99 protein-coding genes, 4 tRNA genes and 21 pseudogenes (2 of these 124 cut by a window edge) are annotated in these 114140 nt (G+C 60.7%); 49 read left to right on the top strand and 75 right to left on the bottom strand.

Going from position 1 to position 114140, the window contains the following annotated elements:
* From recJ to N7E02_RS24785, 5 genes and pseudogenes are all read right to left on the bottom strand, one after another.
* A pseudogene (gene recJ / locus N7E02_RS24805) lies at positions 1 to 1650 on the bottom strand (single-stranded-DNA-specific exonuclease RecJ); it reaches 184 nt to the left of the window's first position.
* Positions 1651 to 1722: 72 nt separating this feature from the next.
* Complete coding sequence (locus N7E02_RS24800) at positions 1723 to 1932, bottom strand: hypothetical protein (RefSeq protein ID WP_286580300.1); 210 nt, start codon at positions 1930 to 1932, stop codon at positions 1723 to 1725.
* A 189-nt stretch (positions 1933 to 2121) separates the two neighbouring features.
* On the bottom strand, positions 2122 to 3441 hold the full coding sequence (locus N7E02_RS24795; RefSeq protein ID WP_286580298.1) for a homoserine dehydrogenase: 1320 nt from the start codon (positions 3439 to 3441) through the stop codon (positions 2122 to 2124).
* Positions 3442 to 3502: 61 nt separating this feature from the next.
* Positions 3503 to 4720 (bottom strand): LL-diaminopimelate aminotransferase, encoded by a 1218-nt coding sequence (locus tag N7E02_RS24790; protein WP_286580297.1) that lies wholly within the window; start codon positions 4718 to 4720, stop codon positions 3503 to 3505.
* Positions 4721 to 4847: 127 nt separating this feature from the next.
* Complete coding sequence (locus tag N7E02_RS24785) at positions 4848 to 5261, bottom strand: hypothetical protein (protein ID WP_286580296.1); 414 nt, start codon at positions 5259 to 5261, stop codon at positions 4848 to 4850.
* Between the two features lie 132 nt (positions 5262 to 5393).
* On the opposite strand from N7E02_RS24785, the gene N7E02_RS24780 reads away from it, so the two are divergent.
* The 4 genes and pseudogenes from N7E02_RS24780 (at position 5394) to radC (ending at position 9729) form a co-directional block, all read left to right on the top strand.
* Complete coding sequence (locus N7E02_RS24780) at positions 5394 to 7265, top strand: PHA/PHB synthase family protein (RefSeq protein ID WP_374730660.1); 1872 nt, start codon at positions 5394 to 5396, stop codon at positions 7263 to 7265.
* Between the two features lie 14 nt (positions 7266 to 7279).
* Complete coding sequence (gene sfsA / locus N7E02_RS24775; RefSeq protein ID WP_286580292.1) at positions 7280 to 7987, top strand: DNA/RNA nuclease SfsA; 708 nt, start codon at positions 7280 to 7282, stop codon at positions 7985 to 7987.
* 82 nt (positions 7988 to 8069) lie between these two features.
* Positions 8070 to 8907, top strand: a pseudogene (map, locus tag N7E02_RS24770) (type I methionyl aminopeptidase).
* A 3-nt stretch (positions 8908 to 8910) separates the two neighbouring features.
* Positions 8911 to 9729 (top strand): RadC family protein, encoded by an 819-nt coding sequence (gene radC / locus N7E02_RS24765; protein WP_286580291.1) that lies wholly within the window; start codon positions 8911 to 8913, stop codon positions 9727 to 9729.
* Positions 9730 to 9768: 39 nt separating this feature from the next.
* Here the strand turns inward: radC and N7E02_RS24760 are convergent.
* The 7 genes and pseudogenes from N7E02_RS24760 to N7E02_RS24730 all read right to left on the bottom strand — a co-directional run bounded on the left by N7E02_RS24760 (position 9769) and on the right by N7E02_RS24730 (position 18359).
* Positions 9769 to 11578: pseudogene (locus N7E02_RS24760) on the bottom strand (ABC transporter ATP-binding protein).
* Entirely contained in the window at positions 11575 to 12339 is a 765-nt protein-coding gene (locus N7E02_RS24755; protein WP_286580288.1) for a DUF1028 domain-containing protein, read from the bottom strand. The pseudogene N7E02_RS24760 and the gene N7E02_RS24755 overlap by 4 nt, the downstream one beginning before the upstream one ends.
* A gap of 3 nt (positions 12340 to 12342) precedes the next feature.
* Positions 12343 to 14127 (bottom strand): gamma-glutamyltransferase family protein, encoded by a 1785-nt coding sequence (locus N7E02_RS24750; protein ID WP_286580286.1) that lies wholly within the window; start codon positions 14125 to 14127, stop codon positions 12343 to 12345.
* 18 nt (positions 14128 to 14145) lie between these two features.
* The gene (locus N7E02_RS24745) at positions 14146 to 15018 is read right to left on the bottom strand and encodes an ABC transporter permease (RefSeq protein WP_286580284.1); all 873 of its coding nucleotides are present in this window, start codon (positions 15016 to 15018) and stop codon (positions 14146 to 14148) included.
* A gap of 10 nt (positions 15019 to 15028) precedes the next feature.
* Positions 15029 to 15974: pseudogene (locus N7E02_RS24740) on the bottom strand (ABC transporter permease).
* Between the two features lie 77 nt (positions 15975 to 16051).
* Entirely contained in the window at positions 16052 to 17560 is a 1509-nt protein-coding gene (locus N7E02_RS24735) for an ABC transporter substrate-binding protein (RefSeq protein WP_286580282.1), read from the bottom strand.
* Positions 17561 to 17657: 97 nt separating this feature from the next.
* Positions 17658 to 18359, bottom strand: a complete 702-nt coding sequence (locus N7E02_RS24730; protein WP_286584024.1) for a FadR/GntR family transcriptional regulator — start codon at positions 18357 to 18359, stop codon at positions 17658 to 17660.
* 275 nt (positions 18360 to 18634) lie between these two features.
* On the opposite strand from N7E02_RS24730, the gene sthA reads away from it, so the two are divergent.
* Both sthA and N7E02_RS24720 read left to right on the top strand, forming a co-directional pair.
* Entirely contained in the window at positions 18635 to 20128 is a 1494-nt protein-coding gene (sthA, locus tag N7E02_RS24725) for a Si-specific NAD(P)(+) transhydrogenase (protein ID WP_286580280.1), read from the top strand.
* A gap of 102 nt (positions 20129 to 20230) precedes the next feature.
* Positions 20231 to 20458, top strand: coding sequence for a hypothetical protein (locus tag N7E02_RS24720; RefSeq protein WP_286580277.1), 228 nt, complete (start codon positions 20231 to 20233; stop codon positions 20456 to 20458).
* Here N7E02_RS24720 and N7E02_RS24715 read toward each other — a convergent pair.
* Together N7E02_RS24715 and rpsD are read right to left on the bottom strand one after the other, a co-directional pair.
* Positions 20418 to 20957, bottom strand: coding sequence for a P-loop nucleotide/nucleoside kinase family protein (locus tag N7E02_RS24715; protein WP_286580275.1), 540 nt, complete (start codon positions 20955 to 20957; stop codon positions 20418 to 20420). The genes N7E02_RS24720 and N7E02_RS24715 overlap by 41 nt on opposite strands.
* A gap of 155 nt (positions 20958 to 21112) precedes the next feature.
* Positions 21113 to 21731: pseudogene (gene rpsD, locus N7E02_RS24710) on the bottom strand (30S ribosomal protein S4).
* A gap of 336 nt (positions 21732 to 22067) precedes the next feature.
* Here rpsD and N7E02_RS24705 point away from each other — a divergent pair.
* Positions 22068 to 23047: pseudogene (locus N7E02_RS24705) on the top strand (TerC family protein).
* Positions 23048 to 23122: 75 nt separating this feature from the next.
* On the opposite strand, the pseudogene N7E02_RS24700 reads toward N7E02_RS24705, so the two are convergent.
* The 4 genes and pseudogenes from N7E02_RS24700 to N7E02_RS24685 all read right to left on the bottom strand — a co-directional run bounded on the left by N7E02_RS24700 (position 23123) and on the right by N7E02_RS24685 (position 26187).
* Positions 23123 to 24645: pseudogene (locus N7E02_RS24700) on the bottom strand (helicase HerA domain-containing protein).
* Between the two features lie 135 nt (positions 24646 to 24780).
* Complete coding sequence (locus N7E02_RS24695; RefSeq protein WP_286580270.1) at positions 24781 to 25419, bottom strand: LysE family translocator; 639 nt, start codon at positions 25417 to 25419, stop codon at positions 24781 to 24783.
* A gap of 64 nt (positions 25420 to 25483) precedes the next feature.
* Entirely contained in the window at positions 25484 to 25897 is a 414-nt protein-coding gene (locus tag N7E02_RS24690) for a GNAT family N-acetyltransferase (RefSeq protein WP_286584023.1), read from the bottom strand.
* 38 nt (positions 25898 to 25935) lie between these two features.
* Entirely contained in the window at positions 25936 to 26187 is a 252-nt protein-coding gene (locus N7E02_RS24685; RefSeq protein WP_286580268.1) for a hypothetical protein, read from the bottom strand.
* Between the two features lie 549 nt (positions 26188 to 26736).
* On the opposite strand from N7E02_RS24685, the gene N7E02_RS24680 reads away from it, so the two are divergent.
* Positions 26737 to 27060: a hypothetical protein gene (locus N7E02_RS24680; RefSeq protein ID WP_286580265.1), complete on the top strand. Its 324-nt coding sequence runs from the start codon at positions 26737 to 26739 to the stop codon at positions 27058 to 27060.
* Positions 26997 to 27254 (top strand): helix-turn-helix transcriptional regulator, encoded by a 258-nt coding sequence (locus tag N7E02_RS24675; RefSeq protein ID WP_445344468.1) that lies wholly within the window; start codon positions 26997 to 26999, stop codon positions 27252 to 27254. The genes N7E02_RS24680 and N7E02_RS24675 overlap by 64 nt, the downstream gene beginning before the upstream one ends.
* A gap of 25 nt (positions 27255 to 27279) precedes the next feature.
* On the opposite strand, the gene murI is transcribed toward N7E02_RS24675, so the two are convergent.
* From murI to N7E02_RS24655, 4 genes and pseudogenes are all read right to left on the bottom strand, one after another.
* Positions 27280 to 28077 (bottom strand): glutamate racemase, encoded by a 798-nt coding sequence (gene murI, locus N7E02_RS24670; RefSeq protein ID WP_286580263.1) that lies wholly within the window; start codon positions 28075 to 28077, stop codon positions 27280 to 27282.
* A pseudogene (locus tag N7E02_RS24665) lies at positions 28061 to 28896 on the bottom strand (RNA methyltransferase). Before N7E02_RS24665 ends, murI begins: the two are co-directional and overlap by 17 nt.
* 62 nt (positions 28897 to 28958) lie before the next feature.
* Positions 28959 to 31003 (bottom strand): annotated as a pseudogene (locus N7E02_RS24660) (FUSC family protein).
* Positions 31004 to 31088: 85 nt separating this feature from the next.
* Positions 31089 to 31583 (bottom strand): hypothetical protein, encoded by a 495-nt coding sequence (locus N7E02_RS24655; protein WP_286580260.1) that lies wholly within the window; start codon positions 31581 to 31583, stop codon positions 31089 to 31091.
* Between the two features lie 246 nt (positions 31584 to 31829).
* On the opposite strand from N7E02_RS24655, the gene N7E02_RS24650 reads away from it, so the two are divergent.
* The 4 genes and pseudogenes from N7E02_RS24650 (at position 31830) to N7E02_RS24635 (ending at position 34961) form a co-directional block, all read left to right on the top strand.
* The gene (locus tag N7E02_RS24650) at positions 31830 to 33044 is read left to right on the top strand and encodes an NADP-dependent isocitrate dehydrogenase (RefSeq protein ID WP_286580259.1); all 1215 of its coding nucleotides are present in this window, start codon (positions 31830 to 31832) and stop codon (positions 33042 to 33044) included.
* Positions 33045 to 33114: 70 nt separating this feature from the next.
* Positions 33115 to 33571: pseudogene (locus tag N7E02_RS24645) on the top strand (GNAT family N-acetyltransferase).
* A 91-nt stretch (positions 33572 to 33662) separates the two neighbouring features.
* On the top strand, positions 33663 to 34298 hold the full coding sequence (locus N7E02_RS24640) for a glutathione S-transferase family protein (RefSeq protein WP_286580257.1): 636 nt from the start codon (positions 33663 to 33665) through the stop codon (positions 34296 to 34298).
* A 288-nt stretch (positions 34299 to 34586) separates the two neighbouring features.
* The gene (locus N7E02_RS24635; protein ID WP_286580253.1) at positions 34587 to 34961 is read left to right on the top strand and encodes a hypothetical protein; all 375 of its coding nucleotides are present in this window, start codon (positions 34587 to 34589) and stop codon (positions 34959 to 34961) included.
* Between the two features lie 74 nt (positions 34962 to 35035).
* Here N7E02_RS24635 and N7E02_RS24630 read toward each other — a convergent pair whose 3' ends face one another.
* Complete coding sequence (locus N7E02_RS24630; RefSeq protein ID WP_286580250.1) at positions 35036 to 35425, bottom strand: hypothetical protein; 390 nt, start codon at positions 35423 to 35425, stop codon at positions 35036 to 35038.
* A 275-nt stretch (positions 35426 to 35700) separates the two neighbouring features.
* Between N7E02_RS24630 and N7E02_RS24625 the strand changes: the two genes are divergently transcribed.
* Positions 35701 to 36459, top strand: coding sequence for a bestrophin-like domain (locus tag N7E02_RS24625; RefSeq protein WP_286580249.1), 759 nt, complete (start codon positions 35701 to 35703; stop codon positions 36457 to 36459).
* 1 nt (position 36460) lies between these two features.
* Here N7E02_RS24625 and N7E02_RS24620 read toward each other — a convergent pair whose 3' ends face one another.
* The 4 genes from N7E02_RS24620 to N7E02_RS24605 all read right to left on the bottom strand — a co-directional run bounded on the left by N7E02_RS24620 (position 36461) and on the right by N7E02_RS24605 (position 40353).
* A complete protein-coding gene (locus N7E02_RS24620) occupies positions 36461 to 38083 on the bottom strand; it encodes an ABC-F family ATP-binding cassette domain-containing protein (protein ID WP_286580247.1) in 1623 nt (540 codons plus the stop codon).
* A gap of 84 nt (positions 38084 to 38167) precedes the next feature.
* A complete protein-coding gene (locus N7E02_RS24615) occupies positions 38168 to 38296 on the bottom strand; it encodes a hypothetical protein (RefSeq protein ID WP_286580245.1) in 129 nt (42 codons plus the stop codon).
* A 338-nt stretch (positions 38297 to 38634) separates the two neighbouring features.
* Positions 38635 to 40113 (bottom strand): trigger factor, encoded by a 1479-nt coding sequence (gene tig, locus N7E02_RS24610; RefSeq protein WP_286580243.1) that lies wholly within the window; start codon positions 40111 to 40113, stop codon positions 38635 to 38637.
* 155 nt (positions 40114 to 40268) lie between these two features.
* Positions 40269 to 40353 (bottom strand) — tRNA-Leu (locus N7E02_RS24605).
* A 654-nt stretch (positions 40354 to 41007) separates the two neighbouring features.
* On the opposite strand from N7E02_RS24605, the gene N7E02_RS24600 reads away from it, so the two are divergent.
* The 3 genes from N7E02_RS24600 to trmFO all read left to right on the top strand — a co-directional run bounded on the left by N7E02_RS24600 (position 41008) and on the right by trmFO (position 43131).
* Complete coding sequence (locus N7E02_RS24600; RefSeq protein ID WP_286580240.1) at positions 41008 to 41154, top strand: DUF1127 domain-containing protein; 147 nt, start codon at positions 41008 to 41010, stop codon at positions 41152 to 41154.
* 253 nt (positions 41155 to 41407) lie between these two features.
* A complete protein-coding gene (locus N7E02_RS24595; RefSeq protein ID WP_093000600.1) occupies positions 41408 to 41551 on the top strand; it encodes a DUF1127 domain-containing protein in 144 nt (47 codons plus the stop codon).
* Between the two features lie 170 nt (positions 41552 to 41721).
* Positions 41722 to 43131 carry a methylenetetrahydrofolate--tRNA-(uracil(54)-C(5))-methyltransferase (FADH(2)-oxidizing) TrmFO gene (trmFO, locus tag N7E02_RS24590; protein WP_286580238.1) on the top strand — a complete coding sequence of 470 codons (1410 nt, stop codon included), beginning with the start codon at positions 41722 to 41724 and terminating at the stop codon, positions 43129 to 43131.
* Here trmFO and N7E02_RS24585 read toward each other — a convergent pair.
* The 4 genes from N7E02_RS24585 to yajC all read right to left on the bottom strand — a co-directional run bounded on the left by N7E02_RS24585 (position 43109) and on the right by yajC (position 45364).
* Positions 43109 to 43597 (bottom strand): hypothetical protein, encoded by a 489-nt coding sequence (locus N7E02_RS24585; RefSeq protein ID WP_286580236.1) that lies wholly within the window; start codon positions 43595 to 43597, stop codon positions 43109 to 43111. The two genes, trmFO and N7E02_RS24585, sit on opposite strands and share 23 nt — an antisense overlap.
* A 76-nt stretch (positions 43598 to 43673) precedes the next feature.
* On the bottom strand, positions 43674 to 44528 hold the full coding sequence (locus tag N7E02_RS24580; protein ID WP_286580234.1) for a phytoene/squalene synthase family protein: 855 nt from the start codon (positions 44526 to 44528) through the stop codon (positions 43674 to 43676).
* 1 nt (position 44529) lies between these two features.
* A complete protein-coding gene (locus N7E02_RS24575; RefSeq protein WP_286580232.1) occupies positions 44530 to 44916 on the bottom strand; it encodes an Mth938-like domain-containing protein in 387 nt (128 codons plus the stop codon).
* Between the two features lie 91 nt (positions 44917 to 45007).
* Positions 45008 to 45364 carry a preprotein translocase subunit YajC gene (yajC, locus tag N7E02_RS24570; RefSeq protein WP_286580230.1) on the bottom strand — a complete coding sequence of 119 codons (357 nt, stop codon included), beginning with the start codon at positions 45362 to 45364 and terminating at the stop codon, positions 45008 to 45010.
* Positions 45365 to 45554: 190 nt separating this feature from the next.
* Here yajC and N7E02_RS24565 point away from each other — a divergent pair, with 190 nt between their 5' ends.
* Entirely contained in the window at positions 45555 to 46427 is an 873-nt protein-coding gene (locus N7E02_RS24565; protein WP_286580227.1) for an ATP-binding protein, read from the top strand.
* Between the two features lie 77 nt (positions 46428 to 46504).
* On the opposite strand, the gene N7E02_RS24560 is transcribed toward N7E02_RS24565, so the two are convergent.
* The 15 genes and pseudogenes from N7E02_RS24560 to N7E02_RS24490 form a co-directional block, all read right to left on the bottom strand.
* Positions 46505 to 48046: a peptidoglycan DD-metalloendopeptidase family protein gene (locus N7E02_RS24560; protein ID WP_286580224.1), complete on the bottom strand. Its 1542-nt coding sequence runs from the start codon at positions 48044 to 48046 to the stop codon at positions 46505 to 46507.
* Between the two features lie 127 nt (positions 48047 to 48173).
* Positions 48174 to 48815 carry a protein-L-isoaspartate(D-aspartate) O-methyltransferase gene (locus N7E02_RS24555; RefSeq protein ID WP_374730659.1) on the bottom strand — a complete coding sequence of 214 codons (642 nt, stop codon included), beginning with the start codon at positions 48813 to 48815 and terminating at the stop codon, positions 48174 to 48176.
* 24 nt (positions 48816 to 48839) lie between these two features.
* Positions 48840 to 49595, bottom strand: a complete 756-nt coding sequence (gene surE / locus N7E02_RS24550) for a 5'/3'-nucleotidase SurE (RefSeq protein ID WP_286580221.1) — start codon at positions 49593 to 49595, stop codon at positions 48840 to 48842.
* A 12-nt stretch (positions 49596 to 49607) separates the two neighbouring features.
* Positions 49608 to 50889 (bottom strand): annotated as a pseudogene (gene serS / locus N7E02_RS24545) (serine--tRNA ligase).
* A 52-nt stretch (positions 50890 to 50941) separates the two neighbouring features.
* Positions 50942 to 51766: a twin-arginine translocase subunit TatC gene (gene tatC, locus N7E02_RS24540; protein WP_286580220.1), complete on the bottom strand. Its 825-nt coding sequence runs from the start codon at positions 51764 to 51766 to the stop codon at positions 50942 to 50944.
* Positions 51763 to 52566, bottom strand: coding sequence for a Sec-independent protein translocase protein TatB (gene tatB, locus N7E02_RS24535; protein ID WP_286580219.1), 804 nt, complete (start codon positions 52564 to 52566; stop codon positions 51763 to 51765). Before tatB ends, tatC begins: the two co-directional genes overlap by 4 nt.
* A gap of 32 nt (positions 52567 to 52598) precedes the next feature.
* Positions 52599 to 52820, bottom strand: coding sequence for a twin-arginine translocase TatA/TatE family subunit (locus N7E02_RS24530; RefSeq protein ID WP_286580217.1), 222 nt, complete (start codon positions 52818 to 52820; stop codon positions 52599 to 52601).
* Positions 52821 to 52991: 171 nt separating this feature from the next.
* Positions 52992 to 53657: pseudogene (gene scpB / locus N7E02_RS24525) on the bottom strand (SMC-Scp complex subunit ScpB); the annotation flags it as partial.
* Positions 53658 to 53715: 58 nt separating this feature from the next.
* On the bottom strand, positions 53716 to 54525 hold the full coding sequence (locus N7E02_RS24520) for a segregation and condensation protein A (RefSeq protein ID WP_286584020.1): 810 nt from the start codon (positions 54523 to 54525) through the stop codon (positions 53716 to 53718).
* Positions 54526 to 54580: 55 nt separating this feature from the next.
* Positions 54581 to 55596 (bottom strand): annotated as a pseudogene (gene nagZ, locus N7E02_RS24515) (beta-N-acetylhexosaminidase).
* A gap of 77 nt (positions 55597 to 55673) precedes the next feature.
* A complete protein-coding gene (locus tag N7E02_RS24510; RefSeq protein ID WP_286580216.1) occupies positions 55674 to 57176 on the bottom strand; it encodes an SPOR domain-containing protein in 1503 nt (500 codons plus the stop codon).
* Complete coding sequence (locus N7E02_RS24505) at positions 57109 to 57408, bottom strand: hypothetical protein (RefSeq protein ID WP_286580214.1); 300 nt, start codon at positions 57406 to 57408, stop codon at positions 57109 to 57111. The genes N7E02_RS24510 and N7E02_RS24505 overlap by 68 nt, the downstream gene beginning before the upstream one ends.
* A complete protein-coding gene (locus N7E02_RS24500; RefSeq protein ID WP_286580212.1) occupies positions 57405 to 58775 on the bottom strand; it encodes a hypothetical protein in 1371 nt (456 codons plus the stop codon). Before N7E02_RS24500 ends, N7E02_RS24505 begins: the two co-directional genes overlap by 4 nt.
* A 65-nt stretch (positions 58776 to 58840) precedes the next feature.
* A pseudogene (gene argS / locus N7E02_RS24495) lies at positions 58841 to 60600 on the bottom strand (arginine--tRNA ligase).
* A 64-nt stretch (positions 60601 to 60664) separates the two neighbouring features.
* Positions 60665 to 61882: a deoxyguanosinetriphosphate triphosphohydrolase gene (locus N7E02_RS24490; protein ID WP_286580210.1), complete on the bottom strand. Its 1218-nt coding sequence runs from the start codon at positions 61880 to 61882 to the stop codon at positions 60665 to 60667.
* Between the two features lie 167 nt (positions 61883 to 62049).
* Here N7E02_RS24490 and erpA point away from each other — a divergent pair, with 167 nt between their 5' ends.
* Positions 62050 to 62379: an iron-sulfur cluster insertion protein ErpA gene (erpA, locus tag N7E02_RS24485; RefSeq protein WP_286580208.1), complete on the top strand. Its 330-nt coding sequence runs from the start codon at positions 62050 to 62052 to the stop codon at positions 62377 to 62379.
* A 76-nt stretch (positions 62380 to 62455) separates the two neighbouring features.
* A pseudogene (xth, locus tag N7E02_RS24480) lies at positions 62456 to 63263 on the top strand (exodeoxyribonuclease III).
* A 9-nt stretch (positions 63264 to 63272) separates the two neighbouring features.
* Here the strand turns inward: xth and N7E02_RS24475 are convergent.
* From N7E02_RS24475 to N7E02_RS24445, 8 genes and pseudogenes are all read right to left on the bottom strand, one after another.
* Positions 63273 to 63530: a VOC family protein gene (locus tag N7E02_RS24475; RefSeq protein ID WP_353622847.1), complete on the bottom strand. Its 258-nt coding sequence runs from the start codon at positions 63528 to 63530 to the stop codon at positions 63273 to 63275.
* A gap of 105 nt (positions 63531 to 63635) precedes the next feature.
* A pseudogene (exoR, locus tag N7E02_RS24470) lies at positions 63636 to 64429 on the bottom strand (exopolysaccharide production regulator ExoR).
* 467 nt (positions 64430 to 64896) lie between these two features.
* Positions 64897 to 66123: pseudogene (locus N7E02_RS24465) on the bottom strand (outer membrane protein transport protein).
* Positions 66124 to 66472: 349 nt separating this feature from the next.
* Positions 66473 to 68544 (bottom strand): annotated as a pseudogene (locus N7E02_RS24460) (valine--tRNA ligase).
* Positions 68545 to 68552: 8 nt separating this feature from the next.
* Positions 68553 to 69386 carry a class I tRNA ligase family protein gene (locus N7E02_RS30130; RefSeq protein WP_374730658.1) on the bottom strand — a complete coding sequence of 278 codons (834 nt, stop codon included), beginning with the start codon at positions 69384 to 69386 and terminating at the stop codon, positions 68553 to 68555.
* Positions 69387 to 69508: 122 nt separating this feature from the next.
* Positions 69509 to 70459: a DUF2497 domain-containing protein gene (locus N7E02_RS24455; protein WP_286580206.1), complete on the bottom strand. Its 951-nt coding sequence runs from the start codon at positions 70457 to 70459 to the stop codon at positions 69509 to 69511.
* 206 nt (positions 70460 to 70665) lie between these two features.
* Positions 70666 to 71313 (bottom strand): protein-L-isoaspartate O-methyltransferase family protein, encoded by a 648-nt coding sequence (locus N7E02_RS24450; protein WP_286580205.1) that lies wholly within the window; start codon positions 71311 to 71313, stop codon positions 70666 to 70668.
* A gap of 151 nt (positions 71314 to 71464) precedes the next feature.
* Positions 71465 to 71662, bottom strand: coding sequence for a hypothetical protein (locus N7E02_RS24445; protein ID WP_286580203.1), 198 nt, complete (start codon positions 71660 to 71662; stop codon positions 71465 to 71467).
* Positions 71663 to 71924: 262 nt separating this feature from the next.
* Between N7E02_RS24445 and N7E02_RS24440 the strand changes: the two genes are divergently transcribed.
* The 3 genes from N7E02_RS24440 (at position 71925) to N7E02_RS24430 (ending at position 73748) form a co-directional block, all read left to right on the top strand.
* Positions 71925 to 71998 (top strand) — tRNA-Cys (locus N7E02_RS24440).
* A gap of 349 nt (positions 71999 to 72347) precedes the next feature.
* Positions 72348 to 72605: a DUF982 domain-containing protein gene (locus N7E02_RS24435; protein WP_286580201.1), complete on the top strand. Its 258-nt coding sequence runs from the start codon at positions 72348 to 72350 to the stop codon at positions 72603 to 72605.
* Positions 72606 to 73103: 498 nt separating this feature from the next.
* Complete coding sequence (locus tag N7E02_RS24430) at positions 73104 to 73748, top strand: exopolysaccharide biosynthesis protein (protein ID WP_286580199.1); 645 nt, start codon at positions 73104 to 73106, stop codon at positions 73746 to 73748.
* Between the two features lie 138 nt (positions 73749 to 73886).
* Here N7E02_RS24430 and N7E02_RS24425 read toward each other — a convergent pair whose 3' ends face one another.
* The gene (locus N7E02_RS24425; protein WP_286580197.1) at positions 73887 to 74060 is read right to left on the bottom strand and encodes a hypothetical protein; all 174 of its coding nucleotides are present in this window, start codon (positions 74058 to 74060) and stop codon (positions 73887 to 73889) included.
* Positions 74061 to 74265: 205 nt separating this feature from the next.
* A tRNA-Asn gene (locus N7E02_RS24420) sits at positions 74266 to 74340 on the bottom strand.
* A gap of 147 nt (positions 74341 to 74487) precedes the next feature.
* Between N7E02_RS24420 and N7E02_RS24415 the strand changes: the two genes are divergently transcribed.
* Positions 74488 to 74763 carry a hypothetical protein gene (locus N7E02_RS24415; RefSeq protein ID WP_286580195.1) on the top strand — a complete coding sequence of 92 codons (276 nt, stop codon included), beginning with the start codon at positions 74488 to 74490 and terminating at the stop codon, positions 74761 to 74763.
* 21 nt (positions 74764 to 74784) lie between these two features.
* On the opposite strand, the gene N7E02_RS24410 is transcribed toward N7E02_RS24415, so the two are convergent.
* Positions 74785 to 75096: a hypothetical protein gene (locus N7E02_RS24410; RefSeq protein WP_286580193.1), complete on the bottom strand. Its 312-nt coding sequence runs from the start codon at positions 75094 to 75096 to the stop codon at positions 74785 to 74787.
* A 209-nt stretch (positions 75097 to 75305) separates the two neighbouring features.
* Here N7E02_RS24410 and N7E02_RS24405 point away from each other — a divergent pair, with 209 nt between their 5' ends.
* Positions 75306 to 75548: a DUF982 domain-containing protein gene (locus N7E02_RS24405; protein WP_093000570.1), complete on the top strand. Its 243-nt coding sequence runs from the start codon at positions 75306 to 75308 to the stop codon at positions 75546 to 75548.
* Between the two features lie 80 nt (positions 75549 to 75628).
* Here N7E02_RS24405 and N7E02_RS24400 read toward each other — a convergent pair whose 3' ends face one another.
* Positions 75629 to 76276: a ChrR family anti-sigma-E factor gene (locus N7E02_RS24400; protein ID WP_286580190.1), complete on the bottom strand. Its 648-nt coding sequence runs from the start codon at positions 76274 to 76276 to the stop codon at positions 75629 to 75631.
* A gap of 44 nt (positions 76277 to 76320) precedes the next feature.
* Positions 76321 to 76560, bottom strand: coding sequence for a hypothetical protein (locus N7E02_RS24395; RefSeq protein ID WP_286580189.1), 240 nt, complete (start codon positions 76558 to 76560; stop codon positions 76321 to 76323).
* Between N7E02_RS24395 and N7E02_RS24390 the strand changes: the two are divergent.
* The 6 genes and pseudogenes from N7E02_RS24390 to N7E02_RS24365 all read left to right on the top strand — a co-directional run bounded on the left by N7E02_RS24390 (position 76561) and on the right by N7E02_RS24365 (position 81114).
* Positions 76561 to 77597, top strand: a pseudogene (locus tag N7E02_RS24390) (cysteine synthase A). It begins immediately after the preceding gene.
* Between the two features lie 16 nt (positions 77598 to 77613).
* Positions 77614 to 78348: an alanyl-tRNA editing protein gene (locus tag N7E02_RS24385; RefSeq protein WP_286580187.1), complete on the top strand. Its 735-nt coding sequence runs from the start codon at positions 77614 to 77616 to the stop codon at positions 78346 to 78348.
* A gap of 52 nt (positions 78349 to 78400) precedes the next feature.
* Positions 78401 to 79261, top strand: a complete 861-nt coding sequence (gene sseA, locus N7E02_RS24380) for a 3-mercaptopyruvate sulfurtransferase (protein ID WP_286580186.1) — start codon at positions 78401 to 78403, stop codon at positions 79259 to 79261.
* Between the two features lie 8 nt (positions 79262 to 79269).
* Complete coding sequence (locus N7E02_RS24375; RefSeq protein ID WP_286580183.1) at positions 79270 to 79827, top strand: GNAT family N-acetyltransferase; 558 nt, start codon at positions 79270 to 79272, stop codon at positions 79825 to 79827.
* A gap of 89 nt (positions 79828 to 79916) precedes the next feature.
* Positions 79917 to 80585: a hypothetical protein gene (locus N7E02_RS24370; protein ID WP_286580182.1), complete on the top strand. Its 669-nt coding sequence runs from the start codon at positions 79917 to 79919 to the stop codon at positions 80583 to 80585.
* Positions 80586 to 80625: 40 nt separating this feature from the next.
* Complete coding sequence (locus N7E02_RS24365; protein WP_286584018.1) at positions 80626 to 81114, top strand: DUF1203 domain-containing protein; 489 nt, start codon at positions 80626 to 80628, stop codon at positions 81112 to 81114.
* Between the two features lie 80 nt (positions 81115 to 81194).
* On the opposite strand, the gene N7E02_RS24360 is transcribed toward N7E02_RS24365, so the two are convergent.
* On the bottom strand, positions 81195 to 81893 hold the full coding sequence (locus tag N7E02_RS24360) for a PadR family transcriptional regulator (RefSeq protein WP_286580181.1): 699 nt from the start codon (positions 81891 to 81893) through the stop codon (positions 81195 to 81197).
* A gap of 161 nt (positions 81894 to 82054) precedes the next feature.
* Complete coding sequence (gene ald / locus N7E02_RS24355) at positions 82055 to 83173, bottom strand: alanine dehydrogenase (protein ID WP_286580180.1); 1119 nt, start codon at positions 83171 to 83173, stop codon at positions 82055 to 82057.
* A gap of 154 nt (positions 83174 to 83327) precedes the next feature.
* Between ald and N7E02_RS24350 the strand changes: the two genes are divergently transcribed.
* The 4 genes and pseudogenes from N7E02_RS24350 to N7E02_RS24335 all read left to right on the top strand — a co-directional run bounded on the left by N7E02_RS24350 (position 83328) and on the right by N7E02_RS24335 (position 87345).
* On the top strand, positions 83328 to 83789 hold the full coding sequence (locus N7E02_RS24350; protein WP_286580178.1) for an Lrp/AsnC family transcriptional regulator: 462 nt from the start codon (positions 83328 to 83330) through the stop codon (positions 83787 to 83789).
* A 91-nt stretch (positions 83790 to 83880) separates the two neighbouring features.
* The gene (locus N7E02_RS24345; RefSeq protein ID WP_286580177.1) at positions 83881 to 84219 is read left to right on the top strand and encodes a PilZ domain-containing protein; all 339 of its coding nucleotides are present in this window, start codon (positions 83881 to 83883) and stop codon (positions 84217 to 84219) included.
* Positions 84220 to 84310: 91 nt separating this feature from the next.
* Positions 84311 to 86296 (top strand): annotated as a pseudogene (locus N7E02_RS24340) (bifunctional 2',3'-cyclic-nucleotide 2'-phosphodiesterase/3'-nucleotidase).
* A gap of 260 nt (positions 86297 to 86556) precedes the next feature.
* Entirely contained in the window at positions 86557 to 87345 is a 789-nt protein-coding gene (locus tag N7E02_RS24335; RefSeq protein ID WP_286580174.1) for a PhzF family protein, read from the top strand.
* A gap of 7 nt (positions 87346 to 87352) precedes the next feature.
* Here the strand turns inward: N7E02_RS24335 and N7E02_RS24330 are convergent, their stop codons facing one another.
* Positions 87353 to 87913 (bottom strand): DUF2087 domain-containing protein, encoded by a 561-nt coding sequence (locus tag N7E02_RS24330; RefSeq protein ID WP_286580172.1) that lies wholly within the window; start codon positions 87911 to 87913, stop codon positions 87353 to 87355.
* Between the two features lie 222 nt (positions 87914 to 88135).
* Positions 88136 to 89104 carry a LysR family transcriptional regulator gene (locus N7E02_RS24325; RefSeq protein WP_286580171.1) on the bottom strand — a complete coding sequence of 323 codons (969 nt, stop codon included), beginning with the start codon at positions 89102 to 89104 and terminating at the stop codon, positions 88136 to 88138.
* 154 nt (positions 89105 to 89258) lie between these two features.
* On the opposite strand from N7E02_RS24325, the gene N7E02_RS24320 reads away from it, so the two are divergent.
* Complete coding sequence (locus N7E02_RS24320) at positions 89259 to 89876, top strand: FMN-dependent NADH-azoreductase (RefSeq protein WP_286580169.1); 618 nt, start codon at positions 89259 to 89261, stop codon at positions 89874 to 89876.
* A gap of 22 nt (positions 89877 to 89898) precedes the next feature.
* Here the strand turns inward: N7E02_RS24320 and N7E02_RS24315 are convergent.
* The 6 genes and pseudogenes from N7E02_RS24315 to N7E02_RS24290 all read right to left on the bottom strand — a co-directional run bounded on the left by N7E02_RS24315 (position 89899) and on the right by N7E02_RS24290 (position 95962).
* Positions 89899 to 91180, bottom strand: a pseudogene (locus N7E02_RS24315) (GGDEF domain-containing protein).
* Between the two features lie 80 nt (positions 91181 to 91260).
* Positions 91261 to 93078, bottom strand: a complete 1818-nt coding sequence (locus tag N7E02_RS24310; RefSeq protein WP_286580167.1) for a putative bifunctional diguanylate cyclase/phosphodiesterase — start codon at positions 93076 to 93078, stop codon at positions 91261 to 91263.
* 220 nt (positions 93079 to 93298) lie between these two features.
* Positions 93299 to 93619, bottom strand: coding sequence for an HlyU family transcriptional regulator (locus tag N7E02_RS24305; protein WP_286580165.1), 321 nt, complete (start codon positions 93617 to 93619; stop codon positions 93299 to 93301).
* A 77-nt stretch (positions 93620 to 93696) separates the two neighbouring features.
* Entirely contained in the window at positions 93697 to 94947 is a 1251-nt protein-coding gene (gene ilvA / locus N7E02_RS24300; RefSeq protein ID WP_286584016.1) for a threonine ammonia-lyase, read from the bottom strand.
* A 116-nt stretch (positions 94948 to 95063) separates the two neighbouring features.
* Positions 95064 to 95705: an alpha/beta hydrolase gene (locus tag N7E02_RS24295; protein ID WP_286584014.1), complete on the bottom strand. Its 642-nt coding sequence runs from the start codon at positions 95703 to 95705 to the stop codon at positions 95064 to 95066.
* Positions 95705 to 95962 (bottom strand): alpha/beta hydrolase-fold protein, encoded by a 258-nt coding sequence (locus N7E02_RS24290; protein WP_286580162.1) that lies wholly within the window; start codon positions 95960 to 95962, stop codon positions 95705 to 95707. The genes N7E02_RS24295 and N7E02_RS24290 overlap by 1 nt, the downstream gene beginning before the upstream one ends.
* A 150-nt stretch (positions 95963 to 96112) precedes the next feature.
* Between N7E02_RS24290 and N7E02_RS24285 the strand changes: the two genes are divergently transcribed.
* Both N7E02_RS24285 and N7E02_RS24280 read left to right on the top strand, forming a co-directional pair.
* Positions 96113 to 96197 (top strand) — tRNA-Leu (locus N7E02_RS24285).
* Between the two features lie 170 nt (positions 96198 to 96367).
* Entirely contained in the window at positions 96368 to 96688 is a 321-nt protein-coding gene (locus N7E02_RS24280) for a hypothetical protein (RefSeq protein WP_286580160.1), read from the top strand.
* A gap of 82 nt (positions 96689 to 96770) precedes the next feature.
* Here the strand turns inward: N7E02_RS24280 and wrbA are convergent, their stop codons facing one another.
* Positions 96771 to 97370, bottom strand: coding sequence for an NAD(P)H:quinone oxidoreductase type IV (wrbA, locus tag N7E02_RS24275; RefSeq protein ID WP_286580158.1), 600 nt, complete (start codon positions 97368 to 97370; stop codon positions 96771 to 96773).
* Between the two features lie 267 nt (positions 97371 to 97637).
* Between wrbA and N7E02_RS24270 the strand changes: the two genes are divergently transcribed.
* The 4 genes from N7E02_RS24270 to N7E02_RS24255 all read left to right on the top strand — a co-directional run bounded on the left by N7E02_RS24270 (position 97638) and on the right by N7E02_RS24255 (position 100558).
* On the top strand, positions 97638 to 98381 hold the full coding sequence (locus N7E02_RS24270) for a competence/damage-inducible protein A (protein ID WP_286584012.1): 744 nt from the start codon (positions 97638 to 97640) through the stop codon (positions 98379 to 98381).
* A 90-nt stretch (positions 98382 to 98471) separates the two neighbouring features.
* The gene (locus tag N7E02_RS24265; protein ID WP_286580156.1) at positions 98472 to 99311 is read left to right on the top strand and encodes a universal stress protein; all 840 of its coding nucleotides are present in this window, start codon (positions 98472 to 98474) and stop codon (positions 99309 to 99311) included.
* Positions 99312 to 99427: 116 nt separating this feature from the next.
* Positions 99428 to 99829 (top strand): hypothetical protein, encoded by a 402-nt coding sequence (locus N7E02_RS24260; protein WP_286580155.1) that lies wholly within the window; start codon positions 99428 to 99430, stop codon positions 99827 to 99829.
* Positions 99830 to 99883: 54 nt separating this feature from the next.
* Complete coding sequence (locus N7E02_RS24255) at positions 99884 to 100558, top strand: serine hydrolase domain-containing protein (RefSeq protein WP_286580153.1); 675 nt, start codon at positions 99884 to 99886, stop codon at positions 100556 to 100558.
* A gap of 17 nt (positions 100559 to 100575) precedes the next feature.
* Here the strand turns inward: N7E02_RS24255 and N7E02_RS24250 are convergent, their stop codons facing one another.
* The 3 genes from N7E02_RS24250 to N7E02_RS24240 all read right to left on the bottom strand — a co-directional run bounded on the left by N7E02_RS24250 (position 100576) and on the right by N7E02_RS24240 (position 102702).
* Complete coding sequence (locus N7E02_RS24250; protein WP_286580152.1) at positions 100576 to 101370, bottom strand: GNAT family N-acetyltransferase; 795 nt, start codon at positions 101368 to 101370, stop codon at positions 100576 to 100578.
* 157 nt (positions 101371 to 101527) lie between these two features.
* Complete coding sequence (locus N7E02_RS24245; RefSeq protein ID WP_286580151.1) at positions 101528 to 102046, bottom strand: GNAT family N-acetyltransferase; 519 nt, start codon at positions 102044 to 102046, stop codon at positions 101528 to 101530.
* Positions 102047 to 102108: 62 nt separating this feature from the next.
* Positions 102109 to 102702, bottom strand: a complete 594-nt coding sequence (locus N7E02_RS24240) for a sugar O-acetyltransferase (RefSeq protein WP_286580149.1) — start codon at positions 102700 to 102702, stop codon at positions 102109 to 102111.
* A 156-nt stretch (positions 102703 to 102858) separates the two neighbouring features.
* Here N7E02_RS24240 and gpt point away from each other — a divergent pair, with 156 nt between their 5' ends.
* The 4 genes from gpt to N7E02_RS24220 all read left to right on the top strand — a co-directional run bounded on the left by gpt (position 102859) and on the right by N7E02_RS24220 (position 109332).
* Positions 102859 to 103356 carry a xanthine phosphoribosyltransferase gene (gene gpt / locus N7E02_RS24235; RefSeq protein WP_093000541.1) on the top strand — a complete coding sequence of 166 codons (498 nt, stop codon included), beginning with the start codon at positions 102859 to 102861 and terminating at the stop codon, positions 103354 to 103356.
* A 742-nt stretch (positions 103357 to 104098) separates the two neighbouring features.
* Positions 104099 to 107947, top strand: coding sequence for a vitamin B12-dependent ribonucleotide reductase (locus N7E02_RS24230; RefSeq protein ID WP_286580144.1), 3849 nt, complete (start codon positions 104099 to 104101; stop codon positions 107945 to 107947).
* A 9-nt stretch (positions 107948 to 107956) separates the two neighbouring features.
* A complete protein-coding gene (locus tag N7E02_RS24225) occupies positions 107957 to 108925 on the top strand; it encodes a hypothetical protein (protein WP_286580142.1) in 969 nt (322 codons plus the stop codon).
* Between the two features lie 128 nt (positions 108926 to 109053).
* Complete coding sequence (locus N7E02_RS24220) at positions 109054 to 109332, top strand: helix-turn-helix domain-containing protein (protein WP_286584011.1); 279 nt, start codon at positions 109054 to 109056, stop codon at positions 109330 to 109332.
* A 35-nt stretch (positions 109333 to 109367) separates the two neighbouring features.
* Here the strand turns inward: N7E02_RS24220 and N7E02_RS24215 are convergent, their stop codons facing one another.
* Complete coding sequence (locus N7E02_RS24215) at positions 109368 to 109850, bottom strand: Lrp/AsnC family transcriptional regulator (protein ID WP_286580140.1); 483 nt, start codon at positions 109848 to 109850, stop codon at positions 109368 to 109370.
* A 101-nt stretch (positions 109851 to 109951) separates the two neighbouring features.
* On the opposite strand from N7E02_RS24215, the gene N7E02_RS24210 reads away from it, so the two are divergent.
* Both N7E02_RS24210 and N7E02_RS24205 read left to right on the top strand, forming a co-directional pair.
* A complete protein-coding gene (locus N7E02_RS24210; RefSeq protein ID WP_286580139.1) occupies positions 109952 to 111487 on the top strand; it encodes an aminotransferase class V-fold PLP-dependent enzyme in 1536 nt (511 codons plus the stop codon).
* A complete protein-coding gene (locus N7E02_RS24205; RefSeq protein WP_286580138.1) occupies positions 111474 to 112352 on the top strand; it encodes an MBL fold metallo-hydrolase in 879 nt (292 codons plus the stop codon). Before N7E02_RS24210 ends, N7E02_RS24205 begins: the two co-directional genes overlap by 14 nt.
* A 4-nt stretch (positions 112353 to 112356) precedes the next feature.
* Here N7E02_RS24205 and N7E02_RS24200 read toward each other — a convergent pair whose 3' ends face one another.
* Positions 112357 to 113454, bottom strand: a complete 1098-nt coding sequence (locus N7E02_RS24200; protein ID WP_286580136.1) for an alpha/beta hydrolase — start codon at positions 113452 to 113454, stop codon at positions 112357 to 112359.
* Between the two features lie 207 nt (positions 113455 to 113661).
* On the opposite strand from N7E02_RS24200, the gene N7E02_RS24195 reads away from it, so the two are divergent.
* On the top strand, positions 113662 to 114140 hold the 5' portion of the coding sequence (locus tag N7E02_RS24195; protein ID WP_286580134.1) for a DUF1206 domain-containing protein. The gene runs 343 nt beyond the window's last position; 479 of the gene's 822 nt are visible here — the first part of the coding sequence; its start codon is at positions 113662 to 113664; its stop codon lies off the right edge, out of view.

Genomic DNA, 114140 nt, shown 5'->3' with positions numbered 1-114140 from the left:
AGCGTGATCTTGATATGGGATGTACCCACCTGGCGCGCATCCTTCAGCCTGTGAGAGGGAAGAGCGAAGACCGGCTGAGGATGCCCCGATCCATAAGGACCGGCTTTTTCCAGCTGGTCGAACAGATCGATCGTTGCGCCGGAGGCGGACAAGGCGCCGTCGATCTTCAGGGAGTGGCTGGCGACGAGCGACGGCACGCGCTCGGATGCCCTCTCATCGAAGAAGGCTCGCAGGGCGCCAAGTTTTGAACGTTCGACGGTCAGTCCAGCAGCCATGGCATGGCCGCCGCCTTTCACAAGAAGCCCCTTCTCGACGGCTTCACGCACCATATGCCCCATGTCAAAGCCATTAATGGACCGACCGGAGCCGGTTCCCTTGCCCGATGGATCAAAGGCGATGGCGAAAGCCGGTCGCTTGAACTTTTCCTTCAGGCGCGCTGCCAGCAGGCCGACAATTCCCGCATGCCAGTTTTCGCGAGCGGTGACGAGCACGCTTGCCCCCTCCCCGTCGCCATATTCCGCCAGCACTTCCGCCTCGGCCTCGGCAAGCATCACCGCCTCCATCGCCTGGCGCTCGCGATTGAGTTCATCGAGGCGCGCGGCGATTTCCTCCGCCTCAACCGTATCGTCGAGCGTCAGCAGAACGGCTTCCGAGCGCCGCATCGCTGATGCGACCGCCGGCATTGATTCGCGGGCCGATGAGAAAACCGAAATGATAGGGCGTAACCGGCCCGGCGAGGCCCGCCTTGCGGAACAGCGCCGCAAGGCCGGCATTGGACATGTGGCGCGCAGCGACGAGGCCCTTGACCACATAGGCGCGGTTCAATCCCTTCAACGGCACGACGTCGCAGACGGTCGCGAGCGCCACGAGATCAATCCAGGAAAGCAGATCGAGGCTTGCCGCGCGCCGATCTCCCGCCTCGCGCAACATTCGAGCCGTTCCCACCAGAACCATGAACACGACACCGGCGGCGCAGAGATGGCCCTGGCCGGAAAGGTCGTCTTCGCGGTTCGGATTGACGAGCGCAACGGCGGTTGGGAGTTCGTGCCCCATCTGGTGATGATCGATTACCACGACATCGCAGCCGAGTTTCGCTGCTGCCGCCAGCAGATCATGGCTCGTTGAGCCGCAGTCCACCGTGACGATCAGCTGAGCCCCGCGGCCGACAAGCTGCTCCATCGCCGCAACGTTCGGCCCATAGCCTTCAAATATGCGATCGGGGATGTAGATTTCGGCATCTACATCGAAATGCTTGAGGAAGCGGTAGAGAAGTGCGGAGGAAGATGCTCCGTCGACATCGTAGTCACCGAAGATCGCCACCCTTTCCCGATTGCGGATGGCCGCCATGATCCGCGCTGCCGCCTTGTCGCAGTCCGTCAGCGAGAAAGGCTCGGGCATCAGCGATCGGATCGTCGGATCGAGAAAGGCCAGCGCATCGTCCAGAGCCACGCCACGCCCCGCAAGCACTCTCGCCACGATTTCCGGAATTCCATGTATCTGCGCCATAGCAAGCGCCCGGTTCTGGGCAGCCTGATCAAGGCGCGAGACCCAGCGCTGGTCGCCGGCGGATTTCTCGACACCGAGAAAGGCCCGCTGGACCGGATCGGCGGGCTCCGGAGGATAGAGTGGGGAAAATGGCTTCGTGGTCATCGGCTATCCTTAGCCGATGACAAGCAGAACCGGAATGTTTTTCATATCACCGCCACGGCGGCGAAAAACAGTTCATGTCAGCCACAGAGCTGCCACGCCGATGATGGCGATTGCGGTTGCGCCGATGACAAGAGCAAAGGGGATATTGCGTCCACTCTCCTCTTGCTCGTCAGCGCTATGGGCAGTTTCAGCCGAATGGACCAGCCTGAGATAGGGAACCGAACGCGGTTTCCCCGACGCCGGCGGCCTTTCATAGGACCGTTCCGTCAGATTGATGGACATCACACAAACGCCTCCTCCTGCGATGGTGACCATTTACGAAGTGTATGGCGATTTCGCGGGCTCGACCAGTCATGGAACCGTCATGCGGACGATATTTTTTGGCGTAGTGTCAAGGCACGAATGCAATCGCCCCGAAAGTCTATCGTGACTTCCGGGGCGTATGAGTTGAGGGCGCTAAAGTGCAGGAGATCAGAATGCCTTCGGGCGCTCGATACGGATGACCTGCGGTTCGCCGACCAGATAGGTCTCCTGCTTGATCGCGTCGACGGCCTTGCGGATCGCCGCCTCAGTCGTCGCGTGCGTGACCAGGATGATGGTCTTGTCGCTATTGGCTTCCGCCGGCTTGGCGCGCTGCACGATCGACTCCAGCGAGATGGCGTTTTCGGCCATGCGGGTCGCGACACTGGCAAACACGCCGGCCTTGTCGGCAACCGTCAGGCGGATGAAGTAACCGCCCTCGTGGCTGCGCATGCGGGCACGGCGATAATCGGTAAGCGCGGCGGCCGGCATCCCTAGAACGGGCACGCGCTGGGCGCCGGGCTGGCTCTTGGCGATGTCGGCAATGTCTCCAAGCACGGCCGAAGCCGTCGCATTGCCGCCTGCACCGGGACCGACCATCAGCAGTTCGCCGAGAATGTCCGATTCGATCGCCACGGCATTCGTCACGCCATCGACCTGGGCGATGACGCTATCATGCGGCACCATGGTCGGATGAACGCGCTGTTCGATGCCGCTTTCGGTGCGCTGGGCGACGCCGAGCAGCTTGATGCGATAGCCGAGATCGGCCGCCGCATGGATATCGTCGATCGAGATGTTGGTGATGCCTTCCAGATAGATCTCGTCCGCCGCGATCTTGGTGCCGAAAGCGAGCGTGGTAAGGATGGCGAGCTTGTGGGCGGTATCATTGCCCTCGATATCGAAGGCCGGGTCGGCTTCGGCATAGCCGAGGCGCTGCGCTTCCTTGAGGCACTCGGCGAAGGACAGGCCTTCCTTCTCCATCTTGGTGAGGATGTAGTTGCAGGTGCCGTTCATGATGCCGTAGACGCGCGAGATCGTGTTGCCCGTCAGGGATTCACGCAGCGCCTTGATGACCGGAATGCCTCCAGCGACAGCCGCTTCGAAGTTGAGCAGGGCGCCCTTCTCTTCAGCGATTTTCGCCAGCTCGACGCCGGAGGCCGCGAGCAGCGCCTTATTGGCGGTCACCACATGGAGACCGCGCTGCAGCGCAGTGCGGACAGAGTCTGCCGCCGCACCGTTCGCTCCGCCCACCAGCTCGACGAAAACGTCGATTTCGGCTTCGGCGGCGAGCTTTTCCGGCGTGTCGAACCATGCCATGCCGGACATGTCGAAACCGCGGTCGCGGCTGCGGTCGCGGGCGGTGATGGCCGTAATCTCGATCGGGCGCCCGCATGTCGTGGCCAGTTCGCTGGCACGGCTCTGGATGATCTTGACGAGCGAGGCACCCACGGTACCAAGACCCGCAATGCCGACTTTGAGGGCGTCTGTCATTCTGGCATTCCCGATGTTTGATGAAGGCGGCCACGAACGGGCCGCCCAGGAGGTCTCGAGGTCAGCGACGGGTGTTCAACGAAATGACGTTGTGCATCGTGTCGTCGGCGGTCGAGAAGAACTTCTTGATGTTGCGCGCTGCCTGGCGGATGCGGTGCTCGTTCTCGACGAGCGCCAGACGGACGTACTCGTCGCCCATCTCACCGAAGCCTATGCCCGGAGCGACCGCGACATCTGCCTTCTCGACAAGAAGCTTTGAGAATTCGAGCGAGCCGAGATGGCGGAACTTTTCCGGAATCTTCGCCCAGGCGAACATGGTCGCAGCCGGCGGCGGAACTTCGAAGCCTGCCTTGCCGAACGTGTCGACCATGACATCGCGACGACGCTTGTAGACATTGCGGACTTCCGCGATGTCGGAACCGTCACCATTCAGCGCATGTGTCGCAGCCACCTGGATCGGCGTGAAGGCGCCGTAATCCAGATAGGATTTCACGCGGGTCAGCGCGGCAATCAGCCGTTCGTTGCCGACCGCGAAGCCCATGCGCCAGCCTGGCATGGAGAAGGTCTTCGACATGGAGGTGAACTCGACGCAGACTTCCATCGCGCCCGGCACTTCCAGCACGGACGGTGGCGGGGTGTCGTCGAAGTAGATTTCCGAATAGGCCAGATCGGAAAGCACGATGATGTCGTGCTTCTTCGCGAACGCGATGACGTCCTTGTAGAAATCGAGCGTTGCCACATAGGCCGTCGGGTTGGACGGATAGTTGAGGATCAGCGCCAGCGGCTTCGGGATCGAATGCTTGACCGCACGCTCGAGCGGCGGAAAGAAGCTTTCATCCGGCTCGACCGACATGGAGCGGATCACGCCGCCCGCCATCAGGAAGCCGAAGGCATGGATAGGATAGGTGGGGTTTGGGCAAAGAATGACGTCGCCGGGCGCGGTAATCGCCTGCGCCATGTTGGCGAATCCTTCCTTGGAGCCGAGCGTTGCGACGACCTGCGTATCCGGGTTCAGTTTCACGCCGAAACGGCGCGCGTAATAGGCGGCCTGGGCGCGGCGCAGGCCGGGAATGCCCTTGGAGGACGAATAGCGATGGGTGCGCGGGTCCTGGACCACTTCGCACAGCTTGTCGACGATCGCCTTCGGCGTCGGAAGATCGGGATTTCCCATGCCGAGATCGATAATGTCCGCGCCACCCGCTCGCGCGCTCGCCTTCAAACGGTTGACCTGTTCGAAAACGTAGGGCGGCAGACGCCGGACTTTATGAAACTCTTCCATGGTGTTCCTCGAGATAAAGATACGAAGCAAGCCTCATCCTGCTGCTTCGCGGCGCATTTTAGGCCAGATTCGGTTTGCGGCCAATCAGCGCGAAAGGCAAGTGCATTTAGCGCCGATATCGGGCTGCCTATTGCTGCGGCTGCTTGGAAATATTCGTCTGGGCATCGGTGCCGTGATCGGCCGCGAGCTTGCGATATTCCGCCACGCGGCGCTGGTACTCGGCTTCGGACATCGAACCCGCTTTGCGCGCCTTAGCCAGAGCTGCCATACGCGGCTCGGTCTTTTCGTAATCCGCATCCTCGATCTGCTCGTTGGCAGCGGTGAGCGTGCGATCGAAGGTCGGATAGGTTCCGGTGTTCTTCCGCGTCAGCGGATGCGGTGCCGGTTCATTCGACGACTGAGTGATGACGGCAGGAGGCGCGGTGTTGGGGATACCGTCGTCCAGCGCGAAACTCTGGCTGTTGCAGGAGGCGAGCAGAGGAAGCGCCGCCAGCGGTGCCAGAACGGTCGCGCATCTGATCGCTTGCCTTACAATTCCCATAACCCTGCCCCACTCCGTCTCAGCTGCATTTGGGCCGCGTTTCAGCGGCGCCTTATCGGTCGCCGATTGCGGTCGGCCAGTCGGGCACTTGTATTCGCTTTCGGGCCCGATGTACAAACGAAAACAACGGTCATGCACGGGAGGCTGCGTTTGGCGCACAAGTCCGACGATCACGGGCCCGCCGGGCAGGATTTTCCGGGCTTCGATCCTGCCTTCTTCGAGGCTTATTTCATCAAGGACCCGCAGTCCCTGACGATGAATGTCGCGCGGGCGATGGAGAATCTCGGCCGCGCCGCCTCCGAATGGCTTCAGCCGCGTGAGCGCGGCGAGATCGAGGCCGATGCCTTCTCGGCGCCGATCGGTGACTTCATCAGGACGATGTCCGCCCTGACCGAATACTGGATGTCCGATCCGAAACGGACGCTCGAGGCGCAGACGCTGCTTCTTACCCGCTATTTCGAAATCTGGGCAAGGACGGCGCAGCAGGTCGCGGGCGATGCGGATGCGGTGAAAAATGAGGCGACGCAGAACAAGGATCGCCGCTTTGCCGATCCGGACTGGTTCGCCAATCCATTTTTCTCCTTTCTGCGCCAGGTTTATCAGGCAAGCTCATCCTGGGCCGATGCTCTGATCACCCAGGCGGACGGGCTGGACGAGATCACCAAATACAAGGCTCGTTTCTACGTCCGGCAGATCACGGCGGCGCTGTCGCCCGCCAATTTCGCGGTGACGAACCCGGAGGTCTATCGCGAGACCGTGTCGAGCAATGGAATGAACCTTGTCACGGGCATGAAGATGCTGGCGGAAGACATCATGGCCGGCGGCGGACATCTCAAGATGCGCCAGACCGACGTGAATCACTTCGCCATTGGGTCAGATCTTGCGATGACGCCCGGAAAAGTCGTCGCCCGCAACGAACTCTGCGAAATCCTCCAGTATGAACCCTCTACGGAGACTGTGCTGAAGCGGCCGCTCGTGATGATCCCGCCGTGGATCAACAAGTTCTACATTCTCGACCTGACGCCGGAAAAGAGTTTTATCAAATGGTGCGTCGACCAGGGACATACCGTCTTCGTGGTGTCCTGGGTCAATCCGGACAGCAGTCATGCGACAAAGGATTGGGAGGCCTATATTCATGAGGGCATCGAATTCGCGCTCGATACGGCCACCAAGTCGACTGGCGAGAAGCAGGTAAACGCCATCGGCTATTGCGTCGGCGGGACATTGCTTGCCGCAACGCTAGCACTCCACGCACAGACAAAGGACAAGCGGATCGCATCGGCGACCTTCCTCACCGCGCAGGTAGATTTCACCCAGGCCGGCGACCTCAAGGTTTTTGTCGACGAGGAGCAGATCGCGGCAATAGAGAAGCAGATGAAGGCGAGCGGCTATCTCGGCGCGCCGCAGATGGCGGCAGCCTTCAATCTGCTGCGTTCCTCGGAGCTGATCTGGCCCTACATGGTCAACAACTATCTGAGGGGCAAGGAGCCCCTGCCCTTCGACCTGCTCTACTGGAATTCCGATCTGACCCGCGTCGCGGCCGCCAACCACGCCTATTACCTACGCAACTGCTATCTCGACAATGCGCTGAGCGCCGGCGAGATGCAGCTCGGCGGCAAGACGATCGATCTCCGTGACATCAAGGTGCCGGTCTACAATCTCGCCACGCGCGAGGACCATATCGCGCCTGCGCGTTCGGTCTATCACGGCAACGGATTTTTTGGCGGGCCTGTCGAATTCGTGCTGTCCGGTTCCGGCCATATCGCCGGCGTCGTCAATCCGCCGAGCCGGAAGAAATATCGCTACTGGACGAACGGGGCGGCAGCGGAAACGCTGGATGGCTGGCTGGAGGGCGCAACTGAAGAGCCCGGTTCCTGGTGGCCGCATTGGCAGGAATGGGTGGCTGCGAGAGATCCCGAGCGCGTTCCGGCGCGCAAGCCGGGTAGCAAGGCCGTACCACCACTCGGTGACGCGCCCGGCACCTATGTTCTGACGCGCGCCTGACGAAAGCCTGCCCTTTGCAATTCGATCCGCCTCTCGTTTCCGCCACGCTGGTGCAGCGCTACAAGCGCTTCCTGTTCGATGCCGTGTTGGAAGACGGAACGCCGATCACCGGCTTCTGCCCCAATACCGGATCGATGCGCGGATTGACGACGCCGGGCTCGCGCATATGGCTCTCCCAGCACGATGCGCCGACCCGCAAATACCGATATGTCTTCGAGATGATCGAGGCGGATGGCGAGATGGTCGGCGTCAATACGGGCCTGCCGAACCGGCTTGCGGAAGAGGCGATCCGCACCGGCCTTCTGCCAAGCCTCGGCGGTTACGGCACGATCCTGCGCGAACAGAAATACGGGCGCAATTCGCGCATCGACTTCCTGCTCAGACAGGGCGGGCTGCCGGACGCCTATGTCGAGGTGAAAAACGTCCATTTCAGCCGCACACCGAAACTGGCGGAATTCCCCGATACCGTGACCAAGCGCGGCGCCAAGCATCTGGAGGAACTGGGTGACATGGCGGCGGCCGGTCACCGGGCGGCGATGATCTATCTGATCCAGCGGGCGGATTGCGACCGGTTCTCAATCTGCGCCGATCTCGACCCTTTCTATGCAGTCGCCTTCGAGCGCGCCCGAGAACGCGGCGTCGAGGCCTATGCGGTGGCGTGCCGGGTTACGAAGGACGCCATAGAGCCGGCCAAGCTTATACAGATGATCAATCCGGACTGAGGAAACCGGCCTCAAACCGCTGAACGGCATGGACGAACGGCGCCCTGCTGCATTATGAACGGGGAGTTGAGAGAGAAATATCATGGTCAATTACATCGAGGCGGTTTCCGCCCCCTTAAAAATACGGGTGCTATCCGCCTCTACGATACGACCGAGGATTTTGCCGGCATGCGCAAGGCCTGCCTTTTGACGGCGCGCTGCCTCGACGAATTGGCCTCGATCGTCCAGCCGGGCATCACGACCAGCGCGATCGACCGTTTCGTCTTCGAATTCGGCATGGATCACGGCGCGCTGCCGGCAACGCTGAACTATCGCGGCTACAAATATTCCGTCTGCACCTCGATCAACCACGTCGTCTGCCACGGCATGCCCGACGACAAGCCGCTGCGCGACGGTGACATCGTCAACATCGACGTGACCTATATCCTCGACGGTTGGCATGGCGATTCAAGCCGCATGTACCCGGTAGGTCAGGTGAAGCGCGCCGCCGAACGGCTGATGGAAGTCACCTATGAGTGCCTCCTGCGCGGCATTGCAGTCGTCAAACCGGGTGTGCGCACCGGCGCAATCGGCGAAGCGATCCAGACCTATGCGGAAGCCGAGCGTTGCTCGGTCGTGCGTGATTTCTGCGGCCATGGCGTCGGCCGCCTGTTCCACGACTCGCCGAACATCCTGCATTACGGCCGTGCGGACGAAGGTCCGGAACTGAAGGAAGGCATGATCTTCACCATCGAGCCGATGATCAATCTCGGCAAGCCGCATGTGAAGGTGCTTTCCGACGGCTGGACCGCGGTTACCCGCGACCGGTCGCTCTCGGCCCAATACGAGCATGCGGTCGGCGTTACCGCCACCGGATGCGAGATCTTCACCCTTTCCCCGGCGGTTTCGACCGTCCAGGCCTTCCGCCACTCAAAGGCTGATCGATGAACAAGCGTCCCGCATCCTCGCCCGATTCAAATGAACCAGCCGAGGATGCGGCGCTTGATGATCTGTTTCCCGATGAACGCGCCTATTTCGCCGAGCAGCCGGCACGACGGGTCTCGCTGAGGCCAAGCGGGCCGACCGAAAGCGCCGAGCATTACCACGGCCATCGCGAGCGGCTTCGGGAGAAGTATCGCGACCATGGCGACACCTCACTCGCCGACTACGAAATCCTCGAACTCCTGCTGTTCCGCTCCATCCCCCGGCGCGATACGAAACCGCTGGCCAAGGCACTGCTTGCCCGCTTCGGCTCGCTTGCCGGCGTTTTTGGCGCACCGATCGGCCTGCTGCAGGAAGTGAAGGGGATCGGCGAAAACGTCGCTTTGGATCTCAAGCTCGTTGCCACCGTCGGACAGCGCACCCTGAAAAGCGAGTTGCGGGAAAAGCAGGTCCTTTCCTCATGGTCGTCGGTCATCGACTACTGCCACGCGGCGATGGCCTACGAGTCCCGCGAGCAGTTCCGCATTCTCTTTCTCGACAAGCGCAATGCGCTGATCGCCGACGAAGTGCAGAGCAAGGGCACGGTCGATCATACGCCGGTCTATCCGCGTGAAGTGGTGCGACGGGCGCTTGAGCTTTCCGCAACCGCCATCATCCTCGTCCACAATCACCCAAGCGGCGACCCGACACCGTCACGCGCAGATATCGACATGACGAAGACGATCGTCGATACGGCGAAGCCACTTGGCATCACCGTCCACGATCACATCATCATCGGCAAGGACGGCCATGCCAGCCTCAAGGGGCTGAGGCTGATCTGAGGGAACAAAAAAGCCGGCGCGATTGCCGGCTTTCTCGTGTTACGCCACCTGGACCATGTGGCCTGGCGAAACTTCGCGGTATTCCCGCTTCGGCGGCTGGTAATCCATGCCGCGCACAGGGCTCTTCAACTCGTCGTTGGAAATACCTCGGCGGATGCCACGGCGCGACGGGTCCGGCACCGGCACCGCCGACATTAGCTTCTTCGTATAGGGATGCTGCGGATTGTCGAAGACAGCCTGTCGCGGGCCGATCTCGACGATCTCTCCGAGATACATGACGGCAACGCGATGGCTGACGCGCTCGACGACGGCCATGTCATGGGAAATGAACAGGAAGGCGAGGTTCAGGCTCTGCTGCAGATCGAGAAGCAGGTTGCAGACCTGCGCCTTGATCGACACGTCGAGCGCGGAGACGCTTTCATCCGCGACGATCACCTTCGGGTCGAGTGCGAGCGCACGGGCAATGGCGATACGCTGGCGCTGGCCGCCGGAGAATTCGTGCGGGTAGCGGCTCGCCATTTCGGCTGAGAGGCCGACCTTTTCGAGGAGATCCGCCGTCTTGTCCTTGGCCTGCTTTGCGGTGCCGAGCTTGTGCTTGATGAAGGGTTCTGAAATCGCGGTGCCGACCGTCATGCGCGGGTTGAGCGAGGAGAACGGGTCCTGGAAGATCATCTGGACGGACTTGCGCATGTTGCGCAGCGCCACCGTGTCGAGCTTCATCACGTCATAGCCATCGAGCGACACATCGCCCGAGGTCGGCTCGACGAGACGCATGATAGAGCGGCCGGTCGTGGACTTACCGCAGCCGGACTCACCGACGAGTGACAGGGTTTCGCCCTGGAAGAGATCGAAGGAGACGTTTTCGACGGCATGCACGGCACCGGTCTGGCGTGACAGGAGGCCGGAGCGGATCGGGAAGCGAGTGACGAGGCTCTTCACCTGCAGGACCGGCGTCTTTCCGCCGGCAACGGTGTTGGCAACTTCGACCGGCTCGGCAGTCTCGCCGGTCGTGGCATCGAGGACCGGGAAGCGGGTCGGCCACTTGCGGCCCTGCATCGAGCCGAGCTTCGGCACAGCCGAGAGCAGCGCGCGTGTAAGGATGCTTGCCGCGATGGAAGATGTCTTCCGTCGGGCCGGTTTCCACTTCATCGCCGCGGAACATGACGATGGTACGATCGGCGATTTCAGCGACGACGCCCATGTCATGGGTGATAAAGAGGACCGACATGCCCTCCTCTTCCTGCAGTATCTTGATGAGATCGAGGATCTGTCCCTGAATGGTGACGTCGAGTGCCGTGGTCGGCTCATCGGCGATCAAAAGCTTCGGGCGCGACGCCAAGGCCATCGCGATCATGACGCGCTGGCGCATGCCGCCGGAGAACTGATGCGGATATTCGTCGAAGCGGCCGGCGGCATTGGGGATGCGGACCTTTTCGAGAAGGCGGATCGTCTCGGCGCGGGCCTCGGCCTTCGACATGGCTTTGTGGCGGATCAGCACTTCGGAGATCTGCCGACCGATGGTGAAGATCGGATTGAGCGAGGTCATCGGCTCCTGGAAGATCATCGAGACCTCGTTGCCGCGCACCGCCCGCATTTCCTGCTCCGAAAGAGCGAGAAGATTGCGACCGTTCAACATGACCTCGCCCTCGATTCGGCTCGCGGCCGGATTGAGGAGGCGCATCAGCGACAGCGAGGTAACGGACTTGCCGGAGCCGGACTCACCGACGATGGCGACGGTTTCACCCGGCGCGACATCGAAGGACATGTTGCGCACGACGCTCTTCCATTGGCCGTCAACCAGGAAGGAGGTGGAGAGGTTCTTGACGGAAAGGACGGGAGCTTGGGTCATAGTGGTTTCCAGGGGGTAGCAAAGGATGCGGAGGCGCGGCCTTCCGCGTCACGGAGAGCTTCGAGAGATGCGATTTTCTGATCGATGACGCTGCGGTCGATCAAGCCATGCGGGTTCTCGCGGGTCGGCATGGTCTCGGCAACATGGAGATATCGCTCCTGCGCCACCGCATAGAGCCTGCGCAGTTCAATCAACGGCTCGGCGTGGTCATCCGCATGGATGCGCAGCCAGGGGTAATCCTGATCGCGGTAGATGACGATCGCCGCCGACTGCCGGCCGCGCTTGTCGCCACCGGCCGCCTCGCCCGCATCCATCGCGTCAAGCAGGCACTCGACCATCGGCGCGCCGGACGCGGCACGGTCCTTGTAGACGCGCAGCGTCTCGGCAATGACCTCTGGCCCGGCCAGCATGTTGCCGGCAACGGAGACGTTATCGTCCACCAGATGACCGGCCCAATCGACGCATTTTTCGCCAGTAAAGGCGGCGTTGCGGCCGTTTGCGTCGATCAGGTGGATCTGGCGTTGGCGATAGCCGTCGTCGCGGGCGGTGAGCGTCGCGATGATTTCGTCCGGCGACCTGCCCTCCTCGAGGAGTTTCAGACCATCGGTGCCGTAGAGCGGGCTGACGAAGGCCTGGGTGGCGATTGCGCCCACCCTGCCCCTGATATGCGGCACCGTGCCGCCAACCGCGAAGAAGCGGCTGGCGACGGCAATGCCCAGATGGCCCGTCTTCGGATCGCGTGCGACGATCGACCAGGTCATGGATCAGCGTCCGATCGCATAGGCCTGCATCAGGCGCGGGGTTGCAGCGGCGCGCAGCAGGCCGTCGGCATCGCGGCGGGCAGCCGTCAGGCGACCGACCGTCCATGGATCGGCAACCTTGACCTTGTGGCCGCGGCGGCGAAGCTCTTCGAGCGTCGCCTCGCCGATCGTGCTTTCCACCATGATCTCGCCCGGCGAGCTGGTACGCGGGTAGAAGGAGCCAGGGAAGTGGGACGTGTGGAAGAGCGGCATGTCGATCGCCGCCTGCAGGTTCTTGCCGTGATGGGCGTAACGCAGGAAGAAGGGCAGCTGCCACTGGTCCTGCTGGTCGCCACCCGGCGTTCCGAACACCATCGAGGGCTTGCCCTGATGCAGTGCCAGCGACGGCGTCAGCGTGGTGCGCGGACGCTTGCCCGGTGCCAGCGACGTCGGCAGGCCTTCCTTCAGCCAGAACATCTGGGCGCGGGAATTGAGCGCAAAGCCGAGACCCGGCACGATCGGCGAGGACTGCAGCCAGCCGCCAGAAGGCGTGGTCGAGACCATGTTGCCCCAGCGGTCGATGACGTCGATATGGACGGTATCGCCCTTCTTCTCGGTCAGGTGCGACATGGTCGGCTCATAGACGGTGCCGGTGCCGCTCATCTCGGCCAGCATCGCCATCGTGGCGGCGACCTGATTGTCATAGCCCGGCACGGTGCCCGGGCGCAGGTCCAGCGATGCGGTAGAGCCGATCAGCTTGCGGCGCTCGGCATTGTAGCCTTCGGATAGCAGATATTCGGTCGGGATCTGGCCGAATTCCGGATCGCCGTAATAGACCTCGCGGTCGGCATAGGCGAGCTTCATCGCCTCGACGATCGTGTGGACGAAATCCGGGCCGGACGGGTCCATGGCACCGAGATCGAAGCCCTTCAGGAGGGCGAGCGACTGCAGGAGAACAGGTCCCTGCCCCCAGGCCGGCGTCTTGGCGATCGTCCAGTCCTGATAGTCGAGCGTCTGCGGTGCTTCCACCGTGGCGCTCCAACCAGCCATGTCATCGGCCGTCAACACGCCCTTGTGCTTCGAGCCTGAGGCATCCATGACTTCGGCAGTCTTGAGGTAGGTGTCGATCGTCTCGGCGACGAAACCGCGATAGAAGGCGTCGCGCGCTGCCTCCACCTGGTTTTCGCGGCCGGTCCTTGCTTCCGATTCAGCGATGATGCGCTTGTAGGTTTCGGCCAGAACCGGGTTCTTGAAGTTGGCGAGCGGCTCAGGCGCGGAACCGCCCGGAAGCCAGGTCTCGTAGGAGGTCGGCCATTCCTTTTCGAAGAATTCGGCAAGGCCCTTGATCGTGTTCGAAACGCGCGGCAGCGTCGGATGGCCGTACTCGGCGTAATAGATCGCCGGCTCCAAAACTTCGCGGACGGTCATCGTGCCATAGTCGCGCAGCATCAGCATCCAGCCGTCGAAGGCGCCGGGGATGACGGTTGCGAGCAGGCCGTCACCGGGGATCAGCTTCAGGCCTTCACTCGTATAGTGCTCGATAGAGGCACCGGCTGGGGCCGGGCCCTGGGCACAGATGACTTCCACCTTGTCGGTCTTCTTCGAGTAGAAGACGGCCGGCATGTCGCCGCCCGGGCCGCAGAGATGCGGCTCGACGATCTGCAGCACGAAGCCGGTGGCGACGGCCGCATCGAAAGCATTGCCGCCCTTTTCGAGGATCGCCATACCGACGGCCGACGCAATCCAGTGGGTGGAGGTGACGACGCCGAACGTGCCGAGGATTTCGGGCCTAGTCGTAAAGTCACTCATTATCGCATTCCTTGAGACTTAATTTTCACGCGGGTCGAGCGCATCGCGCAGACCGTCGCCGAGCAGGTTGAAGCCGATCACGACGAGGAAGATCGCGATGCCGGGCCACAGCGTCATCCACGGCGCCTGGCTGAGAAAATTCTTGGCAGTGTTGAGCATGGAGCCCCAGCTTGGCGCCGGCGCCTGCTGGCCGAGGCCAAGGAAGGACAGGCTCGCTTCCGCAATGATGGCGGTCGCCACCGTCAGCGTCGCCTGGACGATGATCGGAGCGAAGACGTTGGGCAGGATATAGCGTGTCATGATGTCGACGTGGTTGAGGCCGATCGAACGAGCGCCCTCGACATAGTCTTCCGTCTTGACGGCGAGAACCTGGCCGCGGGTCAGCCGCACGAAGATCGGCATGGCGGAGAGGCCGATAGCGATCATCGCATTGGTCAGGCTCGGGCCGAGGAAGGCCGCGAGCGCAATCGCCATGATGAGAAACGGCATGGCGAGCAGCGCCTCGGTGATGCGCGAAATCACCATATCGACCCATCCGCCGAAATAGCCGGAGATCAGGCCGAACGGCACGCCGATCACCACCGCGATGAGAACCGAGATGACGCCCGCCATCAGCGAGGCCTGGGCGCCCCAGATCATCCGCGAAAGAATGTCACGGCCGAGGTCGTCGGTGCCGAGCCAGTGGGCGGCCGACGGCGCCTTGCGGATGGCGCCCCAGCTTGTGGCTACCGGATCGGGGATCGGCAGGACCGGTGCCAGGATCGCTAGGATGGCGAAGAAGGCGACGATGACGAGGCCGACAAGTGCCGACTTGTTGCGCTTCATCTTCTTCCAGGCGCGGCTTTCCTGTCGCTTGACCGGGACGGAGACGGTGGAATTGAGTGCGGTCATATCATCAGCCTCAGATAGTCGCCCTGAGGCGCGGATTGAGCAGGACATAGGCGATGTCTGCGAGCAGGTTCATCAGGATGAAGCCGACGGCAGTGCAGAGCACGATGCCCTGGACGACGGCATAGTCACGGGTGAAAACGGCATCGACGGTCATCTTGCCGAAGCCTGGAATGGTGAAGATCTGTTCGGTCAGAACCGCACCGGCGAGCAATTCGCCGAAGAGCAGCGCGAGTAGCGTGATGACCGGCAGAAGCGCATTGCGGAAGCTGTGCGACATGACGACTGCCCAGGGAGAAAGCCCTTGGCGCGGGCGGTGCGGATGTAGTCCGAACTCAGGACCGCGACCATGGCAGAGCGCGTGTGGCGCATCAGGGTGGCGGCCAGCGCGTTACCGAGAACGAAGGCCGGCATGATCATCGTCTCGATCGAGCGGACCGGATCGACGAAGATCGATTCGTAGCCCGAGGCCGGCAGCCAACCGAGTTGAACCGAGACAAGCAGGATCAGCATGATGCCGAGCCAGAAATTCGGGATCGAGAGACCCGACAGCGCAATGATATTGGCCGTGTAGTCGATCCAGGTGTTCTTCTTGACGGCGGCGAGGATGCCGATCGGGATGCCGATGATCATCGCGAAGAACATGGCCATGACGGCGAGCTGGATGGTGACCGGCAACTTCTGGCCGATCAGCTCCAGCACCGGCTGGTTGGTGCGGAGGAAATGCCGAAATCGCCGGTCACGACGCCACCCAGCCAGTTGATGTACTGGATCGGCATGGGATCGTTGAGGCGATACTTCTCGCGCAGGAATTCGATGGTCGCCGGATCGCGCTCTTCACCGGCCATGGCCAGGATCGGATCGCCGGGGAGCAGTTTCTGCAGGGAGAAGACGAAGATCGAGATGATCAACAGGGTCGGGATGGCGACCAGCAGTCGCTTGCCGATATAGACAGGCATGGCATTGCCCTCGTTCGTGCTTATTCAGGCATAGCCGCACGGGAAGATCCCGTGCGGCCGTCGTGGTGATGTGAAGATCAGTCCTTGGATACGCCGAGCAGGCGGATCATGCCGTCCGGCGAAGGCTTCCAGCCCTTGACCTTGTTGGAGACCGCGTAGGCGTAAGGCTGATGGCCGAGATAGATGATCGGCATGTCCTCGTTCAACAGGACGGAGGCCGCGTCATACTTTTCCTTGCGGACGGCGTCGTCGGTCGAGGCGCGGGCGTCGTTGAGCAGCTTGTCGACTTCCGGGTTGCAGTACTTCACGTCGTTGATGCCGCCCTTGCAGGTGACGAACTGGTGAAGGTTGCCGTCCGGATCGATGCGGCCCGACCAATCCGAACGCGACAGCTGATAGTTGCCGGCGGTCTGCTCGGAAAGCAGCGTCGCGAATTCGGTCGCCTTCAGCGTGACGTTGAAGCCGGCTTCCGCCACCATCGACTGGATGACCTGCATCATCTGGGTCTGGGTCGTGTTGTTGGCGTGCTGCAGTTCGACATCGAGCGTTTCGTAGCCCGCTTCCTTCATCAACTGCTTGGCCTTCTCGATGTCACGGGCAGGAACAGGCAGGTTCTGGTTGAACCACGGGCTCGTCGGCGGATAAGGCTGGTTGCCGGCCTTGGACGTGCCTTCGAAGACGATCTGGCCGATCGCTTCACGGTCGATGGCGAGCGAGAAGGCCTGGCGCAGGCGCTTGTCCTTGCCGAGCGGGTTATCTGCACGGGCGCCGTTGCCGACGTTGACATACATGGCCATGTAGCCCGGGCCGATGACGTCGGCATAGGTGAGGTTCGAATCGCTCTTCACAGATTCCGCATCCGAAGCCGAGATGCGCTCGGCCATGTCGAGGTCACCCGAACGCAGGTTGGCGAGCTTTACGGTCGTGTCGGGGATCGGCAGATAGGTCACCTTGTCGACCAGGACCTTGTCCTTGTCCCAGTAGTCGGCGAACTTTTCCAGCACGATACGGTCCTGCTGGATGCGCTCGACGAACTTGAACGGACCGGCGCAGGACGGCTTGGAGCCGAAATTGGCGCCGAGTTCCTTGGCGACCTTCGGCGCGACGATCATGCCGGCGCGGTCGGTCAGCTGCGCGAGCAGCGTGACGTCGGCGGATTTCAGGGTAAACTTGACTTCGAACGGACCGGTGGCCTCGACCTTTTCAACGGAAGACAGCTCGCTCTTGCGGCGCGATTCCGGCAGGGTCATGTTGCGTTCGATCGTTGCGACAACGGCGGCTGCGTCGAGCGGTTCGCCATCATGGAACTTGACGCCCTCGCGGATCTTCATCGTCAGAACCTTGCCCTCTTCGGACCAGGCCCATTCGGTGGCGAGCTGCGGAACGATCTTCATGTTCTCGTCGATGTCGACGAGCTTGTCGCACATCGCGGTGTAGACAATACGGCCGACGAAGGTACGCGACTGGGCCGGGTCCAGCACGTCGGCGTCATCGTTGAGGCCGATGCGAAGTTCGCTGGCCATCGCCGGGAAAGCCAGGAAAGCTCCGGCGAGTAGTGTTGCGGTCAGGGTGGAGAATCTCTTCATGTTCAGTCCTCTGGTCTGGCTATCTTTGGGTGGCATTATTCTTGTTGGCCGGCCCAACGGGCCAGGCAGGCATTACAAACGGATCAAGACGCGGCGCTCAGCGCGTCGGCGTCTCCTCCCCTGTCTTTGAGATCCGCGCTCCACTCGCCTCGTCGAGGCTTTCGAGAGAGGTCGCGCGGATCAAGCGTTCCTGGTGCATCAGCAGGTGCGTGCGCATGGCTTCACCCGCCCTGCCGGGATCGCGCGCGGCAATCGCATCGACGATCGCCATGTGCTGTTCATAGGAGGTGCGGCCATTGGTTCCGGTGCGGCGGGCGCGCTCGCGGATCGACTGCCAGGCATCGTCCTGACGAATGCGGTTGATCACATCGAAGATGGAGAGGAACAGCTTGTTACCGGCACTCTGGGCTATCTGGCGGTGAAGCGACCCATCCCATAACTCCTTGGAATCGGCATCGGTGCTCTGGCCGGTCTTTTCCGCCAGCGAGCGCATACGCTCGACTTCGGACGGCTTTGCACGCATCGCGGCCAGCTGGGCCAGCTGCGGCTCGATCCGTAAGCGGACCTCCATGATCTCCATGAGATCGGTGCCGGCCACCAATGCCTCGACATGGCCGCTCCAGTCATCGGGGCGCTCGCCGACGAACGTACCGGCACCCTGCCGGCGCCAGATCAGCCCTTCGGATTCCAGCACCTCCAAAGCTCGTCGGACCGCCCTACGGCTGACGCCTAGACTGTCCGTAAGAGCGCGCTCAGTCGGCAGGCGCCCTTCGCTGCCGAACTCGCCCGAGGAGATCATCTCCCTGAGGCGCACAAGAGCGTAATACGAGTTGTCAGCGGGGGCACTCAATTCGGGACCATTCTCTGAACCAATTAGCAATTGGTCACAAGAAAGAGCATCGGACTTCACCCGTCAAGACATTTTTTCAGCAATTCACGCGGCTGCTCATTTTTGGACTTTTGCTGATTTTTTCAGACTTTCCTCCATGCAATCAAAATTTTAGAATGGGAGTGTAGAGTGGGTCTCAGTTGTTTCAGCTGACTGCAGCCAGCAAAGCGCAAGCGGAGAAATTCATGAACCAGTACGACCTCATCGTGATTGGCAGCGGTCCGGCAGGACGTCGGGCAGCCATCCAGGCGGCAAAGCTCGACAAGAAGGTTCTCGTCGTCGAACAGGGCCGCAGGGTCGGCGGCGTTTCCGTCCATACCGGCACGATCCCGTCGAAGACGCTGCGCGAGACCGCGCTCAACCTCTCCGGCTGGCGAGAGCGCGGCTTCTACGGCCAGTCCTATCGCGTCAAGCAGGAGATCAGCGCGGAAGACCTGCGTCGCCGCCTGCTGATCACGCTCGATCATGAAGTGGAAGTGCTCGAACACCAGTTCGCACGCAACCGCGTGCAGCACATCCGCGGCAAGGCAAGCTTCGTCGCACCGGATACGATGCAGATCGTCAAGGATGACGACGACATCATTCATGTTGCAGGCAAGAGCATCCTGCTTGCCGTCGGCACACGTCCCTATCGCCCCGAATCGATACCCTTCGACAACAAGACCGTGCTGGACAGCGACGAGCTGCTCGAAATCCACTCCCTGCCCCGCTCCATGGTCGTCATCGGCGCAGGTGTCATCGGCATCGAATATGCGACGATCTTCAGCGCACTCGACACGGCCGTGACCGTCATCGATCCGAAGTCGGCCATGCTCGACTTCATCGACAAGGAGATCGTCGAGGACTTCACCTATCAGCTGCGTGATCGCAACATGAAGCTGCTGCTCGGCCAGAAGGCCGAGAAGGTGGAAAAACTGCCGGACGGCAAGGTTTCCGTCACGGTCGACAGCGGCCGAAAGATCATCACCGACATGGTGCTTTATGCAGCCGGCCGCATGGGCGCAACCGACACGCTCAACCTCGCCGCAGCAGGCCTCGAGGCCGACAGTCGCGGGCGTCTCCGGGTCAATCCGGAAACATTCGAGACATCCGTTCCCGGCATTTTTGCAGCCGGTGACGTCGTCGGCTTCCCGAGCCTTGCCTCCACCTCGATGGAACAGGGCCGTATCGCAGCCCGTGTCGCCGTCGGCGCCATCGCCATGGAGCCGCAGAAATACTTCCCCTACGGCATCTATGCCGTGCCGGAAATCTCGACCTGCGGCCTGACGGAAGAGGAAATGAAGGAACGCGGCATCCCGTACGAATGCGGCATCGCCCGCTTCCGGGAAACCTCGCGCGGCCACATCATGGGCCTCGATACCGGAATGCTGAAGCTGATCTTCTCCCTGAAGACCCGCCGGCTGCTCGGCGTCCACATCGTCGGCGAAGGCGCAACCGAGCTCGTCCACATTGGCCAGGCGGTGCTTAACCTCAAGGGCACTGTCGAATATTTCGTCGAGAACACCTTCAACTATCCGACGCTCGCCGAAGCCTACAAGATCGCCGGCCTCGATGCCTGGAACCGCATGGGCGAGAAGAAGGACGCGCCCGCCGACACGGTCAAGCTGACCGACACGACGACATCGACCACCGTCGAGGAGACCGTCAAATCGGAAAAGAAGAAGGCCGCATCGAAATGATGCGGCGCCATCAGAGACAAGTCTGATGGCCGGACGGCGGCGCAGCCTGATTTCGATCTACGGGATCAGCCTCGCCGCCATCCTGCTTTTGCCACCTTTCCCGTGATCGCGGCGCTTGGCGCCGGCGCGATCGCGGATGCAGCAGGTTGCCAACTCGACGAAAGCCGCACCTACCCTTGCGTGATCGGCGGGACGGATTATGGGGAAACACTATACGGTTTGGGCGTGCTGGGATGGCTGATGCTCATCACCATCCCTTACGGCGCGGCCGCCCTCGGGCTATGGCTGATTATCCTCGTCGTCCACCTGATAGTCCGGTTCTACCGCTGAGACTGTCGATCGCAGCCTCGATCCGCTCGACACAGTCTTCAACCGAAAGAACGGCCGTATCGAGCACAAGGCGCTCGCCCGACCAGGGTAGATAGTTGCGGGAACAGACCTCCTCCCAGGTCGGAGGGCGCAAGCCGTCGATATCCAGCACGCGAGTCTCCACCCGGCGACGATGTTCTTCCTCGTCGCTGCAGATGATCTCGACATCGAGGCTGTGGAGATCTAGGCGAGCCGCGACCTCCCGCCATCCGGCGCGGCTCTCGGCCACCGGATTGACGCTGTCGGCGATGACCATATTGGCGATTTTCAAGTTGGATGATGCGATGACATGGGCGACCACATATCCAGCCGCGCCGATCTCCCGACCGTCCGACAGATCACGCCTGAGCACATGTTCGATCTCGTCGACGCGGATATAGACCGCCCCGTAGCGGGTAGCCAGCGCCTTGCCGATGGTCGTCTTGCCGCTTCCCGGCAACCCGCTCAGGATGATCAACATGGCAACTCCCGGCCGCGACTCTCTGTCGTCGCCAGGCAGACTATCGGCCCAAAACAGAATCTTGCACGACAGCCTTGCCGGGATGAACCGCATTTGCGGAGCGCAGATAAAAAATGGCCCCTTGCGGGGCCATTTTCGAAAAGTTTTCGTCGCGATTAACGCGAGTAGAATTCGACGACCAGCGACGGTTCCATGATGACCGGGTACGGTACATCCGAGAGAGCCGGTACGCGAGCGTAGGTGGCAACCATCTTATTGTGGTCAACTTCGATGTAGTCCGGAACGTCGCGTTCAGCGAGCGAAACGGCTTCGAGAACCGTGACGAGCTGCTTGGACTTCTGGCGGACTTCGATGACGTCGCCGGCCTTGCAACGGTAGGAACCGATGTTGACCTTGACGCCATTGACAGTGACGTGGCCGTGGTTGACGAACTGACGGGCAGCGAAGACCGTCGGAACGAACTTGGCGCGGTAGACGATGGCGTCGAGGCGCGATTCCAGCAGACCGATCAGGTTTTCACCGGTGTCGCCCTTGCGGCGGTTGGCTTCTTCGTAGATCGCGCGGAACTGCTTCTCGCGGATGTCGCCGTAGTAGCCCTTCAGCTTCTGCTTGGCGCGCAGCTGAACACCGAAGTCGGAGAGCTTGCCCTTGCGGCGCTGGCCGTGCTGGCCCGGGCCGTATTCGCGGCGGTTGACCGGGGACTTCGGACGGCCCCAGATGTTTTCGCCCATACGGCGGTCGATTTTGTACTTGGACGATCTCGCGCTTGCTCATCGCATTTCCTTTCAAACGGTTTCACCGGTTTGTTGCCAAACCGGATCAAGGAAACACGCCCTCCTCTGAACCCCGATTTAGGAGCTCTGACAGGTCTCTCACGAAAGCGATCGGAGAGGACCACGGGACATGTCAACAAAAACACCGGGCTTTGCAACCCGGCGCTGGCGGGTCTTTAGGCGGCTGTCATGGAAATGTCAACTGCATGCCCCTTGAAATGCGCGGTGCCGTGCCCCTATCTACGCGACCATGGATCCGGGCCCCTCTGGCGTATTCCGGACACTGCGTGATGTCGGATCCTGTTTAAAGCCAACCTCGTCCGGATAAGGTTGACTGATGGATCTCCTTTACATGGATTTTCTCGGCACGCCCACGTGGATGTGGGCGATCTTCATTGCACTCGTACTCTCTCTCTGGCCCTCGATCTCGGCGTCCTGCACAAGGATTCTAAGGAGATCGGCGTTAAGGAGAGCCTGTTGATGTCGGCGTTTTATATCGCGATCGGCATCGCCTTCGGCGGCTGGATTTGGTTCCAGCAGGGACAGCAGCCCGCGGTGGAATATCTCACCGGCTTCGTCGTCGAAAAGAGCCTCGCGATGGACAATATCTTCATCATCGCGATGATCTTCTCCTACTTCGCCATTCCGCGACAGTATCAGCACCGGGTCCTGCTCTACGGCATTCTCGGCGTCATCGTGCTGCGCGGCATCATGATCGCCGGCGGCGCGATGATCGTGGAAAACTTCCACTGGGTTCTCTACCTCTTCGCCGCCTTCCTGGTGTTCACCGGCATCAAGATGCTGGTGTCGTCGGACCATGACGAAAGCGACATCGGCAACAATGCGATGCTGAAATTCCTGCGTCGCCGCCTGCCGGTGACCAAGGAGCTGCATGGCGAAAGCTTCTTCGTCAAACAGAAGGATGACAAGACCGGCGCATTGAAGACTTTCGTCACGCCGCTCTTCCTGGCGCTGATCATGGTGGAACTGGCCGACCTCGTCTTCGCGGTCGACTCGATCCCGGCGATTTTTGCCATCACCACGGATCCGTTCCTCGTCTACACGTCGAACATTTTTGCGATCCTCGGCCTTCGTGCGCTTTATTTCGCGCTCGCGGCCCTGATGCACCGCTTTGCCTATCTCAAATATTCGCTGGCTGCGGTGCTAATCTTCGTCGGCTCGAAAATCTTCGTCGCCGACATGCTGGGCATATCGAAGATCCCGCCATCGATCTCTCTCGGCGTCACCATCGCCATCCTGGCAACCGGCATCATCGGTTCGCTGTGGGCGACGAAGGACGATCGGCAGAAGGCATAGTGCGGCCTCCCAAGCCTAGAAACGACAACACCCCGGCAGAACCTGCCGGGGTGTTGTCATAAGGTCGGCCTCACATCACTCTGCGGCGATCTTGGCATCATCCTCATCCGGCGCCTCTGCGGCACCGGGTGCGGTCTCCGCCTGCAGGTCCGGAAATGCCACGATGCGCTTGCCGGCGAAATCCGCGTGAACGACGATCAGACCCTGCTCCTCGAAATAGCCAAGAAGACGGCGGGCGCGGCGGGCCGAATGGGTGCCGTAAGCGCGGGCGATGCGGGCATCCGACGGGCAAGGTTCGCCACCAAGAGCTGCCTTCGCCATCATCAGGAAAACGCCCTGCAGATCGTCGGACACGCCGTTGGACAAGGACAGGACCGTTGCCCAGCTATCGCTTGCGGCCATCGCCGCATCGACGCCGGAACGGGCGATCGCGGTGCGCCGGCGGAAATCGCTGAGCGAGATCGGCGGACCGGGCAGACGGCGCATGCGGGCCCGAACGAGAAAGTCCTGATAAAGAACGGCATCGGTGCGGTAGGCCGATTGCGGATCGTCGAGGATTTCCGAGAGAACCGCCATCAGGCGTTCCTCCCGCTCTTCTTCCGAAAGTTCGGGCATAGGCGTGCGCGATTCATTTGCCGCAGGCTGGATGGCAGCGGGCGTCGAGCGCGACAGTTCGGCCAGAATATCGGTAGTGGGACGCGGTGCGGGCGTCGGGCGACGCACGGCGGTGATCGGCCTTGCGAATTCTTCCGGGTCCGGCGTGAAAATCAGATCCTCGACATCCTGCGGCGCATCGGGCAACGGCATCAGCTTGGGGCTGGACGAACGCGCCGACGTCTCGACATTGCCGATGACGATCGGCAGCGGGCGACGCGACAGAGCCGGACCGAGCGCTACGAAATTGCCGCGCTTCAGATCGCGGAACATTTCCGCCTGACGGCGGTCCATGCCGAGAAGGTCGGCGGCGCGCGCCATGTCGATATCGAGGAAGGTACGGCCCATCAGGAAGTTGGAAGCTTCCGCCGCGACGTTCTTGGCAAGCTTTGCCAGGCGCTGCGTGGCGATGACGCCGGCCAGACCGCGCTTACGACCGCGGCACATCAGGTTGGTCATCGCGCCGAGCGACATCTTTCTGGCGTCTTCGGAGACATCACCGCCGACCGACGGGGCAAACATCTGCGCTTCGTCGACGACGACGAGGACCGGATACCAGTAATCGCGATCGGCATCGAACATGCCGTTCAGGAATGCAGCGGCAGCGCGCATCTGCTCTTCGAGGTCGAGACCTTCGAGCGTGAGCACGCAGGAGACGCGGTTCTTGCGGATACGGTTGGCGATGCCGGCAAGCTCCGCCTCGGTGCGCTCGCCATCGACGACGACATGGCCGTATTTATCGGACAGCGTGACGAAGTCGCCCTCGGGATCGATGACGACCTGCTGCACCCAGGAGCGGACTGTTCCAGAAGACGGCGCAGGAGATGCGATTTTCCCGAGCCGGAATTGCCCTGCACGAGCAGGCGCGTGGCCAGCAGCTCCTCGATATCGAGCTTGGCCGGCTGGCCGCCGGTCACAGTTCCCATATCGATTCCGACCTGCAATGCCTTACCTCGTATGCCGTCTTATGATGATCTGTCGGCGGTCTCTTCGCGGTGACGCAATTCGCCGAACCGTCCCCATAACAGAGAACGGGATTCGTTTCGCCGGGCAAGTGCGAAAATCAACAGGCTTTGCGATTAAGCCGCAGCCCGCTTGAAACCGAGCGACAAGAGCCCCGCCCCGATCATCAGCGAACCACCGGTGCGGTTGACGATGCGCTGGACCTTCGGCTTGCGGATCGTGTTGCGCGCCATCGACGCCAGAAGGCCATAAAGTGCGGCATTGATTGTCGCCAGAACGAGGAAGGTCATTTCGAACACGGCCATCTGGACGAAGAGCGGCTTCGTGAGATCGAGAAACTGCGGCAGGAAGGCGACGAAGAAGACGATGCTTTTCGGATTCAGCGCCGTCACCGCATAGGTGTGCAGAAACACTCGGAAGGGCCGAACGGCTGACGCATCCGCGTCATCGATGGCGGCCGCTTGCTCGGAGACCGGCGCGCGCCAGAGCTTGATGCCGAGATAGATCAGATAGGCCGCACCCACCCATTTCAGCAAAGTGAACAGCATGGCGGAGGTTGCAAGCAGTGCGCCGAGGCCGAGCATGGAGGCGGTCATGGCGGTGAAATCGCCGAGCGCTACGCCGACAACCGTCGCGCTCGCCACCTTGCGGCCATGGCTCAGCGCGTAGGAAATGACGAGGAGGATGGTCGGGCCAGGGATCGCCAGCAGGATTGCGGACGCCGCGACAAAAGCGAGCCAGTGTTCGATGGACATATTATTTCCTCCTCATGTTAAATCGACCAAGCCACGGAAACGAATGCGTGGCAAGCGGTGGTATTCAGCCGATGCGACGCCAGGACAGAAGCAAGTCCGGCTCCCTCTCTTCATTGCCCGATCCGTCCGTTTCCGCGACTACGGCAAAGCCCTGCCCGTGATAAAACGCCCGAGCGTCGGCATTCCTCTGGAACGTCCAGAGAGACAGCGCGTCGTTTGCGGCCTTGGCATGATCCAGCAATCGCATGCCTATGCCCTGCCCCTGCGCAGCCGGGAGTACATAGAGCTGTTCGACCCACTCCTTGCGGTATGCGATGACGCCGAGCAGTTCGCCCGTCTGCTCGGCGCCCCATATTTCGCAGGTCGAGAAAAGATGATCCTGCCAAAACCCGCGATCTTCATCCGGCGTATGCAGGCTCGCGAGCCATGGCAGCCGCTGATCGAACGTGCTTCGGAACACGCGCGACGCGGCGGCCATGTCCGCCAGTTCAAGCCGACGATAGATGACACCGGCGCTCACAGGTACTGTCTCCAATGCTCGAAGCGCGCTTCGAGAACACGGTCGACCTCCGGAGAGAGCGGCGGCAGGCCGATATCCCTGCGGATATGATTGTCTAGATCGACCGAGCGATTGACCTTCCGACCGACCGACCGGCGAGCCACAATGACGACGAGTGCCCGCACTAGGCTCCACGGCCCGTGCCGCCTATAGAGTGCGTCCATTTCTGCCGACAGGATGTCGGCAACCATTACGTGTGCTTCACGCATAGCTTTTCCGCCCCGGCACGCGCGAGCGACCGGGTCCTTTCGAGGTTGGAAGCGACGCACGCGAAAATGCGGACAGCATAAGCCGTTACGCGGTCACATCGGGCACGTCAGATTGATATAAAGAAAGATGCCAGAAGGCAGATTCCGGGCGCAATCAGCCCCAGAAGGCCATCCCGATCACAGGTCGCGGACGGTTGCCGCCGGTGGTTCGGTTGGATCCGCCGAGGAGGCGCGTATAGGCGTAAAATACAGTCATCAATGCGCTCCCTTGTTTTGAGTTGCGGACGGTGGGAACATGACACGGAGTTTTGGAACGCGCAAGCGCTCACAATCGAAAATTGCACTCAAGCATGTTAACGTGGCGAATGCGCAACAGTAAGCTCGGGATTCTTGAGTTCACAGAGATCAGCAGAACAACGATACAGACCCAAATGTAAAGCACGCTTGACATCCAGAGCAAAAGTCTTGATGTAAAGTTAGCTTTACAGGAGGTCGCTATGCACCGGATCTCGTTATTTCAGGGAATTTGCCGCCGCACTTGTGTCCTACATGGCCTGCCTGTTCCTTTCGATCTTCCTTCTTTCGCGGGTAGAGACGGCCGCGCTACGCTCCATTCTCGCGCTTATCCCAATGATCCCGGCGTTTGCCATGTGCTGGGTCGTGCTGAGACAATTGCGGCGCATGGACGAGTTGCAGCGCCGCATCCAGTTGGAGGCCATGGGCTTTGCCTTTGCCGGCACGGCGCTCATCACCTTCAGCTACGGTTTTCTCGAAGTGACAGGCTTTGAGAAGGTTTCGATGTTTCTCGTCTGGCCGGTCATGGCAGTGCTCTGGGTCATCGGCACGATCATTGGCAACCGGCGCTATCGCTAACCGATGAAAAACCGAATTCGAGATCTGCGTGCGGAAAAAGCTGGTCGCAGGGCGAACTTGCCGCCCTTCTCGGCGTTTCGCGGCAGACGATCAATGCGCTGGAAACCGGGCGCTACGACCCGAGCCTGCCGCTGGCCTTCAAGATCGCCCGGCTCTTCTCGCTACCGATAGAGACCATATTCGAGGACGAGTGACCAATAGGCGCGGATCGGCTGCGCCTTAAACCGTTAGGCCAAAGCCTTGCATCAGGCGACGCGTGGCGAAATCCGGATTGCCGGAAGTGAATACGGCGAAGTCGTAATCGTCCGGGTGTTCGGCGCCATCGACGAGCGGAACCTTGCGGCGCGCCTGTCTGGCGATCGCCTCGGCTGGATCAAGCCAGTCGACCGGCCAGGGAGACAGGCGGCGAAAGACGTTGGCCATGAACGGGTAGTGCGTGCAGGCGAGCACGACGATGTCGGTCTTGTCGCCATCCTTCTCGACGAAGCATGGCGCGATCTCGGCCAGCACCGCCTCATCTGAAATCGCCTCGCCGCGAATATAGCTTTCCGCCATGCGGGCAAGGTTTTCGGAACCGACCAACCGGACATGGCACTGCGTGGCGAAAGACTGGATCAGATCGCGGGTGTAAGCACGCTTGACGGTGCCGGGGGTCGCGAGCACCGAGACGAGGCCCGAACGCGTACGCTCGGCCGCCGGCTTGATCGCAGGTACCGTGCCGACAAAGGTCATGTCGGGAAATTTTTCCCGCAGCGCGGCACCGGCAAGGGTGAAGGCGGTGTTGCAGGCGATGACGCAGATTTCGGGCCGATAATCGGCGATCAGCCTTTCGAAGAGGGTGAGGATACGCTCCTGCAGAGCGCCCTCCTCCCAGCTGCCATAGGGAAAGGCAGCGTCGTCGGCGACATAGATAAAACCGCGCTCCGGCATCAGAACACGTGCCTCGCGCAGAACCGTCAGCCCGCCGATGCCCGAATCGAACATCAGGACCGGTTTCAGCTCATTCTTCGCCGTCATTCCCCGCGCTCTCCCCGGCGTCAGCAGCTTTTTGCCTTGGCGTCGCCGCCCTTGCCCACTTGCGCGGAAAACGATCAAGCGAGTTGATCACGCCACGGAAGACGCTGATCTCCTGCTCGGTAAAGGCCCGCCGCGACAGGACCGCACGCAGGTTGTCGATCATTTTGGGCTTTTTTCAGCCGGATGGAAATAGCCGCGCGCATCGAGTGCTTCCTCGATATGCTCGAACATGCCCATCACCTGTTCCTTGGTGGAAGGGTTCTGCTCGACCGGCTGGAAGCGGGTTTCCTCCAGATCGTCGATGCCGGACTTCATCCAGTCATAGGACATCAGAAGCACGGCCTGGGCGATGTTGAGCGATGCGAAGGCCGGATTGACGGGGAAGGTGACGATCTCGTCGGCGAGTGCCACTTCCTCGTTGTTGAGGCCCCAGCGTTCGCGGCCGAAGAGAATGCCGGTCTTCTCGCCCGCCTTGAACTTTTCGCGCAGCGTCGTGGCCGCGAAGACGGGAGAGCGAACCGGCTTGAAACCGTAACGCTCGCGCGCAGTCGTCGCATAGACGAAATTCAGGTCGCTGATCGCTTCTTCCAGTGTCTCGTAGACCTTGGTGCCATCGATGACATGGTCGGCCTTGGAGGCGGCGGAACGCGCCTTCTCGCTCGGCCAGCCGTCGCGCGGATTGACGAGGCGAAGCTCGGCCAGGCCGAAATTGGCCATGGCGCGCGCCACCATCCCGATATTTTCTCCGAGCTGCGGCTCGACCAGAATGATGGCCGGGCCTTCGGCGATCAGTTCGCGCTCGCTGTTTGTTCCTGACATATTCGCTTCCGCTTGTTCTTTTGCCGGGCAAATAGCCCTCCGACGCGGCGACGGCAAGCCGGTTATTGGTTCCTGGGTCCGTCCGGATTGGACGGATATAAACGATTGAGCAGATTGGCGACCATATCTGCGCCCAAAGCGGCGCTTTCCGGAGAGGCGGGCAATGCCGCAGCGCCGGTCGCTGCATGCCTCGGCTTCGTGGTCGAAAAGCAATCGGCGCCTCGCGCCGCCGCCTTGTCGAGGACCGCCCTCGCCTCATCGATAGCACGCAGAAGTTCGGCATCGGCAGGTTTTGCCGTATCGGCAAAATCCCGGGCCAGAATGCGCGCCCAGTAGGAGGTGGCGAGGAAGACCGCCAGGGTCTGGCGGATCGGCCCCGGCCGGGTGACCAACGACCATGCGCTGCCGAGAGGCCGTGCCGCGACGGTCAGATCGCGATAGGCGCTATCCACCCGGCTTGCCAGCTCGATCAGCCTGTAGCGCCCCTCGCCTGCCCGCACGGCATCCAGTAATTGCCCGAGACTGTCATACCAGCGTGCAAGCGCCAGTTCGACGGTCGATCTGGTCGAGGAAGGAAAAATGACGAAGGCGACGAAGATGCCGGCAACGGCACCGATCAAGGTCTCCTCGACGCGCAGGAACAGCACTTCCAGCGTCAACTGGCCGATCAGGCCGTACACGAGACAAAGCACGATGGTGACGAAAAAGCTCATCACCGCGTAGGAAACCTGGAGGAAATAGAAGGCCAGGAACACCCCGGCCGAGGCGAGAACGACGGTCGCGGCGGTATGCCCGGCCAGCAAGGTCGCGGCGCCAAGCCCGATGACGATGCCGAAAAGAGTTCCCACGGAGCGCTGTACGCCTCGTATCGCAGCATCTCCGCGAGACCGCGTGTTGTTGAAGACCAGAAAGGCGGTCAGTACGGCCCAGAACCAGCGTTCCCGCGACAAAGTCAGGCCGCAGGCCATCGCAATGCCGGAGGCAATGGTGATCTGAACTGCGGCCCGGACCAACGGATTGCGCCAGGAGAAATCCGGTTTTGCCGGCGATTTTGACGCGTCCGGGCCATCAGCCTCCAGCCGCGACAAGGCGCCCTCATTGACCGTCTTCGTCAATGTCGCCGAGGCGCGCTGCAGCCAGAGAAGAGCCTTGATGCTTTGCGCTACCGGCTCGTCATGCCCCTGATCTTTATAGATTCCGGCAATCTCATTCGCCTTTGCAACGTCGCCCCGCATCACGGCACTGACAAGGCTGCGGGATGCCCGCGCACCCGAAGCGGTGACAATCGCACTTTCGGCCGCAAGGTGGATATCGAAGAGCGCAATCGACAGCGCCGTCAGCGGTGCATCCGCAGAAGCATCCGTGCCTTCCGCAGGACGCGGCAGAAGTCCCTCCGCCATCAGCACGACATCCTTCAGCTGCTCCTCCTCTGGCGCAGATCGAGCCGATCCCGCTCCGTCATTGCGCCCGTCTCTGGCAAGGCCGAGAGATGCAGCAGGATGTCCGCCACCCTCTGCTGGATCGCCTTAAGCGCTTCGCCGAGATCCCGGCGCCAGTCATCAGGGAACAGATAGGTGCGGATCAGATGTCCAAAGGAAACCGCGACAAGAGGCCCGAGTGCCGCCAGCGGCAGATCGCTGAGCGACGGCCTGAGATAGGCGCCGATGAAATAGGAAATGAAGGCGAACATGCCGACGGCAAAGCCGCGCTGGCCATAGACGCGCGCCAGGCTCGCCACCAGGATCACACCCAAAAAGGTAAGATCCGCGACGATGCGGTTGCCTTCCAACAGCGCAGCAAGCGTGATGCAGAAGAGGCTTGCAGCGCAGCCCATCAGCCGCGTCCTGGCCTGTTCGGAGGGTGTCCGGTCACGCACTGCCACGCCGCCTTCGATCGAGAGCACGATCGCGAGTGCATAGGAAATCGGCGGTAGGGCCACCAGCGTAGAATGGATTCCGATCAGGACGAGGATCGAAACCAGGATGGTAAGCGTCACCCGGGCGCCCATCTTGACCCGCGACAGGGCGGGATCGGACGCCAGGAGGCGATTGAATAGAGCCGAGATGTGGCTCACCGCTATCCGCCTTTTATCAGCAAACAATGGCATTCGCCCTCAAGGGTGACGAGAGAGCCAGCATATCCGAAAGCCGCCCGATATCACTCTCCCGTGGCGATCGACTGCATTTCCTCGATCAGGAATCGCTTTCGCCATCGGCGACACGGTGAATGTCGTCGATGACAGGCTTGCCATCCTCATCGATGACGTCGAAACGCACTTCCGAAAGGCTGTTCTTCAGGTCGTTGTCATCAACACAGGTCCACTGCTTGAACGTCACGGTGATGCTGGTTTTGCCATCAACCGGCGCGGCCGGAACAGTCTTGACCTCCTCCAGCGGGCAGCCGTCCTGCGAGGCGGTGACTACATCATAACCGAAGGGATCGCCGGGCTGATTGTTTTCCGTTTCATAGGCCGGGTGCTTTGCGGCTTCCGCATAGGCCGCCTGGAAGCGCTTGCTGAACAGGCGGGCAAGCGGATCGGCGTCGAAGATGAACTTCCAGTCGCTGTCGTTGCTCTTCCAGTTGTCTTCGGTGATTTTCATCACCTCGTTGACGGGGTCGATGGCGTCTGCCGCCATGGAGACCGTCGAGAGAAATGAAAGGGTGAGCGCGAGCAGCAACGAGCGCATGTTGGCAATCCGATTTCCAGGGCGATTGGTGGGGCGAATGTTGGCCGGACATTACCCCCGAACCGTCATTTGGCAATGGCCAATTTGATTGTAATCCCAGTGTCGTTCGAGCGCATCCCGAAATCTCGCGCAAATGGGCGGAATCCCTGTGTCACGCCTTTGCACCACCGTGCTGCGGTGCTATAGCGCACCCCGTATTGATCATTTTTGGGCCGAATGTGGCCCGCTTACGACAAGAGGAAGTCCATGCAGAAGATCAAGGTAGCGAACCCGGTCGTCGATCTCGACGGCGACGAGATGACCCGCATCATCTGGCAGCTCATCAAGGACAAGCTGATCCTTCCCTATCTCGATCTCGACATCGAATATTACGACCTCTCCGTCGAGAACCGCGATGCCACCGACGATCAGGTGACGATCGATGCCGCCAACGCCATCAAGAAGCATGGCGTCGGTATCAAGTGCGCCACGATTACGCCGGATGAAGCCCGCGTCGAGGAATTCAAGCTGAAGAAGATGTGGAAGAGCCCGAACGGCACGATCCGCAACATCCTCGGCGGCGTCATCTTCCGCGAGCCGATCATCATGCAGAACGTGCCGCGCCTCGTTCCGGGCTGGACCAAGCCGATCATCGTCGGCCGCCACGCCTTCGGTGACCAGTACCGCGCCACCGATTTCAAGTTCCCGGGCAAGGGCAAGCTGTCGATCAAGTTCGTCGGTGAAGATGGCAAGGAAATCGAGCACGAAGTGTTCGACGCTCCGTCCTCAGGCGTCGCGATGGCCATGTACAACCTCGACGACTCGATCAAGGATTTCGCCCGCGCCTCGTTCAACTACGCTCTGCAGCGCGGCGTTCCCTGCTACCTGTCGACCAAGAACACCATCCTGAAGGCCTATGACGGCCGCTTCAAGGACCTGTTCCAGGAAGTCTTCGACGCCGAGTTCAAGGAACAGTACGAAGCTGCCAAGATCTGGTACGAGCACCGCCTGATCGACGACATGGTTGCTGCCGCTCTGAAGTGGTCCGGCGGTTACGTCTGGGCGTGCAAGAACTACGACGGCGACGTCCAGTCCGATATCGTTGCCCAGGGCTTCGGCTCGCTCGGCCTGATGACTTCGGTCCTGATGACGCCGGATGGCAAGACGGTGGAAGCCGAAGCCGCACACGGCACGGTCACCCGCCACTACCGCCAGCACCAGAAGGGTCAGGCAACCTCGACGAACTCGATCGCCTCGATCTTTGCATGGACCCGTGGCCTCGCGCACCGCGCCAAGCTCGACGACAATGCGGAACTGACGAAGTTCTCCCTGACGCTCGAAAAGGTCTGCATCGACACTGTCGAAGCCGGCTTCATGACGAAGGATCTGGCGCTTCTGATCGGCCCGGATCAGCCGTGGCTCTCGACCACTGCCTTCCTCGACAAGATCGATGAAAATCTGAAGAAGGCGATGGCTGCCTAAGCGATCGTTTTTCGGCTAAGTATTGCGGCGGGGATTTCCCCGCCGTTTTTGTTTGCGCAGGAGGCTCCGCATGTCCGCACGTCGCCCCGTTGAAATCCGTCCGCTCGATCCATCCGATCGCGAGGCATGGCAGCCATTGTTCGAGGCCTATATCAGCTTCTATGAGTCCGAGCTTCCGAAAGAACAGTACGACATCACCTGGGCGCGTTTCCACGACGAGGCAGAGCCGATGCACGCACTCGGCGCCTTCGACGAAGGCAAGCTTGTCGGCATCGTGCATGCGCTCTTCCACCGCTCCACCTGGCTGCCGGACACGACCTGCTACCTGCAGGATCTCTATGTCGATTCTGAGCCAACGCGGTCGCGGCGTCGGCGAGGCCCTGATCGAAAAGGTTGCCCTTCTGGCACGCGACAAGAATGCCGGCCGCCTCTACTGGCTGACACAGGAGAAGAACGACTCAGCGCGCCGTCTGTATGATCGGGTCGCGGTTGCCCCAGGCTTCATCCAGTACAGGAAGCCTCTATAGCAGAGACCAAAGTTTCATTTTCCATCTTGCCAGACATCTTGAATGTGTCGCCTGGCGCTCCAAAACAAAGGCGATCACAGGAGGAAGATGGATGGCAGATGATCTCCTACTCTATACAAACCCGCTGTCGCGCGGCCGTATAGCTCGATGGATGCTGGAAGAGGTGGGCGTGCCCTACCGGACGGAAATCCTGCATTTCGGCACGACGATGAAATCCGACAGTTACAAGGCTTTCAACCCTATGGGCAAGGTACCTACTGTCGTGCACGGCAAGCGGGTTGTAACGGAATGCGCGGCCATCTGCGCCTATCTAGCCGACGCGTTTCCGGAAGCGGGCCTCGCCCCGCCGGCCGCCGACCGCGCAAATTACTACAGATGGATGTTCTTCGCCGCCGGCCCGCTGGAGGCTGCCGTCAGCAACCGGGCGCTCGGTTTCGAAGTACCGGCCGGACGCGAAAGGATGGTCGGCTATGGCTCTTACGCCGATGTTATGGACGGACTCGAACTTGCCGTCCGAACAAGTTCCTACATCGCCGGAGAGAAATTCTCAGCTGCCGACGTCTATGTCGGGTCACAGATCGGCTGGGGACTGCAATTCGGATCGATCGAGAAGCGCCCGGCCTTCGAACAGTATTTCGGACGGCTCGCGCTTCGTGACGCCTATCAGCGAGCGACAGAGAAAGATGACGAGGCGGCGGCAGAAATGCAGGCGGCGCAGCAGGGTTAACGCCGCGATTCATCATGAATTCAGCGCCGGCCCCTCGAATAAGAAGATTCTAATCCTCATCCTGTCCGATATTGGACAGGGAGAGCCTGAAGGACAGCCAGGATTTTTGCAAGATGGACACCCATACCATTCACGATTGGCACCAATCGCGAAGCGGCGGAGCTGTTTGCCGTGCCGCTAGATCAGCATCGCCCCAAAGCAGCAAGATCGTTCAAGTTTCGTTAAGGCAGGCGGGCGCATTGTCGCATAACGAAGCGCCACGAAGGTTGGCGCCCAGGGACACCATCTATGAAGAAGCTTGCTCTTTCCGCATTCTCGGCCATGCTGGCCGTCAGCGCCGTACTTGCACCGGCCAGCAGCGCCATGGCGCAGTACCGTGATGGCCATCGCCCCCATTGGGACCGTCGTGGACCGCCGCCCCCACCGCCGCGTTGGCGCGAAGAGCGCCGCCACCATCACCACAGCGACAAGGGTTCCGTGATCGCCGGCGGCCTGGCAGCCGGCGTCATCGGCGGTTTGATCGGCGGCGCGCTTGCCAATGGCGGCCCGCGCTATGTCGAGCCGCCACCACCCCCGCCGCCGCGTTGCTGGTTCGAGGACCGCCGCGTGCCGAATGCCTATGACGGCGGCTGGCACATGGAATCCATCCGCGTCTGCCAGTAACACGACCAGAAACGCCACAGGACAAGAGCCACGCCACGCGTGGCTCTTTGCGTTTCAGGCTTCTTGGTCACCGATCATTTCGATTTCTGGTTCCGGGCATAGACGACGCAGTTGTCGATCATGCTGACGCATAGGCCATTGAGGTCGGTTGCGGTATTGTTGTCGCCGGCAAACTCGACCTGCTTCAGTTTGCCATCGGCAAACCTGAACTGGGTACTGCAATTGCCACCCGAAGACCCGCTGCGCGACGTGTTGACGGCGGGAATGGAGCCGAACAGCGTGAAGGATGGATTGACGACATTCCAGTTTCCGCGCGGCATGTCGCGCCGATAGGCCCATATCGAACCGCCATCAGCCGTGGGGCTGCTGGCGCTCGGAAAGCCCGCGCACATGCGCACATCATCTTCGTCGAGGCCAACCAGCTCCTTTCGCGCGGATGAAACGGTGGAGTTCTCGCCAACCACCCGCGACGTATCCGACGGGATCGTGCAGCCTATCAGTGCTAAGCATGAAATCGCTATTCCGGCAAATCCCGGCAAAATCGACGTATGAAATATCATATTCTGACATCGCCCTGTTTTCCTCCCAAGGCCTCCGAGGGGTCTAGCTAGGGGCGAGATTGGATCGATCAAGGCATTTTCTGCCCGGAGAAACCGAGACTTGCGATACGGCTTGCGGAGCTGTCAGGTCTCAGCTACGCAAAAGCACTGGCATTGCTGCTGATCAGGGATTGCCAATCATGAACGCGGAAATCGTCATCGGCATGATTGCGTTTGCGCTTCTCAGCGCTGTTTCCTTCGCGTCCGCCAGCCTCTATCCCCGCCTGCGCGCCTCCCATCGGGACGACGAAACGAACACCATTGTCCGCCTTGTCGCCAACATTTTCGTCGTTATGACCTCTCTCGTCTTCGGCCTGATGCTCAACTCGTCGAAAAATACATTCGAGACGATCGACTCGAACGTGCACACCTATGCCACGCAGCTCATCCTGTTCGATCGTTCGCTCGAATTCTACGGGTCTGACACCGGCGAGGTGCGAAGTGCTCTTGTGACTTATGTCGAACATGCCCTGACGGACCCCAGCCGCGCAGACGACACACTCCAACACAGGCGCACGGATGCGGAAGAACGCCTTAGTGCTGTCGGGACCATGCTGAACGAGGTACAGAGCGCCACTGCGGATGAAACAGCGCAACTCAGCGATCTGCGGCAGCAATACCGGCAGATCGTAGAGCACCGCTGGATGATCGTCGAGCAGCAGTCCGGTGCGATCCCGACGGCGATTATCGGGATGCTGATCGCATGGCTTGCGATGATCTTCGCAAGCTTTGGTTATCGCGCACCGAAAAATGCCGTCGTCCTTGTCGCCTTCAACGTCGCCGCGCTTCTGATGGCCTTCTCGATCTATCTCGTCCTCGACATGGATTCGCCCTTCAGCGGGCTGATCCAAATCTCGGACGCACCGCTGCATCGAGCGCTAGCGGAAATGCTCGAGTAGATCAGGCCACCAACCCCGGTGCCTCATAACCAGTGCGCTCGACATATTCGCGATAACCGCCATCATAGCGATGCACACCATCCGCCGAGACTTCCAGCACGCGGTTGGAGAGTTCCGAGAGGAAGTGTCGGTCGTGGCTGACGAAGAGCATCGTGCCTTCGTATTCCGACAATGCCTTGATCAGCATTTCCTTAGTGTCGAGGTCGAGGTGGTTGGTCGGCTCGTCGAGAACGAGGAAGTTCGGCGGGTCGAACAGCATCGCCGCCATGACGAGGCGGGCTTTCTCGCCGCCGGAAAGTACGCGGCACTTCTTCTCGACGTCGTCACCGGAGAAACCGAAGCAGCCGGCAAGCGTCCTCAGAGCACCCTGCCCGGCGCGCGGAAATTCCGATTCGAGCCATTCGAACACCGTCTGCTCACCATCGAGCACATCCATGGCGTGCTGGGCGAAATAGCCCATCTTAACGCTCGCTCCGACAGCAACCGATCCCTGATCCGGCGCCGCAGAACCCGCAATCAGCTTCAACAGCGTCGACTTGCCGGCGCCATTGACGCCCATGATACACCAGCGCTCCTTGCGGCGGATGGAGAAGTCCAGCCCCTCGTAGATGACCTTGCTGCCATAGGCCTTGTGGATACCCTTGAGGCTTGCGACATCCTCGCCCGAACGCGGCGGCGCCTGGAATTCGAATGCAACCGACTGCCGGCGCTTCGGCGGCTCGACGCGTTCGATCTTGTCGAGTTTCTTCACCCGGCTCTGCACCTGGGCCGCATGGCTGGCCCGCGCCTTGAAGCGCTCGATGAACTTGATTTCCTTGGCCAGCATCGCCTGCTGACGCTCGAACTGTGCCTGCTGCTGCTTTTCGTTCTGTGCCCGCTGCTGTTCGTAGAAGCCGTAGTCACCGGCATAGGAATTGAGCGATCCGGCATCGATCTCGATGATCTTGTTGACGATGCGGTTCATGAACTCGCGGTCATGCGACGTCATCAGCAGCGCGCCGTCATAGCCCTTGAGGAATTGCTCCAGCCAGATCAGGCTTTCGAGATCCAGATGGTTGGAGGGTTCGTCGAGCAACATCACGTCGGGGCGCATCAAAAGAATGCGGGCGAGCGCCACGCGCATCTTCCAGCCGCCCGACAGCTTGCCGACATCGCCATCCATCATCTCTTGGCTGAAAGAGAGGCCAGCCAGAACTTCACGGGCACGGCTCTCAAGGCCGTAGCCATCGAGTTCCTCATAGCGGGCCTGCACTTCGCCGTAACGCTCGATAATGGCGTCCATCTCGTCCATGCGGTCAGGATCGACCATGGCGGCTTCCAGCTCGCGCAGTTCGGCGGCAACCGTGCTGACCGGCCCCGCCCCATCCATCACCTCGGTGACGGCGCTGACGCCGGACATCTCGCCGACATCCTGATTGAAATAGCCGATGGTGACATGCTTCTCGACCGAAACCTGGCCCTCGTCTGGCACTTCGCCGCCGGTGATCATCCGGAACAGCGTCGTCTTTCCCGCGCCGTTGGGGCCAACGAGACCAATCTTCTCGCCTTTGTTAAGGGCCGCGGAGGCTTCAATATAAAGAATGCGGTGGCTGTTCGACTTGCTGATATTTTCGATGCGGATCATGGCTGCCGGTCTTCGTGGGAGAATTCGGCCTGCCTTATGTCATGACATGGCGGGAATGTCGCGGGGTTTCGGAGGGAAAACGATCTACTCGCCGGGATGACGGTTGGGACGTGTCTTTTTCTCGATATAACGAGAATAGACCGCAACGACCAAGCCGATAGCTCCGACGAGCCACGGCAAGACATACCAGAAGAAGAAATATGCGGATGTCATGGCCTGAGACCTCCGAGTACGATCCGACCCGCCCAATGTAATATCAAAGACGCAGCAATCCAACTGGCAACAGCCGCTAGGACTATCCAGCCAAGTTCAGATGAGACCAGAGACGCGGATTGGCCAATCGCTCCAACAGCCAGACACGCTGTCGATGCGCGGTCCAGCGCCGCAGCGAGATATTTCGTCCGCTCGTTATGCACCAATTCCATGACGCCCCCGGAATCGTGACTATCAGTCATATTAATTCGGACCACGAGGCTTTCTTCAAGCCACCACATAACGAAAAAGCCGGGTCGTTTCCGACCCGGCCTTTCGTCATTCAATGTCTGCGAAGATTATTCGGCGCTGTCTTCAGCGGCCTTCTTCTTCGGAGCAGCCTTCTTCTTCGGGGCAGCAGCTTCTTCGCCTTCAGCGGCTTCAGCCTTGGCAGCCTTCTTCGGAGCGGCCTTCTTCTTGGCCGGCTTTTCGGAGGCTTCGTCTTCGTCCTCGGCCGTCAGCTCTTCCTTGGTGACCGTCTTGTCGGTGACCTTCACTTCGGAGAGAAGCTTGTCGATGACCTTCTCTTCGAAGATCGGGGCGCGCAGCGAGTTGGAAGCGCCAGGCGTATTGCGGAAGAAGTCGAGGATTTCCTTCTGCTGGCCAGGGAACTGCTGAAGCTGAGCATAGAGCGCGCGCTGCAGTTCTTCCTCGGTTACTTCGACGCCGGCCTTTTCGCCGATTTCGGACAGAACCAGGCCGAGACGAACGCGGCGTTCAGCCAGCTTGCGGTATTCCGCGCGGGCTTCTTCCTCGGTCGTGTCCTCGTCTTCGAAGGTCTTGCCCGACTGCTGCAGATCGGTGTTGATCTGGCGCCAGATGTTGTCGAACTCGGCGTCGACCAGACCCTGCGGGGTGTCGAACTGGTACATCTCGTCGAGCTGGTCGAGGATCTGACGCTTGACCTTCTGGCGGGTGATGTTGCCGTACTGGCCTTCGATCTGACCGCGAACGATCTCCTTCAGGCGATCGACGGATTCGATGCCGAGCTTGGAGGCGAGTTCGTCGTTGATCTCGACGTCAGCGGCGGCAGCCACTTCCTTGACGGTGATGTCGAAGGTGGCTTCCTTGCCTGCAAGGTTTGCAGCCGGATACTGTTCCGGGAAGGTGACCGTGATGACCTTCTCGTCGCCGGCCTTGACGCCGACCAGCTGGTCTTCGAAGCCTGGGATGAACTGGCCGGAACCGAGAACGAGTTCGGCATCTTCGGCAGCGCCGCCATCGAAGGCTACGCCGTCGACCTTGCCGAGATAGTTCATGGTGACGCGGTCGCCGTTGGCGGCCTTGCCCTTCTTGGTTTCGTAGGTACGAGCGCTTTCAGCGATTTTGAGGATCTGCTCGTTGACTTCTTCGTCGGCGATTTCGACGACTTCGCGAGTGACCGCGATCTTGTCGTTCGACTTCAGCTCGATCGGCGGGATGACCTCATAGGAGAGCGTGAACTCGAAGTCGGCCTGAGCGGACAGGATCTTTTCGGCTTCAGCTTCGTCCTCAGTCATCGAGATCGACGGCTGGGTCGCCGACTTTTCGCCGCGCTCGGAAAGGATCTTGGTCGGGCGCTCGCGAACGATTTCGTTGACGAGGTCGGCCATGATCGACTTGCCGTAGGTCTTCTTCAGGTGCGAGAGCGGCACCTTGCCGGGGCGGAAGCCGTTGATACGGACCTTATCCTTGGCGTCGGCGAGGCGAACGTTGAGCTCGGCCTCCATGTCCTGCTTCGGGATTACGACCTTGATTTCGCGCTTCAGCCCTTCAGCGAGCGTTTCGGTAACCTGCATTTTCAAACCTTCATATCGTGGCGGCGGTGCCCAGAACCGGCAGCTACAGCCGTTGTTTCAGTGAGCACATCGCCGGAACTTCTAAGAGACCAGCCGCGGTATCAATGGCGCCTGTCAACTGCCGCTTTCGGCTGAGGACCGCACCCTGGCGGTGCTGGTGCGGGTAGAGAGACTTGAACTCCCACGCCTTGCGGCACCAGAACCTAAATCTGGCGTGTCTACCAATTTCACCATACCCGCGCCTCAACCGCGTCGAAAATCCTCGTCGCCTGAGGCCTTCCGGAGCGCGCGTCTCTATATCACCCGTTTTCATGGGCGCAAAGGAAAAATGACAGTCTTCCAATGGAACTCTATGCCTTGCAGTAAACGGTGCGGCACAGCATTCCCGGCGGGCTGAAATAGGCCAATACCCCATACCCGCCTGAAGACGGAGCAGTTGTTCGGGACCCCATGCGAAGCCATGCGCTAGTCGCATGACATCCATTCGAGGTTTGCAGTGCACAAGCCCCCTAATATTCTGTAGTAAATTGATCAACGAACAAGCAGACGCGACGAAGCAAATCAGCCATCGGCGCCTCACGGCTCAAGTTCAACATAATTCGGGTCACGCACTCCTCCTCCCAGCGTGTGCCCGTGGAGACTGGCGGTACTCCTCCTCCCAATCGCCAGTCGCTCATATGACGCCCACCGGATCTCCTCCCCCGGTGGGCGTTGTCTTTTCCGGCCCAGACGGCTTCTCATCAATCGATTTAACCCCGCTTTCGCTGCAATGCACACAGCGCATAGGTGGCATACCGAACCGGCGCTGTTTTTTAGGCGGGAAAGCATTTAAACCGATTAGCAGATGACGAGGGGCGAAGAACTGCACTCTCAGGGCTCAAAAGGGACACGAAGATGAACATCGCAAACAAGTTCAACAACTGGCGCAAGTACCGCGAAACCGTAACCGAACTCGGCCGCATGACCGACCGCGAACTTTCCGATCTCGGCATCGGCCGCGCTGACATCCGCCGCGTTGCACGTACGGCAGTCGGCTTCTAAGACATTTCGACATTAATGTCGTTCGAAAGCGCCTCCTTCGGGAGGCGTTTTTCGTTTATGCTCAATCATTTAAGCCGAAATGGCGCTGATGCTTCTTTTTAAAGCATTGCACTCAAAATCGGCGACCATCTGCACAAATGCATATCAGTCGCACATTTTTTGCACTGCAAGTTCTTATTATGCGGATGTATAAGAACGTCATCGCCGGGGCCGAAACGAGCACCGGGACAAAGATGATCTTGAGGAAACCACCATGAATCCGATCCGCATCGCAAAGAACTGGATCAGCTACCGCCGCACGATGAACGAGCTTGGCAATCTTTCGAACCAGGCACTCTCGGACATCGGTCTGACCCGCTACGACATTCGCAACATCGCTTCGCGTTCCTTCCGCTAATATCTGGCGGTTGGCGGCAGATATCTGCCGGACGAATGACGGTCTAGCGACCGAAATGCCCAAGGATGATCAAAGGCACCTTCTCAGGTGCCTTTCTGATTCCGGCAGACTGGTAGTCGGCCGCGCTTTTTGATTCCTGTCCGTCGCGGCCCGTGATAATGAGCCGCCCCATGACAGAGAAATCCTATTCCCCCATCCACGTCGTCGGCGGCGGGCTCGCCGGTTCCGAGGCTGCCTGGCAGATCGCCCAGGCCGGCATACCGGTCGTTCTCCACGAGATGCGCGGCGTTCGCGGCACCGATGCCCACAAGACGGACGGCCTTGCCGAACTCGTCTGTTCCAACTCCTTCCGCTCCGACGATGCGACGGCCAATGCTGTCGGCGTCATCCACGCCGAGATGCGGCTTGCCGGATCGCTGATCATGGCCTGCGCAGACAAGAACCAGGTTCCGGCCGGCGGTGCGCTTGCTGTCGACCGTGACGGATTTTCCGATGCGGTCACAGAGGCAATCGAAAAACATCCGCTGATCACCGTCTTGCGCGAAGAGATCCAGGGCCTGCCGCCGAAGGAGTGGGATCTGGCGATCGTCGCGACCGGCCCCTCACCTCGCCGTCGCTCGCCACCTCCATCCAGGCAGAGACAGGTGAAGACCAGCTCGCCTTCTTCGACGCGATCGCGCCGATCGTGCATCGCGATCTCGATCGACATGGATATCTGCTGGTATCAGTCGCGCTACGACAAGGTCGGCCCAGGCGGAAACGGCAAGGACTATATCAACTGCCCGCTCGACGAGCAGCAGTACAACACATTCGTCGACGCGCTGATCGCGGGCGACACGGTCGGCTTCAAGGAATGGGAAGGCACGCCCTATTTCGACGGCTGCCTGCCGATCGAGGTCATGGCGGAACGCGGCCGCGAGACGCTGCGCCATGGGCCGATGAAGCCGATGGGTCTCACCAATTCTCATAACCCGACCGTGAAGGCCTATGCCGTCGTGCAGCTGCGCCAGGACAATGCGCTCGGCACGCTCTACAACATGGTGGGCTTCCAAACGAAGTTGAAATACGGCGCCCAGGCGGAGATCTTCCGCATGATCCCCGGCCTGCAGAATGCCGAATTCGCTCGGCTGGGCGGCCTGCATCGCAACACTTACATCCAGTCGCCGATCCTGCTCGACAGGTCGTTGACGCTGAAGAGCCGCCCGGGCCTGCGTTTCGCGGGCCAGATCACCGGCTGCGAGGGCTATGTGGAAAGCTCGGCGATCGGGCTTCTCGCCGGCCGGTTCGCCGCTGCCGAGCGCAAGGGCGATGCCATCGTACCGCCGCCGCCGACCACGGCATTCGGATCACTGCTCGGCCACATTACCGGCGGCCACCTCATCCATGACGAGGAACCCGGTAAACGGTCCTTCCAGCCGATGAACGTCAATTTCGGCCTATTCCCGGAGCTTGAACCGGGCTCGATCGTCAAGCCGGAAGGCGTCAAGCGCTTCCGTGGCAAGGATAAGACGATCATGAAACGGCAGCTCCTGTCCGCACGTGCGCTTCGCGATTGTGCTAGCTGGTTGGCCCAGGCTTAGGCGCTTCCGCATCCTCGGCGGTTTCTCCGTCGAGGGTGCGATCTTCAACGCTGACATAGTTGTCGAGCAGCCAGAGGGATACCTCCGCCGCTTCCTGCTCCGTTCTGAAGAAAAATTCGCCGTTCTGTGTCGGCGCATCGAGAAATTCCGCCGAAAACCCCTTCACGTCGATCAACGGCGTGACGCGAACACGGCCTGGATGGATGACATGGCAGGCGAAGTGATTGCGCCGGTTGCGCATGATGCCGGCCTTGCTGTCATGAAGACGCACGAAGATGCTGTTGCCGTCCTTCGTCGCATGCAGGCTGCGGATGGCCTCCTCCGGAAAGGCACGGCCAAATTCGACGATGGCGAAGCCGACGTCGTGATTGCCTTCCTTTTCGCTCGTCCGCAATACCCGGCCGATGTAGTAGATCAGCAGGAGGATCAATCCAACGATCGTTGTCCATACGACGAAAGGACTCAAACCGCTTCTCCTTCAATGCAGCCGGTTTTCGGGTTGCATCTTGCCTAAAGCGCGAGGCTTGCGCGAGTGTTATGTGCTAGAGCCTGCGAAGAAATGCCGCCTTGACCATACGAAGCTGGCGCCGCCATTGGGGCGGCTGCAGGCTTTCGTCAAGCACACGCGCACCGAGCTTGCGGGCGCGCAAAAGCACCGGCCTGGCCAGCGTCGCGGGCAGGAAAGCCGGAAACACCGAGGCGGAGACAGGCCCGGCGCGGCGCGCCTTTTCAAGATGTTCGAGGCCGAGCCCCGCCAGCGCTTCGATCGCCGCGCCGATGCGGGCCTTGTCTTGGCCTGCCAGAAAGCCGTCGCGATCGAGCCCCGTGGCCGACAGGATGTCGAGGGGGACGAAGAGCTGGTTTCTGTGCCTATGGATCGGCAGGAGGAGGAGAATGCCGGCGATCGCCTGGGCAACGCCCGCGTGACCGGCAGCTTCTGCTGATTGGGCCGCATCGTCATGAGACAGGATGAGGCTCGCGAGCTGAATGAGCGCAGACGCGGTCTCGCCGGCATAGCCTTCGAGTGCGTTCCGATCCGGGAGAGGATCGTCGTATAGGTCGAAGATCCGCGCTTCGGTCATCGCAACCAGTGTCTGACGCGGCAGGCGATATCGCTCGACTGCCTCGATAAGTCCTGCAGCGATCGGGTTGCCGCCCGTATCGCCGTCTGCTGTGCCTTCGAGAAGATCACGCCACCATTGCAGCCGAATCTCGCCCGGAAGCGGATCGCGGACGACATCGCGGACACGGGCGATCTCGGCATTGAAAGCGTAGAGTGCAGCCAGCGCGCCGCGCTTGTCTTCGGGAGACATGAGGCAGGCGAGATAGCGGTCGCGATCCGTATCCCGAAGCGTTGCAAGGCAGAGCGCGCCGTTATCGGACACGATGTCTGTCATGTCAGACCGCGATGAGGGCGGCAGCCACTGCGCGTGACTCTGCCAGCATGATGTTGAATGTGCGCACCGCAGCGCCCGTACTCATCGGGTCGGAGGAAATACCCTTTGCCTTGAGGGCGGCCTTCAATTCGGCCGGCAAAGGCTTGAGATTGGCGCCGGTGCCGACGAGGACTACCTCAATACCGGCGGCCTCGGCCAGAACACGCTCGAAGGCTGAGACCGTCAGCGGCTGGCCCTCTTCGATATCCCAGCCATGGATGCCGGAGGGCAGGCATAGAATGGAACCGCGATGCGACATGTCGGCAAAGCGGAAGCCGCCATTGCCATAGGCGTCGATCGGTGCGCGACCGGGAAAATGGGCTTCGCGAATTTCGATGCCTTTTGCCATGTCGCGCATGCTTTCTCTGAATGACTAGGCCCGGATCAGCCTTGCGTGAAGCGCGGCGTTCCGGGCTTTCATTAGCCGACTTCTCGGCTTGTTACTTGGCAGCCGTTTCGGTCTTGACCGGCTCGCCCTTCACCTTCACTTCGGCGATATAGGCGCGCTGGGCGCGGATCTTGACGCCTTCGGCGATTTCGACTTCCAGCTCGTTGTCGTCGATGACCTTGCTCACCTTGCCGGTGATGCCACCACCGAGAACGACCTGGTCGCCGCGGCGGATGTTGCTCAGCGTTTCCTGGCGCTTCTTGGCCTGGGCGCGCTGCGGGCGAATGAGGAAGAAGTACCACACCACCATCAGGGGCGCGAACAGCATCACCATCTGGAGGATGGAATCCGTTGCGGAACCCGCCGGGGCTGCTCCGGTCGCCTGGGCGAATGCGTTGGTAATGAACATAGAGAACTCCTAAGACGATCGGAGACTCCCCGCCCCCGTTTTTCAAGTCGCCGGAATATAGATGTGCCCGTTTGATTTGCAACACAAAGCGGCAGTTTCCCGTACCAAATCCACGGCTCCGCGCCTTTCTATGCAATGACGAGCGTGTTACCGCGAGGTGAAATGAAGCCGGAACGGCATGAGGAGCACCATGAGCGACGACATCAACGCGCAGATCCTTGCTGAAGTAAGGCGGTTGGCAAACGCAGTCGAACGCCTCGCCGGCCCGGCTCCCGCCGTCAACGACTGGAACGCAGCCGACTGTTTCGTCTGGGTTCCCGCCAATCAGCGCCTGCAGCCGGTACCGAAGCCGAACCGCATCGCGCTGACGCTGATCCGCGGCGTCGATCACGTCCGCGATATCCTGCACGAAAACACGCTGCGCTTTGCCGAAGGCTATCCGGCAAACAACGTGCTTCTCTGGGGCGCCCGCGGCATGGGCAAGTCGTCACTGGTCAAATCCGTGCACGAGGACGTGCGGGCATCGACCGGCATTTCGCTGAAACTGGTTGAAGTCCACCGCGAGGATATCGCCTCCCTGCCGAACCTTCTCGATATCCTCAAGCAATCCGGCCAGTTGATCATTGTCTTCTGTGACGACCTGTCCTTCGATCATGACGATACCGCCTACAAGTCGCTGAAGGCGGCGCTTGACGGCGGTATCGAAGGCCGGCCGGATAATGTGCTCTTCTACGCGACATCCAACCGCCGGCACCTCCTGCCGCGCAACATGATGGAAAACGAGCAATCGACGGCGATCAATCCGTCGGAAGCGGTCGAGGAAAAGGTTTCGCTGTCGGATCGTTTCGGCCTGTGGCTCGGCTTCCACAAATGCAGCCAGGACGACTATTTGGCGATGATCGACGGTTATGCCGCCCATTTCGATCTCGGGCTCGACCAGGAAGTGCTGCATCACGAGGCGCTCGAATGGGCGACGACGCGCGGCGGACGTTCGGGCCGCGTCGCCTGGCAATATATCCAGGATCTCGCCGGCCGGATGCGCAAGCCGCTCACCCGGAACTAGATCGTTCCACAAAGACACCAGACGCAAAAAAGCCCGGCATTGCCGGGCTTTTTCGTCCGTCCTTGAAACGCACTACATTATTCAAGGAAACTGATGGGGTTGACCGGGGTCGCATCCTTGCGAACCTCGAAATGGACCTGCGGGCGCTGGGCGTCGCCGCTCATGCCCGACGCTGCGAGCGTCTGGCCACGCGTGACCTTCTGGCCGCGGGACACATTGATCGAACCGGCATGGCCGTAGACGGTGACCTTGCCGTCGTCGTGACGGACGAGGACCGTGTTGCCGAGCTGCTTCAGGCCGTTGCCGGCATAGATGACGACGCCGTTTTCGGCAGCCTTGATCGGCGTGCCTTCCGGAACCGAGATATCGATACCATCGTTGCGGCTGCCGTTGACGTTGGCGCCGTAGCCGGCGATCACCGCGCCGCTGACCGGCCAGCGATATTTGTCGATGCCGGTGGACTGCGGTGCCTTGGACGTCATGTCGGACTTCTTCTCGACGTCGCCGAGCGAAGCGGTCTCCGTCGGTGCGGCCTTGGCGGGCGTTGCGGAAGGCGCCGGTTCGGCCTTGGCGACGACCGGCTGCGGCGCAGCCTTCGGCTGTTCCACCGGCTTCTGCGGCACGGATGCGGTCTTGACCGGGTCCGGCGTATCGACGCCGTTTGCGACTTTCAGCGTCTGGCCGATGCGGACGTTGCCGTCCTTCAGACCGTTCATCGCCTTCAGTTCATCAATGGAGGTGCCGGTGGCACGCGCAATCTTGGTCAGCGTGTCACCGCTCTTGACCGTATAAGAGCCGTCGAGCGGCTTGCCGCCGGGAGGCGTGATCTTGGCAGGTTCAGCAAGCGACTTGTCACGGGCCGACGGCAGGACCGCCACCTTCTGCTCGGACTGGCTCGACGGAGCCGGAGCGCGGTTCTGCAGGTCGATATCGCCCGAAGCCGTCTTGGCCGAGTTGCGAGCCGGACCGAAGGTCGGGATGACGACCGTCTGGCCGGCAGCAAGCGAGCCGCCGTTGGCGCGGAGAATTTCCTTTTCAGGAACGCCGTAACGGTTGGCGAGCGTCTTTGCGGTTTCGCCCGGCTTCATGGTAACGCGCGGTGCATTGGTCGTGGACCAGCCGGACATAGGCTTGATCGTGCCGGTCGTCAGGTTGTCGGCATTGCTGGCTGACGGCGGCACGATGGCGCGACCATTCGACTGTTGCGACGGGAAAGGCTGCGCCATCGCCTGCTGGCGGGTCTGTGGATCCTGCTGCGGAGCGCCTGGAGCAGCGAGTTCCGAACGCTGCACGCCCATCGGGGCAGATGCAGCGCGTGCCGGAGACTGGTAGCCGCCGGATGCCGGATAAGCTTGCGCGCTGGCAACGTTGTTGGAGCCGTATTGCGGCGGCAACTGCTGTGCAGACGCTACATCACCGCGCGGCACGGGTGCCTGACCATAAGCACCGCCACCCTGGCGCTGCGGGATCGATGCGGTGGTGATATTATCAGTGTTATCGAACAGACCGGAGAACCGGGACGCGTCCGAGCTGCAGCCTGTCGCGGCACTGGCCAGCAAGGCGGCCGCTGCGAACTTTACAACGGATGTACCGAACTTGGATGAACTCTCTAGACGCATTGACTCGACCTACTCATGACGCAACCATCATGAGAGTCATTAAAGCGCGTTAGTCTTACTGGTCGGTTAAAGCGCGATCATCAAAGCTAGTTTTTTGTCAAATCGCTAACCATGTCGGGACAGATGGTCAGAGAGCGGCCGCGATCTGGGGAACCAGCGGCAGGTAAGGCACGGTAAAGAGATCCTCGCGTTCGAAACGGCTGCCCGTCTTGGTCAGGCGCACCATCAGACATGTATCATCTTCCTGCATCAGCGGCGCGATCATCGACCCGCCATGGGTCAGTTGTTCGGCATAGAAGCGAGGAAGCGTCGTAAAAGCAGCAGTGACCAGAATGCGGTCGAAAGTGCCCTCGCCCGGCATGCCGTTGCTGCCGTCGGCTTGACGCACGACGACGTTGCGAAGGCCGAGCGCTTCCATTCGTTCCTGCGCTCCGGTCACCAGCGTGCGATAGCGTTCCACCGTCATGATCCGCTCGGCGATGCGGCCCATGACAGCGGCCGTGAAGCCGCTACCGGTGCCGATTTCAAGCACGCGATGCCCCGGCTTCACCTGCAAGCGATGCAAGAGCCGGACCGCAAGATCGGCACCCTCCATGAAGGCGCCGCAGTCGATCGGGATAGTGCGACTGGAATAGGCTTCTTGGGCGAGCGGAGCCGGGACGAACTGCGAGCGCGGCGTCTGCTCGACCGCCGTCAGCAGGTCGAGATCGGAAATGCCTTCGCCCCGCAGCCTCAGCACGAGGGCAGCAAAGCCTTCCTTCTCAACCATTGCCGATTTCAACCGGTCACTCCCTTAAGCGAGCGCAGAAGCAAGCCGATCCTGTACCGAATAATCGGTCAGGTCCAGCTTCAGCGGCGTCACGGAAATCTTGTTCTGCTTGAGTGCCTGAATATCCGTCCCGGCCGGGAAATCGCCGCCACGCGCAGAAAACTTCAGCCAGTAATACGGACGCCCGCGGCCGTCCTCGCGTGCTTCGGTGATCAGGCCTTCGTCGAGCTTGCCCTGATGGGTAACCTCGACGCCCTGAACCTCGCCGGGTTCGCAATGCGGGAAGTTGACGTTGAGGAACGTCCCGGCAGGAAGATCGACAACCATCAGCTTCTTCAACAGGTCCACGGTATATTGCTCGGCAACCTCCCAAGGCGTGAAGCGGCCGTTGTCCTTGCGGGCTGCCTGGCTGACCGCGATCGAGCGCACGCCCTGGAGCGCGCCTTCGATCGCACCGGCGACTGTACCCGAATAGGTGATGTCGTCGGCCATGTTGGCGCCGTCGTTGATACCCGACAGGATCAGGTCCGGCTTGCCGCCCATGATCTCGTTGACCGCCATGATGACGCAATCGGTCGGCGTGCCGCGCAAAGCGTAGCGCTTCTCGTCGATCTTTCTGAGCCGCAGAGGCTCCGACAGGCTCAGCGAATGGGCAAGTCCGCTCTGGTCGGTTTCCGGGGCAACGATCCAGACATCATCGGAAAGCTGGCGGGCGACCCTTTCGAGTACCGCCAGACCTTCCGCGTGGATGCCGTCGTCATTGGTGAGCAGAATGCGCATTCCTGAAATCCTTCAAGCCTTTTCGATTTTCGTCAGGCCGCCCATGTAGGGCAGAAGGGCATCGGGAATTGTGACAGAACCGTCTTCGTTCAGGTAATTTTCCAGAACCGCGATCAGGCAGCGGCCGACAGCCGTACCCGAGCCGTTGAGCGTATGGACGAAACGCAGCGCCTTTTCGTCCTTGACGCGGTAACGAGCGTTCATACGGCGCCCCTGGAAATCGCCGCAGACCGAGCAGGACGAGATTTCGCGATAGGCATCCTGACCCGGCAGCCAAACTTCGATGTCATAGGTCTTGCGGGCGCCGAAGCCCATGTCACCGGTGCAGAGCGTCATGGTGCGGAAATGCAGGCCTAGACGCTTCAGGACATTCTCGGCGCATTCGGTCATGCGCTCGTGCTCAGCGATCGAGCTTTCGGCGTCGGTGATCGATACGAGTTCGCATTTCCAGAACTGATGCTGGCGCAGCATGCCGCGCGTATCGCGACCGGCCGAACCGGCTTCCGAACGGAAGGAGGGCGTCAGCGCGGTGAAGCGCAGCGGCAGCTTTTCCTGCTCCAGCGTTTCGGCCGAAACGAGGTTGGTCAGCGTCACTTCCGCGGTCGGGATCAGGTAACGGCCATCCGTCGTCTTGAACAGGTCTTCCTCGAACTTCGGCAACTGGCCGGTCCCGAACATCGCCTCGGCCTTGACCATCAGCGGCGACGAGACTTCCGTATAGCCGTGCTCCATCGTGTGCATGTCGAGCATGAACTGGCCGAGCGCACGTTCGAGACGGGCAAGCTGGCTGGTGAGTACGGTGAAGCGCGAGCCGGAAAGCTTGGTGGCGCGTTCGAAATCCATGTAGCCGAGGGCTTCGCCGATATCGAAATGCTCCTTGGCCGGATGGTTCCAGCGCGGCTTTTCGCCGACGACGCGCTTCACGACATTGCCCGATCTCGTCCTGGCCAACGGGAACATCGTCCAGCGGGATGTTGGGGATGCGTGACAGGGCATCGTCCAGTGCGGCGACGGCCTCGCGCTCTTCCTGCTCGGCGGCAGGCATTGTGTCCTTGATCTCGGCAACCTCGGCCTTCAGCTTTTCGGCCAGTTCGAGGTTCTTCTGACCCATGGCAGCGCCGATCTCCTTGGAGGCGGCGTTGCGGCGGGACTGCATGTCCTGGAGTTTCTGGATCACGCTGCGACGGCGTTCATCCATCGCCACCAGTTCAGCCGCCATCGGCTCGACGCCGCGCTTCTTCAGCGCTTCATCGAAAGCCTGTTCGTTCTCACGGATCCACTTGATATCGAGCATCGGTCCCTAGCCTTAAACGCGTGTCGCCACGCGCATCAGGCCAAGGGAAACCTCAAGCCTTCTCGGTCTCGACGACGTCGGAAGAGGCCTCAGCAGCCTGAGTTTCCTCGTTCCGTTTACGCTCGACGAGTCGCGCGGCGTAGATGGAAATCTCGTAGAGAAGGATGGTGGGTATAGCAAGGCCGATCTGGGACATCGGATCCGGCGGCGTCAGGATCGCGGCCGCGATAAACGCGATGACGATCGCATATTTCCGCTTTTCCTTGAGCCAATCGCTGCTCAGGATGCCGACGCGTGCGAGAAGCGTGGTGACGACCGGAAGCTGGAACACGAGACCGAAGGACAGAACCAGCGTCATGATCAGGCTCAGATATTCCGAAACGCGCGGCAGGAGGGAAATTCCCACCTCGCCTTCGGTCGGGGCCTGCTGCATGGCGAGGAAGAACCACATCACCATCGGCGTGAAGAAGAAATAGACCAGGGCGCCGCCCAGCAGGAACAGGATCGGCGAGGCGATCAGGAACGGCAGGAAGGCCGAGCGCTCGTTCTTGTAAAGGCCGGGCGCGACGAACTTGTAGATCTGCGAGGCTATCACCGGGAATGCGATGACGAGCGCGCCGAACATGGCAACCTTCACCTGGGTGAAGAAGAATTCCTGCGGCGCCGTGTAGATCAGCTCGGACTTGGCGATATCCAGCCCGGCCCAGACAACTGCCCACTTATAGGGAATGACCAGCAGGTTGAAGAGCTGCTTGGCGAAGAAGAAGCAGACGACGAAGGCGACGAAAAAGGCACCGATCGACCAGATCAGGCGGGTGCGCAGCTCCATCAGGTGTTCGATGAGCGGCTGCGGCTTGTCCTCGTAGTCCCCGCTCATGCTTCGTCCTTCGCAGTATCAGTCTTTTTCACGGCGCGCTTGCGTGCAGGCGCCTTGGTTGCCGGTGTTTCGGCAGCAATCGCGGCGGTCTCGGCAGATGCCTTGGACACTGCCTTGCTACGCTTCGGCTTGGCGGAGGCATCCGCAACCACCTCAGCCGGCTTTGCAGCGGCTGATTTAGCCTTTGTGGCGGGCGCCTTGGCAGCAGCAGTCTTGGTAGCTGGCGATTTCCGTGCCTTGGCAGGCGTTGCCGATGCAGCTTCCGAGGATGCCGCCGTCGCTGCCGAAGCAGTTGCCGCCGACTTCGCCTCGGTCGTCACTGCCGCTATTGGAGCAGCGGCGACTGGAGTAACAGGCGCGGCCGGCTTGGCAGTCGGCTCGACACTGGCTGGAACCTCAGGCGCAGTCGAAACGGGTTCGGCACCCTCGATCGCCTGCTGCGCCTCCACATCGGTCTCGCTCAGCTCGGATGCGTTGTTCTGCAGAGGATTAGGGATCTGCGTCGCCTTCTGCAGGTCGGCCTTGATATCCTGCCCCATCTGCCTGAGCGGGTTCATCGCATCCCGCAGGGCGTTGGTCGGATTGAGCTTCTGTGCATCGGAGATCGTCTTGCGGACGTCATCCATCTCCGATTCACGCAACGCTTCATCAAACTGGGCGCGGAAATCACCCGCCATCTTGCGGAAATTCGACGTCATCTTGCCAAACGCACGCAACATCGGCGGAAGGTCCTTCGGACCGACCACGACGATGAGTACGACCGCAATGACGAGCAGTTCGGTCCAGCCGATATCAAGCATGCGAGGAGGCTCCTGAAACCTTCAGCCGCCCGTTAAGAGCGGGTAGTTTCCTTGACCTCATCAGGCTTGTGGTCAACGGTCTTGCCCGTGCCAGCCGTGTTCGTTTCCTGTGCGTCGTCGTCGGACATGCCCTTCTTGAAGCTCTTGATGCCCTTAGCGACGTCGCCCATCAATTCCGGAATCTTGCCACGCCCGAACAAGACGAGCACGATGACCAGAACGATCAGCCAATGCCACACACTGAAAGAACCCATTAGTCCAACTCCAATTCGTATTTCGTACCCGATGTAAGCTCTTTGCCGGGCTTTTTCAAACACCAAAATCGCATGATGCAGTAGTAATCACGCCGTCGTTAGAGGCAGTGAGACAATATTTGCGCCACCGGGCTTTCTGGCGGTCAGTTGCTGCCCGTTTCGGCGGCATATCTAACTTTCGTCGCCGCCACTCGGGCTGAGAAGTCCGAGTTCCTCCAGATCGAGCTGGGTGATCGGATCCTCTTCGTCCGAAAGGTCGTCCGCGATGCCGGGCATGGGTATATGCAGGCCCGGCGGAATTCTCCCGCTCAGCAGACCGGCCCCCTTCAATTCCTCGAGCCCCGGAAGATCACGTAGTTCCTCAAGGCCGAAATGGTCGAGGAAATCAGTGGTGGTGCCAAGCGTCACCGGACGGCCCGGCGAACGCCGCCTGCCGCGGAAGCGCACCCAGCCCGCCTCCATCAGCACGTCGAGCGTACCCTTGGAGGTCTGGACGCCGCAGATCTCTTCGATCTCGGCGCGCGTGACCGGCTGGTGGTAGGCAATGATCGCCAGCACTTCGAGCGCTGCGCGCGAAAGCTTGCGGACCTCGTTGTCATCCTTGCGGATGACGAAGGAGAGATCGGCGGCCGTGCGGAACGCCCAGCGATCAGCCGTGCGGATCAGGTTGACGCCTCTCGTCGCATACTGCTCGGAGAGCCGGTTCATGAGCGCGCCGATATCGGTACCCTTCGGTAACCGATCGGCCAGAAAGCTTTCAGGCACCGGCTCGGCGGAGGCAAAGATCAGAGCTTCTGCAATGCGCTCGGCCTCGAGATCGGAGAAGACCTCCTCTCCTGCCCCTCAATATCATGATCATCCGGACCGACCATGTCAGCCTCGTCGACAACGGAGGTCATTCGCCGGCTCCGGGCTGAGACGCCTCGTAAGGCACGCGGCCGGAGCCGGCGCGCAAATAGATCGGCTCGAAGACGCCGTCCTGACGGATTTCCAGCTTGCCTTCACGCACCAGTTCCAGCGAGGCGGCAAAGGCGCTCGCGGTCGCTGTCACCCGGTCTTCCGGCGGCAGATAGGGCAGAAGATAAGTCTGTAACGCCGTCCAGTCGGCGATCTCGCCAAGCATCCGGGTCAGGAGTTCGCGCGCATCGACCAGCGACCAGACCTTGCGCTTTTCGATGGTCACCTGGGTAATTGCCGTCCGCTGCCTCAGGTTGGCATAGGCTGAAAGGAGATCGTAAAGGCTCGCGTCATAGGCAGACTGGACACGATGCGGGATATGTTCCGGCGCTCCGCGGGCAAAGATATCCCGGCCAAGCCGGTTGCGATTGACGAGCTGGCTCGCCGCCTCGCGCATCGCCTCAAGGCGACGCAGACGGAAGGCAAGCGTGGCTGCCATCTCCTCACCGGTCGGCCCGTCATCGCCCTTGACCTGCTGTGGAATGAGCAGCCGGGATTTCAGGTAGGCGAGCCAGGCGGCCATGACGAGATAATCGGCCGCCAGTTCGATGCGCACGCGCCGCGCGCTTTCCACGAATTGCAGATATTGCTCGGCAAGCGCCAGCACGGAAATCCGCGACAGATCGACTTTCTGGCTGCGGGCGAGATGGAGAAGCAGGTCGAGAGGGCCTTCAAAGCCGGCGACGTCGATGACAAGTGACGGATCGTCGGCAGAACGCTCGCTCACGTCCTGCCAGAGCTTGTCCATCGGAATGGCGCCCTGCCCCGAATTCACCGCCACTCCTGTTTTCCCCTTTTGTCTGTCAGGCGACCGCCACCATCTGATGCAACTCGGCGCGCAGCGCTTCCTCGTTCGCATCGTCGGGCTTTCGGAAGCCGCCTTCGACCGCCTCGGCGCGCTTCAGGCTCCTGCCGGACAGCGCCACCACTTCTTTACCACTGCCTTCATTTCGTCCATGAGGCCGTTGCAATGCAAGACAATATCGCAGCCTCCCCCATGATTCTGCGCGGCACGCTCGCCGATCGTGCCCTTCAGCGCGTTCATTGAGCTGTCGTCGGAGATCAGCAGGCCGTCGAAGCCGATATGGCCGCGAATGACTTCCTCGATGACGACAGGAGAAATCGTCGCCGGATCACGCTCGTCATAGGCGGTGAAGACGATATGGGCGCTCATCGCCATCAGCTCGTCCTTCATCGTCACGAAGGGCAGGAAGTCGTGGGCTTCCAGCTCGGCACGCGATGCGCTCACCACCGGCAGCTCGTGATGGGAATCGGCCATGCCGCGACCGTGGCCCGGCATATGCTTCATGACAGGCAGCATGCCGCCTGCCTTCAGGCCTTCTGCCGCCGCCTTGCCCATGGCAGAGACTATCTTCGGATCGAAGCCATAGGCGCGGTCGCCAATGACATTGCTCGCACCTTCGATCGGGACGTCGAGCACCGGCAGGCAATCCACCGTCACGCCAAGCTTCAGCAGATCGAAAGCATGGAGCCGCGACATCAGCCAGGCGGCCCGCAGCCCCTTCTCCTCGTCCTGACGGTACAGTTCGCCAAGGGCAGCAGCCGATGGGTAGCGCTCGATCATCGGCGGACGGATGCGCTGCACCCTGCCGCCTTCCTGGTCGATAAAGACAGGTGCGTCCGGCCGACCGACAGCATCGCGCATGGACGCGACGAGCTCTGTGATCTGGGGCAGCTCGACGCAGTTGCGGGCGAACAGAATGAAGCCCCAGGGCCTTTCGTCGCGATAAAGCGAAATTTCGTCCGGTGTCAGTTGCGCGCCGCTGGCGCCCAGAACCATTGCCTTCGATACACTCATGTCACATTGCCCGATGGGAAGGAGATCAACGAAAAACGGGCGCCGCGCGCCCCGTTTCGATTATTCAGGAGTAGCGATCAGCGTGCCACGAGGCAGCTGCCGCCGGCAGACCGGTAGCGTTCGCAGAGTGCGACCGCCTCGGCTCTATTGGCGCCGGCCGGGATGCGGACGCGGTAGAACGTACCCTTGCCGGCAATCTCGGCAGCCTTGATGTCGACGCCACGTCCACCGATCACGCTGCCAAACTTATTCGACAGGTTCTGGTAGGACTTCTGCGCATCCGCCTGCGACGGCAGCGAGGCGATCTGGATGACATAACCACCAGCAGCGGCGGCAGGTGCTGCGGCCGTAGCCTGGGCTGCCGGAGTTGCTGGCGCCGGGCGAACATTGCCCTGGTCGCTGACGGAGGCCACGACCGTGGTCGGCTGCTGCTGCGGACGGGTTGCCGGAACCGGCGCACGAACGTTGGAGGCAGCCGTCGGCGCGGCGATCTGTTCGATCGCGGACGGCTCGGTGCTGACCGGCTGAACGGTTGCAACGGGATCAGCGGCGGGTGCCGAGACCGGCGTGGCAGCGGCCGGGGTCGACGGTGCGGCCGTCGGGAAGGCAGCAGCAGTCTGCTGCGGCGCAACCGGGCTGTCGCCACGCGCCGGAGCAGCCGCCACCTTCTCGATGTTTGCGACCGGAGCCGGAGCTTCCACTTCCTGTTCGACGAGAGTGCCGTCGGCGCGAACGATCATCGTCTTGACCTTGCGCGGCATGACGGTGACGGCCTGCTGATCAGCGGACTGAGATGCATCAGCCTGTTCCTGCGGCAGCAGACGCGGATCTTCCGTATCGGCGACATCCGTCATCTGCATGTCGTTTTCGCCTTCCAGCGGAAGGTTGTCCGGCATCAGCGTCTTCTGAACGACATCGACCGGCTCCTCGCTGCTGGAGATCAACTGCTCCTGGCGCGGTGTTTGCGACGCCGAACCGGCGACACGGTCGTAAACGGCCTTGTCCTGGTTCGGAACGGTCTTGCCGCCCGGGTTGGCCGGAGCGACCTTGACCGGGTCGGTATCGGCCGCAATCACAACCGGTTCGCCATTGCCAGCACCCGGACCGGAGGTGCCAAGCCAGGCATAGGCGCCAGCACCGCAGACAGCAAGAATGCCGACAGCGGCGAGCGGCGCGATCCAGCGACGAACAGAGCGACCGCCCTCTTCGCCATCGAGATCCTGGACATAATTGCCCTGATCGGCATAGCGCTCGTCATTGGCCTGAAGCGGTGTCGCGAGGCTGCGGCGGAAATCTTCTTCCAGCGCGCGCTCGAAATCGTCGAGATCGGAATAAATCGACTGACCCGAGGCAGCAGCAGTGGCAGCCGGCTGGGCCGGTGCTGCGACAGGCTGAGCCGGCGTGTTGTCGCCGCGCATCGATGCTGCCGCTTCCGGGGCTTCCAGAAGCGAAGCCAGTTCCGCGTCGATATCAAGATCGAAATCGTTGCGGTAAAGCGGCGGCTCTTCCGCTTCAATGACCGGCAGTGCCGGAACGTCGAGTTCCGCGATGGCCTCTACATGCTCTTCCGAGATCGGCAATCAGCGCCGGATCGAAAGCGAGATCATCATCCTGTGCACCCTTGGCATCGGCCATAACAGCTGCAGGTGCGTGCTGAACCGGCTGCGCCGCGGCAACGACCGGTGCTGCCATGATAGGCGCGGCTGCAACAGGCGTTGCAGTCATGGCCGGAGCAGAGAGGACCGGCGATACGCTCGGTGCAACCGACGGAGCGGCAGCAGAAACCCGCGGCGCGGTAGGCGCCTGCGTCATGATGGGCGCCTGAGCAACGACGGGGGCTGAGCAATAATAGGTGCCTTGACCGGCTCTACGATCTTCTTGTTTTCCTCGCCGACCATATCGGCAAGGTCGAGTTCGAGATCATCGAGCGCCAGTTCGAATTCGACATCCGCAAACGGATCGATATCGTCATCCAGCGAAGGCGCAGCGGCCTTCGGCACATCAGCCACGCCCGGCTCATTGCGGACTACCGGTGCGGAGGCAACAGCCGGCGCTTCGATGTGAGACGCCTTGGAATAGCGGTCGACGTCATAGAGCAGTTCGTCCAATGCGGAGAACTGACCGACACCAGCCTTGGGCTCGGCAACGGGCTTTGCGGCAACCGGTTCAGCCGGGCCTGCCAGCGGAATTTCCATTGCAGGAACGGTAACCGGAGCCACCGGCGTGGAAACCGGCTGCGTCGCGGCGGCCACGATCGGAGCGGCAGCGGCGGGCGCCGTGAAGCTCCAGTTCTGGAAGGGCTGCTCTTCGAGCTTAGGCGCGGAGGCGGCCGGGGCTGGCGCCGGAATTGGAGCCGGAACTTCGACCTTCGGCGTAACCGGGCGATCCGAGACAACACCTGCACCCGACCGGAAATTGGCGATCGGCATGCGGAAGCTCGGCGTGAAGCTCTCCTTGCGGCGAACATCCGGCACCGGCTGGGCAACCGGCGCGGCGACGATCGAGGTCTCAAGTTCCTCGGCCAGATCGAAGTTTTCGTACGCTACCGGCGCGGGCTGCGAAACCGCTACGTCCGGGGCGTAAGAAACATCTTCAGCGACCTCGGAAACGACAGGTTCGACGGCCGCGCTAACCGGCAGTTCGACTTCAGGCTCGACTTGAGCGAAATCCATCGGCGAGACGAAATCAAATCCGTCATCCTCTGCCTGCTCCTGGTGACGCGCTTGCGCGACAGGCTCGGAAAAGGCCTGCGACACAGCCTGCACCGCACCTGCATGCCAAGGCTCGGCTGGAGCAAGTGGCTCGCTGTTGAATGGAACGTCGGCATGATCGTCGAATGCAGGGGCCGCCTCCATTTGACGCTGCTCGAATACCGGCTCGACGTGATCGCGCTCGTAAGCGGCGACAGGCGCAGCAGGCTCGGCCACACCGACATCGTCGACCGGATCAAGGCGCGGAGCGTCGTAACGCTCGAATTCGCGCAGAAGCTCGTCTTCGAGATTGAAAACTGGATCTCGCCGCTCGGCTGCTACCGATGCCGCCGGCACGGAGAGCGGGTCGGGCTTTGCCACCACTCGCTCCTCATAACCGACAATACGTGCAAGTTCCGCCAACGGGTCACCGTCAGCAAAGAAATCCGGTACGTCGTTCCGGCTACGCGCAAGGTTGTTATCCGCCATTGCCTCGTCCACTCACCTACATTGCTACGCTCTGCCAGAGCAATATGGGGAAATGTTGGCGTAATTTACCGCATTTCTTCCGGTGCAGCAGTGCCTGCAATAGCGAGGCCAGACCTCAAAACACAAGCGACAGCACGCACCAGCCCAAGTCTGGCAATGCTCAATTCTCGGTTTTTATCGTTAACAAAGCGTAATTCCGGTTGTTCTTTACCTTTATTCCAATGCGCATGGAAGGAACTTGCGAGGTCATACAGATAAAATACAACGCGATGCGGCTCCTGGGAGAGCGCTGCGCTTTCGATCAAACGCGGATATTCGGCAAGCTTCGCGACAAGCTGAAGCTCGTTCAGAATCAGTGATTTGGCCGACAGTCGAGGCAAGATCGAGCAGAATCGAGGTCGAGATCCGGGAAAGCGTCCTTCGCCTGGCGGAAGACGGACATGCAGCGGGCGTGAGCATACTGCACGTAAAACACCGGGTTATCCTTCGACTGCTCGGTAACCTTGGCAAAATCGAAGTCTAGCGGCTCGGAATTCTTGCGGTAGAGCATCATGAAGCGAACCGAATCACTTCCGACTTCGTCTACCACTTCGCGCAGGGTGACGAAATCGCCGGAACGCTTCGACATCTTCACCGGCTCGCCGTCGCGATAGAGCTTCACGAGCTGGCACAGCAGAACCGTAAGCTTCGCCTTGCCGTCGGACACGGCGCGCGCGACGGCCTCGAGGCGCTTCACATAGCCACCATGGTCGGCACCGAGCACATAGATCATCTCGTCGAAGCCGCGGTCATACTTCTCCTTGAAGTAGGCGACGTCAGCGGCAAAGTAGGTATAGCTGCCGTCCGACTTGATCAGCGGACGGTCGATATCGTCACCGACTTCGGTCGAGCGGAACAGCGTCTGGTCGCGGTCTTCCCAGTCTTCCGGCAACTGGCCCTTCGGCGGCGGCAGCTTGCCCTTGTAGACATGGCCCTTGAAGGTCAGATCATTGATCGCGGCGCGGATCTGCTTGGCGCCGTCGGCATGCAGCGTGCGTTCGGAGAAGAACACGTCGTGATGGACGTTGAGGGCATTCAGATCCTCCCGGATCATCACCATCATCGCTGCGACCGCTTGCTCCTTGACGATCGGCATCCAGTCTTCTTCCGGCATGTTGTGCAGGCGCGGACCGTATTCGTCCGCCAGTGCCTTGCCGACCGGCACGAGATAGTCGCCCGGATAGAGACCAGCCGGGATCTCGCCGATATTCTCGCCGAGCGCTTCGCGGTAACGCAGGAAGACGGAGCGTGCGAGCACATCGATCTGGCCGCCCGCATCGTTGATGTAATATTCCTTGGTGATGTCATAACCGGCAAAGGCCATGAGGTTGGCCAGAGCGTCGCCGACAACGGCGCCGCGGCAATGGCCGACGTGCATCGGGCCGGTCGGGTTGGCCGAGACATATTCGACATTGGCCTTCAGGCCGGCGCCGATCTTGGAGCGACCATAGTCAGTGCCTTCGGCGATCATCACGGCCAGGAGGCGCTGCCAGTAGCCGGTCGAGAGCCGGACATTGATAAAGCCCGGGCCGGCGACGGAGACTTCGCTGACATCGGGATCGTCGCGAAGGGCGGCCGAAATCAGGTCCGCCAGAGCGCGCGGATTGGTGCCGAGTGGCTTTGCCAGAACCATCGCCGCATTGGTCGCGACATCGCCATGGCTCTGGTCGCGTGGCGGCTCGACCGTCAATCGTCCGAAATCGATCTCACTGCGCTTTTCCTTGATGATATCAAGTGTTTCGAGCGCATTCTTAATTCTCTGATCGAAGTCGGCGAACAAATTCATGTCTTATCACCCGCGCGTTTCATCGCGCGAACCCTTGGAAAGCCGTTGATATTGGGTGGAGGCCCTAGCGCAAATCGGGAGTCTGGTCAAACAACTCGCCGTGGACGCGGACCGCATAGGTATCCGTCATTCCGGCAAGATAATCGGCCACATGCCGGGCACGCGCGCTCTCCTTCAACCCGGAAATGTGATTGACCCAGAAGTGGCTGCGCATCAGCGTCGGGTCTTCCATGTACTTCTGGAAAAGATCCGTGACGATCTGCGACGCACCGGCGCGAATTCGCATGATTTCGGGATGGCGGTAAATGCGTGAGAACAGCAGCTTCTTGATCAACCGGTCGGTCTCGGCCATTTCTGGCGAGAAGGTCGCGATCACCCGGCCGGCGGCCCGCACGTCGGCAGCGCTCTCCGGCTGCACGGCGGCGAGATTGGTCTGCGCCACGCCAATCACATCCTCGACCATATGGGTGATCTGCCGGCGCGTCACCTCGTAGGCGAAGCGGGTCGGATCGAGATCCGGATAGCGATCCCGCACCTCCTTCATCAGTCCCGCCAGAAACGGCACCTCCTCCAGCATGTCGAAGGTCAGAAGGCCGGAGCGCAGTCCGTCGTCGATGTCATGGGTGTTGTAGGCGATGTCGTCGGATATGGCGGCGACCTGCGCCTCCAAGCTGGCGAAGCTCGCCAGTTCCAGGTCATGCAGCTCGCAATAGTCGCGGATCGGCTGCGGCACCGGGCCATGTGTGCCCTCGCCCTTGTTATCCAACAGCGGGCCGTTGTGCTTGACCAGACCTTCGAGACTCTCCCAGGTGAGGTTCAGACCATCGAACTCGGCATAGCGGCGTTCCAGCTTGGTCACGACCCTCAGCGACTGGGCATTGTGGTCGAAACCGCCATAGGGCTTCATCACCTCGTCCAGTGCGTCCTCGCCCGTGTGACCGAAGGGCGTATGGCCGAAGTCGTGGACCAGCGCCACGCCTTCCGCCAGATCCTCGTCGAGCTTCAGCGCGCGCGCCAAGGCGCGGGCGATCTGAGCTACCTCGATCGTGTGGGTCAGACGCGTGCGGTAGTGATCGCCGTCCGGGCTGATGAAGACCTGGGTCTTGTGCTTCAGGCGACGAAACGCCGTGGTGTGGACGATACGGTCGCGGTCGCGCTGGAATTCCGAGCGGGTCAGGCTCGTCTGTTCGGGAAACATTCGGCCGCGGGAAGCCCAGGGATCGGATGCATAGACTGCCCGCTCGCCACCGCCAAAACCCAGCACTCTGGTATCGATTGTCATGCCTTCACCTGTACTTCGTCCCTGCTCGCCCATTGACGCGCCATTCACGTCTTCATACCTATAGTGAAACCGTGCGCAAAGCCGGTGACAAACGAATTGGAATCTTCGAGTTCTCCGGGCGCCGCCCGAAACTCACCGGGCCTTGAACCCGGCAGGAGACGAAAGACATGACTGAAAACGTAACCCTCTCGGATGCCGCGGCCAAGCGCATCTCCCAGATCGTCGCGGCCGATGCCGGCAAGCAGGCGCTTCGCGTCTCCGTCGAAGGCGGCGGCTGTTCCGGCTTTTCCTACAAGTTCGACCTTGCAGAAGCCCCGGCGGATGACGATGTCGTCATTTCCAACGGTGACGCCAAGGTGCTGATCGACAGCATGTCGCTGATCTATATGGCGGGTTCCGAGATCGACTTCGTCGACAACCTTCTCGGCCAGTCCTTCCAGATCAAGAACCCGAACGCGGTTGCCAGCTGCGGCTGCGGCACCAGCTTCTCCGTCTGACGCCAATCGACGATCTTTCCCTTTCCTCTCGCGCGCTATCGGCTAAAAGAGACCGATAGACTGCGAGGGTGAAGGCATGAAGATCGCGACCTGGAACATCAATGGCGTCAAGGCACGCATCGACAACCTGCGCCAGTGGCTGACCGATCTCGTCGCCAGACATTGTCTGCCTGCAGGAAATCAAATCCGTCGACGAAGGTTTTCCGCGCCTCGAGATCGAAGCCCTTGGCTACCACGTCGAAACCCACGGCCAGAAGGGTTTCAACGGCGTGGCGATCCTGTCCAAGACCAAGCCCGACGAGGTCATGCGCGGCCTGCCCGGCGGCGAAGGGCCCGACGGTACGGTGGACGAGCAGTCCCGCTATATCGAATGCGTCTTCTCGGTACCGGGCGGCGCGATCCGCGTTGCCTCTATCTATCTGCCAAACGGCAACCCTGCCGACGATCCGGTCAAATATCCCTACAAGCTTGCCTGGATGGAGCGCCTGCGCCGCCACGCACAGGCCTGCCTCGAGCTGGAAGAGCCGCTGATTCTCGCCGGCGACTACAATGTGATTCCCGAACCGCATGACTGCTTCGATCCGGCCGTCTGGGCAACCGATGCGCTCTTCCTGCCGCAGACGCGTGCGGCCTTCCGACGGCTCGAAAACCTCGGTCTCGTCGATGCCGTTCGCGCCACGACCGACGCGACCCGGCTCTATTCCTTCTGGGATTACCAGGCCGGCGCCTGGCAGAAAAACAACGGCATCCGCATCGACCACCTGCTTCTCTCGCCGGAAGCGGCGGATCGCCTGAAGGCGACCTCGATCGAAAAGCATGTGCGCGCCTGGGAAAAGCCGTCCGACCACGTTCCGGTCATCGGCATCTTCGATTTCGCCGCCTGATCGGCACCGTCAGACGTGCTGCAGCACGTTGATCATCCTGCCGTAGGGATCGCGCAGGAAAAACCGCCGCACGCCCCAAGGCTCGTCGGTGGGCCCATATTCGATCGCATAGCTCTGCGCCTTCGCCCGCGTCAGAACATCTTCGAGATTGTCGACTTCGATGGATATGTCGGCGAAAGGCGCGCCGGAACCGGCGTGCTGCGCGATGCTGATCTGCGGTGTGGTGGTCGCATCGCCGGCAAAGGTCGCGATCCAGCCGTGATCCATGGCGAGTTCGAGGTCGAAGAGATCACTGTAAAGGCTTTCGCCCGAGCCGGATCATCGCCTTGGATATTGGGAACGATACGTCGAACCGCCATCGTTCCCTCGCCGTCAGTCGTCCGTATCGACCAGCTGATGCGACATGGCGACGGCGCTGCGTCGCTCCTGTTCGCTGGCCATGGAGAAGGCCTGCTCCTGAAGCTGCTCCATCCAGCCGCAATCCTTGGCGACGCAGCGATCGAGCGCCGCGGTCAGGAAGGCGAGGCCGCGCTGCGTCTGGCCTTCCTGAAACAGGATGTTGCCGAACACAGCCATGGCGCCGGGATGGCCGCTCTTGCGGGCCTGGTTCAGCCACTTCTTGGCCTGCTGGATGTTGGCGCCACCGCCCTCGCCCGACAGCATCATCTTGGCGAGTTGGTATTGCGCTTCCGGAACGCCGAAGGTGGAAGCTACCTGGAAATAAAGCTGACGGGCCTGGTAGAGATCAGCCTTCACCGGACTACCGGCAATCCCGTGGCTGTAATAGCTTGCCAGCGACAGCAGCGCGTTGACGAAGAAGCCAGTGTCCTCCGATCCCGGCTCGACGCCTTGAGCTGCAATCTCATTATAAATCTTGAAGGCTTCGTAGTCGTCCTTGGCCACGCCGTCGCCATAGGCATACATGTTGGCGAGCGCCCAACGGGACCCGGTATGGCCCTTTTCGGCAGCGTAACGATAGGCTTCGACAGCGTCTTCCTTCTGGCCGTTCTTGTAGGCCTTGAAGCCGAACTTGAAGAGATCGAAGGGGCCCGATTCCTCGACACACCGGCCTTGATGTCAAAGGCCAGTGCCGATCCGGCGCAAAGCATCGCCAGCGACATTCCAAGAAGCAATACTCTCATGGATCCAGTGCCAGACTTCCGCATGGTTCAGTTTCTTTCAACCCGTGACGTGGCCAATCGGCCAGCGATCAGGGCATGGTTTTTGGCCTCGCGGTAAGAAGATCCGAACCAGTCGATCCGGACATCCTGCCTCCCTTTAGGCTGAAGAAACTGTAAACGCCATTTTCGGCAAGACTAGGACCCGCCAACAAAGCTTGGCCGACAGCGGAAAATGGATGGGAAATCCATCGCCCGGCGACACTAACGCCCCGTTTATCTTCAACAAACCCGCCCATGTTACTCCAACATGCACGTCCCGCCCCCGCTGGCCGCGCTTTCTATTTCCAGTATCGCTGCGCTCTGTTTGTGGCGGGATGTGGACAAAATCCCCGCTCGCCCGGCGCCCGAGCACCGTCACAGAAAAGTGTTGCCAAATCGTCACAAAATCGAGAGCCGGCAGCACACGCGAAAAGGCCCGGCGGAAACCGGGCCTTTCGTATCGAAGAATGTCGTCAGAACTTGACCCTGAGAGAGGTCGAGACGGCTGCGACGAGATCGTTGTCGTAGCTGAAGGTTGCCTCGTCGCCGATCGTCTGGCCATCGACCACCATCGACTTGGAGTCACCGCTCGTCATGAAGCCTAAGACACCGGCAAGACGGATCTCGACATTCTTGGTCGGTGCGTAGGCAACACCGGTGGTAAACAGCCATGTGTCGGACTGGGCACCGTAATCCTGTGAAGTGCCGCGATCCCAGGTGACGCTGACGGCACCGCTCCACTGATCATTGAACTTGTGGCCGATACCGCCGGTCACCGTCCAGCCATCACGATAACCGAGGTCGAGCGACGTGATCTGCGTGCCGGAATTGAAGAAGGGATTGTCTGGATCTGGCTCCAATCCGTCCACTTGACCGAACCGAAGGCGAGCCAATCCTGCGCGATACCGGACTGCACCTTTAGTTCAAGCGCATCCGGCATAGCCGTCGAACCGTAAACCGGAATGATACGTCCACCAAGCGGGTTTAAGGCGCTCGGCACCTGGGTCAGGTCGACGGTACCGGACACGTCGTCGAGCTTCACTTCGCTATAGTAGACAAAGCTTGCACGGAACGCATATTCCGGAATTTCGTAGGCAACGCCTGCACGCCAGCCCCAGCCGTCGCCTTCAAGATCAAGACGACCGGTACCATTCAGCCCCGATGCAGCAATCAGTTCCGGCGCTATCAGCAGGCGCTCCTTGAAGCCGTCCATCTGGAGGTAGTTGCCGCCACCGATCATCCGCAACTGGCCCGGACCAACATCAAACTTGTAGGAACAGGTCAGCGCATAGTTGTCGCTGTTGATCTTGGTTTCGATGTTCTGGTAGGCCCCAGCCCAATTCGCGCCCGGCTTCGAATGAGCACCATAGGGTTGTGAGTAGTCGAACATGCAGTCCAACCCTTCATAACCGGCTTTGGCGCCGATTCGGGGCGACCAGTAGTTCTCGGTGTCATCAGCCGACGACTTGTATCCGAGGAAGTTCAACGAGGCCGGAGTCGTGCCGCTCGTGTCCTGAACATTCTTCAGCTTGCGCTGAGGCATGACGAAGGTTGCAGTCAGAATCCACCGCAAAGCGCGACGTATCGAACAGAAGGTCGATATTATAGCCGCCTCTCTCAATCCCTCCCGCGAATGCCGGTGCGTGAAGAACTCCGACGGCCGCCACCGCAAGAATTCCGCGCGACATGTACTTTACCATTTTCTCTCCCACTCCCGGTAAGTTACCGGCGCCACTTTAGATGGTTCACTCTAAACAACAACTTTCGGCTGTCGGGGCGATTGCACTGCACAATCGCCAAAAACTTACGTAAACCCATGAGCCAAGGGGACAGAATCGGCCGACATGAGATGAAATTACCTTCATCTCATGTCGATCGGATAGGGCTGTAGAATTTTGTATTGTAGGAATTGTCGGCTGTGGCAATGTGGCCACATTGCGTCTTTCTAATATTGTGCAGATGCACAATGGACAATCATTGCCTGCATTGCGGATAAAAAATGCCGCACCCGTCACCGGATGCGGCATATCGATTTTCGGGCTGATTTGATCAGCCAGCTTCGGCGATTCGCACCAGCGCGGTCTTGAGGTTTGCCTGCTGGATTTCCAGCTCGGCGTAACGCTCCCTGTCGGCCGCAACCACATCCGGATCGGCATTGGCGATGAACTTCTCGTTGGAGAGCTTCTTGTTCAAGCGCTCCATCTCCTGCTCCGTCTTGACGACCGCCTTCTCGATACGGGCCTTCTCGGCCACGAGATCGATCAGGTTGCCGAGTGGCAGGCAGGCAGTCGCCTCGCCGACGACGATCTGGGCCGCCCCTTCGGCGCGACATCCGCCGGCTCGATGCTCTCGACGCGCGCAAGACGACGGATGGCCGCGTCGTGCTGGCGCATGCGGAATGCCGTCACCTCATTGGCGCCAACGACGATCAGCGGCGCCGTCGCCGATGGGGGAACGTTCATTTCCGAACGGGCCGAACGCAGGCCCGAGACGATGTCGATCAACCAGTTGATCTCGTCCGCCGCACCGTCGTCGGCAAAGTCGGAGACCGGCCAGTCGGCATGGGCAAGCAGACCATCTCGCGTCGCGGTATGCTCCCACAGTTCTTCCGTCATGAACGGCATGAATGGATGCAGCAGCGCGTAGGTCTTTTCCATGACATAGGCCATGCAAGCCTGGGCTTCCGCCTTCGCTTGTTCGTCCTCACCCATGAAGACCGGCTTCAGAAGCTCGACATACCAGTCACAAACCTGGTTCCAGACGAAGCGATAGAGGCCGCCCGCCGCTTCGTTGAAGCGCTGCGTCTCGATCGCCGTTGTGACTTCCGCAGTCGTTCGCGACAATTCGGTCAAGATCCAACGGTTGACGGTCAGCTTTGCGTCTTCCGGCTTGAAGCCTTCGTCACGCTTCACGCCGTTCATTTCGCCGAAGCGGGTCGCGTTCCACAGCTTGGTGCCGAAGTTGCGGTAGCCGGCGATGCGGGCTGGATCGAGCTTCACGTCCCTGCCCTGCGCCGCCATGATAGCAAGCGTGAAGCGCAGCGCGTCGGCGCCGTATTCGTCGATCAGTTCCAGCGGATCGATGACGTTGCCCTTGGACTTCGACATCTTCTGGCCGTTCTTGTCGCGAACGAGCGCATGAACATAAATCGTATGGAACGGCTCGACCGGATTGCCTTCCGCATCCTTCATGAAATGCATGCCCATCATCATCATACGGGCAACCCAGAAGAAGATGATGTCGAAGCCGGTGACGAGAACACTGGTCGGATAGTAGCGCGCCAGTTCCGGCGTCTTGTCCGGCCAGCCGAGGGTCGAGAACGGCCAGAGTGCGGACGAGAACCAGGTATCGAGAACGTCTTCGTCACGGGTCAGGATTTCGCCCGGCTGGAAATTCTCAAGCTTTTCCTGAACCCAGGCCTTCCACGGGCCCTCATGGGCCAGATAGTGCTGGACGGCGGCATCAAGCGCTTCTTCCTCGCTCTTCTCGACGAAGCACTGGCCATCCGGGCCGTACCAGGCCGGGATCTGATGCCCCCACCAGAGCTGGCGCGAAATGCACCATGGCTCGATGTTTTCCATCCATTCGAAATAGGTTTTTTCCCAGTTCTTCGGCACGAAATTGGTGCGGCCTTCGCGAACGGAGGCGATCGCCGGCTCGGCCAGCGTTTTCGCGTCGGCGAACCACTGGTCGGTCAGCATAGGCTCGATGACGACGCCAGAGCGGTCGCCGAACGGCTGCATGATCTTCTTCTTCTCGACATAGGGAATGTCGTTGCCTTCGGCATCCTTGACGGTAACGGCAAGGCCCTCGGCATTGATCGCCTCGATGATCTTGGCACGGGCAACCATGCGGTCGAGACCGCGATATTCTTCCGGAACGAGGTTGATCTCGTCGACATCGCTTTCGCTCGGCAGTTCGCCGGACTTTGCGATTTCGAGAGCGCGCGCGGCGTAGAAGGCATAAGCCTCGCCGTCGTCGCGCATCGACGCCGTCGTGTCCATCAGGCGATAGAGCGGGATCCTGTTGCGCTTTGCGACCTGGTAGTCGTTGAAGTCATGTGCGCCGGTGATCTTGACCGCGCCCGAACCGAAATCCGGCTCCGGATATTCATCGGTGATGATCGGGATCAGGCGACGGTGCTCCTCGGTCCGACCGGAATTTCACAGAGCTTTCCGATAATTGGCGCATAACGCTCATCGGACGGATGAACTGCGACCGCGCCATCACCCAGCATCGTCTCCGGGCGCGTGGTGGCGATCGAGATATAGTCGCGCTCTTCCTGCAGGACGATATTGCCGTCCGCATCCTTCTCGACATAGGTATAGGTCTCACCGCCGGCCAGCGGGTACTTGAAGTGCCACATATGGCCGTCGACTTCCTTGCTCTCGACTTCGAGATCGGAAATCGCCGTTTCGAACTTCGGGTCCCAGTTGACCAGTCGCTTGCCGCGATAGATCAGGCCTTCCTTGTAGAGCGTGACGAAGACTTCGAGAACGGCCTTTGAAAGCCCCTCGTCCATCGTAAACCGCTCGCGCGACCAGTCGCAGGAAGCGCCGAGGCGTTTCAGCTGGTTGAAGATCAGGCCGCCGGATTCGGCCTTCCACTCCCAGACCTTGTCGACGAAAGCCTCGCGGCCCATGGCGCGACGGCCGGGAAGCTGGCGCTCCATCAACTGGCGCTCGACGACCATCTGGGTGGCGATGCCGGCATGGTCCATGCCCGGCTGCCACAGCACATCCTTGCCGCGCATGCGCTCGAAGCGGACCATGATGTCCTGCAGCGTGTTGTTGAGCGCGTGGCCCATATGCAGCGAGCCGGTAACGTTCGGCGGCGGGATGACGATGGTGAAGGTTTCCGCACCCGGCTTGGCATTGGCGCCGGCGCGGAAGGCGTCCGCCTCGTCCCAGGCTTTGGCGATCTTCGGTTCGACGGCGGCGGAATCGTAGGTCTTCTCGAGCATTTCCTGACCCGTTTTTCTTTATGAATGAGATGGTGGGTTGTTAAAGAGATGGGGTAGACGGAGTCAATAAAAAAGCCGCCCCGTTGCCGGAGCGGCCATATCGAATGACGCCTGCTGCCGGCTTAGCGGCGCGGGCCCCTGGCCACGCGCTCGATTTCCTCGCGCACGAGACGTTCCACCAGCGTCGGCAGATTGTCGTCCAGCCATTCCTGCAGCATCGGACGCAGCATGTCCTGCGCCATCTCCTCGACCGAGCGACGCTCCAGGCCATCGAAGACGTCGGCCAACTCACCAAAAGATTTGGCAACCTGCGCACCGGCAGCTTCCGACAGGAGACCGGCAATGCCCGCCAACGGCGCTTCCGCCGGAGCGGCCATCTGCACCGGCAGGCGCGATACATCCTGCTGGCCTTCTTCGCGAAGTTCAGGCGCAGCAAGTTCGGGCGCAGGGAAGTGCGGAGCGACCGGCTCTGCCTGGACAGGCTCAGCGGCGACCGGACGAACCTCCTCATCCAGTGCTGCCGCTCGCGGCGCCTCGGCCGGAGAACTGTTCAGCGCCTCGTCGGATGCCTTGACTGCCGGCTCATCAAGCGCCGGGCGCAGTTCGGGCATAGCCAAAGGCGCCGGATCGGCGGAAACTTCCGGTGTGATCGAACGCAATGGCGGGAATGGCGAGACGACGGATGCCGGCGCGGAAACAGGCTCTGGAGCGCGGGCGACCGGTTCTTCCGCACGCGGTCCGGCTGCGCGATGGGCCTCCTGCTGGCGAACTGAAGCGGCGCGGACGCGCGCTGCGACGTCGGCCAGCGAAAGCGACCGTTCCGCAGCGGGTGCCGCGACCATATCAGGTGCAGCAGCGGCCTGCGACGGCATCGGCATGCCCGCATCATTGGCGACCTGTTCGGGATCGAAGCTGATGTCTTCGATCTCGTCGATTTCGTCTTCAGCGTAGGCTTCAGGCATCGACTGCAGACCGGCAGCGTCCGTTGCCGGATCGTTGCTTTCGATGATCCGACGGATCGAGGCCAGGATCTCCTCCATGGAGGGTTCACGCGCTACATTTGGCTGAGCCATTTCATCCTCGCAATTGCCGAGTATTTCCGACTCCCTACAACCGGGTCTTTCGTCGTAGTGTAAGTGCTTGACCGCAAGACACAATGAGAGGCCGCGATCCAATCGGCGCGATACACAGATTTTGCTTCGCCGTGAGTCTCGACCGCAACAGACAGAATCAAAAAGGGCCGGCGGGCCCCTTCGCAATTGTCGCTGTGGCAATCGTATCAGAATACGAATTCCTTCACCTTCCGGAAGCCGGGCAGCGGCTTGACGGACAGGTTGAAGCGGGAATTTTCCGAGATTGCACCGCGCTCGCGCAGAAGCAACTTGGCCTGTGCGGCATTGCCGTAACCGACCACGGCGACCAGACGCCCGCCTTCGGCAAGCTGATCGAGAAGCCCTGCCGGAATCTCTTCCACGGCACCGTTGACGAAGATGAGGTCATAGGGCGCGCCAGCCGCATTGCCCTTTTCCAGGTCGCCGGTGACGACCTTGACGTTCGGACAGTCGGCGAGGTTCTGGCTTGCTGCATCGGCCAGTGCCGCATCGCTTTCCAGCGCGACGACCGAGCCTGCGATGCGCGAGAGAACTGCCGCGACGTAACCGGTGCCGGTGCCGACTTCCAGAACGCTGTCATTCTTGGTGATGGCTGCCATCTGCAAGAGCTTGGCAAGCGGCGAGGCCTCCATCAGGAAGCGGCTGGGCGCAAGTTCGATATCGGTGTCGATGTAAGCGAGCGCCTTTGCCTTCTCCGGAACGAATTTCTCGCGCGGCACGGTCAGGAAGGCCTGCAGAACGGAATGCGACGTTACGTCAGTGGTCCGGATCTGGTTGTCCACCATCTTAATCCGGGCTGCCTCGAAATCTATCATGGGTCTGCGCCTCAAATCCTGCGTGCTCAACGGGTCACCTGCCCGTCTTACTGGCGAGCGCCGGTGGTTTCAAGCGGGCGTTGGCAGCCAATGGAAAAAACACGCAGTCACTGCTGCTTCTGCAGCGTAGATATCCGCAAACGCCGCCCCCTCACGAATGGGTGCGCGGCGGCTCCTTGAACTTCTGAGCGGCCAGATAGTCCTGCCCGTAGGATGAACGCAGGCTGCCGCTCGTCTCCACCTGAGCCTGGCGCATTAGCGCAGCGGCAAAGAGGCCGTCGGGATAAGTCCCCGTACCTTCCGTATCCAGGGCAGCCGGGCGAAGCGCATTGACGAATTTGATAAGCACGGGTCCGATCCTCCATTCACGGCATTGCGGTGTCATGAATCGCGCAAGGCGCCATTCGGTTCCAAGCTGCGTCGAATAAGTTAAAAATTAACCATAACAATCGGACGACGCTTGGACATGCATGCGATTTTTTCGTGACAAAGGGCGTCGCCAATAAAAATCGGGCGAGAGCGGATCAAGGTGCTTGCGCGACAATTCGATTCGTTCTAAACGCCCCGACACACCCCTAAGGTTTGCGTCTCGCAAGCCCGACTACACGGATGGCCTCGTGGCGGAGTGGTGACGCAGAGGACTGCAAATCCTTGTACCCCGGTTCAATTCCGGGCGAGGCCTCCAAACTCCCCAAAGCATTCGAATTCAAAACACGCCTCCCGCCACACGGAGGACCTTCAGGTCTACTTATGGGCTTGAAGATCATGCTCCACATTTAGACGCCCTTTTTGGCCACCACTTTCTTGCAAAAACCTCCTGCGTCGGTGGCTCAGTCGTCCGGCAAGCGGCAGTTCGCCATCGGGCGCCTTGACGCGACATAACAAGGCATAGCGATCAACCAAGCTATTTCGCCTGACGGCCATGATGATCGCTGGCGCCATCGACGCACCCAGCCAGCGTCAACTTGCTGACATTACCAGGAACCAATTCGAAACAGCTTCGTTATGTGCGCCGCAAATGAAGGTGTATTTGAATGAGTGAAAGACTTGCATCCGAACTGACCCACTGGTCTGAGCCAGTTCGCGTCCGCATTGGCTACGGCTTCCCCGAGACGATCAAGGGACCAAAAGATGCGCTCGAATATCTGACATGGCGCTGGCCTGTGCGCGAAGGACAGCATTACGCAAGAGCCCTTAGAGAATGTGCTGCCTCTCTGCAGCGTCAGATCCCTATAGAAAAAGTGCGCGAGACCTTTGTCCTCGCCAGCATCGAGGCAAGAATGCTTGGCTGAGCGCCCGCCGATGCTTGTCGCTCACCAACATTTCTCTGCCTCTGGCCTCCATGCCTGGCCTCAAGGTCCGGCACATTGCGCGACAGCTTCGCCAAGCATTCTCTTTATCCCCCCTGATATCGGCCAAAGACCAATGAAACGACCCGCCGCGGGTGAAGCCGACAGCGCGGCGGTCGAGCTAAAATTTTGCATTCCGGATCAATAGTGCTATTGTTTCAATCGTAACGGGTGGGGGAGACACCCTTTACGGGACATGCGGTAGGAGGAGACCGGCATGCACTATCTTGAGTTCTTTACCACCATAAATCCGTTCGTACTTGCCGCTCTGGCATTCGTCGCCGGTTGCGGCCTTTATGATCGCTGGATGCATTCCCGCGAAAAATGATGTCAAATGCCATGCCGCAGGCCGGCAAGCATCGACTTGACCGGCGGCGGCTTTGCTTGACGCTCTGATACTGCTATCCAATGCCGCATGATCTACGGCATGGGAGTATGGTATTGCACGGCACAGCGGACTTTCAGGACACCAATGCGTCGCTCAGCGAAACTCTTCGCGATCTGATCCGCGGCATTCGCGGCCCCAAGATAACATTGCGCGAACTCATGGAGCAGATCGGCGAACAGGGGCTGTTGCTCGTCTGTGCCATCGCCTCCCTGCCCTTCCTGATCCCCGTCTCCATTCCCGGTGTCAGCACGGTCTTCGGTGCGGCCATCATTCTGGTCAGCATCGCAATCACGCTCAATCGCATGCCGTGGCTGCCGAAAAAGATTCTCGACCGTGAGATGGATGCGGAAAAGCTCCGCCCTGCGCTTGAAAAAGGCGCCAATGTCGTCTCGCGGCTTGACCGCTTTCTCAAGCCACGGATGGAAGCCTTCACCACCGGCGCGGCTGTCAACCGGCTGAACGGAATGGCGATCACTCTGGCCGGCGTGCTACTGATGTTCCCGCTCGGCCTTATTCCGTTCTCCAACACGCTGCCCGGCGTCGCGATCCTGCTTCTGTCGGCAGGCATGCTGCAGCGCGACGGGCTTATCGTGCTTGCAGGCCACGTCTTCAACGTGATCACGATCGTCTATTTCGCAGTTCTCGCCTATCTCGCCTTCAAGGGCGGCCAGGGCCTCGCGACCTTCTTCAGCAACTGACGGCTTCGGAAACCAGCACGCTTCGCGTCTTCATCGATAAAGCCCGGCCCTGCGGCCGGGACGAGGATTTCCACAATCCCGGAAAGATCATGGGGCTGCAACGGCCCAAGATCCAGCAGCGCTCCGTATCCAACCTCATTATTGCAGGTCCAATCTCAGCTGGATGCCCTTCGGAATCCTGGGCTTGCGGAGTGCTGCGATCTGCACCCGCTCATAGACTTCCCGTCTTTGCTTTTCGTGGCGCTCACGCATGGCGCGGGACGCTGCCACCAGAGCCAGGGCACGCTTTGCGACTTCATCGGCACGATTCATTGGCACCTCCATCTTTGTTCTCTTTTTGTTCCACACAAGAACAAAGGTGTCAAGCGCCGGAGTAGCGGATTGATAGAAGCAGAAAAACATAGCTGTTCATCGACAGCGATGTGTCATGCCAATGTCAAAGAGATGAGAGAGATGAATATTCAGGAGAAACACCTGTTTTCAGATATCTCGATGAAAACAGGTGTACTCTTGAAACTGGCTCCCCGGGCCGGATTCGAACCGGCGACCTGTCGATTAACAGTCGAATGCTCTACCGCTGAGCTACCAGGGAACACCGCGCCGCGGCGTGTGCGGCGGGTAATACAAATGCTTTTCCGATTTGCCAAGCGGTTTTTCAAAAAAATCCAATTTGCTTGCTTAATTCACAATTGATCCCCATTTCGCGCCCTGAAAAATAACAGGAATTAGGTTGGGCCCTATGGCTGAAACACAGCAAACGCGGCGGTTTGGCATTGATCCGAGAAGTGGAAAACTGGCGCTCGGCAGTTTCCACGTCCCGATGCCGCGTTCGCGCGCCGGCCGCATCGGCATCGGTTCCGCCCTTATGGTGGGCGGCACACTGGGCTTTTTGCCGATCCTCGGTTTCTGGATGCTGCCCCTTGGCTTTGTCGTGTTGTCGAATGACATTCCCTATGTGCGCCGTCGCCGCCGGCGGCTGGCCGTCTGGTGGGCGCGCCGGCGACGCAATCGTTAGGGCAAATGCCTGACTCGCCGATTAGCCGCCCGATCCGTTGGACGGATTGGCACCTTCCGGCAGCGAGTTGGGATCGATCACGCGACCGCCTCCGGTATCAGGCGCAGGCTCCACCATGTCCGGATCGCCGGTCTGCGGCGCCTTCAAGACACCATTGCAGTCGTCGAGCTTCTTCGAGAGATCGCCGGATTTGTCTCCGCCCTGCTGCCCGCCCTCTTGAGGCCGACAGCGCTCCTGTGGGGAAGACGGGTTCGCGTCCTGCTGCTGAGCGCCGGCCGGCAGCGCTGCGACCAACATCAGAAACAGGCCGGCACCGAAAAATTGAACTCTCATTCTGGTCTCCTGTCTTCATGCATATTCAGACACAACAGGAGGCCAAAGCGCAGGTTCCATCATCAAGACCATAAGCGAAGCGTCCCCGCGCGAGCGTAGTTTCAATTGCGACCATCGCGCGCAGGGCCATCGGCGAATTTTTCTGGCGCGACGGGAACTGCGCGTGTAAGCTCGCAGTTAGGCAAGGCTGGACAATGGGAGGATAGTTCATGCCGCATGCAAGTTGGCAGAAGCCGGTTCACGTCGTATTCGCAAATCTCGGAACAGAGATCATCAACAACCCGTCCGAGGCCCTGGGGCTTCTCACGGATCGGTGGCCGGATTTGCGCGGTCCGCAATTCGTTCGCGCAAGAAGTGCATGCCGTGCAGCTCTAGACGGGCGCAGAACGGCGGAAGAAGCGAGGCTGCAATTCGAGCAGGCCGTCAGCGAAGCGCAAATGCACGTCAATTGAAAGCCGCGCGCCGTTACTGACGACGGCGCGCGCATCCGGCAGTCTCATCTGTCCGCGGTAATTAAGGCGGGGCGCTGTTTTCACACGCCCAGTATATCAGCAACAATCCGGAATGTCGGGCCACTCAGTGCGATCGGGGCAAGCAGCACCGAGAAGCAGAGGCACGGACTATCCTTGGTCGCGACTGGCCGATGAACGATTGTTTCGTCTGCCACCGACACATCGCCTTGGGCGAAGGCGCCCCGATGATCCTCGAATGCTCCCTGAAGCACGAGCGTGAGTTCCAGTCCCCCGTGGCGGTGGTGCGGCAGCGCCCGGCCGGGACGGGCCCAGAGAAGGCTAGCCTCCATGCCGGATGACCTTTCGATCACGTGCTGCCGCAAACCGGGCAACTTCATCTTCCAGGAAAGGTCATCCAATTTCTGTCCCGCATAAGCACGCAGGAAACGGGGCATCTGCGTATCGTCTTCACCAGCCATAAGCGACGGCACGTCGATCCGGGGATGAGAAGCGAAGATCTTTTTCAACCGCTCGTCACGCGAGGACAGCGCGAGCGGCACAGTCGCATCGAGCGCGTCGCCTGCAAGGCTATCGAGGCTGTTGGCAAGACGGCCGGAAGACGGCTGCATCTCCAGATGAGAGCCCACGAGGATATGCGCCGGCTCCGGCAGGCAGCCAGCGACATAGTGTGCAATCAACAGATCGAGCCGTTCTAGGTTTAGCAACATGTCTGCCGATAAATCTAAGTCGCGGCGCCATCGTCGTAAAGATGCTAGATTTGAGGGGCGGCAGGCATATTTTGTCGCAGGCTGTCCGCCGTCTCCCGCACCGGATCCGAACCATCCGACACCACGGACGAGCTTACGGCCATCACCTTCGCAACGGTGCCTGCCCATTGAGAAAAAGATGATTTCGCCCCTGCCCCGGCGAAAGGAAACACATTTCTTGCCACCGGGCGCTTGTCCATCCAAGACACGGAGCTTAAATCAGCGACAAACAGGGCGCACATCATATGACATCCTCCGCATCCGTCATCGACATCATCGGCAACACCCTCTCATTCGTCTCAGGGACGCATCGGACAAGACCGGCTGCGAAATCCTCGGCAAGGCGGAGTTCCTCAACCCGGGACAGTCGGTGAAGGACCGTGCGGCTCTCTTCATAATCCGGGATGCCGAACGCAAGGGCCTGCTGAGACCGGGTGGCGTAATTGTCGAGGGTACCGCCGGCAACACCGGCATCGGCCTGACGCTGGTCGCCAAGGCGCTCGGCTACCGCACCGTCATCGTCATTCCCGAGACCCAGAGCCAGGAAAAGAAGGACGCGCTGAGGCTTGCTGGCGCCGAACTCGTCGAGGTTCCGGCCGTTCCTTACAAGAACCCGAACAATTACGTGAAGGTTTCGGGTCGTCTCGCCGAACAAATGGCGAAGACCGAACCGGCCGGCGCCATCTGGGCGAACCAGTTCGACAATGTCGCGAACCGCCAGGCGCATATCGAAACGACCGCGCCGGAAATCTGGGAGCAGACGGCAGGCAAGGTCGACGGTTTCATCTGCTCGGTCGGCTCGGGCGGCACGCTGGTCGGCGTCGCCATGGGTCTCAAGGCCAAGAACCCCGACATCAAGATCGGCATTGCCGATCCCGATGGCGCGGCGCTCTATGAATATTACGCCCATGGCGAGCTGAAGTCGGAAGGCAATTCGATCACCGAAGGCATCGGCCAGGGCCGCATCACGGCCAATCTGGAAGGTTTCACGCCGGACTACTCCTACCGGGTGCCGGATGCCGAAGCGCTGCCGATCATCTTCGATCTCGTCGAACATGAGGGCCTGTGCCTCGGCGGCTCTTCCGGCATCAATATCGCCGGCGCGATCCGGCTCGCCAAGGATCTCGGCCCGGGGCATACGATCGTCACGGTGCTCTGCGACTACGGCAACCGCTATCAGTCGAAGCTCTTCAATCCCGATTTCCTGAAGTCGAAGGGCCTGCCGGTTCCGCAATGGCTGACGCAGAAGCGCCAGATCCCGGTTCCCTTCGAAACGGTCTGAACCGAGCGAGCATCCAATGTCTTCCCAATTGCTTTTCCGCGATGACTTTTATCTTGCCTCGACCCCGGCGGTTGTGACGGCAATCCATGAAGATGGCGGCCTTGAGTTCGACCGCACCTGCTTCTACGCGACATCCGGCGGGCAGCCGGGCGATACCGGCTTCATTGAGCGCACTGACGGCAGCCGCGTCATGCTCGGCCAGGCGCGCCATGGTGCGACGAAAGATATCGTCATCCATGTTCCGCTCGAAGGCCAGCCCCAGCTCGTGGTCGGCGAGCAGGTGACGCTGCAGATCGACTGGCCGCGCCGCTTCAACTTGATGCGCATGCACACCGCCTGCCACCTGCTCTCCGTCGTCTGCCCCTACCCCGTCACCGGCGCGGCCGTTGGCGAGGAAGATGCGCGGATCGATTTCGACGTGACCGAGCCGATGGACAAGGACGAGGTCACGGCAAGACTGATGGAACTCGTGACTGCCGACCATCCGGTCTATGTCCAGTGGATCACCGACGAGGAACTCGCGGCCAATCCCGGCATCGTCAAATCGAAGAACGTGCGGCCGCCGATTGGGCTCGGCCGCGTCAGCCTCGTCTGCATCGGCGAAAGCTCAAGCATCGACAGCCAGCCCTGCGGCGGCACCCATGTCGCCCGCACCTCGGAAATCGGTGCGATCTACATCGCCAAGATCGAAAAGAAGGGCAAGGAGAACCGCCGTTTCCGCATAAGATTCGGTGAGCCTGCAGAAGCCTGAACTCGGAACTGAAACAAGGCGGCCCAACACCTCGGGCTAGGGGAGATATGACATGAGCGAAACAAGCCGTTTCGTGGTTTCGTCCGACTGGCTGGAGAGCGAGCTCGGCGCTCCCGACCTCAAGATTGTCGATGCATCCTTCTATCTCCCGGTGCAGAACCGTAACGCCGATGCGGAATATTCCGCAGGCCACATCCCGGGCGCCGTCCGCTTCGACCACGACAAGGTCGCCGACCATTCGACCGGTCTGCCGCATATGGTGCCTTCGGCGGAAATCTTCGCCGAAGCCGTCGGCAAGCTCGGCATCAAGCACACCGATCGCATCGTCATTTACGACGGCCCAGGCATTTTCTCCGCACCGCGCGGCTGGTGGCTGTTCCGCACCATGGGCGCGCAGAATGTCTTCGTTCTCGATGGCGGCCTCGATGGCTGGAAGGCCGAAGGACGCGCGCTGGAGACGGACAGCCCCTCGCCCACGCCGGTAATCTTCGATGCCAGGGTTCGGGTCGACAAGATCATCGACCTGCAGACCATGCTCGGCATCATCAGCGATGGTTCGGCCCAGATCGCCGACGCGCGCTCCGCAGGCCGCTTTGCCGGCACCGAGCCGGAACCGCGGGCCGGCATGCGCTCCGGCCATATGCCGGGCGCACGCAGCCTGCCGTCGGGCACATTCTCCTCCAACGGCAAGCTTCGCACGCTTCCGGAACTTCGCCAGGCGATCGAGGATGCCGGCATCGATTTCGGCCAGCCGGTCGTCACCAGTTGCGGATCGGGCATCACCGCTGCCATCATCACCCTGGCGCTGGAATCCCTCGGTCACGAGGATAATGCGCTTTACGACGGGTCATGGACCGAATGGGGTGCCCGCGAGGATACGCCCATCGTCACCGGCCCGGCCGACCAGCGCTAGGATCATAGATGGCGAAGAAGACTGTTCCGCTCAAAGTCCATGTCACCGAACTCGAAATGACGGCGCCGCCGCGCGCCAGCCTGCCGGTGCCCGTCAACGTCCAGACCGCGATCATGCGTGCGCCGGAAATCCCGCTGCATTTCTATCGCTATCTCTACCGCCAGATCGGCAAGCGCTGGCAATGGTACGAGCGGCTGCGGCTCAATAATGACGAGCTGACGGCGGTCATCCATGATGCGGCGGTTTCGATCTGCGTGCTCTATGTCGATGGCGCACCGGCCGGTTTCTTCGAACTGGCGAAGAAGGAAGACGACGTCGTCGAGCTTTCCTATTTCGGCCTGTTCGAGCGGGCGATGGGGCTCGGCATCGGCAAATGGTTTCTGCTGCAGGCGCTTTACGCCGCCTGGCAGGACAATCCTTCGAAGGTGACGGTCACCACCAACAATCTGGACCATCCGCGCGCCATCCAGCTCTACCAGATGATGGGCTTTTCCCCCGTTAGCATGAGCGAGGGCGAGATCCTGCCGATGACCGATGCCCAGATCCTGGCCGCGCTGGAAAGCTGAGCCAGCGCTTTCGGGTATCACGTTCATTTTCCTGGGGATTGTGACGGTTTGAGTTGCCGATGGCAGGGGTACGTCATATCCCTGTCACAATGAACACAAGCATCTGGCGCCGTGCCGCCACCTCCCTTCTCTCCCTTTCGCTGATCCTGCTCGCCGCCTGCTATCCGCTGGCGCTCGTCCTGCCGTCTTGGTGGAGCTACGAAAACCAGCCGATCGAGAATGCCCAGGTTATCCTGATCGGGATCGGCTTTGCCGCCTCGCTTCTGTTTTTCCGCCAAGGAAACGATCCGGGCCGCTGGTTCGGCTTGGCCGCAGCACCCGTCCTGCTCGTGCTGATCGGCCGCGAGCTAAGCTGGGGTGCGGTCTTCTTCGACCCGACCAGCATCGGCGATCACGGCCCGCTCTTTGCCTCGCGCTATCTCTGGTACAAGCCCGCCGTCGCTCCGGCGGTCGCGGCCCTCATCCTGTCGACGATCGCGATCATCGTCGTCAAACGCCTCACCTTCGTCGGGATCGACCTGTTGAAGCAGCGGCGGATACCGCTCTTCTCCATGCTGTTCACCGCGATCGGCATGCTGATCTCGACAGCCTCGGAAGGCCACCTGCCGCTGGTGCCGATGGGTGACTGGATGGACGGCCATGTCGCGCAGCTTGTCGAGGAGCTGTCGGAACTCTGCGCCTATCTCGCGATGATCGCCGGGCTGTTCTTCATCTTCTCCGATCTTTCCGCGCAGGAATCGGGTGGCGGCCAGCGGTGACAGGCGGCATCACATGGCTTTCCCACGCAAGGAGGTTGCCATGTCGCCCATCCACTACACCGCCATGCCGAGCGCAGATGCCGAACATTTCTGGAATGGCGGCACCGATGCCTATGACCGGGCGCCCGAACTGAAGACGTCGGACGGCCCGGGCCATCCCTGCCGCCATTGCCTTGAAAATATCGATGCAGGCGATGCGCTTCTCGTGCTCGCCTATCGCCCTTTCCCGTCGCTGCAGCCCTATGCGGAAACCGGCCCGATATTTCTGCACGCCGAGCGATGCCAGCGCTACGCCTGCGAAGAGACCCTGCCCCCGATCCTGTCCAGCCCGGACTATATCGTTCGCGGCTACGGCCATGATGATCGGATCGTCTATGGCAGCGGTGCCGTGACGCCGACGGGCGATATCACTTCACGGGCAGACAGCCTGCTTTCCCGCAACGACATCGCTTATGTTCATGTGCGCTCGGCGCGCAACAATTGCTACCAGTGCCGCATCGAGCGGGCTGAAGACCTGACAGGCGCTTGAACCCAGCCGCCCAATAGACAAGGCGCGCGATGTGCGAAACATCGCGCGCCTTTCAGCATCAGGCTTTGATCTGGCATCCATCAGTTCTGGATGCCGCCATCCTGCTTGCCGTCGCGGTCCAGATCATCCGCCATCTGCAGCAGCAGCTTGACAAAATCGCCGGCCTTCCTCTCGTCTGAGGCAAGCTTGGCCGCGATCACTTCGCGCAGGTTCAGCAAAGCGGCATCGACACTGCGCGGCAGGTCCGGTCCACGTTCCCTGTGCTTGTGTTCGCTGCGTTCCTGCCGCTGCTTGATACGCTCGGCAAGCTCGGAAAGCCTGTCGAGGATGGTGGCGGCAAAGCTGCGGTTCTCTTCCAGGTGGGCGCGGCCCTCGTCGGTGATGGCATAGCGCTTCTTGTTCCCGTCCGCCTCGGAGACCACGTAACCGGCCTCCTCGAGATACGTCAGCGTCGGATAGATAACGCCGGGGCTCGGCGCATAAAACCCGTAGGTCATGTCCTCGATATGCTTGATGATCTCGTAGCCATGGCGCGGTTCCTTCTCGATCAGCGCCAGAACCAGCAGGCGCAGGTCGCCCTGCATCAGGAAACGGCCGATGCGGCCATCACCATCGTCACCGAAACCGCGGCCACCGCCGGGTCCACTACGTCCACCGCGCCCCGGACCGCCGAAACCCTGGCCGAACGGACCACCACGCATGGCGAAGATTTCATCGAAAGGCCTGCGGCCTTCACGCTCGCCGCATCCATGGCGGCCGTCGAACTTGTGTCCAAACATTTTTCGTCTCCTAGAACTATCTTTCGATATATCTAAAGATAGTCTCAATTCGCCCACACGCAAGCTTTTCGATATATCTAAATCATATCGAATTGATTTCTCAGACAGAAAAACGCCGGACGCGGCTGCATCCGGCGTTATCGAGATACTGAAGCGGTCAATCAGGCGACGTTCAGCAGGCCCTCCGGCGCGAAGGCTTCGTAACCGAGCGCCTCGGCCACCGGCTGGCTGGTGACGCGTCCCCTGTGAACATTCAGGCCGTTGCGCAGGTGCCGATCCTCGGCGATCGCCCTCAGGCCGCGATCGGCAAGCGCCAGGCCATGCTGGAGCGTGGCATTGTTCAGCGCATGGGCGGAGGTTACCGGAACCGCACCCGGCATGTTGGCGACGCAGTAGTGGACGATACCGTCGACCACATAGGTCGGATCGGAATGGGTCGTCGCATGGGATGTCTCGAAGCAGCCGCCCTGATCGATTGCGACATCGACCATGACAGCGCCCTGCTTCATGCCCGACAGCATTTCCCGGCTGACCAGCTTCGGCGCAGCGGCACCGGGGATGAGCACCGCACCAATCACCAGATCGGCGGAAAACACCTCTTCCTCCAGAGCGTCGATGGTCGAATAGCGGGTATGGACGCGGCCGCCGAAAAGATCGTCCAGCTGACGCAGGCGTGGCAGCGAGCGGTCGATGATTGAGACATCGGCCCCGAGGCCAGCGGCCATGCGGGCGGCATGCAGGCCCACCACCCCGCCGCCGATCACCGCCACCTTGGCCGGCAGCACGCCGGGCACACCGCCGAGCAGGATACCGCGACCGCCATTGGCCTTTTGCAGCGCCGTCGCACCTGCCTGGATCGCGAGACGACCGGCGACTTCCGACATCGGTGCGAGAAGCGGCAGCCCGCCACGTTCATCGGTGACGGTCTCGTACGCGACAGCTGTCACGCCGGAGGCGAGCAGCCCCTTGGTCTGTTCGGGATCGGGAGCGAGGTGAAGATAGGTGTAGAGAATCTGGCCCTCGCGCAGCTGCACCCATTCGCCCGGCTGCGGTTCCTTGACCTTCACCACCATGTCGGACTTTTCAAAGATCTCGCTGGCCGAACCGACGATCCTTGCACCGGCGGCCTGATAGGCCGCATCATCCGCACCAATACCCGCACCGGCCTTGGTCTCGATCAGCACGTCATGGCCGTGGGCGACGTATTCGCGCACCGCGCCCGGCGTCAGGCCGACGCGATATTCATGATTCTTGATTTCCTTCGGACACCCGACACGCATGCGGTCTCTCCTCCCGTTGTGCGATTTTATCGTTGGAACTCCCGCGAGAAGAACAACAGAAAAGTGACGACACGTCCTTGCAAAGACGAATTGCCGGAAACACATTTTTCGGAGATTATTGCAGCAGAGCGTCAGATATTCGAAGGATCTCCGAATGAGCAGCCTTGATGCCATCGATCATGCCATCATGCGTGTTCTGCAGGATCAAGGCCGCATTTCCAATGCCGAGCTGGCGCAGAAGGTCGGCCTGTCACCATCAGCCTGTTCGCGCCGCCTCGACATCCTGGAAAAGACCGGCACGATCAGCGGCTATCATGCCCGCCTTTCCAATGCGGCGCTCGACTACAAGATGATGGTGATCGTCCATATCTCGCTATCGGGCCAGTTCGCCAAGACGCTGACGGAATTCGAGGCGGCGGTGAAGCTCTGCCCCAATGTTCTGGTCTGTTACCTGATGTCGGGCGAATACGACTATATCCTGCGCGTCGCCGCCAAGGATCTGGCCGATTACGAACGCATCCATCGTGACTGGCTGTCTGCCCTGCCCCATGTGGTGAAGATCAATTCCAGCTTTTCGCTGCGCGAGGTCGTCGACCGGCCAAATGTCGGCCTTTGACGTCCGCATCGTTACAATTTTATGCGGCCAGCTAAACGCGCTTCAATGTCTGTCTGTTAGGAATGTGGCACAAGAACAAGGATCGCTTCTCATGCCGGCCAATAATCTCAAGATGAAGACCCGTTCGGCGCCACGCCGGAAGACACGCATTTTCGGTACGGTGAAATATTACAGTCAATCCGCCAAGGGGCGTGTCGTTGACCTTTCCGAAAGTGGGCTTGCGCTCGATCTCGGCAGCCCCTTCAATGCTGCGGCCGGCAGCCCGGTCCGTATCGAAAGCGACGAGCTCGGCGTGCTTGAAGGCACAGTGAAATGGTATCACAGCGGCCGCCTCGGGATCGCGTTTCGGCCGAACACCAATGCGGCAGCGCAGGTGGCTTCCTATTTCCGTTTCTTCCACCAGGACATCAAGCCGGTCCTGACACGCTGAGACCGATGATGTCTCCCCTGTCATTTAGGTGATGCATGCCCGTGCGAATGGGCCTAGTGTCGCGTTCATTCATGACAAAGAGGGAGATATCATGCCGTCCTCCAATCCATCCCTGACGATCTCGCGCCGCACCGTGCTCGGCGGCCTTGCCGCCTCTTCGGCTCTGGTGATGCTGCATCCGTTCGCGGCCCGCGCCCAGGCAAATCAGGCGCATCTCAGGATCATGGAAACGACGGATATCCACGTTCACGTCTTCCCCTACGATTATTACGCCGACAAGCCGAACGACACGCTCGGTCTTTCCCGCACGGCCTCGATCGTCGATGCGATCCGCGCCGAGGCCGGCAACTCGATGCTGGTCGACAATGGCGACTTCCTGCAGGGCAATCCGCTCGGCGACTATATCGCCTATGAGCGCGGCATGAAGGAAGGCGACAAACACCCGGTCATTACCGCCATGAACGTGCTCGGCTATGATGTCGGCACGCTCGGAAACCATGAGTTCAACTACGGCCTGGACTTCATGTTCAAGGTCCTCGGCGGCTCCGGCTTCCTTACGTTTGTGCCAACCTTACCAAAGGCATACTGGCATCCGATGCCAAACAGGATGAGCTTTTCTTCAAGCCCTATGTGATTCTTGAAAAGCAGATCCGCGACGGCTCAGGTGCGACAAGCCCGATCAAGGTCGGCTTCATCGGCTTCGTGCCGCCGCAGATCATGGTCTGGGACGCCAAGAACCTAGAGGGCAAGGCGCAGACCCGCGATATCGTCGATGCCGCCAAGGCCTGGGTTCCCGTGATGAAGGAGGAGGGGCGGACATCGTCATCGCGCTCTCCCATTCCGGCATCGACGGCTCCGGCCAGAGCGAGCGGATGGAAAACGCCTCTCTCTACCTCGCCGGCATCGAGGGTATCGACGCCGTGTTCACCGGCCACCAGCATCTCGTCTTCCCCGGCCCGAAGGATTTCGACGGCATTGCCGGCGCCGATGCCAAGAAGGGCAAGCTGATGGGCAAGCCCGCCGTCATGGCGGGCTTCTGGGGCTCCCATATGGGCCTGATCGACCTGCTTCTGGAAAAGGACGGCAACAGCTGGAAGATCGTCGATTCCACCTCGGAAGCGCGGCCGATCTACCATCGCGACGAGAACCGCAAGGTAGTTGCCGACGTCAAGGACAAGCCGGAAGTGCTGGCAGCCGTCAAGGCGGAGCACGAAGCTACCCTCGCCTATGTCCGCCGCCCGGTCGGCAAGACGTCGGCGCCGCTCTATTCCTATTTCGCCCTCGTCGCTGACGATCCGTCCGTCCAGATCGTCTCGAACGCACAGACCTGGTACATCAAGGACATGCTGAAGGACGGCGAGTACAAGGACTATCCGGTCCTGTCCGCCGCCGCCCCTTCAAGGCCGGCGGCCGCGGCGGCGCCGAATATTACACCGACGTGCCGACAGGCGACATCGCCATCAAGAACGTCGCCGATCTCTATCTCTACCCGAACACCGTCCAGGCCGTGCTGATCAACGGCGCGCAGGTGAAGAACTGGCTGGAAATGTCGGCCGGCATGTTCAACCATATAGAGGCCGGCGCCAAGGATGCGGCACTGCTCAACGACGGCTTCCCGTCCTACAATTACGACGTCATCGACGGCGTCACCTATCAGATCGACCTGTCGCAGCCGGCGCGCTTCGACAAGGACGGCAAGCTCGTCAATCCGGATTCGAACCGCATAACCGACTTGAAGTTCGACGGAAAAGCGATTGATCCTGAACAGAAATTCGTCGTCGCAACCAACAACTACCGCGCCGGTGGCGGCGGCAAGTTCCCGGACATTGCCGGCGACAAGGTGATCTTCGTGGCGCCCGACACCAACCGCGACGTCATCGTCCGCTACATCGTCGACCAGGGCACGATCAACCCGTCCGCCGACGACAACTGGTCGTTCAAGCCTCTGCCCGGCACGACGGCAATCTTCGAGACCGGCCCCAAGGCCCGCACCTTCGCCGCCGAGATCAAGGGCGCCAAGATCGAGGATGCCGGCGACGGCGAAAACGGTTTTGCGAAGTTCCGGCTGGTGCTGTGACGCTTCAACCTTCCTCATCCCTGTGCTTGTCACAGGGATCCAGCCAGCCCAAGTCCTTGGGCTGGAAAGGGTCTCTCGTCGCGCAGACGCGCGGCGGCTGGATTCCTGTGACATACCGTGGGCGAAGCCCTAGGGCACAGGAATGAGGGTATGATTGCCGCGGATTCCAACAGATACCTCTAAGTACTCTCCATTCACTGGATGAAGCTCCCCATGCCCACACTCCCTTCCAGCAGGTAGACGTCTTCTCTTCGCAGCCGATGCGCGGCAATCCGCTCGCCGTCGTCATCGGCGCGGACGCGTTGAGCGATGCAGAAATGCAGGCCTTCGCCAACTGGACCAATCTCAGCGAGACGACCTTCCTGCTCAAGCCGACCGATCCCAAGGCGCATTACCGGGTACGGATCTTCACGCCGACCCAGGAGCTGCCCTTTGCAGGTCACCCGACGCTCGGCAGCGCCCATGTCTGGCTGAGCCAGGCGGCAGACGCACCGGATGGCGAGATCGTGCAGGAATGCGGCGCGGGCCTCGTCCGCATCCGGCGCGACGGCCGCCGCCTCGCCTTCGCAGCCCCGCCGCTGAAGCGCTCCGGACCGGTCGATCCCGCACTGGTCGATCAGATCGCCCGCGGCATCGGCCTGCCGGTATCGATGATCAAGGCATCCAACTGGTGCGAGAACGGGCCGGACTGGATCGGCGTCCTGCTGCCCTCACGCGCGGACGTGCTCGCGGTCAAGCCGGACTATGCCATCCTCGACGGCTTGCGCGTCGGCCTCGTCGGCCCCTTCGATCCCAGGCAGGATGGCGAGGACGCGCAGTTCGAAGTGCGCGCCTTCACCCGCAACGGCTACGAGGACCCGGTCACCGGCAGCCTCAATGCCGGCCTCGCTCAGTGGCTGATCGGTGCAGGCGTGGCACCTGAACACTATGTGGCGGCGCAGGGCACGGCACTCGGCCGCGCGGGCCGGGTGCATGTCGACAAGATTGGCGACGACGTCTGGGTCGGCGGCGACGTGGCGACATGCATTTCCGGCACGCTGACGCTTTGACCGATCCTCAGGCCGCTTTCGCCCTGCCGGAACCGATCCGCCTCAGAAGCAAAGACAGTTCCGGCGGCGGCTTGCGCTCGATGCGGCGATAGTCGCTTCCGTCCCGATTGCGCGTCACAAGACCAAGATCGAAGAGATCGCGACGCAACAGCGCCGGATCCTCGAAGCCATGCAGGACGTTAAGGAATTCGCTGATCTCGCGCTCCGAGAAAGTCCGCCCGCGTGGGATCTTCGACCAGAGAAACCACAGGCACAGTTCCTGCTGCGAACGCTTGCCCGGCCAGCGAGTGATGCGACCGTCGCTATCGAAGACGCGTAGCGTATGCTGCACCCGCCGCTCGTCGGCCTGCGGCTCAGGTTCGGCGGTAACATGGAGATTGTCGATCACCTCCGCCGAGGCGTTCGATGCGCGAAAATGCTGGTAGTTGCGAAAACCGGCAGCGCGACTCAGGAGATTGAGCATTTCCAGATGGCTTGGTTTGTGGTCGAGCCTGTCGATCTGGGAACGGAGGGATTTGGCGAAGGCCGACATATCGGAAACGGCCATCGGGAAGATGGTTCTGGGCATGGCTTATCCTTCAAGCGTGCCGGTCCGTCTGGAATGTCGCTGGTCACCGTCTTGTCGACCTCGGCACAGGATAAGTGCTGAACTCTTTTCAAATGCAGGTTTAGCTTCCCAAAAGGGACGGCGACGCCTCGGTGAACTGCTGACCGTGGCGCGGTTATAGCAGAGCCGGAAAAGAGGTCAATTAGCGCGGTTTGCATGCTATCGTCGAGCCAGGAGAGTGCCCTATTCGGCCGCCACCGAGAACCGTTGCCCGGCCTCACCCTTCAATACCTTCTGCAGGTCGTCCTTGTTCGGGCAGGTGGATAGCTTTGCCGCAAAACTGTCGATCAGCCACTGGCCCGCCGGTCCCGGAGGATTGGCCGCCTTGCGCAGTGCATAGAGCGGGTACTCGCCCTGCTCGTAAGCCTCGAGATCGAGCGACACCAGATCGCCGTTGCGGATGTCGTCGCGCACCAGCGAGACCGGCAGCCCGCCCCAGCCGAGCCCGCCCTTGATCAGATGGTGCTTGGTGGCGATGTCGCTGACCCGCCACGTCTTGTAGGAGAGAACATTGAAATTGCGCCCGGCAGTGATGCCGGATGCATCCGTCACCACAAGCTGCGTCTCGTCGCGCACGTCGGCAAGCGTCAGCGGGCGGCCGAGCTTGACCAGCGGATGGTCGGGTGCTGCGACCGGCGTCATGAAGGCATGACCGATCTTTTCGGCAACGAGCAGATCGTCTTGCTTCAAAAGCGCGCCGCCGATGCCGATGCTCGCCTGATCGCTCAGCACCAGATCCATGACCTTGCCGAGTTCGCCGACATTGAGGCTGAGCGAGACGCTCGGGAACAGCTCGCGGAATTTCCTGAGTTCGCTCACCAGCGCGTCGGCCGGCACCATGACGCTGATCGCCAGCGAGATCTCGGCCTCCAGCCCCTGCCGGATGCTTTTTGCGCGCGAGCGCAGCACCTGCAGGTCGGCCACAAGGCGGCGGGCGTCCACCAGCATCGCCCTGCCCGCATCGGTCAGTTTCGGCTGGCGCGCGCCGCTGCGCTCGAAGAGCGGCACTTCCAGCTGCGCCTCGAGATTGCTGATCGTGTAGCTGACCACCGACTGCGCGCGATTGAGTGCGCGCGCTGCTGCCGAAAAGCTTCCGGTATCGGCCACCGCGATGAAGACCTGCAACTGATCGAGGGTCGGATTGGCATCCATGTCAGCTATCCAAATGTTCGATAGAAACCTTCGATATTATCCCCGTTTTATCGATGACGGTCCACTCCTATTTGTCAGTGCAGACGAGTCCTCCAGTCTCGCTGACCAACAACAAGGTCTGACCGACCTCCAGAGTAATCAAGGAATTGGCACCATGTCTTCCATCCTTCTCGTGACATCCAGCCCGCGCGGCGATGAATCGCTCTCCACCAGGATCGCTAACGAATTCGTCGATAAGTTGAAGGCGCAGGATCCGAATGCAACCGTCGTCAGCCACGACCTCGGCAAGAACCCGATCCCGCATCTCGACACCGTGACGACCGCTGCAATCCGCAAGCCGGCCGAAGCCCGCAATCCGGAAGAAGCCGCAGCTGCCGCAATGTCCGACCAGCTGACTGCCGAACTGCTCGCAGCCGACACGGTCGTGCTCGCAACCGGCCTCATCAACTTCAACATCTATTCGACGCTGAAGAGCTGGATCGACAATGTCGCCCGCGCCGGCCAGACCTTCCGCTACACCGCCGAAGGCCCGCAGGGTCTTGCCACCGGCAAGAAGGTCTATGTCGTCCTGTCGGCTGCCGGTATCTATTCGGAAGGCCCGGCCATGGGGATGAACCACGCCGTTCCCTACCTGAAGACCGTTCTCGGCTTCATGGGCATGACCGATGTCGAAGTGATCTATGTCGAAGGCACAGCCTTCGGTCCGGAAGCACTGGAAAAGGCAATCGCCTCTGCGCAGGAACGCACCCAGCAGCTCGCTGCAGCCGCCTAAGCCACGGCGAGCCCTTTAGCCGTCAGCCTGCAAGGCGGTCGGCACCGAACTTTCCAAAGCGGCCGTGGACACTGTCCCGGCCGCTGTTCTTTGCGTGGTAGAGCCGCTCGTCGGCACGGCCCAGCAGAACATCCAGCGTCCTGCCGTCCTCCGGCCCTGTCGCAACGCCGATCGAGACCGTCAGGCCGCGGTCGTCGGGGCGCAATACCTTGAGCGTGATATCCTGGCGCAATTGCTCGGCACGCTCGATGGCATCCTCATGGCTCATGCCACACATCAGCAGCACAAATTCCTCGCCGCCGAAGCGCGAGAGATGATCGCCAGCCCGGGCACCGCTTCCCAGGCACTCCGCAAGCTCCTTCAGCACTGTGTCGCCGCGCTGGTGACCGAACTGGTCGTTGATCTGCTTGAAGTGGTCGGCATCGATGATCAGCATGCTGACCGCCCTGCCCTTGCCAAGACATTCCCGGATCAGTTCCGGCGCATCCGCCTCGAAGCGTCCGCGATTGAACACGCCCGTCAGGCTATCGACGCCTGCCTTGGCGAGCAGCGCCTGATAGCGTTCGCGGAACGTCAGGTCGTTGAAGATGTCGCGGATTTCTCGGGTGTGATTGAACCATTTGGTGCTCTGGTCAAGCTTCAGATAGGCCCCGAACAGAACCGAATAGATCAGGACGGCCAGCATCTTCGCATACCAGCCGCCGAAGAGCACGGAGAGCGGCGCGTCGAGGAGAATGTGCAGGACGGTGTAAAAGGCAACCTGGTCGAAGGTCAGCACGACCGCGCCGCTGATAGCGAAGCGCAGCACGATATTGCGCTCCATAAAACGGCCAAGCCGCTCGTAGAGAAGAATGATGCCGATCGAGATCCAGGTAGAGGATCGACGTGCCCCAGACCATGAGCCAGCCCATCTCGTCGAGAAAACCCATGTCGGCCGCGCGGCCGCCCGGCAGTGCCACCGCAGCATGAGCCTGCAGGATCTGCGCAAGACCGACCGTCAGAAGATTGCCGAGAAAAAGACCGTAGATCGGCTGACGAACCGTTGCCGCGTCTTCCTTGAGATACAGCAGCAGGATCATCATCAGCTTGCCGGCGAAGAAGACGGACGACCCCGGCGAGACCGTCCCGAACGGCAACTGGACATAGAAGACCGCCGCCAGATAGGTCTCCATGAAATGCATGACGCCGAGCGCAGCCAGAAACACCCCGAGCCCGAGGGATCGGCGGAAATGCAGGAAGGCCGTCATTACCGAGAAGTAGACGACGGCCTCGACAAAGAACAGGCACAGGTTGAGCCACGGCATGGGCAGTCTTTCCAGACCATAAAACTGCATTTTTCTAGCGCCGCCAGCGTTAAGTTTCAGTCAAACTGGCGCAGCATGGTTTATGAATTGAACTTCACCAGCCTCGGCACCCTGCGGGCAGCGAAACCCGCATCCCGCATTTCCGGCCGGCGCTTCGGCATGTCCTTCAGACGCATGGCGACGTTCGGCTCGATGACGCGAGCGACCTCCGCCATCGGTTTCGGTCGTCCAAGCAGGTAGCCCTGCAGCTCGTGGCATCCTGCCTCGGCCAGAAACCTCGCCTCCTCAAGCGTCTCCACACCTTCCGCCACGATCTTCATGCCGAGACCGACACCGAGATCGATGATCGTCCTGACGATCATGCGTGCCTTATCGTCAACGCTGAGATTGCTGACAAAGCTGCGATCGATCTTGATCGTGTCGAACGGATAGCGGCTGAGATAGCTGAGCGATGAGTAGCCCGTGCCGAAATCATCGAGGGCAATGGCAACGCCCATAGCCTTCAGTTCGTTGAGGATCTGCACCGCCCGATGATCATCGTCGATCAACACGTTCTCTGTTATCTCGAGCTCCAGCCGTCGCGGATCGGCACCGGACGCGCGCAGGATTTCGCGCAGGCCAGCGACGAAATCCGTATGGCGGAATTGCAACGGACTGACATTGACGCTGATATGCCCGTCGATCTGCTTCAATTGCCGACAGGCTTCCGCAAGCACCCATTCCCCCAGGCGGATGATCTTGCCCGATGCCTCCGCGACGGGAATGAAGTCCGACGGGCTGATTATGCCGCGCTCGGGATGGTTCCAGCGCAACAAGGCTTCATAGCCGACGATACTGACGTCCTCGACCTTTACCCGCGGCTGCAGATGCAGTTCGAGTTGCCCGTGATTCAGCGCCTGCTCGAGATCGGCCTCCAGCATCCGCCGCTTTTCGATCAGATCGTTCATGCCCGTGCGAAAGACCCGAAACGCGTTGCGACCGGAATTCTTTGCGTCTGACAGCGCGACATCCGCGCATCCGACAAGCGCATCGATCTCTCCCGCATGATCGGGAAAGAGCGCCCCGCCCATGCTGATGGTGACGCTGACCTCTTCACCGTCGCCGATAGCGATCGGTGTTGCCATGACGGACAGCATGCGATTTCCGAACGCTTCCAGTTCCCGCTCCGAAGACACGCCATCGAGGATGACGGCGAACTCGTCGCCGCCGAGGCGTGCCACGATGTGATCGGGACCGGCAGCGGCCAGCAACCTTTCCGCCACGCACTGGATCAGGGTATCGCCCGCCTGGTGGCCGTGGATATCGTTGATGTCCTTGAAGCGGTCGAGGTCGAGCTTGAATATCCCGCAGCAGCGCCCGGTCTCGCGTTCACCGATGACGCTCGTCAGATTCTCGGTGAAGAGCACCCTGCTCGGCAAGCCGGTGAGAGGATCGTGCTGCGCCAGATAACGGATGCGGTTCTCAGCCTGTTTGCGCTCTCTCAGATCGACAAAGCAGCCGACGCGCGCCTTCTCGCCGCGAAAGACGATGTCTCGGCCACGAGCGGCGACCGGTATCTGTTCTCCGCCCGCCACGCGGATGAAGATCTCGTGGCTGCGATCATCGTTGCGTGTGATGATCTCGGATACTTTGATCGCCCGTCCATCAACGAGAAACTCGAAGATCGATCGCCCAACGAGATCGGAGAGCGGACGCCCCACAAGTCTTGCCAGTTCCTCATTGCCGTCAAGCACGATGCCGTTGCGATGAATGAGAATTGCCTCGAACGTCGCACTGGCAAGAGCCGCCAGACGCTCCGTTTCGCCGCCGAAGATGCCATGCCGCTTGGCGAAAACCGCTCTGCGGATGAAATGGATGGCCAGGCCGGCCAGCAGCACAAGGGCGCCGCCAACACACATCCATGCGACGTCCGAATATGACGAACGCTGCGCATAACCTTCTGCAAGGGCGACATTCGGCAGAATAATGGCTGCCAGCAACCAACAGACAACGCGCCTGAAATAACGCCGCTGTAATTTCATCAATACAGACCGCTGTACAAAATTGACAAATGTCCAGCGACGCTAGCCTGAAAGACTTAAAATTGAGTGAGTATCGTAACTTAGACGATTTCGCCGATCATGCCGTGCGGGAAGGCACGCCATCGGAGAACAGCGAGGGGCCGTTCTGGTCGATGATCTGCTCCGCCTTCCGCACCGTAAAATTTACCGCGTCGTCCATCGACGAAAACATATCGGCGCGGACAAAAGTCCTGACCAGAACCTGCCCGCCGACTTCCTTCTCGATACGGCCGGCCAGCCGGAACTGGCTGCCTTCGGGGATCGGCGCCGGATAGATCAGGCAGTCACCATAAGAAACCGGCTCGGCCTGAGATGCAGCCTTGGCCGGCTGCCCCTTGCCCGAGAAAAGCGAAAACAGAGATGAAAAAATCGATGCCATGGAATTTGCCTAGCATATTGGGTGAAGCGCCGGAAGCGCTTCACTGAAAAGCCGAGAGAGTTTCACCGCTCAACCGATCAGATGATCAGGTTCGCGAGGATCTCGTTTTCGGTTATATCCTCGTAGCCCAGTCCTGCAGCCTCGAAACGCTCGTGCAGGCCGGCGAAATTCTCCGACGCGGTGGTTTCGATGCCGATCAGGATCGAGCCGAAATTGCGCGCCGACTTCTTCAGATATTCGAAGCGGGCAATATCGTCGTCCGGACCGAGCAGGTTGAGGAAATCACGAAGGGCGCCCGGACGCTGCGGCAGGCGCAGGATGAAGTATTTCTTCAGGCCCGCGAAGCGCATCGCCCGTTCCTTGACGTCCGGAAGTCTCTCGAAGTCGAAATTGCCGCCGGAGACAACGCAGACGATCGTCTTACCCGCAATCTTCCCGGGTGGCAGCAGGTTGAGCGCGGTGATCGAAAGCGCCCCTGCCGGTTCCAGAACCACGCCCTCGACGTTGAGCATGTCTGTCATCGTCACGCAGATCGCGTTTTCCGGCACCAGCACTACCTGTTCCGGTGAGAACTTCTTCAAGGCTGCGAAATTGTGATCACCGATGCGCGCGACCGCAGCGCCGTCGACAAAATTGTCGACCTTCGGCAGCGCGATCACTTCGCCCGCCTCGAGGCTGCGTTTGAGGCTCGGCGCGCCGGTCGGCTCGGTGAAGACGAAGCTGTCGGCCGCCAGAACATCGTTGAAATAACCGGTAATGCCGGATGCGAGACCGCCGCCACCGACCGGCAGGATGACGAGATCCGGCCGCGTCCCCTCGGGAAGCTGCGCGCTGATTTCCGCCGCAACGGTCGCCTGGCCCTCGATGATGTCGCCATCGTCGAAAGGCGGCACCATGCTGCCGCCGGTCTCCTCCACATAGGCGCGGGCCGCGGCATAGCACTGGTCGAAAATGTCGCCGACCAGCTTGATGGTGATGAACTCGCCGCCGAAGGTGCGCGTCTTGTCGATCTTCTGCTGCGGCGTCGTCACCGGCATGAAGACCACGCCCTTGACCCCGAAATGCCGGCAGACGAAGGCGAAGCCCTGGGCATGATTGCCTGCCGAAGCGCAGACGAAGGTCTTGTCCTTGCCACCTGAAGCGATCGCCTTGCGCAGGAAGTTGAAGGCGCCGCGGATCTTGTAGGAGCGGACCGGCGACAAGTCCTCGCGCTTCAACCAGATCTCAGCGCCGTATTTGCGGCTCAGATGCTCGTTCAACTGCAGCGGCGTTTCCGGAAAAATCGTCCGGACCGCCGCCATGGCGTCCTCCACACCCGTTTTCGTCAGCATAGGCAATCCTGCATCGTAAAAGTTGCCCCGCTATGCCACAGGCGCAACGCGGACACCAAGCCAATTATCGCCAAATCGGTTCGGCAAGCGTCACGGACCGTCGGTCGATCCAATTACTGCCGAAAGACCTTGCCGATGAAGAGCGTCGCCTCTTCCAGCCCCGAACGCCAATAGGGCCAATCATGGCCACCTTCACGAGCCATGAACCGATGTTCGATGCCGAGCCTGGTCAGCTTCACATGCAATTCGGCATTGCCGACGAAGAAGTCGTCATAGGAGCCACAATCGATATAGAGATCGGTCTTGCGGATGGCCTCAGGCGGCACCTTGTCCACGAGGTCGAGCACACTGTTGGCATAATAGGCCTGGTTCAGCCGATTGCGCCCGGTCAGGCCCGGCCCCCAGGCCTTGCCATAGCGACGCTCATAGCCGGCCTGATCCATCTCGACCACCTGCTGGTCGGTGCGAAAGGCGGCACTCAGCGCCGCGGCGCCGGCAAACAGATCGGGGTATTTCATCGAATAGGCGACGGCGGCATAACCGCCCATCGACAGGCCGAGAACGGCTCGCGAACGCTTGCCGGGAATAACGGGAAACGTTTTTTCGATATGTGGCACCAGTTCTTCGACGAACATGTCCTGCCAGCGATATTTTCCATCGGCATCGTTCATGTAATAGGTGTTGAACTTGTCCTCTTCGTCACGCCGCCCCTCGGGCGTCACGGCGATGAATGGTGGCATTTTTCCCGCTTCGATCAGGCGGTCGAAGACCCGGTCGGCGCCACCATAGCGATACCAGTCCTGGTTCTTTCCACCCCTCCGCCATGCATCAGATAGATGACCGGATATTTCCGTTCATCACGACCATAGCCGGGCGGCAGGTAGACGGTGAACTCGACATTCTTCTTGAGGATCTGGCTCGACATGAACTGCCCTTCCTTGATGGTTCCCTCGGCGCGGGCAGCCGTGCCTACCACCAGGACCATCAGAAAAAACAATATGCGCTTGAACATCGGGACTTACCTCGTTGTCGATGGGCAGGACATAGGCCGCTCGCCGCTCCCTTCAACACGCTGACGTGGACAGGCGCCAACGCAAAATCCTGCTGCATCGATCACTTGGAGGCTTGCTTTTGTTCCCGACCCGTCGAGAAAGCCGGGTATGCGGACGTGGCGAAACTGGTAGACGCAAGGGACTTAAAATCCCTCGACCTCGGTCATGCGGGTTCGATCCCCGCCGTCCGCACCAAGGCGCTTGTGCGCATCGTCGCCGAAGCTCATCCAGCATGCGACCATCCGACATCTATCTCGCCGAAACAGATTTTGTTCCTGCTCCGCCATCACATTTTTTGTTCAATCTGATTTCGGAACAAAGGCATGGAAGCGTCTGTTTCCCTCTCGTAGCAAGGGAGAAGAGATATGAAGACGCTTATTGCAGCCACCACCCTTTCCGTCATGATGGCCGCCGGCGGTGCCATGGCCCAGACCTATGATGCCAACATTCCTGTCGGCACCCCCGGGAGCGACCCGAGCGTGATTACGCCGAGCACCAATCACAATTCGACGACGATGGATTACGATGCGTCGAGCAGCATGACGGTGGACACAACCACGACAGGCTCGATCAGCAATAATTCGATCAGCCCCAATTCCAACTGCAGCCCGGCGAATGCTGCGAACCCGGCGCCGTTGCCGACCGAATTGCAGACGCCTGCGGTGCAGTCGTGCAACCCGCGCTGATTCCAACCGCCTCCAGGCATTAACGGCAGAAGGGAGCAGCGGCGCTGCTCCCTTCTTCTATTGCTGTGACGGGTATTATCGATCAGGCGGAAAGCTTGGCTGCAAGCTTCGCGACATGCGCGCCCTGATATTTTGCCGCTTCCAGTTCGATCTCCGAAGGCTGGCGCGAGCCGTCGCCATCGGTGATGGTCGATGCGCCGTAGGGCGAGCCGCCTTTGACTGCCTCGACGCCCATCTGGCCCTGGAAGGCATAAGGAAGACCGGCAACCGCCATGCCTTGATGCAGGAATGTCGGGATGAAGCCGAGGATGGTTGATTCCTGGCCGCCATGCTGGGTGGCCGAAGACGTGAATACCGAACCGAGTTTGCCGACCAGCTTGCCGCCTGCCCAGAGGCCGCCGGTCTGATCCCAGAAATTGCGCATCTGCGAGGCGACCGTGCCGAAGCGGGTGCCGGCACCGACGATGATCGCATCATATTGTTCGAGCTCGTCCGGGGTCGCGATCGGCGCTTCCTGGTCAAGCTTGAAATAGGATGCCTTGGCAACGTCTTCCGGAACGAGTTCCGGCACGCGCTTGACGGTAACATCCGCACCGGCGGATTTCGCGCCTTCCGCGACGGCATAGGCCATCTTCTCGATGTGACCGTAGGCAGAATAATAAAGAACCAGAACCTTAGCCATGAAGTCTCTCCGTTTGATGTCAGGGCAGTCAAATCCGCAACCAGATGTATCAGTACCCTTGCCGGGATACAGCGCCCGGCTGAGCAACTCACTGTTCGCATTTTGACGACAGTTAGTCGCCGACGGTCACGAAAATATAACGTTCCTACATAGAGCGCTTCGTCGGAAGGAAAGATTGCCTCTTCCTGCCTTCGCATTTCAGGCGTAGGACGGATTACCCTGTCAGGAGGCCAGCCATGTCCGAGATCTTTGATCGTTACCGCCGCAATGCTCGCCATCGGCGACGAGCTTTTGTCGGGACGCACCAAAGACAAGAATATCGGCCACCTCGCCGACATGCTGACGCTTTCGGCCATCGACCTCAAGGAAGTGCGCATCGTCGCCGACGAAGAGGACGCGATCGTCGAGGCGCTCAACGCGCTTCGGGCGCGATACGACTATGTCTTCACCTCGGGCGGGATCGGCCCGACCCATGACGACATTACCGCGGACGCAATGTCGAAAGCATTCGGTGTGCCCTGCGTCTACGATCCGGCGGCAATGACGCTGCTTTCCGAGATGTACAAGCGGCGCGAGATGGAATTTACCCCTGCCCGGCAGCGCATGGCGCGCATGCCGGAAGGGGCCACGCACATTCCCAACCCGGTCTCGACGGCGCCGGGTTTCGTCATCGGCAATGTCCATGTCATGGCCGGCGTGCCGCAAGTCTTCCAGGCGATGGTCGACAACGTGCTGCCGACTTTGCGCAGCGGCGTGAAAATGCTGTCGCGGTCGGTCTCCTGCCCCTATGGCGAAGGCGATATCGGCACGCTGCTCGCCGATATCCAGAAGGCTCATCCGGATACCAGCATCGGCTCCTATCCGCGCTTCGACGGCAAGAAATTTTCCACCGAACTCGTCGTGCGCGCCCGCGATGCCGCGCCGCTCGATGCGGCCGCAGAAGCGGTCGAGGCGATGATCTCCGCACTTGATGCGGCCAAGGTCACTGCCAACCCGACAGCCGACGCCTGACGCATCGCCGGCAGTTGACCGGCATCAAATCGGCACCAGATTATTTCTGGATACTGGCTCACAATGAAGCCAGCCGATGAGGAGATTTCCATGTCCTACAAAACGGTTCTTGCCGTTCTCGACACCCAGCGCAATGCAATTCAGATCACCGATTTCGCCGTAGCGCTGGCCGAACAATTCTCTGCTCACCTCATCGGCGTGCATGCCGAAACGCTCGCCGCCATTCCCCTGATCGCGCCGATGGAGATCCCCGACCCCGCCGCCATCGAAATCCTGCAGGAAACCGCACAGAAGGAAACGGTCGCGATCGAGCAGATTTTTCGCCAGCGCACCACGAGCGAAGGCCTGTCGTCGGAATGGCGCAGCTACATGCTGGCAGCCGGTTATTCGTCAAGCTCGGTGCAGGAGACGGCGCGCGCCGTCGACCTGATCGTTGCTACCCAGAGCGATCCGACCCAGACCGATCACCGCGCAGATCTCGAAACCTTCCTCTTCGAAAGCGGAAGGCCGATGCTGCTCGTGCCTTATACGCTGAAGCAGCCGAAGCCGATCGAGCGCGTGCTGATCGCCTGGAACGGCTCGCGCGAGGCCGCCCGCGCCACCTTCGATGCCCTGCCATTCCTCAAACAGGCCCAATCGGTGGAAATCCTGGTCATCGATCCACCGGAACGCGGTGATCGGGCGCCGGAACTTGCCGGCGCCGAGATTGCCGAAGCGCTCTCGCGCCACGGTGTTTCGGTGACACTGACGACCCAGGACAGCGGTGGCGCTTCACCTGCGCAAGCGATCGAGACGCGCCTCGCCGACCAGAGCATCGATCTGCTCGTCATGGGCGGCTACGGCCATTCACGCTGGTGGGAAATGCTGTTCGGCGGTGTCACCCGCAGCCTGCTCGACAAGATGACGGCACTGACGCTTCTGTCGCGTTAGCGGTTCGTCGGGCCGACCGCCTGTATCCGCCAAGCGGTCGGCACGAACGGCCTGTTATTTTGGGCCGATGCCCGCCTGCTCGGAACATGGTATATAGGCACGGTCTGAACAGGATCGTGTCCCATGAACCGATCGGGCATGCTGATTGCGCTTATGCTGTTTACGTCTCCAGCCGCAGCGGCAGAAGATTGCGGCCTTCCCTGCCCGGCACGGAGACGGGCTATGTCGTCAAGTCCGAACCCGCCGCATCGGAAACGGCCTGCAGGCTCGTCCGACAGATCGAAAAGACCGGCCTCAACCCTCATGCCGTTCTCGTGCTGCGGCATGGAACACTCGTCTTCGAACATTATAGCGGCGGGCGAGACCAACCCTGGGGCAGTCCTGCCGGCACGTATCAATATGGCGTCGGCGATCTCCATGACGTGCGCTCGGTGAGCAAGAGTGTCGTGTCGCTGCTGATCGGGATCGCGCTTGATCGCGGACTGATCAAAGACCTGGACCAGTCCATGTTCGAGTAGCTGCCCGGTTACAAGGATCTCGTCACCGCCGACAGCCGGCAGATCTCGCTGCGCATGCTGCTGACCATGACGTCCGGCTTTCACACGAACGAACAACTGCCCTACACGCATCCCAGCAATACCGAGCGGCTGATGGCAATCTCTGTGGATCCTTACCGCTCCGTCCTGGAGCGGAGGCTTGTTGCGAAGCCCGGCACCCGTTGGGCTTACAGCGGCGGCGATACGATGCTGCTGAGCAAGATAGTGCAAAATGCCAGCGGCCAGACGCTGACTGCTTTTGCCGAGGACAATCTCTTCAAGCCGCTCGGTATCACCACCTATCGATGGATGGCGCTGAAAGCGAGCGGCGAGACCGCCGCCTATGGCGGTTTGAAGCTGAGACCGCGCGACATGGCCAAGCTCGGCCTGCTTGTGCTGCAGCAGGGCCGTTACGCCGACAAGCAGGTGGTCTCGCAGGATTGGATCAAGACATCTACTGCGCCGCAGCAGGATGCCTGGTTTCCCTATCGTTATGCGATGCACTGGTGGTTCAGCGATGCGACACCGAATACGCCTGGAAAACGGCCGATCATCATCGCCCTCGGCATCGGCGGCCAGCGTATCGTCGTGATACCCGATATGGATGCCGTCGTGGTGATCGCCGCGGGCATGTACGACGATCCCGACCAGTTGAAAAAAGTGGCCAGCCTTTTCACCGACATCATCCTTCCGGCGCTAGATCGCCTCTGAGGGAAAACGTAGCCAAGTCAACGCGTGAACCGCGCCGCATCGATCGGAGTGGCGATGCCGCAAACGAAGGCCGGATCATGGTGGAGGCCGCATGCCTCTACCATCTTTTGCGACGCCGTGTTGCCGGCTGAAACCAGTTCATAGATATGGCTGGCATAAAGCCGTTCGAAGACAGTCTTGATGATCAGGGCATTAACGTATTTGCCCAGCCCCTTGCCGCGTTCCACATCGGCAACCGCAACGAGGCCACCCCAGGCATAGCGATGGAAGCGGCTGAATGCATTATGCGGCAGGTAGCCGTGGGCGGTCGCCACCAGTCTCCCGTCCCCATTGCCGATGAGTGTCGTGGCAGCAGGCCCGACACTGCCGACCAGCATCGAGCCGGAAAAAGGCACGAGACCGGCAGCGGCCATGAAAGCCTGAACCTCTTCCGTCAGCCTTGCTTCCGGATCGGACGGCATCTCGCGTTCGGCCAGGCCGTCCGGCAGTCCGCCGCAAAGAATGGCCTGAGCCGCATCGAGCGCCGTCGCCTTGTCGGCGATGAAGACATTCCATGTGTCGAGCCTGCAGTTCCGGCGCGCCAGCTGCGCCTCGATCTCCCTGATCTGTCCCGCATCGACCAGCCGGAAGGCGCAAACGCCGTCACGGGCGATGAATTCGCCGATCCTGTCCCAGCCCAATATTTCCGGGTCATCGCAGCCCATCATCCGTCCTGCCTGACAGGCACCGGGCGTCGTCGCGATAAAGCGAGCCTCATCCTCTGCCGTTTTCTGAAGCGTCTTCTGTGCCTGCGTCCCGAAATAACCCGCCATCGTGCCCTCCCCAGGCAATGCGGCAGCTTAGCATCGGCTCATACGCACCCCAAAGACACCAAAAGGAGATACGCCCCCGTCAACACCTCGGGCCTGCCGGAAACGGCTTTGCCCATCCCGATGTGAGGACGGCAACGAGATAGTCACCGTTAAGGCATCACGCACCGCGCTCCGCAAATTCGAGAGCATAAAACTGCATGGGCATTTCCGATACCTCGGCCTGATGTGTCGCATTCATGCCGATCCGTTCCAGCACCCGTTTCGAGGCGTGGTTCTCAATATGGGCAAATCCGATGAACCTGTCCCAACGGCCGGTCGCCTCAAGCCAGTCACGCAGCGCTTCGGCGATCTCGGTCGCGTAGCCATTTCCCCAGTGTGCGGGCAAAAGCGAATATCCGATTTCGGGCTTTTCCGGCGCGAACAGAGAAAAACCGGCACGCCCGACAAAGGCGCCATCGCTTTTCCTGACCAGGCGCTGCTTGCCCAGCCCGTAATCGGCGTATTCTCTTGCCCATTCGCCAAGGCGACGCTCCGCCTTGGCGCGATCGTAGAATTCGCCTTTGGCGTCAAGGAACTGCATGACCGCCGCACTGCCATGCAGTTCCAGCAATTCGTCCATCCCACCGTCACCCCAGGTCTCCAGGCGGAGCCTCTCCGTCTTAAGAATAGTCGGCAATCCATGCTCCTTGATACTGGCAGCGCTATCGCGTTCGTTGGGCGGCGTGACGGATAATTCGCCTATTTCCTGCCGAAACTCTCGCGCCTGCCATCCTCCTCGGTGATCTCGCGGATGACACGGGCGGGATTGCCGGCAGCGACCACGTCCGGCGGAATGTCCCTCGTCACCACAGCGCCACCGCCGATGACGGCACCGTCGCCGATCGTCACGCCCGGCATGATCGAGACACCGCCCCCGATCCAGACATTGTTGCCGATCGTGATCGGCAACGCATATTCGAGGCCCGCATTGCGCCTTATGGCATCCAGCGGATGGCCGGCGGTATAGATGCCGACATTCGGCGCGATGAAGACATTGTCGCCGATCGTCACCTTCGCCCCGTCGAGGATGATCAGGTTGACGTTGGCGTAGAAATTGTCACCGATCTCGATGTTGAAGCCGTAGTCGCAGTAGACCGCGCCGTCGAAGACGAAATTTTTGCCGATCCGGCCCATCAGGCTGCGGATCAGGGCGGCCCGCTCCGTCCCCTCGTCGGGTGAAAGCCCGTTCAGTTTATGGAGGATACGTTTTGCGGCCATGCGCTTTTCCAGCACGGCGGGATCGTGGTTGGCGCCATACAGCAGGCCACGGGCGGCCTTTTCCAGTTCGTCCATCAAATGCTCCTCATGCGAATGCTGCCGATCCTTCGCAGAGGATTGCGGCCGGATGAGGCCATCCGGCAATCGGCGGCTAAGGCGCCTGCTTGCGCAGCGCCCCTCCTTCCCGCTATTAGCGAAAGTCAAAGACCCTCTCGTATCGGCGGCAAAACCATGTCTCTTCCAGAAAAAGCATTTCCCGTATCCTGGGACCAGTTCCACCGCGACACCCGCGCGCTGTCCTGGCGCCTGTCTGGCCTCGGCCAGGAATTCAAGGCGATCGTCTGCATCACCCGCGGCGGCCTCGTGCCGGCGGCGATCATTTCGCGCGAACTCAACATCCGCCTGATCGACACGGTCTGCATCGCCACGCGCCATGACTACGTCAACCAGGGCGACACGGTGCTGCTCAAGGGCATCTCGCCCGAACTGATGGAAAATGGCGGCGAAGGCGTTCTCGTCGTCGACGACCTTACCGATACCGGCAAGACGGCACTCGAGGTACGCGCCATGATGCCCAAGGCGCATTTCGCCTGCGTCTACGCAAAACCGTCCGGCGTCCCGACGATCGACACCTTCGTCACCGAAGTTTCCCAGGATACCTGGATCTACTTCCCCTGGGACATGGGCTTCACCTATCAGGAGCCGATCGCCAAGGGTCACAAGGGCTAGACACACAAGGTGTGGTAGGTGCATCCGAGCCCACCGCAGATCCCGAGTTGAGAAGCCCCGATTTCGCGCATGCCAGCCCTGCGCAATTTGCCGTCAATACCCGGCCCGTCATCCACAGGATGGCGGGCCGTTCTACATTTAGTGGCCGCTGTTACCCATATGTCTCAATATGGTATGGCGAAAAGCTGAAACCCGGCGTGAAAGCGGGCTTTTGCGGTGACCGATTTGCCGCCAAGATGCCACAATCGAAAATCGCAAGCCTCGCGCAAGCTTCAGCTTGATCCGCCAACCGATTGAGAATCCTAGACGTTTTTTATTCCCCGTTATCCACAGGCATGACCCACAATATCTTGTGGTTTAAAAAGTACTGCGAACTACGGCTTGACCGAATCGCTGCCCGGTCGCATGAATGAACCCATGTTGCGGCGGCGACTGGACCGGGAGTAACGAGGCCGGTTCTTTTTCGAGTTTGACGGAAACATTCAAGCGCAAGGCTGGTTTTGACCGACCACCAGGCGGCGGGTTTTCGTGCGCTCGAAAAACGTCTCCACCATGACGATTGGGCTGGCATAAAGATCCTGTTAATACTATATTTAGTGTTTGCAGCCACCATCCAGCACAAGATACAGATAGGCATCCAAGATGATTCTGGATGGAATTTTAGCCGGCTGCCCATGATGGCGAGCGGCCGCAGCGGACACGTGCGCCTATTTCGGCGACAAAGGATGAGGGACCAAAGGCAATGCGCATCGAACGTCGTTTCACCAAGCCTGAGACAGGCGCCTACGGAACAATCGAGTTCCGCAAGGCGACCAGCGAGATCCGCAATCCGGACGGTTCCATCGTGTTCCGCCTCGCCGATATCGACGTGCCGTCGCAGTTCTCCCAGGTCGCGACCGACGTTCTGGCGCAGAAGTATTTCCGCAAGGCCGGCGTTCCGAAGTTTTTGAAGAAGGTCGAGGAAAACGACGTTCCGTCCTTCCTGTGGCGCTCCGTCGCCGACGAGAAGGCTCTGAAGGACCTTCCGAAGGAAGAGCAGTACGGCCCCGAGACCGATGCCCGCCAGGTCTTCACGCGTCTTGCCGGCACCTGGACCTATTGGGGCTGGAAGGGTGGCTACTTCACGTCGGAAGACGATGCGGCCGCCTTCATGGACGAGCTGGCCTATATGCTTGCCACCCAGCGCGTTGCCCCGAACTCCCCTCAGTGGTTCAACACCGGCCTGCATTGGGCCTATGGCATCGATGGTCCCGGCCAGGGCCATTTCTATGTCGACCCCTTCACCGGCAAGCTGACCAAGTCCAAGTCGGCCTATGAGCATCCGCAGCCGCATGCCTGCTTCATCCAGTCCGTCGGCGACGACCTGGTCAACGAAGGCGGCATCATGGACCTGTGGGTCCGCGAAGCGCGTCTGTTCAAATACGGCTCCGGCACCGGCTCCAACTTCTCCCACCTGCGCGGCGAAGGCGAAAAGCTTTCCGGCGGCGGCCGCTCCTCCGGCCTCATGTCCTTCCTCAAGATCGGCGACCGTGCAGCGGGCGCCATCAAGTCGGGCGGCACGACCCGTCGTGCGGCCAAGATGGTCGTCGTCGATATCGACCATCCGGATATCGAGGAATACATCAACTGGAAGGTCAAGGAAGAGCAGAAGGTTGCTGCCCTCGTCACCGGTTCGAAGATCGTCGCCAAGCACCTGAAGGCGATCATGAAGGCCTGCGTCAACTGCGAAGGCGGCTCCTTTGAAAACGGGGGAGACGATTGCTTCGACCCGTTGAAGAACCCGGCCCTGAAGCGCGAAATCCGCGCTGCCAAGAAGGACCTCGTTCCGGAAAACTACGTCAAGCGCGTCATCCAGTTCGCCCAGCAGGGCTACAAAGATCTCGAGTTCAAGACCTATGACACCGACTGGGATTCGGAAGCCTATCTCACGGTTTCGGGCCAGAACTCCAACAACTCCGTCTCGCTGAAGGACGACTTCCTTCGCGCCGTCGAAAACGACGGCGAGTGGAACCTGACCGCCCGCAAGGACGGCAAGGTGATGAAGACGCTCAAGGCCAAGGACCTGTGGGAACAGATTTCCTATGCCGCATGGGCGTCGGCCGATCCGGGCATCCACTTCAACACGACGATGAACGACTGGCACACGTCGCCGGCCGGTGGCCCGATCCGCGGCTCCAACCCGTGCTCGGAATACATGTTCCTCGACGACACGGCCTGCAACCTCGCCTCGCTCAACCTTCTCCAGTTCAAGGACAAGGCAACGAAGAACATCGCGATCGCAGACTACGAACACGCCGTTCGCCTGTGGACCGTCGTTCTCGAAGTGTCGGTGATGATGGCGCAGTTCCCGTCGAAGGAAATCGCCGAACTCTCCTACCAGTACCGCACGCTCGGCCTCGGCTACGCCAACATCGGCGGTTTCCTCATGTCGTCGGGCATTCCCTACGACTCGAAGGAAGGCCGTGCGATCGCCGGCTCGCTGACCGCGATCATGACCGGTATCGCCTATGCGACGTCGGCTGAAATCGCCGGCGAACTCGGCCCGTTCCCGAACTTCGCACCGAACCGCGAAAGCATGCTGCGCGTCATGCGCAACCATCGCCGCGCCGCTTACGGCGAGACGACCGGCTACGAGCAGCTCTCCGTCGACCCGGTTCCGCTCTACCATTCGGAAAACCCGGACCAGACGCTTGCCACCCACGCCAAGGCTGCCTGGGACAAGGCGCTGGAACTCGGTGAAAAGCACGGCTACCGCAACGCCCAGACGACCGTTATCGCGCCGACCGGCACGATCGGCCTCGTCATGGACTGCGACACGACCGGCATCGAGCCCGATTTCGCACTGGTCAAGTTCAAGAAGCTCGCCGGTGGCGGCTACTTCAAGATCATCAACCGCGCCGTTCCGGATGCGCTGCGCTCGCTCGGCTATTCGGAAAGCCAGATCGCCGAGATCGAAGCTTACGCTGTCGGCCACGGCAACCTGAACCAGGCTCCCGGCATCAACTCGTCGACGCTTGCCGCCAAGGGCTTCCCGGCTGACAAGATCGAAGCCGTCAACGGTGCGCTGAAGTCGGCCTTCGACATCAAGTTCGTCTTCAACCAGTGGACGCTCGGTGCCGACTTCCTCAAGGAGACCCTCAAGGTCACCGACGAGCAGCTGTCGGACATGAGCTTCAACCTGCTTGAGCATGTCGGCTTCTCGAAGAAGGACATCGAAGCCGCCAACGTTCACGTCTGCGGTGCGATGACGCTCGAAGGCGCGCCTTTCTTGAAGGAAGAGCACCTCGCCGTCTTCGATTGCGCCAACCCCTGCGGCAAGATCGGCAAGCGTTACCTCTCGGTCGAAAGCCATATCCGCATGATGGCGGCTGCCCAGCCGTTCATCTCGGGTGCGATCTCCAAGACGATCAACATGCCGAACGAGGCGACCGTCGAGGATTGCGGCGCGGCCTACATGCTGTCCTGGAAACTGGCTCTCAAGGCCAACGCCCTCTACCGTGACGGCTCCAAGCTGTCGCAGCCGCTCAATGCCTCGCTTATCGACGAGGACGATGCGGAAGACGCGATCGAGGAACTGGTACAGGCTCCGACTGCCGCCCAGGCCGTGCAGATCACCGAAAAGATCGTCGAACGCGTCATCGAGCGCGTCACCCGCGAACGCGAAAAGCTGCCGAACCGCCGTCAGGGCTACACCCAGAAGGCCAATGTCGGCGGTCACAAGGTCTATCTGCGCACCGGCGAATTCGGTGACGGCCGCATCGGCGAGATCTTCATCGACATGCACAAGGAAGGCGCCGCCTTCCGTGCGATGATGAACAATTTTGCCATCGCCATCTCGCTCGGCCTCCAGTACGGCGTGCCGCTCGAAGAATATGTCGAGGCCTTCACCTTCACCAAGTTCGAGCCGGCCGGCATCGTCACCGGAAACGACGCGATCAAGAACGCCACGTCGATCCTCGACTACGTGTTCCGCGAACTCGCCGTCTCCTATCTCGGCCGCCACGACCTTGCCCATGTCGACACGTCCGACTTCGGCAACACCGCGCTCGGCAAGGGCATCCAGGAAGGCAAGACGCAGCTCGTCTCGACCGGCTGGACCCGCGGCTACAAGCCGACCCTGATCCAGGGCGGCGCGACCGCCGGCGGCTCTGATGCCCGTGGGGAAGCCAAGGGAGCAGCCACCGCCGCCCCTGCCCGCGCCTCTTCGGGCGCTACCGTCACCGCCTTTGCCGGTGCCGCCGCCCGCAAGCTGGAGCCGACGGTCGCCATCTCGACCTCGGAAGTCGTGTCCTTCAAGCGCGACTATGAAGAGCGCGCCAAGGAACTGGCCGAAGAGATCGCCGAAGAAGCCCTTGGCGAGGTCGCAAACGAAGAGCAGCAGGCCGCAACCGCCCTCTTTTCCGACAAGGCCGCAGCCGACGCCGCTGCCGCCAAGACGGAAGCCAAGAAGGTCGAAGCCGACCGCCGCATGAAGTCGATCATGCAGGGCTACACGGGCAACATGTGCTCCGAGTGCCAAAACTTCACGATGGTGAGGAATGGGACTTGCGAGAAGTGCGATACGTGCGGCGCGACGAGCGGTTGCAGCTGATTTTCACGAATGGATGCAGCTAAAGCTAAACTATCGATAAATGGTGTCCCGCAGGAGCTTGTTGCCTGCGGGACACTCAAATATTTGCCGGACAATATCTGCCACCATAGACGAATACCGTGCCGCCATCCGCTAGGAATTTACAACGTTTCAACCGGGAAGATATTTCGACAGATCGACTTGCTCTCCTCCCTTACAAAACGCTTCTTTAACGAAAGGTCGGCCCACATTAACGGGAAGCCAAGCGACTTCCTTTTAGAAGATATAACGGAGAGAATAGAACTTCTGCTGCATGCCGCAGCCGCACACGTCGATGATGTTGAAATGGTGTGCCGTACGCTGTTTAAGCATGATCGTGACTATGCCAAAAGTCCGAACGTACGTGTCCTCAAGAGAGAACTAAAACCCATTAGGGACAGGGTCTCCAGCTACACGAATTTTATCAAACACTCCCACAATGCTATCAGGATTTTCGAGTCCGAGCTGAAGTTGAATCAGGATTCGATATTATTTCCTGGTTTCTTTCTGGAGAGTTCCGACGGCGACCAACTGATGCCAAACCCGCTTTTCCATGGCAATGGCAATCCAGTTCTTTCTCTATCCACTCTGATATGGGAAGTTTTCTTCTTTGTAATAAAAACCTCTCACATTCTTAAAATATTCATCGAGGCAGAAACAAAAATCAACACACCGGAAGAAGACTTAAGCAAGACGACAGACTCTATAATTCTACAAATATCGGAAATTCCACTATATTATTTCGGAGAAGAACACCCTTTAATAGACAAGCCGCTTTTTTTGGAAATAAATGATGAGATTGACTATACACCGCTGGAAGGAGCACTCACCACTCCTTGGCAGCCGGACAGACTAGCGAAGTGTGAAATAGGATACTGGGCATATCGCTATCAAGGAGACGGCGTCACCCGCTCCATGGCCATCCAGTTACCAAGACAACTAAAGCTTTTTAACGTGTGATCGCCGCTAATAACTGAAATCAAACGGCTGAGAAGTTTTTGTAGATAGGCCGTAACAAGTCGCGCTTAGCGCGTACAAGAATGACAGTTCAGAATAAATTCGAAACCGACTGGCCCCGCCTCGACACCATGACCGACGAGGAAGCGGAAGCCAATGCGCTGGCCGATCCGGATAACCCGCCGATGACCGCCGAGCAGCTTCGCGCGGCACCGCGCATGCCGCGAGTGAAGGTCATCCGCCGCGCGCTTCGTCTCACCCAGGAAGAGTTTTCCGCCCGCTACAGGATCCCGCTCGGCACGCTGCGCGATTGGGAACAGGGGCGCTCCGAGCCGGATCAGCCGGCCCGCGCCTATCTCAAGGTCATCGCTGTCGACCCCGAAGGCACGGCCAAGGCGCTTGTGGCATAAGCTTTCCAGATCTCCTCTGAAAGCAGGATCAGCGCCTAGCGCAATTTCCCCAGATCCACCGGGCGATTGTTGATGATCGCCTCCATCGAGAAGAAACCTGTCACGGTGGCGAGATCGAAATCCGCGATCAGCTTCTGATAGAAGGCGTCATAGCCCGACATGCCGCGCGTGACGACCTTGATCAGGTAATCCCACTCGCCGCCGATCCGGTAGAAGTCGATCACTTCCGGCAGTTTCCCCACCTGCCCGCGAAATGCGTCGCTCCATTCCTTGGAATGGTGGCGCGTGCGGATCATCACGAAAACGGTGAGATCAAGCCCGAGCGCGCGCAGATCGATCTCGCTATGCGCGCCGCGGATGAGGCCGAGCGCATGCAGGCGCTGCAGGCGCCGCCAGCAGGCATTCTGGGACATGCCGACCTTGTCGGCGAGATCGCGCTGGGACAGATTTGAATCGATCTGCATCGCGGTCAGGATCTTCATATCAAAATCATCGACCTTTACCGTTTCTTCGTTCATTTGATCTGAATTCCTTCGCCGATCGCAGAATATAGGTGAAGATTTCCCACCTCCAGGAAGGATATGATCCATATCAATTCAAGCCGCAAGGAGATTGAACCGTGGACGCCGCCCTACCGCCTTCAAAGACAGCTCCGACACCCCTCTCCGCGTTTCGCGACAGCCTGGGCGGCACAGAGGCGATCACCCGGCTCCGCGACGGGCTGGTGGGCGCGCATGTGAAGATCGACGGACCTTTCGGGAAGAAGGAGCTCGTCTACGCAGACTATGTGGCGTCCGGCCGGGCGCTCCATCAGGTCGAGCGCTTCATTCTCGAGGAGGTGCTGCCCTATTACGCCAACAGCCATACGGAGGCGTCCTATTGCGGAGGCCTGATGACGCGGATGCGCCGTGAGGCCCGCGCCGTGATCGGCGGCTTTTGCGGCGCCGGCGAAAGACATGCGGTGATCTTCACCGGCTCCGGCGCGACATCGGGCATCAATCGTCTGGTCAAGCTGTTCGGGGTGACGGATGCCGTGGCGGCTGGCAAGCGGGTGCGGGTTATCATCGGCCCTTATGAGCACCACTCCAACATCCTCCCATGGCGGGAAAGCGGCGCCGAGATCGTCGAGATAGCGGAACATGCCGATGGCGGCCCCGACCTGACGCAGCTCGCCTCCGCTCTATACGATGGAGCGCCGGAACTGACGATTTGCTCGCTCTCTGCCGCATCCAACATCACCGGGATCACCAGCGACGTCGCGACCATCACCTCGATGGCAAAGGCCGCGGGCGCGAAAATGATCTGGGACTATGCGGGTGCCGGTCCCTACATGCCGATTTCCATGTCGCCGGCACCGGGCGCCGAGATCGATGCGATCGTCCTCTCGCCGCACAAGTTCATCGGCGGACCGGGCGCATCCGGAATTCTCATCCTTCGCCGCGACGCGCTTTACACGACCAAGCCTTCCTGGCCGGGTGGCGGCACCGTCAAGTTCGTGTCGCCGCAGGCGCATGATTATAGCGACAGTCTGGAAGCCCGCGAGGAGGCCGGCACGCCGAATGTCGTCGGCGACATCAGGGCCGCCCTGGCATTCATCGTCAAGGATGCGATCGGGGCTGAGCGGATGGCATCGCGCAACAGGGAGTTGGCGCGGCAGGCCTTTGCGGCCTGGAAGGACGTGCCGCGTCTTGAAATTCTCGGCTTGCCGGACGCAGATCGCCTGCCGATCTTTTCCTTCCGGGTGAAGGACGGCAAAGGCGGGTATGTCCATCAGCAGCTGGTCACCCGCATGCTGAGCGACCGGTTCGGCATCCAGGCCCGCGGTGGCTGCGCATGTGCTGGCCCTTACGTGCATCGGTTGCTGTCGATCGACGACGCGCAGTCGGAGGCGATCAGGCAGGCGATCCTGTCGGGCGACGAGATCAGAAAACCCGGTTTCATCCGCCTCAATTTCAGCGTCCTGCTGCCGGATGAAAAGGTCCGCTTCATCCTCTCTTCCGTCGCACAGATTGCCGCGGACGCGACGGACTTCGAGGCTGCCTATGACGTCGATCCCAGCCGAGCGATCTTTTCTCCCCGCGCCAAGACGGGGTCCCTCGTCGAGACCGGGCCGCGGATCGAAATCGGAAAGGAGCCTGTCCATGCTCAAGCCTGAGATTGCCGGCTTCCATGACGAGCGCACCGGCAGCATCCAGTATGTCTTCGCATGTCCGGTGACGCGGGCCTGCGCCATCGTCGATCCGGTGCTGGACTATGACGAAAAGTCGGGATCGACGGCAACGACGAATGCGGATCGCGTCCTCGACCATATCAAGGCCCACGGCCTGAACCCCGTCTGGATCCTCGACACGCACCCGCACGCGGATCACTTCTCGGCGGCCTCTTACCTCAAATCCCGCACCGGAGCACCGACAGCGATCGGAGACCATGTGCGGGATGTCCAGCGGATCTGGCAACGGATCTACAACCTTCGCGACCTTGCCTGCGACGGCTCCCAGTGGGATCGGCTGTTTCGCGATGGCGACACCTTCAAGGTCGGAGAGCTTGAGGTCAGGGTCATGCACTCGCCGGGCCATACGCTGGCGTCGATCACCTATGTGGTCGGTGATGCGGCCTTCATCCACGACACGCTTTTCATGCCGGACAGCGGCTCCGCCCGCGCTGATTTTCCCGGCGGAAGTGCCGCAAACCTCTGGCAGTCAATCCAGGATATCCTGAGCCTCCCGGACGATACCCGCCTGTTCACCGGACACGACTACAGGCCCGGCGGACGCCCGGCCATGTGGGAAAGCTCGGTCGCCGAGCAGAAGGCGCTGAATCCGCATGTCGCAGGGCGCCATAGGCAGGAATTCATAAAAATCCGGGAAGAGCGAGACCGTACACTGCCGATGCCGAAGCTCATTCTCCATGCCCTGCAGGTCAATATCCGCGGGGGCGCGTTGCCCGAGCCCGAGGACGATGGAAAGCGCTATCTGAAAATTCCACTGGGGGCGCTGCCGGGCTCCGTCTGGGGCTCCTAGAGCTCTACTGTGCGAGCAGCGAGCCGCCGAGGCGGAACGGCGCGGAAACGGCAGATCCGACGCCGTTGAGAACGATGGCACCGGTTCCTGCCACGGGGTTGCTGAAGCCCTGACGCAGATGCGGATAGACCGCCGCCAGCGCCGCGAAGCGGTCATGGTTCGAGCCGTTGAGCGTCGGCAGCTTGGAGATGTCGACGATGTCGAGATTTTCCTTCAGCGCCAGTTCCCGCGTTCTCGGGTCATCGACATCGAGCGAGCCCGCCGTGGCGGCCGATCCCGCAAGGCGTTTCGACAAGGCAAGCGCTATGTCGTCCTTCGATGCCAGGATCACGATCGGCTTGCGCAGGCGCTCCGTCGCGGCGAGCTGGCGTTTCAGAAGATCGATGTCGATATCGGGTGCGGCGAGCACCAGCTGATCGACGGACCGGATGACATCCCTGCGTCCCATCAGCGACAATTGCCGCACCGCCTCGACTGCCAGCCAGGCACCCATGCTATGCGCGAGCATCGTCGTCTTCACCCCGCCACCGGATAGATCGGACAGAACGGTCACGAGATCGTCACGGGCAAAGGCTGCCGAATCGCGATCGGCGACATATCCCGTCACCTCGCCCTGGGAGGGCCAATCAAACAGGATCGGCGGGCCCTGCACGCCGGAATCGGCCGCCATCTGCGCCAGGCGGAACAGCGCCTCCTGATAGGTGTAGTTGAAACCGTGCACGAAAAGCCCGGCCGTCGCGCCTTTGGCGGAAGTCTGCGTGATGCGTTTGGCCGCATAGACGAATTCGGCGCTGGTCAGGTCCCTGCGGCCGACGACGGCAAAGGAATGCCGGGGATCCGGCCTGCCCTGCGGCCACTCAATTTTTGGCGGCCGATGATCGGGCGGGATCGAGATGGACACTTCCGAATAGCGCAACCGATCCGATCGCCCGGCAGTGAAACTGTGGAAGCGGTCATCGGCCGGCACCCGATCGCTCGCGACCAGGATCGTCACGACCTTTGCGCCCTCAGGACGTTCCACCTGCACGAGGCTCGAAGGCCCCGGCCGAGCGCAGCCGGCGAGCGTGAGGGCAAGGAAGAGAAGACACAGGAAACGAGGCAAGGGCGGGACCCGATCAGGAAACTGCCGGCAACTTAATCCTCCATTGCGGATTTCACAGATCATGGATCGTCGGCCGGCGCGTTTTCCAAAGGTTGTGTCCAGGGCGCAACGCCAGCCTGTCGGGAAACCGAGCGCAGGCATTGCCGACAACCTTCCGGTCGCTGGCGCGTTAGCAGCCAGGACGCCGAACAAGACGCGGAGTGCAGAATGCCCGACAACCTTCGTTTCGAACTGCTCGCCAAGGCAGGATATGCCGCGCGCGGCATCGTGTTCATGATGATTGCCGGACTGGCGCTCTTTTCCGGAGTTGCGGGCGGCAAGCCGGAAACAAAATCTGCGCTCTCAACTCTGCTGGAGCAACCCTTCGGGCAGATCTGGGTCGGGCTGATCGGCCTCGGCCTGTTCGGCTTCGTCGCGTGGCGGCTTGCGCAATCCTTCGCAGACAGCGACGGCCATGGCTCCGATGCCAAGGCGGTCGTCATACGGGTTGCCCTGCTCGGCAGCGCCATGACCTATGCCGGATTGGCCACCTATGCCATCGGCCATGCCATATCGGCGGCTGGAGGAAGCGAGGGGTCCGGTGAACGAGGTCTGGCGGAGTGGATCATGTCGCAGCCCTTTGGCTCCTACCTCGCGATCGCCGTCGGTCTGGGTTTCGTTGCCGGGGGTATCGTGACAGCAGCAAA

The sequence above is a fragment of the Terrirhizobium terrae genome, assembly GCF_030323265.1.
Classification (GTDB): Bacteria; Pseudomonadota; Alphaproteobacteria; order Rhizobiales; family Rhizobiaceae; genus Neorhizobium.
The sequence above is the reverse complement of the archived record's forward strand: the minus strand, read 5'-3'. Positions and strand labels throughout refer to the sequence as shown.

Excerpts from the sequence above, each read along its gene's own strand:
- N7E02_RS24800 (WP_286580300.1), bottom strand. The coding sequence starts at position 1,932 with ATGTCCATCAATCTGACGGAACGGTCCTATGAAAGGCCGCCGGCGTCG.
- N7E02_RS24795 (WP_286580298.1), bottom strand. The coding sequence starts at position 3,441 with ATGACAGACGCCCTCAAAGTCGGCATTGCGGGTCTTGGTACCGTGGGT.
- N7E02_RS24790 (WP_286580297.1), bottom strand. The coding sequence starts at position 4,720 with ATGGAAGAGTTTCATAAAGTCCGGCGTCTGCCGCCCTACGTTTTCGAA.
- N7E02_RS24785 (WP_286580296.1), bottom strand. The coding sequence starts at position 5,261 with ATGGGAATTGTAAGGCAAGCGATCAGATGCGCGACCGTTCTGGCACCG.
- N7E02_RS24780 (WP_374730660.1), top strand. The coding sequence starts at position 5,394 with ATGCACGGGAGGCTGCGTTTGGCGCACAAGTCCGACGATCACGGGCCC.
- radC (WP_286580291.1), top strand. The coding sequence starts at position 8,911 with ATGAACAAGCGTCCCGCATCCTCGCCCGATTCAAATGAACCAGCCGAG.
- N7E02_RS24755 (WP_286580288.1), bottom strand. The coding sequence starts at position 12,339 with ATGACCTGGTCGATCGTCGCACGCGATCCGAAGACGGGCCATCTGGGC.
- N7E02_RS24750 (WP_286580286.1), bottom strand. The coding sequence starts at position 14,127 with ATGAGTGACTTTACGACTAGGCCCGAAATCCTCGGCACGTTCGGCGTC.
- N7E02_RS24745 (WP_286580284.1), bottom strand. The coding sequence starts at position 15,018 with ATGACCGCACTCAATTCCACCGTCTCCGTCCCGGTCAAGCGACAGGAA.
- N7E02_RS24735 (WP_286580282.1), bottom strand. The coding sequence starts at position 17,560 with ATGAAGAGATTCTCCACCCTGACCGCAACACTACTCGCCGGAGCTTTC.
- N7E02_RS24730 (WP_286584024.1), bottom strand. The coding sequence starts at position 18,359 with ATGATCTCCTCGGGCGAGTTCGGCAGCGAAGGGCGCCTGCCGACTGAG.
- sthA (WP_286580280.1), top strand. The coding sequence starts at position 18,635 with ATGAACCAGTACGACCTCATCGTGATTGGCAGCGGTCCGGCAGGACGT.
- N7E02_RS24715 (WP_286580275.1), bottom strand. The coding sequence starts at position 20,957 with ATGTTGATCATCCTGAGCGGGTTGCCGGGAAGCGGCAAGACGACCATC.
- N7E02_RS24695 (WP_286580270.1), bottom strand. The coding sequence starts at position 25,419 with ATGTCCATCGAACACTGGCTCGCTTTTGTCGCGGCGTCCGCAATCCTG.
- N7E02_RS24690 (WP_286584023.1), bottom strand. The coding sequence starts at position 25,897 with ATGGCCGCCGCGTCGCGCGTGTTCCGAAGCACGTTCGATCAGCGGCTG.
- N7E02_RS24685 (WP_286580268.1), bottom strand. The coding sequence starts at position 26,187 with ATGCGTGAAGCACACGTAATGGTTGCCGACATCCTGTCGGCAGAAATG.
- N7E02_RS24680 (WP_286580265.1), top strand. The coding sequence starts at position 26,737 with ATGGCCTGCCTGTTCCTTTCGATCTTCCTTCTTTCGCGGGTAGAGACG.
- murI (WP_286580263.1), bottom strand. The coding sequence starts at position 28,077 with ATGACGGCGAAGAATGAGCTGAAACCGGTCCTGATGTTCGATTCGGGC.
- N7E02_RS24655 (WP_286580260.1), bottom strand. The coding sequence starts at position 31,583 with ATGCGCTCGTTGCTGCTCGCGCTCACCCTTTCATTTCTCTCGACGGTC.
- N7E02_RS24650 (WP_286580259.1), top strand. The coding sequence starts at position 31,830 with ATGCAGAAGATCAAGGTAGCGAACCCGGTCGTCGATCTCGACGGCGAC.
- N7E02_RS24640 (WP_286580257.1), top strand. The coding sequence starts at position 33,663 with ATGGCAGATGATCTCCTACTCTATACAAACCCGCTGTCGCGCGGCCGT.
- N7E02_RS24635 (WP_286580253.1), top strand. The coding sequence starts at position 34,587 with ATGAAGAAGCTTGCTCTTTCCGCATTCTCGGCCATGCTGGCCGTCAGC.
- N7E02_RS24625 (WP_286580249.1), top strand. The coding sequence starts at position 35,701 with ATGAACGCGGAAATCGTCATCGGCATGATTGCGTTTGCGCTTCTCAGC.
- N7E02_RS24620 (WP_286580247.1), bottom strand. The coding sequence starts at position 38,083 with ATGATCCGCATCGAAAATATCAGCAAGTCGAACAGCCACCGCATTCTT.
- N7E02_RS24615 (WP_286580245.1), bottom strand. The coding sequence starts at position 38,296 with ATGACATCCGCATATTTCTTCTTCTGGTATGTCTTGCCGTGGCTCGTC.
- tig (WP_286580243.1), bottom strand. The coding sequence starts at position 40,113 with ATGCAGGTTACCGAAACGCTCGCTGAAGGGCTGAAGCGCGAAATCAAG.
- N7E02_RS24600 (WP_286580240.1), top strand. The coding sequence starts at position 41,008 with ATGAACATCGCAAACAAGTTCAACAACTGGCGCAAGTACCGCGAAACC.
- N7E02_RS24595 (WP_093000600.1), top strand. The coding sequence starts at position 41,408 with ATGAATCCGATCCGCATCGCAAAGAACTGGATCAGCTACCGCCGCACG.
- trmFO (WP_286580238.1), top strand. The coding sequence starts at position 41,722 with ATGACAGAGAAATCCTATTCCCCCATCCACGTCGTCGGCGGCGGGCTC.
- N7E02_RS24580 (WP_286580234.1), bottom strand. The coding sequence starts at position 44,528 with ATGACAGACATCGTGTCCGATAACGGCGCGCTCTGCCTTGCAACGCTT.
- N7E02_RS24575 (WP_286580232.1), bottom strand. The coding sequence starts at position 44,916 with ATGGCAAAAGGCATCGAAATTCGCGAAGCCCATTTTCCCGGTCGCGCA.
- yajC (WP_286580230.1), bottom strand. The coding sequence starts at position 45,364 with ATGTTCATTACCAACGCATTCGCCCAGGCGACCGGAGCAGCCCCGGCG.
- N7E02_RS24565 (WP_286580227.1), top strand. The coding sequence starts at position 45,555 with ATGAGCGACGACATCAACGCGCAGATCCTTGCTGAAGTAAGGCGGTTG.
- N7E02_RS24560 (WP_286580224.1), bottom strand. The coding sequence starts at position 48,046 with ATGCGTCTAGAGAGTTCATCCAAGTTCGGTACATCCGTTGTAAAGTTC.
- N7E02_RS24555 (WP_374730659.1), bottom strand. The coding sequence starts at position 48,815 with ATGGTTGAGAAGGAAGGCTTTGCTGCCCTCGTGCTGAGGCTGCGGGGC.
- surE (WP_286580221.1), bottom strand. The coding sequence starts at position 49,595 with ATGCGCATTCTGCTCACCAATGACGACGGCATCCACGCGGAAGGTCTG.
- tatC (WP_286580220.1), bottom strand. The coding sequence starts at position 51,766 with ATGAGCGGGGACTACGAGGACAAGCCGCAGCCGCTCATCGAACACCTG.
- tatB (WP_286580219.1), bottom strand. The coding sequence starts at position 52,566 with ATGCTTGATATCGGCTGGACCGAACTGCTCGTCATTGCGGTCGTACTC.
- N7E02_RS24530 (WP_286580217.1), bottom strand. The coding sequence starts at position 52,820 with ATGGGTTCTTTCAGTGTGTGGCATTGGCTGATCGTTCTGGTCATCGTG.
- N7E02_RS24520 (WP_286584020.1), bottom strand. The coding sequence starts at position 54,525 with ATGGACAAGCTCTGGCAGGACGTGAGCGAGCGTTCTGCCGACGATCCG.
- N7E02_RS24505 (WP_286580214.1), bottom strand. The coding sequence starts at position 57,408 with ATGACGCAGGCGCCTACCGCGCCGCGGGTTTCTGCTGCCGCTCCGTCG.
- N7E02_RS24500 (WP_286580212.1), bottom strand. The coding sequence starts at position 58,775 with ATGGCGGATAACAACCTTGCGCGTAGCCGGAACGACGTACCGGATTTC.
- N7E02_RS24490 (WP_286580210.1), bottom strand. The coding sequence starts at position 61,882 with ATGACAATCGATACCAGAGTGCTGGGTTTTGGCGGTGGCGAGCGGGCA.
- erpA (WP_286580208.1), top strand. The coding sequence starts at position 62,050 with ATGACTGAAAACGTAACCCTCTCGGATGCCGCGGCCAAGCGCATCTCC.
- N7E02_RS24475 (WP_353622847.1), bottom strand. The coding sequence starts at position 63,530 with ATGGATCACGGCTGGATCGCGACCTTTGCCGGCGATGCGACCACCACA.
- N7E02_RS30130 (WP_374730658.1), bottom strand. The coding sequence starts at position 69,386 with ATGCTCGAGAAGACCTACGATTCCGCCGCCGTCGAACCGAAGATCGCC.
- N7E02_RS24455 (WP_286580206.1), bottom strand. The coding sequence starts at position 70,459 with ATGGCTCAGCCAAATGTAGCGCGTGAACCCTCCATGGAGGAGATCCTG.
- N7E02_RS24450 (WP_286580205.1), bottom strand. The coding sequence starts at position 71,313 with ATGATAGATTTCGAGGCAGCCCGGATTAAGATGGTGGACAACCAGATC.
- N7E02_RS24435 (WP_286580201.1), top strand. The coding sequence starts at position 72,348 with ATGAGTGAAAGACTTGCATCCGAACTGACCCACTGGTCTGAGCCAGTT.
- N7E02_RS24425 (WP_286580197.1), bottom strand. The coding sequence starts at position 74,060 with ATGAATCGTGCCGATGAAGTCGCAAAGCGTGCCCTGGCTCTGGTGGCA.
- N7E02_RS24415 (WP_286580195.1), top strand. The coding sequence starts at position 74,488 with ATGGCTGAAACACAGCAAACGCGGCGGTTTGGCATTGATCCGAGAAGT.
- N7E02_RS24410 (WP_286580193.1), bottom strand. The coding sequence starts at position 75,096 with ATGAGAGTTCAATTTTTCGGTGCCGGCCTGTTTCTGATGTTGGTCGCA.
- N7E02_RS24405 (WP_093000570.1), top strand. The coding sequence starts at position 75,306 with ATGCCGCATGCAAGTTGGCAGAAGCCGGTTCACGTCGTATTCGCAAAT.
- N7E02_RS24400 (WP_286580190.1), bottom strand. The coding sequence starts at position 76,276 with ATGTTGCTAAACCTAGAACGGCTCGATCTGTTGATTGCACACTATGTC.
- N7E02_RS24395 (WP_286580189.1), bottom strand. The coding sequence starts at position 76,560 with ATGATGTGCGCCCTGTTTGTCGCTGATTTAAGCTCCGTGTCTTGGATG.
- N7E02_RS24385 (WP_286580187.1), top strand. The coding sequence starts at position 77,614 with ATGTCTTCCCAATTGCTTTTCCGCGATGACTTTTATCTTGCCTCGACC.
- sseA (WP_286580186.1), top strand. The coding sequence starts at position 78,401 with ATGAGCGAAACAAGCCGTTTCGTGGTTTCGTCCGACTGGCTGGAGAGC.
- N7E02_RS24375 (WP_286580183.1), top strand. The coding sequence starts at position 79,270 with ATGGCGAAGAAGACTGTTCCGCTCAAAGTCCATGTCACCGAACTCGAA.
- N7E02_RS24370 (WP_286580182.1), top strand. The coding sequence starts at position 79,917 with ATGAACACAAGCATCTGGCGCCGTGCCGCCACCTCCCTTCTCTCCCTT.
- N7E02_RS24365 (WP_286584018.1), top strand. The coding sequence starts at position 80,626 with ATGTCGCCCATCCACTACACCGCCATGCCGAGCGCAGATGCCGAACAT.
- N7E02_RS24360 (WP_286580181.1), bottom strand. The coding sequence starts at position 81,893 with ATGTTTGGACACAAGTTCGACGGCCGCCATGGATGCGGCGAGCGTGAA.
- ald (WP_286580180.1), bottom strand. The coding sequence starts at position 83,173 with ATGCGTGTCGGGTGTCCGAAGGAAATCAAGAATCATGAATATCGCGTC.
- N7E02_RS24350 (WP_286580178.1), top strand. The coding sequence starts at position 83,328 with ATGAGCAGCCTTGATGCCATCGATCATGCCATCATGCGTGTTCTGCAG.
- N7E02_RS24345 (WP_286580177.1), top strand. The coding sequence starts at position 83,881 with ATGCCGGCCAATAATCTCAAGATGAAGACCCGTTCGGCGCCACGCCGG.
- N7E02_RS24335 (WP_286580174.1), top strand. The coding sequence starts at position 86,557 with ATGCGCGGCAATCCGCTCGCCGTCGTCATCGGCGCGGACGCGTTGAGC.
- N7E02_RS24330 (WP_286580172.1), bottom strand. The coding sequence starts at position 87,913 with ATGCCCAGAACCATCTTCCCGATGGCCGTTTCCGATATGTCGGCCTTC.
- N7E02_RS24325 (WP_286580171.1), bottom strand. The coding sequence starts at position 89,104 with ATGGATGCCAATCCGACCCTCGATCAGTTGCAGGTCTTCATCGCGGTG.
- N7E02_RS24320 (WP_286580169.1), top strand. The coding sequence starts at position 89,259 with ATGTCTTCCATCCTTCTCGTGACATCCAGCCCGCGCGGCGATGAATCG.
- N7E02_RS24310 (WP_286580167.1), bottom strand. The coding sequence starts at position 93,078 with ATGTGTGTTGGCGGCGCCCTTGTGCTGCTGGCCGGCCTGGCCATCCAT.
- N7E02_RS24305 (WP_286580165.1), bottom strand. The coding sequence starts at position 93,619 with ATGGCATCGATTTTTTCATCTCTGTTTTCGCTTTTCTCGGGCAAGGGG.
- N7E02_RS24290 (WP_286580162.1), bottom strand. The coding sequence starts at position 95,962 with ATGTTCAAGCGCATATTGTTTTTTCTGATGGTCCTGGTGGTAGGCACG.
- N7E02_RS24280 (WP_286580160.1), top strand. The coding sequence starts at position 96,368 with ATGAAGACGCTTATTGCAGCCACCACCCTTTCCGTCATGATGGCCGCC.
- wrbA (WP_286580158.1), bottom strand. The coding sequence starts at position 97,370 with ATGGCTAAGGTTCTGGTTCTTTATTATTCTGCCTACGGTCACATCGAG.
- N7E02_RS24270 (WP_286584012.1), top strand. The coding sequence starts at position 97,638 with ATGCTCGCCATCGGCGACGAGCTTTTGTCGGGACGCACCAAAGACAAG.
- N7E02_RS24265 (WP_286580156.1), top strand. The coding sequence starts at position 98,472 with ATGTCCTACAAAACGGTTCTTGCCGTTCTCGACACCCAGCGCAATGCA.
- N7E02_RS24255 (WP_286580153.1), top strand. The coding sequence starts at position 99,884 with ATGCTGCTGACCATGACGTCCGGCTTTCACACGAACGAACAACTGCCC.
- N7E02_RS24250 (WP_286580152.1), bottom strand. The coding sequence starts at position 101,370 with ATGGCGGGTTATTTCGGGACGCAGGCACAGAAGACGCTTCAGAAAACG.
- N7E02_RS24240 (WP_286580149.1), bottom strand. The coding sequence starts at position 102,702 with ATGGACGAACTGGAAAAGGCCGCCCGTGGCCTGCTGTATGGCGCCAAC.
- gpt (WP_093000541.1), top strand. The coding sequence starts at position 102,859 with ATGTCTCTTCCAGAAAAAGCATTTCCCGTATCCTGGGACCAGTTCCAC.
- N7E02_RS24230 (WP_286580144.1), top strand. The coding sequence starts at position 104,099 with ATGCGCATCGAACGTCGTTTCACCAAGCCTGAGACAGGCGCCTACGGA.
- N7E02_RS24225 (WP_286580142.1), top strand. The coding sequence starts at position 107,957 with ATGGATGCAGCTAAAGCTAAACTATCGATAAATGGTGTCCCGCAGGAG.
- N7E02_RS24220 (WP_286584011.1), top strand. The coding sequence starts at position 109,054 with ATGACCGACGAGGAAGCGGAAGCCAATGCGCTGGCCGATCCGGATAAC.
- N7E02_RS24215 (WP_286580140.1), bottom strand. The coding sequence starts at position 109,850 with ATGAACGAAGAAACGGTAAAGGTCGATGATTTTGATATGAAGATCCTG.
- N7E02_RS24205 (WP_286580138.1), top strand. The coding sequence starts at position 111,474 with ATGCTCAAGCCTGAGATTGCCGGCTTCCATGACGAGCGCACCGGCAGC.